Origin of the sequence: Algibacter sp. L4_22 (assembly GCF_023473045.1) — a bacterium.
In the GTDB taxonomy this organism is placed as follows: domain Bacteria; phylum Bacteroidota; class Bacteroidia; order Flavobacteriales; family Flavobacteriaceae; genus Algibacter.
This window is the reverse complement of record NZ_JAMCOK010000004.1, coordinates 230,685-346,027: the sequence shown is the minus strand read 5'-3', so window position 1 is coordinate 346,027 and position 115,343 is coordinate 230,685. Positions and strand designations below refer to the sequence as shown.

98 protein-coding genes and 3 pseudogenes (2 of these 101 cut by a window edge) are annotated in these 115,343 nt (G+C 32.3%); 26 read left to right on the top strand and 75 right to left on the bottom strand.

Going from position 1 to position 115,343, the window contains the following annotated elements; translation table 11 throughout:
- From M4I23_RS13105 to M4I23_RS13090, 4 genes are all read right to left on the bottom strand, one after another.
- Positions 1–967, bottom strand: partial view of a tyrosine-protein phosphatase gene (locus M4I23_RS13105; RefSeq protein ID WP_249754719.1) — the 5' portion only. It extends 455 nt beyond the left edge of the window; only the first 967 of its 1,422 coding nucleotides appear in the window; it begins with the start codon at positions 965–967; its stop codon lies off the left edge, out of view.
- Positions 967–3,267: a glycosyltransferase gene (locus M4I23_RS13100; RefSeq protein WP_249754718.1), complete on the bottom strand. Its 2,301-nt coding sequence runs from the start codon at positions 3,265–3,267 to the stop codon at positions 967–969. The genes M4I23_RS13105 and M4I23_RS13100 overlap by 1 nt, the downstream gene beginning before the upstream one ends.
- Positions 3,268–3,368: 101 nt before the next feature.
- Entirely contained in the window at positions 3,369–3,659 is a 291-nt protein-coding gene (locus tag M4I23_RS13095) for a DUF4258 domain-containing protein (protein WP_249754717.1), read from the bottom strand.
- 59 nt (positions 3,660–3,718) lie between these two features.
- Entirely contained in the window at positions 3,719–3,862 is a 144-nt protein-coding gene (locus M4I23_RS13090) for a hypothetical protein (RefSeq protein WP_249754716.1), read from the bottom strand.
- 93 nt (positions 3,863–3,955) lie between these two features.
- Here M4I23_RS13090 and M4I23_RS13085 point away from each other — a divergent pair, with 93 nt between their 5' ends.
- Entirely contained in the window at positions 3,956–4,885 is a 930-nt protein-coding gene (locus M4I23_RS13085) for a sigma 54-interacting transcriptional regulator (RefSeq protein WP_249754715.1), read from the top strand.
- 152 nt (positions 4,886–5,037) lie between these two features.
- On the opposite strand, the gene M4I23_RS13080 is transcribed toward M4I23_RS13085, so the two are convergent.
- The 3 genes from M4I23_RS13080 to M4I23_RS13070 all read right to left on the bottom strand — a co-directional run bounded on the left by M4I23_RS13080 (position 5,038) and on the right by M4I23_RS13070 (position 6,956).
- The gene (locus M4I23_RS13080; RefSeq protein WP_159020625.1) at positions 5,038–5,331 is read right to left on the bottom strand and encodes a hypothetical protein; all 294 of its coding nucleotides are present in this window, start codon (positions 5,329–5,331) and stop codon (positions 5,038–5,040) included.
- Positions 5,328–6,752: a viperin family antiviral radical SAM protein gene (locus tag M4I23_RS13075; RefSeq protein WP_249754714.1), complete on the bottom strand. Its 1,425-nt coding sequence runs from the start codon at positions 6,750–6,752 to the stop codon at positions 5,328–5,330. The genes M4I23_RS13080 and M4I23_RS13075 overlap by 4 nt, the downstream gene beginning before the upstream one ends.
- A gap of 63 nt (positions 6,753–6,815) precedes the next feature.
- Positions 6,816–6,956, bottom strand: a complete 141-nt coding sequence (locus M4I23_RS13070; protein ID WP_249754713.1) for a hypothetical protein — start codon at positions 6,954–6,956, stop codon at positions 6,816–6,818.
- Positions 6,957–7,139: 183 nt separating this feature from the next.
- Here M4I23_RS13070 and M4I23_RS13065 point away from each other — a divergent pair, with 183 nt between their 5' ends.
- Both M4I23_RS13065 and M4I23_RS13060 read left to right on the top strand, forming a co-directional pair.
- Positions 7,140–8,201, top strand: a complete 1,062-nt coding sequence (locus M4I23_RS13065; protein ID WP_249754712.1) for a hypothetical protein — start codon at positions 7,140–7,142, stop codon at positions 8,199–8,201.
- Entirely contained in the window at positions 8,202–8,957 is a 756-nt protein-coding gene (locus M4I23_RS13060; RefSeq protein WP_249754711.1) for a LytTR family DNA-binding domain-containing protein, read from the top strand.
- 99 nt (positions 8,958–9,056) lie between these two features.
- Here M4I23_RS13060 and M4I23_RS13055 read toward each other — a convergent pair whose 3' ends face one another.
- The 13 genes from M4I23_RS13055 to M4I23_RS12995 all read right to left on the bottom strand — a co-directional run bounded on the left by M4I23_RS13055 (position 9,057) and on the right by M4I23_RS12995 (position 29,465).
- Entirely contained in the window at positions 9,057–9,965 is a 909-nt protein-coding gene (locus M4I23_RS13055) for a phospholipase D family protein (protein ID WP_249754710.1), read from the bottom strand.
- 55 nt (positions 9,966–10,020) lie between these two features.
- On the bottom strand, positions 10,021–11,265 hold the full coding sequence (locus M4I23_RS13050; RefSeq protein WP_249754709.1) for an McrC family protein: 1,245 nt from the start codon (positions 11,263–11,265) through the stop codon (positions 10,021–10,023).
- Positions 11,266–13,236: an AAA family ATPase gene (locus M4I23_RS13045; protein ID WP_249754708.1), complete on the bottom strand. Its 1,971-nt coding sequence runs from the start codon at positions 13,234–13,236 to the stop codon at positions 11,266–11,268.
- A gap of 67 nt (positions 13,237–13,303) precedes the next feature.
- A complete protein-coding gene (locus M4I23_RS13040) occupies positions 13,304–15,730 on the bottom strand; it encodes a UvrD-helicase domain-containing protein (protein ID WP_249754707.1) in 2,427 nt (808 codons plus the stop codon).
- 123 nt (positions 15,731–15,853) lie between these two features.
- Positions 15,854–16,252 carry a hypothetical protein gene (locus M4I23_RS13035; protein WP_249754706.1) on the bottom strand — a complete coding sequence of 133 codons (399 nt, stop codon included), beginning with the start codon at positions 16,250–16,252 and terminating at the stop codon, positions 15,854–15,856.
- 185 nt (positions 16,253–16,437) lie between these two features.
- Positions 16,438–17,208 (bottom strand): hypothetical protein, encoded by a 771-nt coding sequence (locus M4I23_RS13030; protein WP_249754705.1) that lies wholly within the window; start codon positions 17,206–17,208, stop codon positions 16,438–16,440.
- The gene (locus M4I23_RS13025) at positions 17,195–18,733 is read right to left on the bottom strand and encodes an AAA family ATPase (RefSeq protein WP_249754704.1); all 1,539 of its coding nucleotides are present in this window, start codon (positions 18,731–18,733) and stop codon (positions 17,195–17,197) included. The genes M4I23_RS13030 and M4I23_RS13025 overlap by 14 nt, the downstream gene beginning before the upstream one ends.
- Positions 18,730–20,223, bottom strand: a complete 1,494-nt coding sequence (locus M4I23_RS13020; RefSeq protein ID WP_249754703.1) for a restriction endonuclease subunit S — start codon at positions 20,221–20,223, stop codon at positions 18,730–18,732. The genes M4I23_RS13025 and M4I23_RS13020 overlap by 4 nt, the downstream gene beginning before the upstream one ends.
- Complete coding sequence (locus tag M4I23_RS13015) at positions 20,224–21,627, bottom strand: N-6 DNA methylase (protein WP_249754702.1); 1,404 nt, start codon at positions 21,625–21,627, stop codon at positions 20,224–20,226. It lies immediately after the preceding gene.
- A gap of 11 nt (positions 21,628–21,638) precedes the next feature.
- Complete coding sequence (locus tag M4I23_RS13010; RefSeq protein ID WP_249754701.1) at positions 21,639–23,693, bottom strand: DUF262 domain-containing protein; 2,055 nt, start codon at positions 23,691–23,693, stop codon at positions 21,639–21,641.
- A complete protein-coding gene (locus M4I23_RS13005) occupies positions 23,671–25,098 on the bottom strand; it encodes a DUF262 domain-containing protein (protein WP_249754700.1) in 1,428 nt (475 codons plus the stop codon). Before M4I23_RS13005 ends, M4I23_RS13010 begins: the two co-directional genes overlap by 23 nt.
- A complete protein-coding gene (gene hsdR, locus M4I23_RS13000; protein WP_249754699.1) occupies positions 25,098–28,349 on the bottom strand; it encodes a type I restriction-modification system endonuclease in 3,252 nt (1,083 codons plus the stop codon). The genes M4I23_RS13005 and hsdR overlap by 1 nt, the downstream gene beginning before the upstream one ends.
- A 390-nt stretch (positions 28,350–28,739) precedes the next feature.
- The gene (locus M4I23_RS12995) at positions 28,740–29,465 is read right to left on the bottom strand and encodes a hypothetical protein (RefSeq protein ID WP_249754698.1); all 726 of its coding nucleotides are present in this window, start codon (positions 29,463–29,465) and stop codon (positions 28,740–28,742) included.
- 630 nt (positions 29,466–30,095) lie between these two features.
- Between M4I23_RS12995 and M4I23_RS12990 the strand changes: the two genes are divergently transcribed.
- The 4 genes from M4I23_RS12990 to M4I23_RS12975 all read left to right on the top strand — a co-directional run bounded on the left by M4I23_RS12990 (position 30,096) and on the right by M4I23_RS12975 (position 33,866).
- A complete protein-coding gene (locus tag M4I23_RS12990; RefSeq protein WP_249754697.1) occupies positions 30,096–30,281 on the top strand; it encodes an IS3 family transposase in 186 nt (61 codons plus the stop codon).
- Positions 30,282–30,335: 54 nt separating this feature from the next.
- Entirely contained in the window at positions 30,336–31,838 is a 1,503-nt protein-coding gene (locus M4I23_RS12985) for a NosD domain-containing protein (protein WP_249754696.1), read from the top strand.
- Positions 31,839–32,048: 210 nt separating this feature from the next.
- Entirely contained in the window at positions 32,049–32,915 is an 867-nt protein-coding gene (locus M4I23_RS12980) for a hypothetical protein (RefSeq protein WP_249754695.1), read from the top strand.
- A 414-nt stretch (positions 32,916–33,329) separates the two neighbouring features.
- Positions 33,330–33,866 carry a hypothetical protein gene (locus tag M4I23_RS12975; protein WP_158850615.1) on the top strand — a complete coding sequence of 179 codons (537 nt, stop codon included), beginning with the start codon at positions 33,330–33,332 and terminating at the stop codon, positions 33,864–33,866.
- Between the two features lie 410 nt (positions 33,867–34,276).
- On the opposite strand, the gene M4I23_RS12970 is transcribed toward M4I23_RS12975, so the two are convergent.
- The 3 genes from M4I23_RS12970 to M4I23_RS12960 all read right to left on the bottom strand — a co-directional run bounded on the left by M4I23_RS12970 (position 34,277) and on the right by M4I23_RS12960 (position 36,790).
- Entirely contained in the window at positions 34,277–34,423 is a 147-nt protein-coding gene (locus tag M4I23_RS12970) for a hypothetical protein (protein ID WP_249754694.1), read from the bottom strand.
- 799 nt (positions 34,424–35,222) lie between these two features.
- Entirely contained in the window at positions 35,223–36,101 is an 879-nt protein-coding gene (locus M4I23_RS12965) for an OmpA family protein (protein ID WP_249754693.1), read from the bottom strand.
- Positions 36,102–36,286: 185 nt separating this feature from the next.
- Complete coding sequence (locus M4I23_RS12960; protein ID WP_249754692.1) at positions 36,287–36,790, bottom strand: hypothetical protein; 504 nt, start codon at positions 36,788–36,790, stop codon at positions 36,287–36,289.
- A 920-nt stretch (positions 36,791–37,710) separates the two neighbouring features.
- On the opposite strand from M4I23_RS12960, the gene M4I23_RS12955 reads away from it, so the two are divergent.
- Positions 37,711–38,964 carry a sodium:proton antiporter gene (locus M4I23_RS12955; protein WP_249754691.1) on the top strand — a complete coding sequence of 418 codons (1,254 nt, stop codon included), beginning with the start codon at positions 37,711–37,713 and terminating at the stop codon, positions 38,962–38,964.
- 324 nt (positions 38,965–39,288) lie between these two features.
- Here M4I23_RS12955 and M4I23_RS12950 read toward each other — a convergent pair whose 3' ends face one another.
- The 26 genes from M4I23_RS12950 to M4I23_RS12825 all read right to left on the bottom strand — a co-directional run bounded on the left by M4I23_RS12950 (position 39,289) and on the right by M4I23_RS12825 (position 61,272).
- Complete coding sequence (locus M4I23_RS12950; RefSeq protein ID WP_249754690.1) at positions 39,289–39,492, bottom strand: Dps family protein; 204 nt, start codon at positions 39,490–39,492, stop codon at positions 39,289–39,291.
- A 215-nt stretch (positions 39,493–39,707) separates the two neighbouring features.
- Positions 39,708–40,271 carry a carboxymuconolactone decarboxylase family protein gene (locus M4I23_RS12945; protein WP_249754689.1) on the bottom strand — a complete coding sequence of 188 codons (564 nt, stop codon included), beginning with the start codon at positions 40,269–40,271 and terminating at the stop codon, positions 39,708–39,710.
- 40 nt (positions 40,272–40,311) lie between these two features.
- On the bottom strand, positions 40,312–42,048 hold the full coding sequence (locus tag M4I23_RS12940) for a thiamine pyrophosphate-dependent enzyme (protein ID WP_249754688.1): 1,737 nt from the start codon (positions 42,046–42,048) through the stop codon (positions 40,312–40,314).
- 25 nt (positions 42,049–42,073) lie between these two features.
- Positions 42,074–42,589 carry a thioredoxin domain-containing protein gene (locus M4I23_RS12935; protein ID WP_249754687.1) on the bottom strand — a complete coding sequence of 172 codons (516 nt, stop codon included), beginning with the start codon at positions 42,587–42,589 and terminating at the stop codon, positions 42,074–42,076.
- A 19-nt stretch (positions 42,590–42,608) separates the two neighbouring features.
- On the bottom strand, positions 42,609–43,067 hold the full coding sequence (locus M4I23_RS12930; RefSeq protein WP_249754686.1) for a redoxin domain-containing protein: 459 nt from the start codon (positions 43,065–43,067) through the stop codon (positions 42,609–42,611).
- 243 nt (positions 43,068–43,310) lie between these two features.
- Positions 43,311–45,251, bottom strand: a complete 1,941-nt coding sequence (locus M4I23_RS12925) for an oleate hydratase (RefSeq protein WP_249754685.1) — start codon at positions 45,249–45,251, stop codon at positions 43,311–43,313.
- A 152-nt stretch (positions 45,252–45,403) separates the two neighbouring features.
- Positions 45,404–45,970: an HdeD family acid-resistance protein gene (locus M4I23_RS12920; protein ID WP_249754684.1), complete on the bottom strand. Its 567-nt coding sequence runs from the start codon at positions 45,968–45,970 to the stop codon at positions 45,404–45,406.
- 125 nt (positions 45,971–46,095) lie between these two features.
- Positions 46,096–46,461 (bottom strand): arsenate reductase family protein, encoded by a 366-nt coding sequence (locus tag M4I23_RS12915; RefSeq protein WP_249754683.1) that lies wholly within the window; start codon positions 46,459–46,461, stop codon positions 46,096–46,098.
- A 4-nt stretch (positions 46,462–46,465) separates the two neighbouring features.
- On the bottom strand, positions 46,466–46,687 hold the full coding sequence (locus M4I23_RS12910) for a hypothetical protein (RefSeq protein ID WP_249754682.1): 222 nt from the start codon (positions 46,685–46,687) through the stop codon (positions 46,466–46,468).
- 39 nt (positions 46,688–46,726) lie between these two features.
- On the bottom strand, positions 46,727–47,185 hold the full coding sequence (locus M4I23_RS12905) for a hypothetical protein (protein ID WP_249754681.1): 459 nt from the start codon (positions 47,183–47,185) through the stop codon (positions 46,727–46,729).
- 53 nt (positions 47,186–47,238) lie between these two features.
- Positions 47,239–47,556 carry an OsmC family protein gene (locus M4I23_RS12900; RefSeq protein ID WP_249754680.1) on the bottom strand — a complete coding sequence of 106 codons (318 nt, stop codon included), beginning with the start codon at positions 47,554–47,556 and terminating at the stop codon, positions 47,239–47,241.
- A gap of 717 nt (positions 47,557–48,273) precedes the next feature.
- On the bottom strand, positions 48,274–49,122 hold the full coding sequence (locus M4I23_RS12895) for a universal stress protein (protein ID WP_249754679.1): 849 nt from the start codon (positions 49,120–49,122) through the stop codon (positions 48,274–48,276).
- A 1,215-nt stretch (positions 49,123–50,337) separates the two neighbouring features.
- Positions 50,338–51,024 carry a type 1 glutamine amidotransferase domain-containing protein gene (locus M4I23_RS12890; RefSeq protein ID WP_249754678.1) on the bottom strand — a complete coding sequence of 229 codons (687 nt, stop codon included), beginning with the start codon at positions 51,022–51,024 and terminating at the stop codon, positions 50,338–50,340.
- Between the two features lie 43 nt (positions 51,025–51,067).
- Positions 51,068–51,805: a PRC-barrel domain-containing protein gene (locus tag M4I23_RS12885; protein ID WP_249754677.1), complete on the bottom strand. Its 738-nt coding sequence runs from the start codon at positions 51,803–51,805 to the stop codon at positions 51,068–51,070.
- A 166-nt stretch (positions 51,806–51,971) separates the two neighbouring features.
- A complete protein-coding gene (locus M4I23_RS12880) occupies positions 51,972–52,523 on the bottom strand; it encodes a ferritin (protein ID WP_249754676.1) in 552 nt (183 codons plus the stop codon).
- A gap of 25 nt (positions 52,524–52,548) precedes the next feature.
- Positions 52,549–53,220, bottom strand: a complete 672-nt coding sequence (locus M4I23_RS12875; protein WP_249754675.1) for a flavodoxin reductase — start codon at positions 53,218–53,220, stop codon at positions 52,549–52,551.
- A gap of 16 nt (positions 53,221–53,236) precedes the next feature.
- Complete coding sequence (locus tag M4I23_RS12870; protein WP_249754674.1) at positions 53,237–53,479, bottom strand: hypothetical protein; 243 nt, start codon at positions 53,477–53,479, stop codon at positions 53,237–53,239.
- A gap of 43 nt (positions 53,480–53,522) precedes the next feature.
- Complete coding sequence (locus tag M4I23_RS12865) at positions 53,523–53,963, bottom strand: DUF1440 domain-containing protein (protein ID WP_249754673.1); 441 nt, start codon at positions 53,961–53,963, stop codon at positions 53,523–53,525.
- Positions 53,964–54,096: 133 nt separating this feature from the next.
- Positions 54,097–54,837, bottom strand: a complete 741-nt coding sequence (locus M4I23_RS12860) for an SDR family oxidoreductase (protein WP_249754672.1) — start codon at positions 54,835–54,837, stop codon at positions 54,097–54,099.
- A 255-nt stretch (positions 54,838–55,092) separates the two neighbouring features.
- Complete coding sequence (locus tag M4I23_RS12855) at positions 55,093–55,188, bottom strand: hypothetical protein (RefSeq protein WP_249754671.1); 96 nt, start codon at positions 55,186–55,188, stop codon at positions 55,093–55,095.
- Between the two features lie 158 nt (positions 55,189–55,346).
- Positions 55,347–55,880 (bottom strand): YSC84-related protein, encoded by a 534-nt coding sequence (locus M4I23_RS12850; RefSeq protein WP_249754670.1) that lies wholly within the window; start codon positions 55,878–55,880, stop codon positions 55,347–55,349.
- A 182-nt stretch (positions 55,881–56,062) separates the two neighbouring features.
- A complete protein-coding gene (locus M4I23_RS12845; RefSeq protein ID WP_249754669.1) occupies positions 56,063–57,445 on the bottom strand; it encodes an NAD-dependent succinate-semialdehyde dehydrogenase in 1,383 nt (460 codons plus the stop codon).
- Positions 57,446–57,694: 249 nt separating this feature from the next.
- Positions 57,695–58,996: an APC family permease gene (locus tag M4I23_RS12840; protein WP_249754668.1), complete on the bottom strand. Its 1,302-nt coding sequence runs from the start codon at positions 58,994–58,996 to the stop codon at positions 57,695–57,697.
- A 207-nt stretch (positions 58,997–59,203) separates the two neighbouring features.
- Positions 59,204–59,878 (bottom strand): peroxiredoxin-like family protein, encoded by a 675-nt coding sequence (locus tag M4I23_RS12835; protein ID WP_249754667.1) that lies wholly within the window; start codon positions 59,876–59,878, stop codon positions 59,204–59,206.
- 4 nt (positions 59,879–59,882) lie between these two features.
- Positions 59,883–60,878, bottom strand: coding sequence for an NADP-dependent oxidoreductase (locus tag M4I23_RS12830; RefSeq protein WP_249754666.1), 996 nt, complete (start codon positions 60,876–60,878; stop codon positions 59,883–59,885).
- A gap of 4 nt (positions 60,879–60,882) precedes the next feature.
- Positions 60,883–61,272, bottom strand: coding sequence for an HPF/RaiA family ribosome-associated protein (locus tag M4I23_RS12825; RefSeq protein ID WP_249754665.1), 390 nt, complete (start codon positions 61,270–61,272; stop codon positions 60,883–60,885).
- A gap of 450 nt (positions 61,273–61,722) precedes the next feature.
- Here M4I23_RS12825 and M4I23_RS12820 point away from each other — a divergent pair.
- The 6 genes and pseudogenes from M4I23_RS12820 to M4I23_RS12795 all read left to right on the top strand — a co-directional run.
- A pseudogene (locus tag M4I23_RS12820) lies at positions 61,723–61,921 on the top strand (VIT family protein); the annotation flags it as partial.
- 180 nt (positions 61,922–62,101) lie between these two features.
- Entirely contained in the window at positions 62,102–62,338 is a 237-nt protein-coding gene (locus M4I23_RS12815; protein WP_249754664.1) for a hypothetical protein, read from the top strand.
- 54 nt (positions 62,339–62,392) lie between these two features.
- Positions 62,393–62,707 (top strand): HPF/RaiA family ribosome-associated protein, encoded by a 315-nt coding sequence (locus M4I23_RS12810; protein WP_249754663.1) that lies wholly within the window; start codon positions 62,393–62,395, stop codon positions 62,705–62,707.
- Positions 62,708–62,717: 10 nt separating this feature from the next.
- Complete coding sequence (locus tag M4I23_RS12805; RefSeq protein ID WP_249754662.1) at positions 62,718–63,098, top strand: hypothetical protein; 381 nt, start codon at positions 62,718–62,720, stop codon at positions 63,096–63,098.
- Between the two features lie 44 nt (positions 63,099–63,142).
- Positions 63,143–63,856, top strand: coding sequence for a ZIP family metal transporter (locus tag M4I23_RS12800; protein WP_249754661.1), 714 nt, complete (start codon positions 63,143–63,145; stop codon positions 63,854–63,856).
- Positions 63,857–63,963: 107 nt separating this feature from the next.
- Positions 63,964–65,283 carry a dicarboxylate/amino acid:cation symporter gene (locus M4I23_RS12795; RefSeq protein ID WP_249754660.1) on the top strand — a complete coding sequence of 440 codons (1,320 nt, stop codon included), beginning with the start codon at positions 63,964–63,966 and terminating at the stop codon, positions 65,281–65,283.
- Between the two features lie 134 nt (positions 65,284–65,417).
- Here M4I23_RS12795 and M4I23_RS12790 read toward each other — a convergent pair whose 3' ends face one another.
- From M4I23_RS12790 to M4I23_RS12765, 6 genes and pseudogenes are all read right to left on the bottom strand, one after another.
- Positions 65,418–66,665: a mechanosensitive ion channel family protein gene (locus M4I23_RS12790; RefSeq protein WP_249754659.1), complete on the bottom strand. Its 1,248-nt coding sequence runs from the start codon at positions 66,663–66,665 to the stop codon at positions 65,418–65,420.
- A gap of 80 nt (positions 66,666–66,745) precedes the next feature.
- Complete coding sequence (locus tag M4I23_RS12785) at positions 66,746–68,035, bottom strand: APC family permease (protein ID WP_249754658.1); 1,290 nt, start codon at positions 68,033–68,035, stop codon at positions 66,746–66,748.
- A gap of 272 nt (positions 68,036–68,307) precedes the next feature.
- Positions 68,308–68,816: pseudogene (locus M4I23_RS19865) on the bottom strand (thiamine pyrophosphate-binding protein); the annotation flags it as partial.
- A gap of 199 nt (positions 68,817–69,015) precedes the next feature.
- Positions 69,016–69,327: a Dps family protein gene (locus tag M4I23_RS12775; protein WP_249754657.1), complete on the bottom strand. Its 312-nt coding sequence runs from the start codon at positions 69,325–69,327 to the stop codon at positions 69,016–69,018.
- A gap of 61 nt (positions 69,328–69,388) precedes the next feature.
- Positions 69,389–69,532 carry a hypothetical protein gene (locus tag M4I23_RS12770; protein WP_249754656.1) on the bottom strand — a complete coding sequence of 48 codons (144 nt, stop codon included), beginning with the start codon at positions 69,530–69,532 and terminating at the stop codon, positions 69,389–69,391.
- A 229-nt stretch (positions 69,533–69,761) separates the two neighbouring features.
- Positions 69,762–70,007 carry a lipopolysaccharide assembly protein LapA domain-containing protein gene (locus tag M4I23_RS12765; RefSeq protein WP_249754655.1) on the bottom strand — a complete coding sequence of 82 codons (246 nt, stop codon included), beginning with the start codon at positions 70,005–70,007 and terminating at the stop codon, positions 69,762–69,764.
- Between the two features lie 443 nt (positions 70,008–70,450).
- Between M4I23_RS12765 and M4I23_RS12760 the strand changes: the two genes are divergently transcribed.
- The 3 genes from M4I23_RS12760 (at position 70,451) to M4I23_RS12750 (ending at position 73,745) form a co-directional block, all read left to right on the top strand.
- Complete coding sequence (locus M4I23_RS12760; RefSeq protein ID WP_249754654.1) at positions 70,451–72,085, top strand: PAS domain-containing sensor histidine kinase; 1,635 nt, start codon at positions 70,451–70,453, stop codon at positions 72,083–72,085.
- A gap of 13 nt (positions 72,086–72,098) precedes the next feature.
- Entirely contained in the window at positions 72,099–73,169 is a 1,071-nt protein-coding gene (locus M4I23_RS12755) for a response regulator (protein ID WP_249754653.1), read from the top strand.
- Between the two features lie 87 nt (positions 73,170–73,256).
- Entirely contained in the window at positions 73,257–73,745 is a 489-nt protein-coding gene (locus M4I23_RS12750) for a hypothetical protein (RefSeq protein ID WP_249754652.1), read from the top strand.
- Between the two features lie 254 nt (positions 73,746–73,999).
- Here the strand turns inward: M4I23_RS12750 and hflC are convergent, their stop codons facing one another.
- The 4 genes from hflC to M4I23_RS12730 all read right to left on the bottom strand — a co-directional run bounded on the left by hflC (position 74,000) and on the right by M4I23_RS12730 (position 78,179).
- The gene (gene hflC, locus M4I23_RS12745; RefSeq protein WP_249754651.1) at positions 74,000–74,935 is read right to left on the bottom strand and encodes a protease modulator HflC; all 936 of its coding nucleotides are present in this window, start codon (positions 74,933–74,935) and stop codon (positions 74,000–74,002) included.
- The gene (hflK, locus tag M4I23_RS12740; RefSeq protein ID WP_249754650.1) at positions 74,925–75,911 is read right to left on the bottom strand and encodes an FtsH protease activity modulator HflK; all 987 of its coding nucleotides are present in this window, start codon (positions 75,909–75,911) and stop codon (positions 74,925–74,927) included. The genes hflC and hflK overlap by 11 nt, the downstream gene beginning before the upstream one ends.
- Before the next feature lie 169 nt (positions 75,912–76,080).
- Complete coding sequence (locus M4I23_RS12735; RefSeq protein WP_249754773.1) at positions 76,081–76,215, bottom strand: lmo0937 family membrane protein; 135 nt, start codon at positions 76,213–76,215, stop codon at positions 76,081–76,083.
- A 1,127-nt stretch (positions 76,216–77,342) separates the two neighbouring features.
- Positions 77,343–78,179, bottom strand: coding sequence for a site-specific integrase (locus tag M4I23_RS12730; RefSeq protein ID WP_249754649.1), 837 nt, complete (start codon positions 78,177–78,179; stop codon positions 77,343–77,345).
- A 429-nt stretch (positions 78,180–78,608) separates the two neighbouring features.
- Between M4I23_RS12730 and M4I23_RS12725 the strand changes: the two genes are divergently transcribed.
- From M4I23_RS12725 to M4I23_RS12685, 9 genes are all read left to right on the top strand, one after another.
- Positions 78,609–79,481 carry an esterase family protein gene (locus M4I23_RS12725; RefSeq protein WP_249754648.1) on the top strand — a complete coding sequence of 291 codons (873 nt, stop codon included), beginning with the start codon at positions 78,609–78,611 and terminating at the stop codon, positions 79,479–79,481.
- 204 nt (positions 79,482–79,685) lie between these two features.
- Positions 79,686–79,925 (top strand): hypothetical protein, encoded by a 240-nt coding sequence (locus M4I23_RS12720; RefSeq protein WP_249754647.1) that lies wholly within the window; start codon positions 79,686–79,688, stop codon positions 79,923–79,925.
- Positions 79,926–80,087: an ACT domain-containing protein gene (locus M4I23_RS12715; RefSeq protein WP_249754646.1), complete on the top strand. Its 162-nt coding sequence runs from the start codon at positions 79,926–79,928 to the stop codon at positions 80,085–80,087.
- A gap of 594 nt (positions 80,088–80,681) precedes the next feature.
- Positions 80,682–81,251, top strand: coding sequence for an RNA polymerase sigma-70 factor (locus M4I23_RS12710; protein WP_249754645.1), 570 nt, complete (start codon positions 80,682–80,684; stop codon positions 81,249–81,251).
- A 113-nt stretch (positions 81,252–81,364) separates the two neighbouring features.
- Positions 81,365–82,492, top strand: a complete 1,128-nt coding sequence (locus M4I23_RS12705) for a FecR family protein (RefSeq protein ID WP_249754644.1) — start codon at positions 81,365–81,367, stop codon at positions 82,490–82,492.
- A gap of 159 nt (positions 82,493–82,651) precedes the next feature.
- On the top strand, positions 82,652–86,083 hold the full coding sequence (locus tag M4I23_RS12700; protein WP_249754643.1) for a TonB-dependent receptor: 3,432 nt from the start codon (positions 82,652–82,654) through the stop codon (positions 86,081–86,083).
- Positions 86,084–86,092: 9 nt separating this feature from the next.
- The gene (locus M4I23_RS12695) at positions 86,093–87,757 is read left to right on the top strand and encodes a RagB/SusD family nutrient uptake outer membrane protein (protein WP_249754642.1); all 1,665 of its coding nucleotides are present in this window, start codon (positions 86,093–86,095) and stop codon (positions 87,755–87,757) included.
- A 48-nt stretch (positions 87,758–87,805) separates the two neighbouring features.
- The gene (locus tag M4I23_RS12690) at positions 87,806–89,071 is read left to right on the top strand and encodes a YdcF family protein (RefSeq protein ID WP_249754641.1); all 1,266 of its coding nucleotides are present in this window, start codon (positions 87,806–87,808) and stop codon (positions 89,069–89,071) included.
- Positions 89,072–89,078: 7 nt separating this feature from the next.
- On the top strand, positions 89,079–91,145 hold the full coding sequence (locus tag M4I23_RS12685; RefSeq protein ID WP_249754640.1) for a glycoside hydrolase domain-containing protein: 2,067 nt from the start codon (positions 89,079–89,081) through the stop codon (positions 91,143–91,145).
- A gap of 238 nt (positions 91,146–91,383) precedes the next feature.
- On the opposite strand, the gene M4I23_RS12680 is transcribed toward M4I23_RS12685, so the two are convergent.
- The 16 genes and pseudogenes from M4I23_RS12680 to M4I23_RS12605 all read right to left on the bottom strand — a co-directional run.
- Positions 91,384–93,036 (bottom strand): metallophosphoesterase, encoded by a 1,653-nt coding sequence (locus tag M4I23_RS12680; protein ID WP_249754639.1) that lies wholly within the window; start codon positions 93,034–93,036, stop codon positions 91,384–91,386.
- Positions 93,033–93,890, bottom strand: a complete 858-nt coding sequence (locus M4I23_RS12675; protein WP_249754638.1) for a lipopolysaccharide assembly protein LapB — start codon at positions 93,888–93,890, stop codon at positions 93,033–93,035. Before M4I23_RS12675 ends, M4I23_RS12680 begins: the two co-directional genes overlap by 4 nt.
- Positions 93,891–93,982: 92 nt before the next feature.
- A complete protein-coding gene (locus M4I23_RS12670; protein ID WP_249754637.1) occupies positions 93,983–95,536 on the bottom strand; it encodes a RagB/SusD family nutrient uptake outer membrane protein in 1,554 nt (517 codons plus the stop codon).
- Positions 95,537–95,557: 21 nt separating this feature from the next.
- A complete protein-coding gene (locus tag M4I23_RS12665; protein WP_249754636.1) occupies positions 95,558–98,824 on the bottom strand; it encodes a TonB-dependent receptor in 3,267 nt (1,088 codons plus the stop codon).
- An 87-nt stretch (positions 98,825–98,911) separates the two neighbouring features.
- Complete coding sequence (locus tag M4I23_RS12660) at positions 98,912–99,853, bottom strand: FecR family protein (RefSeq protein ID WP_249754635.1); 942 nt, start codon at positions 99,851–99,853, stop codon at positions 98,912–98,914.
- 113 nt (positions 99,854–99,966) lie between these two features.
- Complete coding sequence (locus M4I23_RS12655) at positions 99,967–100,527, bottom strand: RNA polymerase sigma-70 factor (protein WP_249754634.1); 561 nt, start codon at positions 100,525–100,527, stop codon at positions 99,967–99,969.
- 669 nt (positions 100,528–101,196) lie between these two features.
- Positions 101,197–102,129, bottom strand: a complete 933-nt coding sequence (locus M4I23_RS12650) for a site-specific integrase (RefSeq protein ID WP_249754633.1) — start codon at positions 102,127–102,129, stop codon at positions 101,197–101,199.
- A gap of 9 nt (positions 102,130–102,138) precedes the next feature.
- Positions 102,139–102,390 (bottom strand): annotated as a pseudogene (locus M4I23_RS19810) (Arm DNA-binding domain-containing protein); the annotation flags it as partial.
- Positions 102,387–103,511 (bottom strand): permease, encoded by a 1,125-nt coding sequence (locus tag M4I23_RS12640; RefSeq protein ID WP_249754632.1) that lies wholly within the window; start codon positions 103,509–103,511, stop codon positions 102,387–102,389. The gene M4I23_RS12640 and the pseudogene M4I23_RS19810, both read right to left, overlap by 4 nt.
- Before the next feature lie 3 nt (positions 103,512–103,514).
- Entirely contained in the window at positions 103,515–104,708 is a 1,194-nt protein-coding gene (locus tag M4I23_RS12635) for a histidinol-phosphate transaminase (protein WP_249754631.1), read from the bottom strand.
- A gap of 431 nt (positions 104,709–105,139) precedes the next feature.
- A complete protein-coding gene (locus M4I23_RS12630) occupies positions 105,140–106,609 on the bottom strand; it encodes a hypothetical protein (protein ID WP_249754630.1) in 1,470 nt (489 codons plus the stop codon).
- Between the two features lie 227 nt (positions 106,610–106,836).
- A complete protein-coding gene (locus M4I23_RS12625) occupies positions 106,837–108,420 on the bottom strand; it encodes a carbohydrate binding domain-containing protein (RefSeq protein ID WP_249754629.1) in 1,584 nt (527 codons plus the stop codon).
- 3 nt (positions 108,421–108,423) lie between these two features.
- The gene (locus tag M4I23_RS12620; protein ID WP_249754628.1) at positions 108,424–109,452 is read right to left on the bottom strand and encodes a DUF5627 domain-containing protein; all 1,029 of its coding nucleotides are present in this window, start codon (positions 109,450–109,452) and stop codon (positions 108,424–108,426) included.
- Between the two features lie 101 nt (positions 109,453–109,553).
- Positions 109,554–111,278, bottom strand: a complete 1,725-nt coding sequence (locus M4I23_RS12615; RefSeq protein ID WP_249754627.1) for a RagB/SusD family nutrient uptake outer membrane protein — start codon at positions 111,276–111,278, stop codon at positions 109,554–109,556.
- 21 nt (positions 111,279–111,299) lie between these two features.
- Complete coding sequence (locus M4I23_RS12610) at positions 111,300–114,098, bottom strand: SusC/RagA family TonB-linked outer membrane protein (protein ID WP_249754772.1); 2,799 nt, start codon at positions 114,096–114,098, stop codon at positions 111,300–111,302.
- A gap of 94 nt (positions 114,099–114,192) precedes the next feature.
- Positions 114,193–115,343 carry the 3' portion of a RagB/SusD family nutrient uptake outer membrane protein gene (locus M4I23_RS12605; protein WP_249754626.1) on the bottom strand. Its footprint extends 682 nt past the window's final position, so 1,151 of the gene's 1,833 nt are visible here — the last part of the coding sequence; its start codon lies off the right edge, out of view; the stop codon is at positions 114,193–114,195.

Genomic DNA, 115,343 nt, shown 5'->3' with positions numbered 1-115,343 from the left:
CCACTTCTCTATCTGCTCTTAAATCAATTATTGTTTTTATGTTATTCTCATTTAGTAGTACATTTAATTCTTCCGTATTCTGAAATAAAGCCAATGCAGATGTTCTATAAATTAATTGATTTTTAATTTTAGGATTAAACGCATTTGCATCTCTAAAATTCCAAAAGAAGTCTCGCTTATAAACCCATTCACAAAATTCTTTCAATTCCTCATATTTATTTTGGGACACCAATTTTTCTATTGCACTATAAAAGAAGTCTAATAATGCTCTTTTTCTTGTATTCGCTTCCGGAAGAAAAGTGGTTCCATTTAATTTAGGAAAACTTGCTTGTTCTTCTGCTGAAAGCTCACTCGTCATAAGATTTTTAGGAAGGAAATAATATGCTTTTTTTCCTTTAGCCAAATAGTTTAACTGAATAGCAACATGAAAAGCAATATTATAGAAATAGTAAAACTGATACCCATCACTCCTAGCGTGTTTAGAAGAACAACTCTCAAACTCATAAACAAACTTATCGATTAAATGATCCACATCTAAAGTGTCCAGATCTTTTTTATCGTCAATAAGTTGTTTTAAATACAATGCTATTTGTGTTCTACCCTTGTCTTTTTCATACAAAACGATATACTTTAGACTTCTTATTTCCGACCCTAAAAAGTCGCGCTTAATAGCTTCTATATTATAACACAAACCAAACTCTAACTTTGGCAGTTCCTTGAAATAAATAACAACTTTATTCCTTAGTTTAATGTAGTGTAAACTACGTACCGTTTCATTAAATTCATTCTCTATAATCTTTATAAAGTACTGTACGTTAAAATTTTCATTAACGATAAGCTTTATATCTAAATCTGAATTTCCTAAAGCTTCTTTCCTAGCATAAGAACCATATAACAATGCAACCTCTACATTATCTATTCGAGGTAAAATATTCTTTACGCTTACTATTGTATGTATATGTTTCATTAAGCTACAGGTTTACGCATTACACAAGTTTTACAAACATCTTTAGTCTTATAGTTATGCACTAAATCTGTATAACGCTCACTTTTTAAAACGTCTTGAATGGATTCTGTTTTTATATTTCCAAAATCACCTAAAGACTGCCTTAAATTATCTGGCGCACAACAAGGTGATATTTTACCAGTTGCAGATATCCATAATTCTTGCTCTAAAAAAGGACATTCATAATCTTCAGGAACTTCTTTAATTTCATTATCTTCTATTGGAATAATGTTTTCTAATAATAATTTCTCTCCATTTGGTTTTCTAAACATCTCTGCTGTTACATGCGCTTCTTTAACATAAGTATTCCATTGCTTTACACTACTTGGAGTTGCTTTCATGGACAATTCCTTAATTTCATCAAAATGATCCCAAAGCTGATGCCCTTTTACTCTATCTACGCCTAATGACGCTGCTAGTTTTATAATAGCAACCAATTCATGCATATTATTTTGCATAAAGGTTAATTGCAACGTTACACGACAGAAATAACCACTTTCTATTAAATACTTATCTCTATAAGCTACAAACTCTTTTACATTAGCAATTGCTTTTTCAAAGTCCAAACCATGCATCACTTCTTTAGAAGTTTCTGCTGTAGCACCGTTCCAACTTATTTTAACATCTGTAGTGTTTGGCACAATTAACTTAGCCCAATCCAAAACACTCTTTTTTGGAAATGTTCCATTTGTAGTTAGGTTAATTTTTATATCATGTTGTTTCGCTAAATCAAAAATCTGGTCGAATTGTTTATACAATAAAGGCTCTCCCATTGTAGATGGTATAATTTCCTTTACTCCCAAAGTAGATGCTTGTTCAAAAATTTGTTGAACGGTTTTAAAATCCATGCGTCTACGCTTAACACCTGTTTCTTTATATAGCGTATCTATAAAGTTACTATACGGACTATGCTCTTCGCACATGATACATTTTAGATTACAATCTTCAGGATTGGTATCTATAGTGACTCTCCAAAATTTACTAGCTTTAGTATATTGCTTATATATATTTACTAATTCATTACAATGCTCAACAATATCTGGTACGCCTCCATCTTTCGAAAACAGATACCCTTTACCTCCATACGTTTTCATTTTGTCTGGATTAGACACTGCAAAATTTAGTTGTTCTGCTAAGGCATCCACATCTCTATGTTTAAATAATAGTCCGTTTACTTGATGTTGCACATATTCTTTCATACCTCCAAAATCGGCAGTAATCACAGGGATTTTACAAGCTTGTGCTTCATGAATAACTAAAGGTGAATTTTCTCCCCAAATAGAAGGCACCACAATACAATCTACATGTGCAAAAACATCATTAGCCAAATTATGGTTTATGTATTCCCCCATAAACTCCACTTTATTTTCTGAAATTGCTGCCAACGCTTTTAAAGCCGCTGTACTTTGCCCATTTTCTCTTCCATAAATTCTCAAAACTGCTGGTGTTTTTACTTCTTTAAAAGCTTGAATTAACTGGTCTATTCCTTTTGCCGGAATATGAGTTCCTATATATCCAAACGTGAAGACCTCTTTTGTTTTTACTTTCTCTGTTTGCGTTAAATAATGCGTTGGAAAACCGTAGTCTAAATAGGTGATTTTTGATTTAGGTAAACCAAAATCAGAAACAAATCTTTCCTCAAGATATTTAGAAGGTGCAATAAACAAATCTACTTTATCAATTATCGCTTTGGTTTCTTGCATTCTTCGGTTTACCCAATTGCTCCAATTATTAATATCGGTTTGCTCCTCCTCTTTGTTACCACTAAAATAGACTTGGTAACAACTTGTAGCACACTTCTTGTCCTCTTGACCAGAACAAAGCATCGTGTTATTCTCTTTGCCAATACTTCTCGTTAAAAACTGCCCTCTTGGACACATTAACCAAAAATCATGTAATGTAAAAACGATAGGAATTTCTAATGCATTTAAAACATCTATTAAGCCTGTAGACAAATGATTTAAATGGCCAAAATGTGCTATATCTGGCTTTAATTCTTCTACTAGGTTTTTAAAATTATCATCTATTACTGCATGTCTATATCCATCTTTACCATTAGGATTATTAACAAAATAGAGATTTAAATTTTCACTTGCTTGTTCGTGACGAATTTCAAAATCTGGAGCATAAGGGTTTTGCTCTCTTGTAAAAATAGAAACGCTATGATCTTTTGATAATTGATTGCATATGGATTGACTATAAACTTCCGATCCTGCATTATAATGTGGTGGATAGCCATGAATTATTTTTAATATGTGCATTTACTCTATATTCTTTTTAAAAGTTGAAAAATAGCATTATTTGTAGTTCTTTTCGAATAAAACCAAAATAATAGCGTTCATTTTACTTATTTACAATTGTTCTAATTTGTGATTCCTGTATCTCCAAATTTTGCAAAAACAGTTATTAATACATCCCCTTTAGCAACAACAGTAAAACTTGTTACCCAAAGAATATCTTTCGCTAACATATAACCTTGATCTATAGCCTGCAAAATACCTTCTTTAGAAAGCGTGTACTCTACTTTAGATCTTCCAACAGGTTTCATATCTCCTTTAACAAGACACATAGAAACCAAAAATGGATCTATTTGTCGCTGGATTAATCTTTCTTCAAAATGGGGTGTCAACTTGTAATTAAGAATGTTTTTCATTTTATGAAGTTTTAAATTTTAATCTCGTCTTTAACTAAAAGGCGAGATTTAATTAATAATTACTTTTTAGAGTTTTTCGCTGCTGCACTTTGTGCTTTTGCAGCAAAACTTCCTTTTGCTACATTTCCTGAATTTGATGTTTTTGCAGTACTACTTTGAATTCTTGAAGCTGCTGTTCTTGTCATTGGTTTTGATTTACTCATCATTTTTGGTTTTAATTATTATTATTTCCTACAAAGAAATCAAATACATGTATATTTGAAACATATACGCAATAACAAACAAATAAATACGCGATGTTAAACAAAATATCAAATATTATAAAAAACGAAACCAAACAAAGAAAAGATGCTATTATTAAATTAAACTCTTATTTAACTAATCCCGGAAGGTTTTCTATTCTAATTTTAGGATCCAGAGGTACGGGGAAAGCACATTGGCTAAAAGAAATTCAAAGTTTACACAAAGAAGATGACAAGAATTTAGATGAACTAGTATTTATTTCTGCTTTTAACACTAATAAATACAATGAAGCCGATTGGATTAATCTATTTAAATCTTCCAATAATGGCTTATTAGTAATTTCAGATATAGAGGAACTTAATAAAGAAAGTCAAGGTTTGTTATTTAATGGAATTTCTACTGGGCAAGGAGGAATGTTTGGTTTTAAAGAAAAGAAATTTAAAATAAGAATTGCATTTACATCAACAAAAGACATTACTACACTACGTGATAATGAAACCTTTTTAACACATAAGTTCTTCGATAGAATTTGCCAATTTGCTGTAAAAATGCCTACTTTTCAAGAAGCTAATATATTTATATGGGAAGATTTTCAAAAATCTTGGGATAAAATGAGTTTTCAAAATCACAATGAATACCCTGAAGACCTTAAAATCTGGCTAAAAAAACTAGAAAGCCCTTTGTATGGTAATTTTAGAGACTTAGACAAACTTGCTATTAATTGGCATAATTATAGACTTTTAGGTAAAAAAGAAGATAAAATTCTAGCTTTAGTGAGAGAAGACTTTTTTAATTATTACCATTACCCAGAACATAAAACAGACATCAATAGTACATTTGAAATATCTAAAAGCTGTGACTGGGATGGCAATCTTAAAAAATTTAGATTATTTTATAAAAATTATATTAAAAACAAATACGGAACCCTTAGAAAAGGAGAAAAAGAATCTAAAATGAGTTATAGAACTATGGAAAAATGGTGATTTATGATACTAGCCTAAAAACTATAACAGTTCAAAATAGCGCCTCTGAAGCAAATTCATTAAAAAATTATTTCAAGTACTTAAGGACATCATCCCAATTTTGATAATTTCTACCTCCAAAATAATTTATTGACACAATCTTTTTCATAATTTTAAATTTCACTGATTATTAAATAATTTTGTTCTCTATTTCCTGCATAATACTCTTGAAACTCACAATAAAAGCAAGTGATTAAAGTGTTATTATCTATTTTAATAAACAACTCCTTATTTACTTTAATATTTATCTTTTTCAATACCCTTCGGCTAATTATGAGAAGCGTATTACTTTTATTTGTTCCTACATTTTTCAATAACTGACTTATTACTTTATCGTTTACTGTTCTATCCCACTGTCTATGGTTAAAATGGTCTGTTTTACGGAAACCTACTATATAATTTCTCATAGTTTTGAGTCCTCCTTTCTTAAATCTTGATTATTGTTTTCCCAATTATAAACACCTCCTCTTTCTAAAAACTTACCTAAATCATAATCCATTGTTTTAATAGCTTCTTTTACACCTACTTCCAAAATAGGTTTACTATAATTATGTGTTCCTTGTGCATTGTCAAAAAAGCGTCCTGCTGGATCAACCATTACATAACTTCCTTTAATTTCGTCATTAGACTCTGGTACTATTGTTTTTACATCTATATGTGTTTTCAAAAAATAGTTGTACTCTTCTGTCGTAATTTTAAACTCATCAATTTTAGCATCATTTTGTCCAACTATTGGTAATACTTGTAATACTTTCCAACGTTGTGGTTTAGCGTAATCAATAAACGTTGTTAAGTTCTCTTTATAGTTTACTTTATTAACCACAGTGTTAATCTTTAAGCCATAACCATGCTTTTTAATATTATCCACTAAATCATAATAAAATACTTTACTTAATGGGCTTTTTCCTGTAATTGCTCTACCTATTTTAATATTATTTTCATCTTCTAAACTATCTATACTTACCGCAATCCAATCTAAGTAGGCTGCGTTATCTTTCAAGAAATCATTATCTAACTCACTACCATTGGTTACAATCATAGTAGTCATACCCAATTGCTTTGCTTTCTTAATTAAATTTGGTAACCATTTACATAATATAGGCTCTCCTCCTGCAAACGTTATTTTTTTAAATCCTGCTGCCGCAATATTTTCAACAACTTTTAAAGCGTCCGCTTCTGGTAAATGCCCTTTTGGCGCATGGTCTTTTACTACATCATCAAAAGTTGCAAAACAAAACTTACAACGCATATTGCATGCTTTCCATAAGTGAAAATTGATACTTGGTATTGCTATTACAGCATTACACTCTTGATAATGTTTAATTATTTTCTGCGAAACTTCTTTGGGGGTAAAATCATCTGTATTTATAACTAAATCATAATTATTATCGTTTGTAAAATCAACATTATAGCGCTCTAAAAAACGTGTTTTCATAGATTCGTTTCTTAACTTAATCGCTTCTGGACTTGCTACCTCATCTTCTCTATTAGCTAAACTTATTCTTTCAGATGCCTTTTGATCAGATGCTTTTAATAGTACATTAAAAGCATTTTCAATAAAATGGAACCCAAGTCTATAATCAATCACTATACTTTCTTTGCTATTACATTCTTTTTGAAATTTCTCATCAATTAGATTGTCTAATTCTGGATGATTATTACAATGTTTTTGAAATTGATTAATTGTCATTCCATAATTCTCTTTTGCAAATAATCTGGAGTAATTTCCAACAGATATAAATTCATAATTTAATTGGTCTTCAATAAGTTTTCCAACTGTAGATTTTCCTGTTCCAGCAAATCCACTTAACGTTATTTTATTTTTCATGTATTTAGATTTAGGGGTTAATAAAGACTCGTCTATATTGTAAAGACGAGTCTTTGTTTTTAATTACTTTTTAGTATTCTGGTTTGGGTTTAACTGTTTACCTCTATTCCCATTCATTTTACTATTAGCATTGTTACTGCCTGAAGTTCCTCGATTAGGATTTGCTTGGTTTGCTTTGTTACTGTTGTTTTGTGAATTTTTCATAATTTTTACTTTTAATTAAGCGTTGTAATACACAACACCTTTCTTTCGTTAATCAAAAATCACTATTTCTTAAATTATTTTTTTTGATTTGGGATATACCTGCTATATTTGGGATAAACATGCCGTTTTTGTGAAAATGACATGCCCCAAACCAATTACTTTAACCTACCTACTTATTTATACATGAATGACTATATTAAAAACTTAGCATTAAGAAATAAAATTGAAGATTTGCACTTCTATGGAGCAATCCTTCTTGTTCTACTACTACTAGTAATTATTAGAAATTGGTATAATCTTTACAAAAAGCGTTCGTTTAGAAAAAAAAACAAAAAAAACAAACAGCAACTACAACAACAGAATAAGCAACTTAAAGATGTGCTTAAAAGTCTTGATAATCATAATGAAGACTTGAAGAGATTAACTTTTCTTAAAGAAGAACTGAAAAGTAAAGATTCTCGAATACTTTATCTAAAGCAGGATCTTGAAGATTTTAAGAATAACTTCTACTCTACTTTAAATAAAAAAGACATCGAAATAGCTAAACAAAAGGAAAAAAGCAATCATCAACAAAGAGCTTACGAACGTTTTGTTAATTACAAAAACGTAGAAGCCAATAACACCAGGCTTGGTGCGCATTTTATAAAGAATGTTATTAGTCAGATTTATGAAGACATTGAACAAACAGATAATAGTTATAAATCTTTTTTAGGCATTAATTATAAGGTTGGAAAAAGCAACAACAAATTACCTCCAATAAAAGCCTTAAAAAACATCTTTAAACTATTAGATTATAACGTATCTGCTTTAAACAAAGAAAATACATCTTTAGAAGAAGAACTAGAACATATCACTATGTTTTTAGACCTGATTAAATACCTTAAACCAAATACTAACATACAATTTGATAATAGTTTAAAACAAGAACAAAAAGAAAATATAAAAATCAAACCTACTTTGTTTTTCCCTTTTGTTGAAAACGCATTAAAACATGGTAGTTTAAACAATACAGACTCTTTTATTAGTATCGTTTTAAAAGAGAATAAAAACAAGCAACTAAGTTATTGTCTAGTTAACAGTGCTGAACAAAGATTAGATTACGAAAACAAAATCGTTGAATCTTCAAATTTTGGACTAAATGCTTTACAACAATTACTAAATGCATACTACCCAAATAGTAAGTTAGAGCACAAAACATTACCAAACAATCAATATTTTTCAGAACTAACCTTAAGCCTAAATTAAATGATACGCTATATACTAGTCGATGATAATACTAATACTTTAGCACGTGTTAAGAATAAAATTGATAAACTACCAAAAGAGTATGAATTAAAACATATTCAGAGTTATGATAGCTCTAAAAAGGCCTATGAAGACATAAACAAAGACGACTACGATTTACTTATTGTAGATTTTGAAATGCCTATGTATAATGGTATTGAATTAGCACAAGAAATCGCAACTAATAAAAAAATTATTTTTTTAACGTCTACAACAAAGAATGAAAAAAAAGTAATCAATAGCCTGGATATTTCAGGTTTTTTAAACAAACCTTTTGATATTAATGAGTTTGAAAATATTCTTAAGAGGAAAATAATTGGTAAAATTAATCCATCGCCTAAACAACTTAAAAACGATTTAATTACGCTAGAAATTGGGGCTAATAAAGATATTCGGTTTAAACCAGAACGCGTCTTTTATATTAGCTCTAGTGTTAATAAAACTTCGGATAAATTACCTCTTAAAAACTGTGTTCATATTTATGGGGAAAATGATGAAATCTTATATAAGGACGTTCGATTAAGTATTAAAGATCTGGAAAAGAAACTAGACGATTATAACTTTAAAAAAATTAGTCAAAGTACCATTATCAATCTTTCACATCTTAAAGTAAGGGATAATACTAATATCAGTTTATATAATGTTCAACGAACTTTTGAAGTTAAAGCAACCGAAAAAACAGGCCTAATTAATAAGTTGAGAGCAATATTTAATTAATAAGTTGTATTTAATAAACTAAATAGTTTTATAAATAAAACTTATTGAAGTTTATGAAACTTACTTTGCAAAAAAATAAGCCTACCAACTAAAATATCTTTATTTATTAGTTAGCTTTCTATATTTTTCAATTATACCAGATATACCTTCATAATATTTTTTATCCTTATTGGTATCATCACTCCAATCAAAAGTAAAATCTCTGTACAATAATAATTCCTGATGAGGATCATTCCAATAGTACTTGAACCCGTCAAACTCATACTCATTATATACATTTACCCAAGTGTTATATAGCTTGATTAGTTCTTCTTGGTCTAACTTAAATTTTATAGCTATTCTTTTATCTTCAAAAATAACATCTACCTTGTCAAAATAATTATCACATTTTGCAAACCATACCTTACTATTAATTTCAAAAGGTTTAAACTTCTTATTCAAAAAAGATTTATTCAATCTATTGCATAAATCTCTAGCCAAATCTTCTTCCGTTTTAATAATACCTATTTCAAAAGATCTTTCTCTAGCTTTATCACTAGATTTCTCTAAACTTGCACCATTAATAATCTCACGGATTTCGTGTATACAATCATCAAAAACTTCTTTTTCATCACTATAAATTTCAAACCCCTTTTCATCATCTTCAATATCAAATCGATGCATTAACATTCCCATTTCCCTATTATTTTTCTCTGAATATTCATAAAGATTCATAGAACCGACAATAAGTAAATCTCCATTATAATAACACTTACAATGCACATTAGGATGATGCAATAAGTTTATATTTTTAAGTGCTAAGAGCTTGCTTTTCTCATAGTCTGACAATTTATTCTCTCTGTAGACTAAAGTTATTTCCACTCCATTAGAATCTGCTTTATTTAAAGCCTTTAGGACATTTTCAGATGTCTGAATATATGGAACTATTAAAATCAACTCTTCTTCACTTTTCTCGATTAATTTAGGAATCCAATGATTTAATTTCGGGGTATTTAAAAACAATGCCATTATTTACTTCTTTTATTCTCTTTTGAATTTATTACTAAATCTTCTTTAATTTGATTCATCCTTCCAAGAGTTTTATAATTTTATTTCCAATATTTTTATTAAGCTCATTATTTTGATCCAAAACAGAAACAAACCCCATTTTACATTGATGATTTATACCAAATGCTTCATCATTTTCATGTTTTGAATAATCGTCTGTGAGATAAGATTTAAATTTATTTTCAGTATAATCACCAGGATATAAAAGCATAGCTTTTTCTGCATCCCAAAAACGACAATAGGTATACATCTGTCGCAAATCACCTACTGAAGCCGAACTTCTATTAGGTCGTTTCCATTTAGTATCTATAATTAGTGTCTTTTCTCCTTGTCGCAATACAATATCTGGACGCAAACTATTACTACCCCAAAAGGATTTCGATTCTTGCCCTGAAACTTTAATATCAGTTCCTACACAAACCTTTTGCAATTGCTTTAAAATATAAGTTTCCCACAATTCATTCATATTAAATAATAGTGACAACATTTTTTCTTTTCCACTTGAAATATCTGGTGAATAGTTAAGAATAATTAATCTAGCCAACTCTAAAGCAGCATTATAACTACTAGATTTTCTATTTAACTGAATATCATTAAGCTCCTTTGCTGTAATAGTTTTAGCAGCTACTTCTGGAAAATTTAATTGTACTCTATTTGCTAAATCTTGTAACCGTGATCCATTAGTAAACTGAATGACTATTGTTAGAGCATTCTGCAATACTTGATGTAAAAAATGATTACTATCGTACACTTGATGCGTTGTATAAAAACGCTCTTTATGAACTATGTTTTTTCTAATATGTCCTGCAAATTCTAATTTACCTTTTAATGCTTTAGAATTTTGAGTTTGTTTTCTGTATTGTTTTATTAAACCTTTTCTAACCAAAGCTTCAACTTCTAATAAATACAATTCAAAATAAACCTCTAATAAATTAAGATGTTGCCTTTTTACATGTGCTGCTCCTGAAGACTCTACTTTAAGCTTTCCACAAGCTTGTAACATTTTAAGCAAAACACCTTTCCATTTATTATCATCGTCATATTTATCTGCTTTTGGATTAATTTCAATAGTTAAACCATCTACTTGAATAACCCCAACGTATTGATTAAACTTTACACCTTTTGCTATGGGCTCAAAATAATTACCATCATGATATTCATTAAGTTTTAAAAGTGCATCTAAGTGGAATTGTTTAAAACCTTGCTCACCAATATTAAGCCGTTGATGCTCGAAAACGGATATGTTATTACGTTTTTTCAATTATTTAGCATCTTTTTCTTTTTCACCTAATAATGCCGCTACCGCATCTTCAACTGTTAATTCATTAACTAGTTTTAGTTGGTAACTTGGTATTTTATAATCGTTAGCATTTTCATATTCAAAGTTTGCAAAATCTACTTTATCATTCTTTAATTTTTCAACAAAGCCCTTTCCTAAAACCAAACCTATTTTACCGTAATCACCATAAAAATACTCTTGTAATAATGGCACTATTCTATTGTTAAAAACATTTGCTAATTCCTCCGAGTTATCGACACCTACAAAATACGAATGCCCTATAGCATGATCTCTATCTATTAATAATTCTATACGTTTGTTTATGGTTTTTAATACTTCATATAGTTTAATATTACCAACTTTTTCATTTTCTATCACAGTATAATCTGGCATCATTTCTTTAAACTCAAAACGACGTCTTAATGCAGTATCTAATGCCTCTACGGATCTGTCTGCAGTATTCATCGTGCCGTAAATATCTAAGTTTGAAGGTACACTAAAATCATTTTTAGAATATGGTAACTTAATACTTAACTCATTTTTAGCTCCACTTCGTTTATCGGTTTCGATAAGCGTTATTAGCTCACCAAAAATTGCAGAAACATTTCCTCTATTAATTTCATCTATAAAAATAGCATATCTATTTTCAGGATCATTTTTAGCCTTTGCACACAATTTTTTAAAAACACCATCTTCAATCGTGTATCCTAAATCTTTAGTTTCTTCTTCTGTTTCAGGAAAAACAGGTTTAATCCCTTCTATAAAATCTTCGTAAGCAAAAGATTGATGAAAAGTAACAAAGTCGTAATTTTTTATAACAGTTTCATTATTACTTTTAAAATTGCTAACCTCATCTATTACATCATATATTTCAGGAACCTGCTCTTTTGTTTCTTCTTCAAGTAACTGCCACATTTTATCATTATTTTTATCAAAAATTAACGGGTTTTGACGTTGTTTATATGCTACATTTTCAGAAGAAGTTATAGTATGCATTTGTAATGTTCCCCATATTGTAGCTCTAACATTTTTAGATTCTGATAACGATGCTTTCGTTTTTACCCATCTATTTTCAAGAATGTCATTTACTTTTGATGTTCCATTTTCAATAAGTGCTATTGCTACCACTTGCCACCAAGTTAAATTCGTTATTTTATTTTCAAAAAACTTTTCTTTGGTGATCGCATTTTCTCTAAGCGTATAACTATCAAATAATTGATCTTTTAAATAAAACGTTTTCCCTGTTCCTGGAGGACCATAAAGAATCTGGTTTAACGGTTTTAAAGATTTTTTTATTGGTTTATTATTAGAAATATTAACAGATTCATTATTTATGCTTCCTTGTTTTCCATATTTATCAAACCTTACTAAAAGTTTTGCTTTCATATCTGCAAATACATCTTTAGTAATTCTATGGGCTTCAAATTCAGGACTTACTTTTTTCTCTTCTTCTATTTGTCTATTTATAATGGGTATTAGTTTTAACAAATCGTCCTCAACATCTACTAACATTTCGTCTAAATTAGTATAATTCACTTTTTTAGGTTTCGTCCTTATAGTAAACATTTTATTAGAAGCATCGCTTACACTAAATGTTCCTACATTTTCTTTTATCGACTCTTCTAAAGCTTTTAAAACATTTAAAACGGACTTATTTTGTTTATCTCCGGGAGCGTTTGTTTGGGTAAATTTAAAATCATAACTATATCTAAGGTAATCTTTAGATAACTTAAAAACTAAACCAATACAATCACTTGATGAACCTGCGAAACCAACTGGTATACTCCAAAAAGTAACGGCAAAATATCGAGATTTTTCTGTTCCTATAAAATAATCTAATTCAGATCCTTTAGATCCATTTTGCCTTAAAGAAAATGTGAAATTGGGATCTTGTTTATTTTTATTACTTAACCAATTATAAACTCCTTTCTCGTAATCTTTATAATCTATCATTAATTTTTAGTTTCTTATAAGTCTTTATTTTCTTGTAGCATATGTACATTATTGAATTGTATAATTTTCACCTTTTCTCTAAATTCAACTCTATTAATCTAGATTTTATACCTCCTTTACTTCTTCCAAAAATATCACACAGTTCTGGTATACTAAATTTGTTGTAACTCATAGTTAATATGCTATCCTCCTCCCTAGTCCAAGATTCATAAGCTCTAGCATTTGTCTCTCTTGCTTTGGTAACTATTGCATCTAATGGCTCCTTATACTTTAACGGAATTAAAGCAACCTTCTTTTTTGTTAAATCAAATTCATTCAACTTTGGAATATTTTCTATAGCAATACTTTTCTCTATAGACTTACCACATTCAGGACAAAACTTGAAGTGCTCTTCAAGTATTGCCTCACATTTAGTACAAATTGGTATTTTAATTTCTATTCCCGTTTGTAAACTTTCTTCTACATGAATTAAATCCTTTGGAATGTCTTTAACAAATTCTGATACACAACCTTTTTGAGACATCAAGTATAAATGACTTTTTGCACGTGTTAATGCTACATAAAACAAGCGTCTTTCTTCCTCTAAAAGCGTATCGAATTCTGTCTTTTTAATAACATGATAAATTTTATCCTGCATCCAAGGGTCTGGAAAACCTCCAGGTGCCGAGTTTAGTCCTAATACAAACACCACTTTTGCTTCTAAGCCTTTTGCACCATGAATGGTTTTAAATTGAACTTTAACACCGCTTTTAAATAGTTTTTCTTGAAGCTCCTTCTTCATAGCAGTACGTCTAAAAAGCACCAAAATATCTTCGGCATTTATACCTTCTTCTAAATGTTTTTGTATTTTTTCATATATAAAACTTTCTGTTTCTCCTTCAACCTCGGCATAGTTCACTTCTATTTTTGCACCTCCTTTTTTAACAGCCGAAATGTTTTTTGGAACCTGAAATTTGTTCTTTTTTATTATTTCGTTTGATGCTTTTACAATATGATCGGTACTTCTATAATTTAGATTTAAGGTTATAATTTCAGGTTGTTTAAAATGTTCTTTAAAATTGACTATGTAATCTATTTCCGAACCTCTAAACCCATAAATACTTTGCCAATCATCGCCAACACAAAATAGTTGAGACTCTTGGTTTACTAAATATTTTAAAAACTCTACTTGTTTGTTATTTACATCCTGAAACTCATCTACCATTAAGTATTTAAATTGGTTTTGGTACCTCTGTCTAACCGTTGGTTGTTCTTTAAACAGTTTTAATGCATACTCAATTAAACCATCAAAATCTAAATACGATTTATTAGTGCAATAGGCATCATATTCTTTTATGATTGGAATGGCTACTTGATAAAATAAACGCACACGCTCGTGTTTACTTTTTGAAGCCTGATCAGCAATATCCTCAATACTTTTATTTGAGTTTCTTATTTGCGCCTTAACATCTAATACCGATCTGTAAAACTTATTAAGCTCCTTCTTAAAACAGGCAAATTCTTCATGGTAATGCAATACAGTTGCAGACGACAAATCTGTAGAAATTCTGCCTTTAATAACGTTGTCTAGTACTTGATTAAAAACTGCTGAATTATGCGTCGCCTTGTCAAAAGTTTTTACGCATGGAATTCCAGCACTTTTAAACTCCATTTCCTTATAAAACGTTGGGTAACTCAAATTGCTAACATGTTCGACATACAAATTAGCCGAAGGAATAAAAAAATCGGGATGAAAATTTTTATGCTCTATTTGTACATTAGGTTCGTATTGGTAATCGATATTATTACGAAACAACCAATCTGCAATAAATTGTTCTGATTTGGAGCGTACTTTATCTCCTTTTAAGGTTGTAAAAAACTTACCTTCCGGACGAAATTCTCCTTTATCAACATCCTTATGAATATAATCTACAAAATAATCTAATATGTAACGCTTTAAATCGATTAAAAACATCTTGTTTTTAGACAACTCGATGGTTACTTTTTGGATAATTTCAGATTCAGTTTCTGGCGCTGTATTGCCTATATATTCGGAAGCATCTTCATTAGTTTTAGGAACGATTTTAAACTTGTTATCGAACACGTGCACACCATCATTACGCATAATTTGGTAACATAAACTATGAAATGTCTTCATGGTTATTTGATTTAACCATGCGTATTTTTGAAGCATTTTTTTGCGTTCTTCTCCAAGCTGTTTTTGAGTGATTCCTGTGGTTTCTGTAAACTGTTTATAATAGCCCGTTTTATCTGCCGATAAAATCATACGGTCTATCATTTCGTTAGCCGCATTTTTAGTAAATGTTATAGCAAGAATACTGCTAGAGTCTGCTTGTTCGTCGTTTATTAAATAGTTAATTTTTTGAAGTAAAGTGTTTGTTTTACCAGAACCTGCTCCTGCAAGTACTAGAACACGTTTTTTGTTTGATAAAACCGCTTTTCGTTGTTGGTCGTTTAATGCACTTAGGTTTGTGCGAGTGGTTAATTCGTTCATGTAAGTCTATTTGGGTTAATGTTTTTGATTTGTTAGGTGAAATTAGTTTTGGTTGTTATATTTTTCCATGCTATTTAATATAAATTTGATTTAGTTGTTTAAAGGTTTTAATTATTCAAATTATTATCTCACGATCAATCTTTCATTCCAAAGTGCCAAAACAACATCCATTTGAGAATTATGTTCTTTCTCTCCGATACTTAATTCTTCTCTGACTTTATTCCACAATTCGTTTTTAGATAAGTTTGAATCTAAAGCTAATAGTTCAACTGCCTTTATAGCATATTTTTTATTTAAGTTTTCCCTTTTTCTTTTAAAATAAGAAACTGGTTTTATTCCTTTTACCAAACCTGCTTCGCATAAACCTAAAAACGCATTTTTAGGACAACCTTTAATTTTAGCACTTTTAGATTCAAAATCTTTGACAGCAATTCCCCAAGACTCTACTGGGTTGCCACCCATTAAAGTAGCTTCTTTAGCTGCTAAACCATATTTATTATAATTTGATATTTTCTCTTTCATTTTTATTTTATTTTACCGATAAAGGACGTCTACATATTTGCTCTAAAAATGAACATGCTATTGCTTCTCCTATTCTGCCAATAATACTATTGTTACCTTGTAATACTTCCTCATCATTGGCTACTTCTAAAAATACTTTAATGTAAAACGAATTGTTATTTCTTCTTCTTTTCTAAAACTGAACATTAAATCAAACCTTGTGATATATTAGACTGCAACATGCCTGAAAAATGTTTATCCCGTTTGATTTTTTTTATTTTTTTTTTATTTTCTTCAATTATATTATTTTCAATAACACCATTATCTAAAGGTAATTTTGAAATCATCAAAGCATTTTTATAAAGCTGAAAGCGGTCTTCTCTTATTGAAGCTAAATCACTTCTAGTATCCAAACTAAGAATATCAATTGTAGCTCTACCTTTTGGATGCAAAGAAATTATGTCAGATTTGTAAAATGATATATAAGTTGCAGGATCTTCATCATAAGGATTAATTAATGATTCATTCTCTAGTTTTAGGTCGCATTTCAAAGTAACTGCCCTATTACCTGAAACAGGAAACAAATTACCTTTATTCCCAGAACTATTACATTCATTACAAGAAAGCAATAAATTTGACCATCTATAAGCTAGCCAATAATAACCAGGTCTATTTAATTGACTTCCTCCAGATTGTTTCCATGCATTTTTAGGTCTATAATGCTCAATTGCACCTTTGTTTATTGGCTTTTCGCAATAACAACATTTTTTTCCTTGACACTTTATTAATTCTTTTTTCCATAAAGTATATGATGGATGTTGAGGGAATGTGTAATTCCCTTGTAAAAACGCAGAACTATCAGCTTTATAAGCTGAAATTATCTCATTTTCTTTGACCCTCCATTTTTGTCTTCCTCTATGCCTTCCTATTTTATATTCGTCATCAGGAGGAAATATATCTCTATCAATCTTTATCATCGATACTCGCTTTACTTATTATTTGTTTTAACAAGTGAAGTGTTTCAAAATCACTTATAGTTTCTCCTGTTGGCAACACTTCGTATTCCTTATCTATTTCTTTTAATTGTTCTATATCATCTGGTGTTACTATTTCTTTATTCAAAATAGCTTCTCTTTTTAACATAAATTCATCTAATGATGTTGGGCGAACGTTTTTTATTTTAAAATATTCACTCTGCAAAACTTGATCTATTCTCCAGTTTTTTATATGATGAGGATTTTGATCTACTACAATTTTGTCATCTATTTTATTAAATAAAAAGGTGTCTGCTTTATCTGATGATTGAACAATTAATGGACTATGTGTAGCAACTAGTATTTGACTATTTTGATTATCTATATTAAAATCATCTAGTAATTCAGGAAAATCTCGCTGCCATTTAGGATTTAAGTGTGTGTCAGGCTCATCAAACAAGAAAAGAGTATCATATTCTCCAGTAAATAAAAGTAATCCTAGAATGGTTAACAATTGTTGCTCTCCTTCACTTAGTTGTGAGTAATTATGTCGTATTCTAGCTCCTTGCTTATTTATTGTAGACTTTATTTCTTCAATTATTCCTATACTATTTGCTGCTTCTAATACATCAAAGAAAGCTATTGGTGTTTCATATTGCTCAATGATTGTCTTTGCTAATACTTCAAAATTTAAATGAATAAAGTCAATATGTTCCTTATCATCTTCATCATATGCAATAGCCTCTGAATGTGCAATATGATTATTAAGCAGTAATTTCACAAAACTATCTACCTTTCCTTTCAGGTTCCATATAGATTCAGAATAATCACCTCCAGATGAATTTAGATATTCTACACCTAAGGATTTGTTTTTATCATAGAAATCAGGATTTATTAAAGAAACTTCTATTTTACTTGTTGTTTCAATTTGAAGAAATTCTTCAAAAACTTGATTTATTAATTTATTATAAGGTTCTAAGTCCTTAAAAATCCAGAGCATTAAAAAAATTAGTTCACCAAAATTTTCATCAGTAAAAAAGAAACGCCCAAGAGGATGACCATCTATGTTCCTTTTTAATTTTGTTTCTCTATTAACCTTATGTCTAGAAAATAAAGTTTTGATCCTTTTGTTCTCTCCAGAATAATAGGCTATTAAAAAATCTGGCAAATACGCATTTTCTCTCTCTTTTTTGAATTGACTAAATGATAAATCTAAAAAATCATTTTCGCCAACTTTCTTAACTTGAATTGACAAGCTTGAGTTTTTAGCTTCAATTTTTATATGATTGCCTTTACATATATACTCAATAGAATAACTAAAAAAACGAGGATGCAAATCCGTAGTTAATTCTCTTTCATTTTCTGTTAAATGCAAATGCTTAAAAATAAACACAACAGCTTCTAAAAAATTAGACTTTCCTAAACCATTTTGCCCAACTAACAGAGTAATCAAAGGACTCTTATTAAAGTCAAAAGTAATATTTTCTATATTATTGTATTTGGAAATCCAAAGCTCTAATATTTTCATATTTTTTTCTTTTTCTTCTTTCTAGGTTTAACAGATTGCTTAGTCATATTCTCTTTCATCTTCTGAATCTCCTCCAACAAAACCTCAGCACTACCATCTGTATCTAACTGCGCCACCAACTCACCTTTAAAAGCTTTGGCTAAAATAGCTTGCGGTAAGCTGTCTATTTTTGCTTTTAGGCTTTGGTATTGCGTTTCTATAGCATCTGCTTTGGTAAATAAATGTTCTACACGTTTTACAATTTCGGTTTGTTCTTCTAATGTACATAGTGGGAACAGGAATTTTTCAATGGAAGCTATACCAATATTAGCTTGTGTAGTCTGAACTACATGCTTACTTATTTCTTGTTTAATAAAAGGTGAAATCGAAACTAAGAATACATATTTAGGATTCATTAGTTTATATAGATTCTTAACGATTGCACATGAATATGAAACTAAAAACTCTCTATCAAAATCAATCAAAATATTTCTTCCAATAGTGCCATATCTAGGAAAAATAATATCACCTTTTTCAGGTTTTATTTTTGAAGATAAAATCATATAATCATCACGAGAAATTTTACGTGAATTTTCAAAATCTAGATTATTCACGTCCTTCATATTTCCTGTTGATAAATATGGAACTCCAACATCTATATTTTTAGGCATTTTATGATCAACATCTCCAATTTTAGCTGTTACATGATTAAATCTTACAAATTTCCAATTTTCGGGTATAATAACACTAAATTCATTTTCCCAATCTTCAACTTCAGGTAAGATTTTAGGTTTTGAGGGTTTTTTTAGTTTAACAGTATTTTCTTTACTTTCTAACTTCCATTTCTCCATTTGTTGAATATAAATTTGCTTTTTATATTCAATAAGGTTTTCTGAATACTCATTCACATCCTCCAACTCCTTCCCAACACGCCATTCCTCAGTCAGTTTACCTGTTACCGCTTGGGTTAATACCGCTTGTCTAAAGTTTTTAAGGATTTGTGGTATGTTGTTTAAACGGGTTTTTAGGCTGTCTAGATGCCCAAATAACTCATCTAACTTCGCAACAATGCGTTGTTGTTCTGCTAGTGGTGGTAATTTTATAGGAATTAACCCTAAGTTTTTTTGATTCAATTTTGGTTGTGCAGAACCAGAAACAAACTCACTAATATCTAGACTATTGAAATAAAAAGTAAATAACTTATTCTGAATAGTATTCCCAGAACTCAATACATGCGCATGATTATTTACCCATATTTTTCCTGCAACTAAAAAGGCCAAAGGTTTAACCCTAGTTAATAAATTCGCTCCATCTTCACCGATTAGTACGAATTCACCATCATGAGTAAAACCGTCTATATTATCAATTTTTCCTGTAGCTCCAAAATATGGAAAATCACCTTTTCTCGATTCTCTTTCCTTTGAAGATATAGGCTTTCTTTGATTATCATAATTAATCAAATATTCAGAAACATTAGTCTCAACCCAATTTTTTGGAAATGTCTTCTCCATTTAGTTTAATGCTTTAATTATTGCATTTAACTCTTTGGTAATGCTAGATAATTCGGCTAAAGCTTCTTTGGCTATTTCTATCGGTTCGCCAATATCTTCGGCTTTGGTAATACTATCGTCTGCTATTAAACCTAAATCTAAAGAGTCGTTCTTTTTAGCAATAGTATCTCTAGAGATACAGCTAAAACGTTCGTCTTTAATTTTGTTGCGGTCTTTGGCCGTGTAGGCTTTTTCGAAATCTGCAAAATAGCTTTCGGTAAAGGGTGTACGTTTTCCAAAGTTGGGCATATTAGTACGCATATCGTAAAACCACACGTTTTTGGTATTGGCTTTATCTATGGTGCCACGCTCAAAGAATAACACGTTGGTTTTTACACCTGCGGCGTAAAAAATGCCTGTTGGCAAACGCAAAATGGTGTGCAGGTTGCATTTTTCCATGAGGTCTTTACGTACGTTTTGTCCGTCGCCATCTTCAAACAATACATTATCTGGTAATACTACGGCAGCTCTTGCTCCTCCTCTTGTATGCAAGCTTCTATAAATACCTTGTAAAAAGTTGAGTTGCTTGTTACTTGTTGGATAGACTAAATCGGTTCTGGTTGGTCGGTCGCCTCCTTTTTTGGTTCCAAAAGGCGGGTTTGCCAGCACTAAGTCCATGTTTTTTATGCTTTCACCATAACTACTTAAAGAATCGCCTAAAGCAATGTTTCCGCCCATACCGTGTAAAAAGGCATTCATCATAGCTAAACGGTGGGTATCTCCTACCAACTCGCAACCCGAATATTGCTCGGTTTGCAAGTGGTTGTTTTCGGCATCGCCAAGGCTGTAAATATCGTTATGCTTTAAAATATAATGGTGAGCGGCAATCATAAATCCATAGGTACCACAGGCAGGGTCGTTAAGGCATTCGCCTACTTTAGGTTCCATTAAACGCACCATGACATTAATTAATGGTCTTGGTGTAAAGTATTGTCCTGCACCCGATTTCTTTTCGCTGGCGTTTTTTTCTAGCAAGCCTTCGTACATTTCGCCTAGACCTTCGTCTTTGGCTTCAAACCAATCGAGCTCATCAATGTGTTTTATAATTTTACGTAGGTTGGCTGGTTCTTGTATACTGGTTTGTGCGTTGTTGTATATTTTCTGGATGTTGCCTGTGCTTTCCGTTCCTAATTTTAATAATAATTTGCGGTAAAAGGTGGCGAGTTCTACACCTTCTTTTTGTTTTAGGTCTTCCCAACGGTAGCCTTCTGGTAACTTATCGTTATAGTCGGTTTCTTCTGCCATTTTAAGGAACAGAATAAAGGTGAGTTCATTTAGATATTGGTGGTAAGTGATACCATCGTCACGTAATACGTTACAGAGGTTCCAGAGTTTGTTTACTATTTCTTGGGTGGATAATGCCATTTATATGTTTTCTAATTGTTAAGGTAGTTTGAAAATTGTTCAATCATCATTACTCTATGAGCGTCCATATTTTGATAATTCCAATTATTTTTTTCAAAGATTATATCTGATTTAAGCGAATCTAATCTTTTTTTCTTTATAAATTCTGTTCTTTTTACTGCGTACATCTTGTTACTATACTCTGAGTTCATGCTAGAGGTTAGCAATACTAAATTTCCAAAATCATCAAGCTTTTGTTTTTTCACTTCTTCCGAATCGGAAACGTTATAAATCAAGTCGGAATCATGTGGGTTTTGTGTTTGAGGGCAAATATGCTCTACCGAATTTTTGGCAGTCATTCTATAGTTTTCCCAGAGTTTCTTTACATCTTCTGTTTTATATGCAATAAGCTCTTTTCGGTTCATCCATAAAATAAAATCAAGTTTGTAAAACCAATAACTAGCAAACTTTGTCCCATCTTTTAAATTTAAAACAGCTGTAACAAAATCTACGTTACCACTCATCTCTGTTTCATCTTTGGTTAACATACTAAAACTTAATTCTTTTAGTTTTGCAGTTCTTTCATTACAAAACATGGCGTTATCAAGCTGCTTTAAATACTTAAAAAGTATCGTTTCATCTACATCATCTTCTAACATTTTATTTAAAAATGGCGTTAACCAATACTGTGTAATTAATTCTTGAGAGTGATAAAGCATACTTTGTAATAAAGCAAATTTTTCATTTGCATCTGGGCTTACTCTCCTTATAGAAATTGTTTCTTTATATTTTGATTTATATAATTTTTTAATCAAATGAGTTTCTTCGTGATTGCTGTCTGGATTGGTAACCCACTTAATAACATATTTGTCAAAACGAACTCTAACCTGCCATAATAGTTTGAAAAAATCAGCAATTACATATTCATTATTTAGATTTTCATTTTTAAAAGCATCTTCAAAAATTTTAATCAGGTTTTTTTCTTTTACTTCTGCACTCAATAAAGCCTTTAGATCATTAGATTTTTTAAATTGAAAAATACGTAAAGTATGTAGTAAAAGCATTGGGAACGTTATTATACTTCTTACTTGTTCTGAACTATATTGCGTTTTATCGTCATTAGAATCATCCTTGGATGTTAAAAATTGATCATCATTTATGATATTTAAAAGGTTTATAGAATCAACTTTTTTTTCAAATGTTTTTAATTTAGGTAAAATATCAATTGGTATTTCTTCATACTTGTCTTCATTCTCAGCAACTTTATCTGGAAACAATTCTCCCCATGTAAAATTAGCAGTGTCTTTTAAACTTTTTTCTACATATTCATCCATTACAGAGCATGCATCCCAAATCATTGCAAATTTTTCTCTATCAGGATCGTTTTGTAATTGATGAAGTAATCTAGACTTTAAAATTTCGTGTTGTTGTAATTGTACACCTCTATTATTCATGGCCTCAAACACTTTATTTTCATCAGTATTTATTGGCATTTCTGTAGCAATTAAGCGAATATTTTTAAAGATATATTCTGACAATCTATCTAAATTTATATCCTCTATTTCTTTACTATCGTTGTTAAAATAGGTTTCGATTGTTTTTTCAGCAGAAGAAATAGCTTTTAATTCCTCATTTTCAGAATTAGTAAGTATAAATTTATGTTTAGAAAAATACTTATTTGCAAAATCTCTTACAGAAAAATGTAATCGGCAATCAAAATTGTTAGTTGTATTATTTTCATTGCTATTTCCATTTGTATAAGTAAATTGCTCTAAACCTCCTCTGTTTAAAAATTTACTAAGCAACCACAATGTAGTAAACCTTTGTTGACCGTCTATTAAATCAAATTGCTTTTTGTTGTTTTTTATAACAACAATACCACCTAAGAAAAAAGGTTTCGTAGGGTCCGTTAGAAATGCATTTTTAATATCGCCTAATAAAGTATTTATTTGTTCCTCTCCCCAAACATATAGCCTTTGATACAAAGGAATATTAAACCTTAAATTATTAGAAACTACTTTGCTTAAAGTAATTTCTTCAGACTTAATATCAATAAGTTGCTCGTTACTTTCTAATAAGTCTATCATTTATCCAGTCTCTTTTATTTAACATGGTTTCTGTTTCTTTTTTGTAATACCACTTTACTGAATTGTAATAATTACCTCTTACACCTGAGAAATTTTCATTAGCATTATTCTGATATAAATTATTATCGGTAATACTAATTAAAAAATCAAACACTTCTTGTGGCTCATAACTCATATCAATTACATCTAATAAATTTTGTGATTGATCTCTTAATATTTTTATTATGGTTTGAGCAACAATGGCTTTTTGTCCTAAACGGATACTTCCTAAAAAATAATCTAAATACAAAGCAAAGTCATATAGTTTTTCTCCTTTAAATTGGTCATAAAAAGAAATAGAACAGAGTTTAAAAAACCCTTTAAGATAATTATTGATATTGGAGTAAATTGTTTCGTAAAAATAAATAAATTCATTATCTGCCTTTTCTACAAACAAATGGTTATACAATGCGGTATATTTTTCTGCATATAAGAAAAAGCCAATCCCTTTTTGTATGGGTTGTCTTAATGTAAATGGATAATCCTTCTCTTTTGTATTTAACCATAAAGAATTAGTTTGTAAATTCACACCTTTTTGCTCATCAAACACTAGGTTTGAAGCGAGTGTATTAAAAGCATTTGGGTACAATTTAACCTCTTTTACATAACTTTTTTTACTGTTTTTCTGAAACGTATTTAAAATAGCTATTTTTGACTCATATTCTAGCCATTTTCCTTTCCAATTTCTATTTCTCCATAAATAATTATCAAACAAATACTCTAGAAACTTCCCTTTGTTATTTGAATCCCATTTCCTTGCAAAAACAGCTTGAAGATCTTCACTATATTTCAATTCTCTTAAATGGTACGATTTTAAAAAATCAATAGCACTTAAAGGCACACCACGATTATTTTGGCTATCGAAAAAAGTAAATGCTTCATCTTCTGAAGGTGTTATAATAATTGTAAAAACTAATTTCTTTACAAGATCCTCAAAAAAATTCTTTATGAAACCATTATAAGAAACTAAATAGTCGTAGTTTTTCTTAATATTTTTATGTGAAATATTAGACTTATAATTTAAATTAAAAATGTCTTCTGAATAACCAGGAACACCAAATGCTTTTAGCATTAAAACTAAAGTAGTTATTCTTTGTTGTCCATCTATTATTTGATATTCATTATCTTTTTTATACAATAGAACAGAACCTAAATAATAACTATCTGTATTATCTTGAAAAATATTATCAGTAAAAAAATGATTTTTTAAATCGTTAAATAATTGGTCTATTTTTTCTTTATCCCACACATAAGGTCTTTGGTAGTCTGGTATTGTAATATTGTTTTTCCTTTTGAAAAAAGAATGAATATTAACTGTACCAACTAATGTAATGTCTTGTTCAACGTCTTTTAATACTCTCTCCATTACGCGTACAGATAATCATTTAGTTCATTAATAATTTGAGCTGTTTCATTTTTAAAGACTTTATCTAAGCGTTTTAATCCGCCATCGACGCTAAAAGGTGGTTTATTTAAATCTTCTAAAGTAATAATGGATTCTTTTTGAAGTTGTGCTTCCATTTTATCCAACCACTTTAATTGAATTTGATTCCAATTATGGGATGTTTTAAGTTTTGAAACTGCATTAGCGATACGTTCTTGGTGACTCACCAAGTCTTCTCCTAAAGCAGAGGTGCGTATGTGAGCAATAATATCTGCAACAATTTCTGTATTAGTAACTTCTTTATATGCCGTGTTTAGATTGTTTTTATTAAAACCCTGAGTATCTAGTATTAATCGTAACTCTTTTAATTCGGTACGTGTTAAACTACTCGGCTTTGTGCAAACAATGTTTAAAGCCGCAATTTCGTTTCTGTTATTATTTATAAATTCGGTAAAGGATTCTAAATAATCTTTAGGTTTTAAGTTTTTCTCGTAAGCACGAGACACCTCTTCTACATTATCTTCATGATCGCTGTATAATGTACCGTAATTTGAAGACTGTCCTTTTTCCCTGTCTAAAAACTCCCATAAATGACCGTAATCTTCTATAGTTTGGTTTACTTGCTCAATATCTATGGTTTTTAGTTTTTTGGCAAAATCTCTTACTGTGGATTCACCAGATAGTATTTCGAATTGTTCTTTTTGCTTTTCGTTAAACCCTGATATTTTACGCTGAATTTTGGCGATAATACGGTCTAATTTTACTTCTTTAATATAGTTATCTTCAATAATGGCAAGCTCTTCTACCAAATTAGCAAAGCTTTTGGTTACTAAAGGAGCAACAGGTTTCATGACTTGTTCTTTAGCCATGATTTCGGTAACACCAACACAATCGTAAATTTTAAAGACTTCTTTACCAATCTCGTCACAACGTCTGGTGGCGCGCCCAATCATTTGATCGTATAAAATACGTGAGTTTACCCGACGTAAAAATACCAGATTAGAAATACTGGGTACATCGATACCTGTAGTTAATAAATCTACAGTAACTACAATACTTGGATATTGATCGTTTTTGAATTTACGTAGCAAATCTTCTCTGTTATAAACTTCGCCTGTTATCTTAACAATAGCATCTTGATCGGCTTCTTCTCCTAATTCGTCAAACTCTTCATACAGCAATCTTACTATAGTATCTGCATGCGCATTGGTTGCTGCAAAAATTAGAGTTTTCCCTTTATTATCAGGTAATATTCCATAAGTTGAAATCAGCTCGTTTAAAATAACACGGTTAAAATTTTCCGTAATCACCTTGCGATTAAAACCTGTAATTTCCACCTTAATTTCGTCTTCGGTAACTCCTAGATCTTTAATTTCATTGGCTTCGGGATCATAAACTTTGACTTCATCACCTTTTTTCCAAACAATACCAGCTTTAGATAATGTAGTTTGAAACACATAAGGTGGTTCAAAATCTATTAAATAGCCTTCTATAACCGCTTGTCGATAAGAATACATAAAGACTGGATCTCCAAATATATCTTTGGTATGCAATGCAGGTGTTGCTGTTAAACCAATGCGATAGGCATCAAAGTAGTCTAATACCATACGGTATTTACTCTGAAAGTCGAGTTGGTCACGAAGAATTACTTCTTCTTCGTCCATTTCCTTATCTAACGTATAACCTCTATGCGCTTCGTCAACGACTATACAATCATAATCTCCAACACTAGGCGAATCATCGGAATATGCAATACGCTGCACCATGCCTTGTACGGTTGCAAAATGGATTTTAGTATCCAATTCTGATACTTTATCTTCTAAATCTTGTAAATCATAAATTTGAGCAAAGGTTTGTAAACTTTCAATATGTACTTCCTTGAAAGCATCGGACGCCTGTTTACCGAGCATACGTCTATCCACTAAGAACAAGATTCGTCTAAAACGCCCAGACTTAATTAAGCGATAACACATACCAATCATGGTACGTGTTTTACCTGTACCCGTAGCCATAGCTAATAAAGCACGTCTGTCTTCTATATTGGTAAGTATTTTTTGTTCTACGGCTTTAATCGCTACAACTTGATACGTTCTTAAACCTAAACCACTTGGGTCTGATAATAAATCGTAATCTGTTTTTTGAAGTTTTTCTACACCTTCGTTTTCATCATAATTTAACTTTTCAATTAAATCTCTAGGTGAAAACCAGTCTGGCAATGGTCTTGCTAAATTTTTCTGATCTCTTCCATCCCAAAACCAAATTCCAGAAGCTGTTTTAAATTGCTCCAAATATGGTCTTCCGTTAGTAGAAAACATAAAAGGCACATTGTAAGATGAATTATTTGAATGTTTAGGAAATGTAATATTATGATCATGAGTTACAAGCTCACTATATGTTTTAGCCTGCCCTAAATCGCTCATTACATTTTTAATATGCTTTTTAGCTTCGACAATACCAATAAGTTCTAAACCGTTAAATAAAGCGTAATCTGCCCATTTGGTTCCGCACCTCCATTCGGCAATAGCCATTTGTCTTCCCTTTTGAGGAAGTGTTTTCTTGGATTTATAATTTAAACTTGGTGTATCACATTCCCAACCCGCATCTCTTAATTGCTTGTCAATGCGGTCTCGTGTTTCTGCTTCGGTCTCTTCTGTTTTTTTTACTTTTGCAAAAGCTCGCTCTTTACGTTGTTGTTTTGCTTCTTCAGAAATTTGAGTTTGCTCTTTTATTTTCTGCTTATAACTATCTACTTCTTGCTTTAGAAGTTCCAACTCTTGTTCAAGTTCTTCTGCTCTAGAGTCTTCTAAAATAAACCAAGACTCTTGTGGTGTTGCATAATCTACAGAAACCTCCTCGTTTTCATAAACCTCAATAAACCATTTGGTTAAATAAAAGGCTTGCCTTAACATATACCTAGCCTCCGCCTGTGTACCTTCTCCTGAATGTGATGCTTTATTACCCGATTTTCTGATACTATGAAAAATAGAAATGATTTCGGAGGGCGTATCTGAATTATTAGCTAAAACAGCCAATCTACTCATTTGCTTATTATCGTAAGGCTCTTCTAATTGTTCAAAATCAATTAAAATACTAGCTAACTTTTCTGTGAGAATTCTAAGTTTTGCTAGTGTTGTACTCGGGTCTGAATAAGAATTACGTTCAGCTAGAATTGCTAAATGCATTAACCCTGGATATCCTTTTTCTAAAAAACTAAAATTTGTATTTATTTTCATTTAAAATACTAGAAATAGTTAATGAAAATCATGAAAGACTCAAATTACCATTCGACCTCTTTATAGATGCTCATTCTATTGATTATTTAAAATATAACGCTATCAATTTTAATTATTAAGGGAGACTCTAAATATAGCAACTTTATTAAAAACATAGGCTCTTCTGGTAAAAAAACAATTGTTTTTCGTACACTTAAAATAATGATATTCTTATCATAAAAAATAACAGCCTAACTACTAAGCAATTAACAAAACATATCAAAAAAGAATAAATTCACTCAAATATCAACCCAACACAAAACGACTAGCTACTAAGCGAATAATGAGACTTAATATGAACTCCTAAAAGTATGTTTTTTGACAATTAACTTTTGTTAACTTTCTTATCATCTAATCTTCATCAAAAAAATACTCATGAATATCAATAACATCCCCTCTTCCCATTTGAACCAAATCTTTTGTTTCCTTTAAAAATATACCTAAAGACCTTTCGTTATAGACCAATTTCATTTCGGAAGAATAATCGGTGACTACATACATATCCCCTTCTAACTTAAAAAATGGTACGATAAGTTTACTCTTAACTTTAATCCCTTTATTCACAACTTTACCTGACATTAACGTCTCTCTAAGTGAGGCTTCGTTCTTTTCTTCTGAAGATACTTTTACATATGCAATCATCATTCTCATCCATTCAGCTGTATCAACGAGATACCATTTTATTTTTTCGAAATCTATACCGCTTTGATTAATCCAACCATGACTAGTAAACCCGAATAAAACTTGCTTTTTACCGTCTAAAACAGGATCCATACTAGGGTTAAATTCTTGTATTTTATATGTTATAACCGATGTTGCAGACATATCTTTTAACTTTTTACCGTTAAAAGAAAGTGTTTTTAAAGAAAAACTCTCTAATTCTGGATTATTAGCTAGAACCCATTGAGTTGCCGTTAATTCTGCCTGTTCCTTCATCTGTTCTACAGCAGCTATCCCTGCTCCAATTGCCAAGAGTCCACCTGCAACAGCGGCTACGGCTGCTCCATCTTTTTGAGCAGTTACTTGTTTGGGAATTAAAAATGTGATAACAATACCAAGTAATAATAGTTTTTTCATAATAAATTTGATTTCGGTTAGAGAAAGTGCTTAAATAAAACTTAAGCACGTTTTTATTTAATGATTTCTCAAACTTAGAATTTTTATAGAAGGAAACTTTACGGGAAACCGTAAAACAGGAAATAATTGGAAAACTTTGATAAATAAGTTCCTTTTACTTTCTGAAATATTATATCGAATCTTAGTGGATTTATATTTATTTACAATCTATTCGAATCGTTGGTAAATTGGCGTCGAACCGTTGGTAAATTGGTGTTGAATCGTTGATGGACTATTCGAATCGTTGGTAAATTGGTGTCGAACCGTTGATGAACTATTCGAATCGTTGGTAAATGGATGTCGAATCGTTGATGGACTATTCGAATCGTTGGTAAATGGGTGTCGAATCGTTGATGATCTATTCGAACCGTTGGTAAATTAGTGTTGAACCGTTGATGAACTATTAGAATCGTTGGTAAATAGGTGTCGAACCGTTGATGAATCATTCGAATCGTTGGTAAATGGGTGTCGAACCGTTGATGAACTATTCGAATCGTTGGTAAATTGGTATCGAACCGTTGATGATCTATTCGAATCGTTGATGAACTATTTGTTTTGTACTGACATATGGCAACATAATTATAAACAGTTATGTATAAAAATGACAAAGTAACCAAACGTTACTTAAAAGATGAATTCTTTCTCGATCAAACGTTTGTTAACGTAGATCACGCCAAAAAAGCTGCAAAAAATGCAATTAAATTGTACAACCAAATAAGATTACATTTACCTTTAGACTATAAAACACCAAATATGGTATATCAATTATCAGCGTAAAATCAATTTTAACCTTTAGCCATATTTCAGGACAAGACATAAAACCCCAACAAAATGAATTTACCTAAACTCCTTTTCCTTTTAATAATAATGTCAAGTTACAACTTGAAAGCTACTAACTACTATGTATCAAATTCTGGCCTAAACTCAAATACAGGATTAAGTCAAAGTGATGCTTTTTTAACTATTCAACATGCTGCAGATCTTGTTATTGCAGGAGATACCGTTTTTGTAGAAAATGGAATTTACGTAGGTTTTGACTTAAGAAATGTAAGTGGCACAGCAGCAAATCCTATTGTTTTTATGGGAACCGGAAACAGTGTATTAATAAATCAAAGTGGTGCAATAAGAAACGATGGTATTAACATTGAGAATGCTAACTATATAATAATCGATAGCTTTATTGTTAACGATATGCTAGTAAATGGTAATGGAATACGAGTGGTAGTCTCTAATAATTGTATTGTTAGAAATTGTGCTTGCGACAATAATGCAGAACGAGGAATTTTTACAGCATTTACAGACGATATTCTAATTGAATACAATGTTTGTACTAACTCAATCGATGAACACGGAATTTATGTCTCTAATAGTTCAGACAGACCTATAGTTAGGTATAATGAGTGCTATGGTAATAATAATGTTGGAATCCATTTAAATGGAGATTCATCTGCAGGAGGAGATGGAATAATTAGTGATGCCTTAATCTACGGCAACAATATTCATGATAATAATGGAGCTGCTGGAATAAATATGGATGGACTCCAAAATCCTACAGTCTATAATAACCTTATATACAATAATCATTCCGCTCAAGGAATTTCACTTTTTCAACAAGATGGAGCCATTGTAACTAATGGTGCCAAAATATATAATAATACCATTATTGTGCCTTCTGATGGTAGATGGGGAATACTAGTTCAAAACGGAGCTAATATTAATACTGAAATCTATAATAACATCATCATTAATCAGCATGCTTGGAGAGGCTGTATTGCTATAAATGATACTGATATGTTTACAAGCGATAACAATATATTGAACGATAAAATGAGTAATAATGGAGATGGTTCTACTATTAGTTTAGCCGCATGGCAAGCATTAGGGTTTGACACAAACTCTCTATTGGCTAACGCCATGAATTCCATATTTGTTAACCCAACATTAAATGATTTTAATTTGGTAACAGAATCTCAGGCTATTGATGCTGGCACCAACCTTGTAAGTACAATAGTTACGTATGATATAAATGGAAATACAAGACCTACAGGAATAAATTATGATATAGGAGCTTATGAATTTGACAGTACTCTTTCTACAGATAACAATGCAACTATATTCAAAGGTATTGCCGTTTATCCTAATCCAACTAGTGGCATAATAAACACGAAAATTAAAAACTTAAATAATATTATTTTATATGATATAACAGGTCGTTTTATTAAAATGATTGAACCAAAATCAATGATTGATTTAACTGAATTACCAAATGGCATTTATCTATTAAAATTTATATCAAATGAAAGAGAGTTTATAACAAAAGTTATAAAGGAGTAATACATTGGGTAACACCGCATATAATTAATGACTTGTGTAACCACTTACGAAAATCCTATCTATTTTCTATTCGGTTTACATTCGCGAAAATAGGTGCTTAAAACACGTAACAAACCATATACATAAGGGTTAGGCAACATTAAAAACGACAACGCTGTACTCAAGAACTTAACGCAACAAATCTAAATTAATAGACAAACCAAAAGAATTATGAAAAAGTTAAAAATACTATTATTCGGTCTATTAATTCTAAATGTATCTTGTTCCTCTATAACCAATAAACAAAACAAAGGAAATGTGGTTCCCGAAAATTTTGAATATGAAACGAAATTTACGACATTCAAATCAGTTATGATTATACCATTTGAAATAAATGGAGTTACCAAAAATTTTATTTTTGATACAGGTGCTGATTATTCCATTATTCAAAGAGATTCGATGATTGGTAAAACTAACAATTATGGAGGAGCCTCTAAACGTAAAATGAGATTAGGTAGTGAGATTGTATTATCGATAAAAATTAATAATATAGATTTTACTAATACGTTCGCTCTAAATGGAGATATGAAAGGTCTTAAAGAGCAAATCCCCAATTTTGGAGGAATAATTGGACAGTCAATTATAAAAAAAGCCAATTGGCTTATTGATTACCCTAACAGAACGATAAAATTATCTAACAAAAATATAGTGGACAAAAATTATGAAACCATTAAAAGAAAAATAGAAAAAGGTTCTCCTTATACATACATTACAATCAATAAAACTGAATATAAAGTAATGGTAGATTTTGGTTCATCACAAGATTTTAATATTCCTAAGGAATCTAAACTCGCTAAAAAATTATTAATACAACATAATTTTTCTGACAATGAAAGAGAGAGATATACTCTTGGTGGTCTTCAAAAACTAAAGGAAAAAGTTGGAATATTGCCTATAATCAAATTAGGGAATATAAAGTTTGAAAATGTCAAAACAACCATAAATTCAGCAAAGGAAGCAAAAATCGAAATTGGATTTTTCAAAGATGCTAAAATCTATATAGACAACATAAATGACAACTATAAAATTAAAAAATAGAGCAGATAGTAAAGCTTACAACACCGTTTATAATTAATTGCTTTGGCAAGTGCTTATTTGGAAAATTCCTTCGGAATTTTCTCGCGTTCGTTTTTGTTTACTTAATTAGTTGCTTAAACACGCAACTAACCATACACAAAACCGTTGGCAAATATAAATAAGGCTTAGTGTAAAGGATGTCCCTTATCATACATTAAGTACTGATAAATATTTTACTTAAAACTTTAACCCTAAAGTAGCTTGTTATTTTCTACCACATCCTAGTATACCTTTGTCGGACCATGTAGTATTTTGATTAGTAACCCAACGTATATTATTTGTAACTTCGCTTACCCAAACGAATTGAAATGCACTTAATTATTTCTAAGCGGTGCAGTACGAGTTTGAGATAAATGATAATTTGAAATTTAAATAATGGCAATAATATACTGTACCCAAAAATTTGAAACTGTAGTTGGTAAATCACGTATAGTTAAATCGGATAAATCTTCTCCTCTTGGTAATTGGAACGCTAATGTGTTTATGGTTAGCAGGAAAAATTGTGTAATACTAATGAATGATGTTTCTTATTATTCTGTGATTTTAATTGATTTTAAAAAAATTGATTTAATGAATTTCCATGAAGTATTTGCTGAGCGCTTTTTTAAGCAATTGGAAAATGATGAGATAAGCTTTCCATCTAAATTTACAGACAAAATCACGAAAGAGTTACAGCCTGTTTTTTTAACTACCAATAATAATAGAAAGGTATTGGGCGCTATACAAGATGCCACCCTTGATATGAAGAGATATATTACCGAAGACTATAGTGACAATATTGATTATATAGACGTTGACGAATTGAATTCCAATATTAATGAAAAGATTATAAGCGTTCTTGGTAAAAAGAAACGTGGTTATGGGTATCCTAATGATGCAATACAGGAGTTGTTGAATAAGTTTTGTGCGTAGCAGATTGGTATTGAGTTTTAAATCTCGTTTATAAAAAAGTAATAGCGCTCAATTCTATTATTTCGATCCTGCTTGGTTGTGTTTTGCTGTAAAGAAGGAAATAGTATATAGTCAATAAATTTAATTAAAAAATAAAACATTTGCCAACAATGTATAAAAATAATTACTCGATTTTGGGCTTAACCAAAGGTAGTTGCAAGTTTATTACGTCTGATTTTCCTGCGGAAAATCCTCGCACGTAATGAACTGCCCCCCAAAAGTTAGACACTATTTGAGGGTATTATTATGGGAAGAAAACTCAATTTTAGATTCTGAAAAACTTGAAGATTAAAATGTTATTAAAAAATAAACATAAAACTTCCCGCCGAACTAAATCAGCATTTTTTTATAAACGATTAGAAAGTTCTCGTTTAGATGAACATAAACAAATCTTCATCATCAAAAGTTGATGCTGTAATTAAAGTTCTTGGTTCATTTTTTTTACTCTTTTTAGAATTTAATAATCTTCCAAAATTAAGTTTCTCTAATCGTTTTTTTAATTCTTTTAATGTTTTCATGGCGCAAATCTTTTTCTTGTTATAAATATACGGTGCATGCACTATATTTAGATTTAAAAAAACCTAAAAACCAAAGAGTTATCATTTTTTTAACAATTATATATTATATAATTTACATTACCTATCCTTGTAAATATAATGGATATATTAAATAGAATAATTAGTAAAACTCAATAGCATAAAATCGATTTATTATTCTTTTTAGAGTATAGCTTCAAAATCAAATTTTAGACAAAAAATATGTGAAAAAACTTGCAAGTTTCAATCTTAAAATCTAAATTTATTTTTTATTATTTCACTTATTTAGTGAACACAAAACCGAACACGTTTTGGAACACGATTTAAAATATAGTAGTTTTTAAATAATTGACTATCAGTTATTTAAAATTTTATGATTTTCTTATTTGTAAATTCATAACTCGGAGGTCATGGGATCGTGCCCCATTCTCGCTACAAGTAAACAAAGGGAAAGCCAAGAATTTTATTCTTGGCTTTTTTTATTTTGCTAAAACATTTGGCACTTTTTTCGCCCATTAATACAATTAGCACCAATTTATATCGAATTCTATTAAATAGATATAACGATTATATTAATTCCTTAGAATAACAAAAATCACCAGGTAAACCGCCAGTATCCAAAACAAATTCTTGACTCGTCCCCTTCCTTCAAGTACCTCTGCCCTATTAAAACACTTTGGATAGTCATTGTTTAAGCAGCAGAAGACGACCGACCAGTTTATATTTTATTATTGTTATTTCCCAAAATTAAGATAGAGTTCCTATTAGTTTTTAAAATGATTTAATCTACAGAGGCTGTTTCTGGTGGAGTTAACAAATTAAAAAACTGATCTAGCTTTGGAAGAATAATAATCTCAGTTCTACGATTGGATGCTCTACCTTCTGAAGTTTCATTTGTTGCTTTAGGCACATATTCTGAACGTCCACCAGCTGTCATTCGTCCCGGTTGCACATTAAAATTAGTTTGCATCAAACGCACTATTGCTGTGGCTCTCTTGGTACTTAAATCCCAATTATCTTCTATACAATCTGTATGCATAGGAACTGTATCTGTATGTCCTTCAACAAGAATATCCAACTCTTTGTGATCGTTCACTATCTTTGCTATTTTTCCTATTACCGCTTGCGCAGATTCATTAATACTATAACTTCCAGATCTAAAAAGCATTCGGTCTGATAAGGAAACATATACAACTCCTTTCTTTACCTCAATGCTTATATCTTCATCATCGAAATCATCTAAGGATCGTTTCAAATTCATCACTAATGCCAGATTGAGAGAATCTTTTCGTTGCATAGAACCTGTTAAATCTTTAATATAAGTGTTTTGCTCGTTTAAAGCCTCCAAAGACTTCTTAATACTCTCTGCACCAAACTTGCTTACTATAGAAAGGTCTGAAAGTCTATCTAACAGATTGGTGTTCGTGCTTTTAAAATAATCCCCCTGCTTTTCTAGAGCCTTCGATTTATTTTTCTCATTGGCTAGATTATTTTCTAGCACTAGGAGCTCGTTGGAAGTAGTTTTAAGTTCGTTGGAAGCGGTTCTAAGTTCCCCTTCGCATAGGTCTGCTCTGTTTTGAAGTTCTGTATATTTTTTTTGACTTACGCAAGATGTTAATAACGTAAATATTAAAATATTAATAAGTGTTATAATTTTCATTTTTTATGCTTTATAGTTCATACAATGTTATACAATCATTTGGTGTTTATTATGATAAAGAAATAGTTAAAAAGCTTATATACTTTTTAGAATAGAATCAAAAAGTAATGAGATTAGATTCCTATAAATAGGTTTTTGAAAACGGAAATCCCTTAATCTAGACTCTATACTCGTAAAATTCAATATTAGAATTCATTAAATTCCGTAACAAAAAAGTTATTGGCATCTTTATTGTTCACGAAGTATACACCTTTACCCAAAATATACTCCATATTTTTTTTGTCTACATCTACAGTAAACCCTCTTTTTGTAGGTTCAAATTTAAAGCTGTCACTTGGAGATTTTATATATCTTAAAACAATGTAACTGTCATAATCACCATCGGCATACTTATCAATATAAATTAATTTAGTAACATGCTCTGGGGTGTAAATTGCAGTTTCATCTATCTTTCCTTTATCCTCCTCAGCAAATCTTATTTTAGATTTTTTAGTTTCATATACTGTCATTTTATAAGGAATGGTCATTCCATCCATGGTTTCTATATTCACGGTATAGTTAGTAGTGGTTTCTGTTTTTTGTTCTTCTTGTGCATTTATATTGGTTACTGTTAAAAACAGCAACATCATTACCACAATTTTTATTGTTTTCATAAATGCTACAAAACTTAGTCTAAATATTTTTTTCATCTTCTTGTTTTTTTTAATTATTTGCTTTGATATTTTATTTATAACTCTCCATTTATCTTTTAAAGCATTATTTTTTATGGGAATAAAAGTTATTAACGTCTGTCTCCTGCAAGTGTAGGCAATATGACTATTAATGCTAATACTAAAAAACAAATGAATTAAACCGTCTTTACTATAAGCGAAAAGATCTACAAACCAACTCATTACTGGTACGAATGCAACTTTAATAGGACAAAACTCTCACAGAGTTTACATTTACTAATTAATTAGATTCAGATTATAGTTTAATTTTGACAAAATATTTACTGCCAATACTTAAAGGTTTAATTCTTAATTTAATAACAAAGGAACTTATATAAGTCAATGTTACCCATGACCTAGATCAGTCATCTTTTAATAACGCAGGTCTTTTTGTTTTGATTCTACTACATATTTGCCATAATGGTTTAGCTTGGTAACTTTTCTTATCTTTTGTACTCTAGATTAATCATAAGTGTGACTAAGTCTTCTTTACTTTTTCTAACCTTCATTAGATTTACTAATCAGCCTTTTTCTAAGTCTCTATACCCTATCACGAACAGGTAAAATAATGCGTGTTTCATAATATTAATTTTTTTTATGATTGTTGGGCAAAGTAACGCCTATATTATTGCAGGCAAGCTGACCCAGGTCATCTTAAATAATTGGATGGTACTTCATCTTTGTAGTATCGAATTTCTATAGTTATTTTATTATGTACGGATGAAAAAACAGATTGGAATATTTATGAAAATTCACAAAAGCGGGTTTTAAAGTTGAACCTTTCTGTTTTAATTTCATTAGATTAAAGTTGCTTTATAAAACCTCTCTTACTATCTATACTAATTAAGAGAAATTTCGTAGCTGAAATTCAAATAAAATATTGCAAAAAATAAATGATTATGGATTACTTCTTAATCGCTACTATCTTAGTACTCTTATCGGCTATTCTTGGATATATCAATGTACGCTTCTTTAAACTACCCAATACCATAGGTTTAATGCTAATTACAATCCTATTTACTTTAGCTGTATTTGTACTTAGTTATTTAGATGAAACCTTGCTAGATGTTGAAAAATATATTATTACCCAAATAGATTTCAAAATATTATTGCTAGACGTCATGTTAAGTTTTCTTCTTTTTGCGGGAGCACTCCACACCAATTTTAAGGAGCTCAAAATTCAACGCTGGCCTATTTTTACATTTTCAACATTAGGTGTTTTGACATCAACTTTTTTAGTTGGCACTTTTATGTTTTTTGTGCTTAATATGTTTCATATTGATGTAATTTATATTAATTGTCTGTTATTTGGGGCACTCATTTCTCCAACGGATCCAATTGCGGTATTGGGAATTCTTAAGAAGGCAGGTGTTCCTAAGAAACTAGAAACAAAAATCGTTGGAGAATCATTATTTAACGATGGCGTGGCTGTTATCGTATTTATTACGCTATTTCAAATCAATTCTTTGGGAGTGGAAACAGTTGAAGCTTCTGATATTTTGGAGCTGTTTGGAAGAGAAATTATTGGAGGTATTCTTTTAGGGTTGGTTTTAGGATGGCTTGCATATCAATTAATGAAAAAAATTGATGATTATCAAATTGAAGTCATTATTACACTTGCAGTAGTAATGGTTGGTACGGTAATAGCTCAAAAATTTGATTTTTCAACGCCATTAACAATGGTAACGGCAGGACTTCTTGTTGGTGATGACCGTGTAAGAAAAAGTACAATGTCTGAACAAACCGAAAATTATGTGGATAAGTTTTGGGAATTGATTGATATGCTTTTAAATACCATTCTTTTTGTATTGATAGGTATGGAAATACTTGTACTTGCTTATGATATCAGTTATATGTTCGCTGGATTGTTAGCAATTCCCATTATTTTGATAAGCAGGTTCCTTTCCCTATTGCTCCCAATAAACTTTTTTAAGAAGAAACTGAATTTTGACCCAAACACGAATTTAGTAATGACTTGGGGTGGACTGCGAGGCGGTATATCTATTGCATTGGCTTTGAGCTTAACGGAATCGATGAATAGAGAACTATTTCTATTTATTACTTATGGTGTCGTGGTATTTTCAATACTAGTGCAAGGGCTTACCATGGAAAGTCTAGTTAAAAAACTTTCCAAAACCAAAACTAATCCTTGATTGGATACCCTTCGAGTACTTCTACTCTCTTAAAACACCAATAGACACTGTTTTTTTTTAGACTCGGCAGTTGGCTTAGGTCATTGCAAAAAAAATTGCCCTAAACCATTTTGTCGGTTTAGGGCAATTTTCTAAAAGAAGTCTATTTATTATTTAATTTAAATGTGAGCGCAACATCCAAGCGGTTTTCTCATGCTGTTCCATCAACCCGGTAATATAATCACCGATGCCCTCAGCTTTCCATTTGTCTGCTATAGGCTGTATTTCTTCCCGAATAAAAACAATAATGCTTTCGTGATCTTCCAATAATTCGACAAATATACCTTAGCTATCATTTTTACCTTTTGTTTTTTCAGTAAGATGAGTCAATTGGGAATAGTCTTTTAAAGTTGCGGGTACATAATGCCCTATTGCCCGTATTTTTTCTGCTACGGTATCAACAACTTTTTGTTGCTCTTCATACAATGTTTCAAGGTAAAGATGTGCCGCATGAAAACCGGAACCTTCAATGTTCCAATGAAAATTCAAGGTTTTTCAATAGAGTACAAATTCATCTGCGATTGCCCATCTGTTTTCTGCAGAAATTCCTATGTTCGCTGTTTTAATTTTTTTAAGTTTTATAATTAATAATACATCAAAGGTAGATTGCATTTAATGTGCTGACACTGATATATATTAGCATAGACTATTTTTTATAAACTTTAACAGAATAATAATAATAATAATGTTTTGCCACTTTTTTATTAATCTTCAATTTCTTTCCCCGTAGCAAACGGTTCCATATCTTCTGAAATAATATTTTCTGTAACGTGGTTGATGTAATTGCTCATTGCTTTAAGAGAAACACCAACAATAACATCCATTACCTGCTCAGGTGAAAAACCTGCATGGTAAAAAGCATCTAAATCTGATGCTTCAAGATGACCTCTGTTCACCGTTATTTTTTCAGTAAATGTTACCAGCGCATTCAACTTTTTATCTGTAACAGGCAATTGTTTACGAATCTCATTGATGGTTTTAGACGGTATTCCATTTTGTTTTGCTCCTCTAGTATGTGCTGCAATACAGTACTGACATTGATTGACCACACTTGAAGACAACAAAATTAAGTTTTGCTCGCCCTTAGTGAATGATGTTTTAGCGAAAAAGGTTTTGCTTAGATTACTATACCCTTCCAACGCAGCAGGAGAACCCGCCATGTATTTAAATAAATTGGAAATAGCTCCGTTTTGTTCCTTCACCTTGGTGAGTATTTCCTTGGAAGCCTTAGGCGCCGTTTCGATAGTATGTTTTGTGAATTGTTTCATGTTTTATTTTTTATTATGATTATTTATGAAAAATCAAATCTTACAAGACCTCTTTCATGTGTTTATAATTTGTTTTTACCATTTCTAAAACCTCATCCATTCTTCCGCTCAATATCATTTTGCTCATAGACAAAGCATATCCTTTCATTTGGTCAAATTCCATTTTTGGAGGCATCGCTAATGCTTGCGGGTTGGTGAATACACTTACTAAAACTGGACCATTGTGAGCAAAAGCTTCTTCCAGAGATTGCTTTACATCTTCAGGTTTTGTAACCGAAATCCCTCTGAATCCCATGGCTTCTGCTATCATCTCGAAATTAGGATTCACCATATCGGTTTCATTATTAGGCAAGCCTTCTACTTGCATTTCCAATTGTACCATTCCCAAAGAACGGTTGTTAAAAACAATTAGTTTTATAGGCAGGTTGTATTGTTTGATGGTTGCTAAATCACCCAATAGCATAGAAAGACCGCCATCACCACAAAATGCAACAACTTGTCTTTCAGGATAGGCTAATTGTGCTCCAATAGCCATAGGCATGGCATTTGCCATTGAACCATGATTGAAAGAGCCCAACATGATTCGCTTTCCGGTACCGTTAATGTATCGTGCACCCCACACACAACACATACCTGTATCTACGGTGAAAACAGTATCGTCATCTGCCATTTTATCAATGGTAGATGCCACATATTCGGGACTAATATGATGTTCAAACCCCTCATCTTTTACATAGACATTCAAGTTTTCTTTCACTTTTTCATAAAAGTCTAATTGAGCATCTAAGAAACTGGTATCTTCTTTTTCGTTTATTAAGGGTAACAGTGCCGCAATGGTATCTGTTATTTTTCCCGTTAATCCCAGTTCTAATTTTGCTCGTCTGCCCAATCGTTCTGGTTTTTCGTCAACCTGAATAATTTTGTTTTTTACCGGCATAAAATGTTCATAAGGAAAATCAGTTCCTAGTAATATCACCACATCCGATTCATGCATAGCGTGAAAAGCAGATGGAACACCTAGTAAACCTGTCATCCCTACTTCGTAAGAATTGTTGTGCTGCATACCCATTTTTCCACGGAAAGAATACCCGATGGGTGCTTTTAGTAATCCTGCTAATTTTATAATATCATCATGAGCTTCCCTTGCTCCAATACCACAGTAAATAGAAACTTTTGGATGCTTATTAACTAAGTTGGCTAGTTTTTGCATCTCATTATCCGATGGTCGTAAAATGGTTTCGCTATGATAATTATACATGGACGTTGCACTTTCTTCAGCAGGCATGGCAGATACATCACCAGGTAAACCAAATACAGCAACTCCTTTTTTATGAACAGCATTTTGAATGGCCGCTTGTAACATACGTGGTACTTGTTTTGGCGTGCTGGCCAGTTCATTGTAAACACTACAATCATCAAATAATTTATAGGTATTTGTAGCTTGAAAATAATCGACACCAAATTCAGCCGTAACAATGGTTGATGCAATGGCGATAATAGGAACTCCTGAACGGTTGGCATCATAAAGTCCATTTATTAAATGTACATGACCAGGTCCGCTGCTTCCTGCACAACATGCTAGTCCATCCAGTTCTGCTTCTGCAGCAGCGGCATAGGCACCCGCTTCTTCATGGCGAACATGAATCCATTTAATTTTTCCACTTCTTCTTACCGCATCATTCAGTTCGTTTAAGCTATCACCCGTTACGGCATAAATTCTTTTTACGTTGTTGTTGACCAGCATCTCTACGATTTGGTCTGCTACTTTTTTTCCCATGATTGTTGTTTTATGTTGAAAGATATTAAGCTACAGGTTCCTGAATTAATTCTAGTAATTTAAAAGCATCTCCGTCAAATTTATTACCGTTTATAAAAAAAGATGGCGTACCATTAACACCGCTGCGAATACCACTTTCAAAATCAGTATCAATTTTTTCTGCGATACTACTTCGTTGCATATCCATTTTGAATTTTTGAATATCCAATCCTAAATTTTCTGCTCGTTCAACAAAATCGTTGGGTTGTAAATATTCTTGATTTTCAAAAATACTGTTGTGCATTTCCCAATATTTTCCTTGTAAAGCTGCAGATTCTGCAGCTTTAGCAGCCTCACGAGCGTTTGTATGTATTTCTGATAAAGGGAAGTTACGAAAAACAAATTTAATTTGGTCACCAAATTCTTTCATTATTGTTTCTATAATTGGGTGTGCAGTACCACAGTGGCCACATTCAAAATCGCCATATTCTACAATTTCCAACTTGGCGTTTAAATTTCCTTTGATGTGGTCGTTATGATTAATTTCGGGATGTAAACTCATTTTGCTTGTATTTATTTATTTATTTATTTATTTTTTCGAGGGCATCTAAAATACCATCAGCTCCTGGATTAATAGCGGTTGGGGAAACGTAACTCCATTCAATAACGCCCTCTTTATTGATCACAAATAATGCTCGTTTGCATTCGCCTTCAGTTTCATCATAAACACCATAAGCCTTTGATATAGCACCTTTCGGTTCAAAATCAGCCAATAACGGAAAGTGCAAATTCCGAGATTTACCAAATGCCATATGGCACCATTTACTGTCAACCGATATACCTAATATTTCAGCATCATATTGTTTAAAATATTTTAAAGTTTCATTGTATAATGCCATTTGGTCACTACAAACCGGACTCCAATCTGCTGGATAAAATGCAAGAATTACATTTTTGCCAATCATTTCAGATAATGATATTTTTTGGTCTGGGGTGGCATACAATGTGAAGTTAGGTGCGCTATCGTTTTTCTGTAACATATTTTTTATTATTAAAAATTTTTGATGAAGCCTTTGCTTTCATGTTTATTTACACATACTTCGGTTAAAAGCATTAGTTTTAAAAATGATTTTATCGTTGCTTGTGCATAATGCTAAAAACTTCTGATACGCTCTGCAACAGGGGTAATGATTTTGTCTATTTTTTAGATTTGGCTTTAAAAGGACTAAACACTGTTAGATAAGGTCTTCAATTCGTATTCAACAACCAAATCCCTTTAAGAATTAGTGCTTAAAACCTTTTGCCCACTCCTTAAGTTTATCTAATGGCTCATTAAAAAAAGAGTCGTGATGATCTTCATCCTCTTCGCCTACAGGTAAAATATGTTCAAAATAAGTGTTTTTTAGAATTCGCTTTAAAACACTTTCTCCTGGGAATGGTTTATAATCATTTAAAGCCTTTGCTGCTTTTAATAGCTGACGTATATCGTATTGGCCAGCAGCAATATCTGGCACCTGTTTATTAAGATTCAGTAATTTATAAACAGCTATTCTAGCAGTTCTTACCGAAGTTTCTACGGTAAATACAACATCGTTATGCGTTTCTACAAACTGACCTACAAGTGCTAGGTTCTTAGAACCATTAGGCACTATCTCTGGTCTGTCTCCTGCTGCTCTAGGCATAAATTGAGAGGTTATGTAAGGCATGAAGCTTGTTTTAACAATTGTGTTTGCAATAATAGAATCTATTTGATCTTCTAAACCGATATGAAAACATAATTCAGATAAAATTTCATTTCCTGTACTTTGCGGCATTGTTTTTTTATTATAATTACCGTCTTTATCCATATATAAAGCATACACCCATATAACCAAAACATCTTCTGGTTGATCCGGGAAGTGCGGTTGGCGATTAATGGTAAAACTCATTAGCCAGTTAGAATCGGTGATAGACACAATTCCTCCGGTAGCAGCTTTTCCAGAATAAGGATCGTTTACACAGTATTCCTTAATTTTTTTCGTTAAAGCTGAAGGGCGACAAGTTAGTGTAGCAGATTCCCAAGAAGATTTTTCAATAGCGCTACAGAATTTTTCAGGTTTACCAAATTCCGTGGATTTTGTTGCTAAGTTTTTCCATAGTTGCCACCCTGAACTCTGGCCACTTTTTATACTATCAATTGCTTTAATGGGTGCATTTGTATTATCACCATATTGGGTATCTTCTGTCATAGAACCTGTAGTGACAATAACAAAATCGTTTTCGGTTATAGGAATCTTTATTTCTTTATCTTTTTGTTGCGCAATTATTCCTCTAACAATTTTGCCTTCTGTATTGATCCTAATATCTAGATCATTAACCAAGGTGTCAAACTGAATTTTAACACCTTTTGATTTTAGATGCTCTGTTAATGGCTTTACGAAAGTATCATATTGATTGTATTTTGGAAACACCAAACATGACAAGTCTTTAAAGCCGTCTATAAGATGTAAAAAACGGTGCATATATAATTTACATTCTAGTAAACTGTGCCAGTTTTCAAAAGCGAACATGGTACGGAATAAAGTCCAAAAGTTACTTTTCAAAAATGACTCACTGAAATAACTTTCAACGGTCACATCATCTAACTCTTCCTTCTTTTTTAGTAAAAGCTTTACAATAGCTAATTGATCTAGTTTGTCTAAACCAAATTTGCTAAAATCTTGTATTTCCCCATTATTATGAATTAATCTAGCTTTTGAATAATTAGGGTCGTTATCATTAAGTAAACGAAATTCATCTAAAACACTATAAGGTGCAGGCATTTCTAAAGCAGGAATATCCTGAAATATATCCCATAGGTTCTCATAAGTCATTTCCATTTCTCTACCACCTCTAACAAGATAGCCGTCCTTAGCATTTCCCGAACCGTCAAGAGAGCCCCCTTCTACAGATAGTTTTTCAAGAAAAATAATGTTTTCACCTGGGATATGACCATCTCGTATAAAATAATATGCAGCAGATAGACCAGCGATACCACTACCTACAATATACACTTTACTGTCTTTAAAAGGTTTAGGTGGAATACCCTTATTACGTTGGTAGTTACCTGTAAGATCAGTAAAAGGCATAGGTTGATCTTTAGAGTTAGATACTATTTCTTTGCTTGCATCTGGCGCATGTTCTACATTGCCTGGGAAAGGAGATGCGTTTAATACTTTATCGAATTTTGTTGTTATTTTTTTCATTTTTTTATTTTTTTCGAAAAACAAAACTGCTTGTATATAGTTTAATTAGCTTTCCTGTTACTGTATTATGGTACTACTCAAGATCATGAGAAAACTTTAGTTCATCTGGAAATTCTCTAAATCATTTCTTAAACATTTTCCTTAAATATTTATTAAAGGACTTTACCTACTTTTTTAAGATGAATTCCTAGAAATATTCGGAAGCATCCTGCAGTTATTAAGGCAAAAGCGGTCACGTACACAATACTTAAACCTGTAAAAAGTGGATTTGCCAATAGTAAAAAGGAAAATAAAAGGGTGATAAGGCTCCAGAACAATAACATGCCCCAACCAAGCGTTCCAACAGATTTTAGCTGAAAGGAAAGCCCTATGGACAAAATGCTTTGAAACAATAACCAAAACCCTATATAGAGAGGTAAAATAGCCATGGTCATTAACGGGTGGGTCAAGAGTAATATGCCTATGATCAAATCTATAAAGCCTCCAAGCAAATACCAGCCCCAATCTTTCATTTTATTTTTATTGGAAAAGGAAAAAGCAATTTGAATTACTCCTGAGAGAAAGATTAATACACTAAAAATAATACTCAATGTAATGTAACTTTCCAAAGGAGTCTTCATTACCCAAAATCCTGCAAAAAGATATAGAATACCTAGTAAAATTGATATCCACCAGTTTTTTACGGCCATTTGCCCTGAATTTAAATTTGTTGTTGTCATAATATTACTTTTTAAGATTGATGAGTGTAGTACCCAGCTCATTTGTGTTGTGGGTAAACTCCAGTATTTTATATAGAGATGTTAAATGACGTAGGTCATTCTGAAAAAAAGTTTAAACGGAGTATTTAAATTTTAATAATATCGGTTGGTGTTTCTACCAAAATAGTAATGTTGCCTCTTAATGCTATAGGTTGTTTCATTATTTCAGGACTATGTTGTATCATTTTCACCCAGTCATTAGTTGAAAAATTGTGATGTTTAAAATGAGATATGTATGCAGGATGTTCCTGATTTACTAAATGCGTCAACGCCATATTCAGTCTGCCTGCAAGTTCCACTAGTTGTGTTCCTGTTAGCTTTGTTTTTAGAATATCGATTTCTTGGATTTTTAACCCTTTTGCTTTAGCATACGCTAAGGTTTGTTTTGCTCTAACCGATTTAGAACTGTAAAACAGCGTTATTTGTCTATTAGATGTCGCGATTTCTCCCATAGGATTATAGGATATTCTTTATCTGTTTTTCATTAACATAGCTTTCAACTAATTCCTTTAAGCTGTCTAAATACTCCTGCATCACCACTTTATCAATCTGTGGATGTTTGTTAATAGGCAACGTTACAGGATTTTCATCTAAAGAACGGTAAAGTTCCGGATAATTGATTTCCATATTGGTTGTGAGCTGTGTAATCTCATTTAATATTTTATGTAGTTTTCTCATTGTGCTTATTATTTACAGATTATTATTATTATTATGAAACTATTTAGAAATACTGTTAAATTGGCGTACCAATTCACCTTCTTCAATTATATGTTCCGCAATTGTAAAAACTTCTTTTCGATTATTTCTAAAGTCTTTTACGAATTGGGTTAGGCCATCTTCTAAAAGTTCGTGCTTATTCCTAAAGGTATTCGATACAAAGGTGAAAGGGTCGTCTATCAACTCTGCTAGATGGTGTAGTTTTTTATCTAATATTTCTAATAGTGCATCACATTTTTTATCGACTGGAATTAATATTACTTCAATTTCCTGCAACAAATCAATATTTTCTCTCTTTGAAAGCCTCAAAAAATAGTTATCAATAAGATGATGTAGAAACCTTAAATCATCTTTGTAGAACAAAATATCCGATTTCCAATGTTCTGTAAGTACATATAATTGTTCCCAACTAGCTTCTTGGATATAATTGTCTTTTGGTCTGTTTCTGAAATTGTTCATCTTCTGTTTTTTTGGTAGTCCTGTTTTAAAATTTCCCTAAACATGCTAAGGTTTTAATTTTGAACCGTAATTTTAGTTTCCATCGTAATTTTTGAAGTAATTGAATTTGAAATTAAACAGGCTTTTTTTGCTTTTTCTACAACGCGTTTCATACGATCGCTTTTGGATGGGTCTTTAATAACAACTTCGGGAAACAATAACACCTCACTTACTACAAAGTTACCATCTACTTTTTCTATAATTCCTTTAGAATCGCATTTGAAACTTAGATAATCTAACTTTGAAAATTCGGCAATTGCCAAAAATGTAGTCATTAAGCAACCACTTACAGCTGCTGTAAATAAATGTTCTGGTGACCAAATGTTTGGCATTCCTCCGTGAAACTCTAGTGGTGTTGCAACTTCTAAACAGTTGGTTTCATTAGTTTCGTTATTCTTTCATTCTGGTGAACACATCATTCCTTTTCGATCCTATGTCCAATGGATATTAACGTTATAGCAATGTTTTTCCATAAATCCTTATATTTTAGAATATTTCAAATGGTATTGATTAATAAAATTGACTATGTAAAACTAAAGGAAAGCGTATGTAAAAAAAATGACTTGGATCAGTCATAACTTTAATTCTTTGTTTATTCTAATATGAAAATGTAATCTATTTTCAAATTTATTTTGGTTAATTATTCCTTAAGCTCTTTTACGGCATTAACAACACCTTTTTGAATTTATAACTTGTTCTATTAGAGTAAGCTTATTTTTTTATTAGCAATAGCCATTAATTCTAAGAATGGCAGTTACTAGTGAATGAAGATTCAAAAAAATCTATGCTCTTAACAGCTTTAACATTTTCTTGCTCAAACTCATTGACAACACTCTTTTCAAATAAGACTTTTGGTTAAGTGTCTAAACTTCAAACAAGAACTTTGTTCGCTTCAAAAGATGTTGTTGGATAATTTTTTGCATTATTGCACCATCATGCTGGAAGAACAACTAAAAAGAATAAATTTTTAATAACATTCGGTTTTAATTAAGTAATTTTTTTCCTTACTTAACTTCATTATGCAGGTAATAAAAAGATAAAATTTTTCTTTAATTTCTTAAATCGTGTAATGCTAATACAGGAACATTGAGATTATGACCTAAATCTTTTACCATAGGTTTTGTAAGAATAGAACCAAATAAAGTGTTTTTTTTATTTATAAAAACAATCATCTCACTTTCCCGACTTTGAACAAAAAGCTGCAAGCCACTATTTGCATTTGTATTTTCAAGATAATGAAATGAAAAATCGAACCCATCTAAACATGCTTCTAAGAGTGCTTTATTTTCAACCTCATCCTGAGACAAGTTTTCTTCTTTAACACAATGTAAAACTATAATGGGGGCATTTGTAATCTTTGCTATTTCGTATAAGTGCGTTAATTCACTACACTTATAATGAGTTTTAAAATTAGTTGGAAACACAATCTCATTTAGACCTTTAAATGCCCAACCTGCAGGAATAATTAGAACAGGACAATCTATCACATTTTTCATTATATTAATATCATGGCTACCCTTAATAGTCTCAAAATCATCTGTTTCTTCTATATCACTAACTATAACCAGCTCAATATGCTTAGTCTCTATATAATTTCTAATAGTTTCTAATGAACTATTAAGTAGGCTTTTAGTAAAAAAATTATGTTTTTTATTTTTACAATGCCCCTTTATTTTTACTAACAATTTGTAAAGTTCTAACTGAGATTTTCTCATTGACTCTTCAAATAGCAGATTTTCTGGTTTATTAGACTTTATATTATCTAATATGTGCAAATCTACATTAAAGGCATTAACAAGATAGAAATCCACTGGCTCATCTTTGTATAATTCACTAGCATACAAAACAGTAGACCAAGAGTTTTCAGAAAAATCTGTTGGAATTAGTATTTTTTTCATCTTGAAGTATTTTTAAATATACTCCAAAGCTAACGCCCAATTAGTAGACACAAAATGATGTAGGTCATTTCGTCAAGAAACCAACTCCACTGCTTTTACAAAAAAGCAAAAATAACTTTGCTAACATTATCTTCACTGAAGTTTCTTTATTTCTAGATTTATTTACATAATAAGTGTGGGCCTTGTAAAACATTGGCTTCAATTTTAAAACAAGTAATTTAAGCATTAAGGACGAAGTAAAAAATTGTTAAAATAGATGTAGATAAAAATGTAACACGAGCCTCTAGATCTAATTTGAAGGGCGTACATACATTGGAGGACTTTACTCTAAAAGGATTAAAGCATTCTTATCAAGTAGCCAATAGAGCCTATAATATTATTTCTGGGAGTCGGTACAAACATAAATTTAATGATGTAGACATTTTAATTGCCCTAAAAGAACTCGAAAAATTTGGGATGTTTAATCTAAAAAATATTGATGTCATTTTTAAAATTGGATATGAATCAGCGATTAAGGCATTAAGTAATCACAACTAAGTACTATAATGAAAAAAAACTTCAAATTCAGAATCTAAAATGTAAAGAATTTGAAAGCACCATACTAAAAAATTTATCAACTATAAACGGTTCAATATATATATTTACATATTCCAAAGAGTGAGATTGAATTCTCAATAGTTAGCTAAACTTCACTTGATAAAGTTGGATTAAAACTATCTAAAGTCCATTTCTATATAATATAATATCCATTACGAATTATAAGTACCATGTGTGGCTTTAACTTATCGATTATAAAATTAAAAAGGATAGTTGAGCCCACTAATACCAATCAGTTTTCTATTTACAAACCCTTAAATCCCCTACTCTAATAATTCACGACCAAAACCTGAACGCTTTACGATTTTCCTCCAAAAGGTAGATAGACTTATGTTCTAGTAGGGTGATTCACAGCTACCACCCTACCGCTTCCGGTCACAATTACTACTCTATTTTTGTCCTTCATTTTACTCTTCCAAATCTTACAAAATAGAGGATTGCTACTATAATGAGTATTAGTCAAAACCACATTCCCATTCCCCAATGCCAATCGCTATTATGCATATTGTGGTGCTTTGTCTAGCATGCTGTAAACAGTAATATACCAATAGATATAAGCATTGAAATAATTAGTGATTTTTTCATTTTCAATAGTTTTAAATTTTATTTTAGAACATTTTAATTTGTTCCTTTAAGTGATTCTAAAAGCAACTTGGCTACTGCTTCTGATGAGCCTGGGTTTTGACCTGTAATTAGTAACCCATCTTGTTTAGTGTAAGATGCCCAATCATCTCCTTTAGAATAATGCGCGCCTTGTTTTGTGAGTTCATCTTCTAGTAAAAAAGGCACCACTTCCGTTAATTTAACAGCCTCTTCTTCCGTATTTGAAAAACTTGTTAGCTGTTTACTTTTTACAACTGGTTCTCCATTTTTTGCTTTTACATTAACTAAAGCAGCAGGCGCATGGCATACAAAAGCGATTGGTTTTTGATGATTGTAAAATGCTTCTATTAATTGAATAGAGTTTTTATCAGTAGCCAAATCCCATAATGGGCCGTGACCTCCTGGATAAAAAACAGCATTATAATCTGCTTCCTTTATACCACTAAGTTTCAGTGAATGTGCCACTTTATCAATTACCTCAAAGTCTTTATAAAACCTTTCTGTTGATGGGGTTTGCGCATCTTTTAATTCACTTTTAGGATCAACCGGTGGTTGACCTCCTTTTGGTGATGCTATAGTTATTTCTGCTCCAGCATCTACCAAAACATAATAAGGGCTTGCAAATTCTTCAATCCAAAAACCGGTTTTTTCTCCTGTATTTCCCAATTCGCTGTGGGATGTTAGTACCATTAATACTTTCATTGTATTTAATTTTTAATGTTGTTTTAAAATGAGATATAAAATTTTATTTATGTTTAATAAATCCATAATATTTATGTAGACCGGCTTCATAAGAATAACTTATATCTTGGTTAGGAAGATATTCCGGGCTATTTTTTACTTGATCTTCAGTAGCATTTACTATTACCAAAGAAGTTCCCCAAATTATTTCCCTAATCCAGTTGGGAGATATCAAAACTTTTTTACCAGGAAACCAATTCCCTGTATCAACTTCCATATAATCAATTGCCCAAGTTTTATCATTGATTATGAAATCTTTTACATTACCAATTTCTCCGTCAGTTGCTTTAAGATTGTAACCAGTTACTATATGAGTACTTCTTAAATGAGGATCCTCATCTGACTTGTCGGCAACTGATTTATCTGCTTCTTTTTGTACTGCTAGATTTATAGATGTAGGATATGACATACCCATACCTCCAATACCCATGCCGCTGTCCCAATAGTAATTTCCCCAAGTATAATACCCATATAAATCCATTTCATGCTGACGAGATATAGGCTTATCTGTATCAATTTTTGGACTATCTTTTATCTGTGCCATGGTAAGGTTTACAGGAAAAGTATGCTTCTCCCAATCTGGTTTAAGTAAAGCTTTTGGCGATAGTAATATTTTTCTACCAAAGAGCCAGCTTCCTGTTTCCACAATTAAATACCGTATTGTCCAAGTTTTGTCGTCAAAATAAAATTCTTTTACTTTGCCTATTTCTCCATCTGTAGCATGAATGGTAAAACCAATCAAACTTTTAATTTTTCGTTTCATATTATTTTTATTTATTTATACAATTAAATTTTTACAACCCTTTTTTCGTCATTTTTCCCACCAAATAAATCAATTAATTCCAGTGTAATAGCATCAAATTCTTCTGTGATTATTTTCTTTTTTAAATTCATGTCAGTATAAAAATTCAGGGGTTTTCTGTTGTTACCTCTTGTGCGGGTCTCACTTCACCGGATGCCTTTGCCATATCTTTGTCAAAAGAATATAAAGCATCGCTACTCATTTTTTCACCTCCTGCTATTTTTATTTTATCCAATAAGTTCATCGCAAGCGTTTCTTCTTCCACTTGTTCCTTTACAAACCATTGCATAAAATTATATGTTCCCCAGTCTTCTTCTGTATGGCTCAACTTTACCACTTTGTAAATAGCTTTTGTATTATCTACTTCGTGGTCGAAAATTTTTTCAAAACAATTATTTATACTGACTGGACTCTCGGGCGGAGCTGGAATCACGGTCACCACTACTTCCGCACCTCTTTTTAAAATGTATTCTAATATTTTCATCATGTGGTTCCGCTCCTCGTTTGCATGTCTGAAAAGAAAACTTGCTGTACCTGAGAATCCTTGTCTGTCGGCCCAAGCAGCATACGACAAATATATTTGTGAAGCATGTGCTTCTTTTGTCATTTGTGCATTCAATGCTGCTCCAATAGTTTTTGAAAGTCTGTTCGTATTCATGTGATTTTTTATTTAATGAGTTAATCTAAAATTCTTCTTTAACAATTGATTTTTTATCTACATGCAAATCTGCTAATTGCTTTTCGATTGCTTCCATCATTGGCGGAGGTCCGCAGAGATAAAAAAGTTTATTTGTGTTGCTGCAGTGTGCTTGAACGAAATTTTTGGTAATTCGACCATTCGCATAACCATCCACTTTTTCATCCGATAAAATATTGATAAAATTAGTGCCTAATAATTTTTTAAATTCATCTTTGAGGATGATGTCATTCTTGGTTTTATTGGCGAAAATGAGTTTGTTGTTCCCTATTTCATTTTTTGATTTAAGATCCCTGAAAATGGAAATAAACGGAGTAACTCCAGCTCCCCCAGCTATAAACACACCTTCACTTTTGTAACTAATTGCTCCAAAAACCTCATGTAAAATCAACTCATCGTTTATTTTTAAATGAGATAATTCGTTTGTCACACTTTTATGCGATGGATAAATTTTAATAATAAATTCGAGATAATTATCCTTTGGCAGACAAGTGAAAGTAAACGGGCTTTTCTTATCCTTCCAACCATTTTTGTTTATGGAAACTTCTGTGGCTTGACCTGGTGTGAAGCCATACTTTTTAGGTTTTTCAGTAACAATTTTCACTACATCAGGAGTAATCTTGTCTATTGATTCTATTTTTACAATATGTTGTATCATCTTATTTTTATTTTTGCTATGTTAAAGATTCTAACATTGTAGGTATAAGTTCTGCCACCGTAGGATGTGGTACTATACTATCCCTAATAACTGTATAGGGTTGCTGAGCATACATGATATTGATAATACTACTAATAATTTCATCTCCGCCCACCCCTAAAACACAGGCACCGAGAATTTTATTCGTTTGGGCATAAATCACAGCGGACATAAAGCCATGAGTCTCCCCTTTTTCTTTAGCCCTTGCAATTTTGCTCATAGACCTATGCGCTATTTTTACCTGATAACCTTTTTCTTTGGCCTCACGAAGCGTCATGCTCATCATTTTTAATAAGAAGGGCTATAACAATTCCAAAAACAACATGACCGACTACACCACTAATCAAGATCAATATCGTGTTATCGTTAGTTACAGGCATGCCTCCTACCACGTCTACTAAGATTCCTATGGCTATTTGTGCTAAGATGAATGCAGAAACACCAAATATGACTCCCTTGAGAACATTATTGTTTACACGTTTTACCCAATTTATAAAGAAAAATGCATACACTAAAGCGAATATCACACCGATTATAAAGTGCATGATCCAACCGACAAAAATAGGCAGTCCCATCATTGTGGCAAGCATTTCTGGTGGACTCATTTTAGGCATGCCAATTACAGCAGCAATCATCATAAATGCAGTCATTACAGCTGTGGCAGCAATACCACCGAGCAGTCCTTGTTTGATTTTAGTATTCATAATTCTATTGTTTAATATTTATTTTTATATGTTTAAAATGGGTCAATTTCTTGTTCACAAACTTATTTACTCCTAACGCTAACAGTTCTAGACCAAAGCCCGAACGCTCTGTACCTCCATAAGGAAGATATACTTACTGTTGTTCTGTAGGCATGATATAGACATTATTTATATCCACGCGGTTCGGTTGGGAAAGAGCATAATAAATCGCCTCCGCAATATCTTCTGGTTCGAGCGTAGTCATTTTCTGCATGGTCGATATCTTATCTATAACATCTTTGTCTGTTATAGTATCCATTAAATGTGTTGCTACAGCTCCGGGCTCAATAGAACTAACGCGTATACCATAAGCTGGAGCTAACTCCTGTCGTAAGCCGTCGGACAACATTTTTACCGCCGCCTTAGTCGCGCAATATACTGCACCACCGGGGAAATATTTATAGGCTGCTGTTGATGAAATATTGATAATATGCCCTTGTTTGTTTTTAATAAGCGTAGGAAGGATAGCAGCTACACCGTTCAATACTCCTTTTATGTTCACATCTACCATTTTCTCCCACTCATCCGTCTTTAGATTTTTAACAAAAGACAATGGCATCAACCCTGCATTATTAATTATGGCGTGTACATTACCATATTCTTCGAGTGTTTTAGCAACTAACTTTGCCATATCAGACTTCTTAGTAACGTCAGCAATGACTACTAAAGCCTCACCATTCATCTTTTCAATAGTTTTCTTAAGCGCATTCAATTTATCTTTTCTGCGAGCTGAAAGCACTACTTTGGCGCCCTCCTTTGATAATTTTAAAGCTGTTGCTTCGCCAATACCACTTGAGGCACCCGTTATTATTATTACTTTATCTTGAATATCCATTTTATAATTAATTTATAGTTTAATGATTTACTTTGAATTCAAAACACCCATAACTATCATAGAATGCAGACATCATTCCATGTCTATGATAGTCATAAATGGTTTATTATTAGTATTGCTGTGCTTGTTAAAAAGGGTCATTGAGCCCACTAATACGAATCAGTTTTTTGTTTAAAATTCTTTAATCCTCAACTCTTATAGTTCACGACCAATACCGGAGCGTTTTGTGCCGCCAAAAGGAATATCTCCCTGTGTCTAGGTAGGGTGATTAATAAATACCATTCTGGTATCGATTTGATCTGCTATTTTATTGCCGCGTTCAATGACTTCTGTAAATACGGATGCGCCCAAACCAAAATCAGAATCAATAGCCTAACGCTGTTGCCGTTTTCATCGGATCACCTGATTCTATTTTGGTTCATCTGGATTATCTTAAACGCAAGCCTAATTTGACTATAAACAATAAAGGTTGACAAATCGTTAATCTTTATTGTTGAAAAAGCTTTTAATTATTTGAATGCGTGATATTCAAATTTCTGTCCACCTACTGAAGCATCTACCATAAGCCCCGCTTTTGGTAGCGCAAAAACCACAACTCCATCTTCATAATTGACATTTTCTGATTTTCCTTTATCTGCTATTACTGCAGAAACTTCTGCAGAAAATTCATAATTACTTCCTTTAAACTTTATAAGGGCTTTATTGGTTTCAAAAAAGATAACTTCTATAAGGGATTGTCCACCTGCTTGGAGACCAATACTCACTTTTTTCAAGGAAGTCATACCAATAGTTTTTCCATTTTCATAAACAACACCATTACCACTAGCTCCACCTACAACTAACCCGCCTTTCCCAACATTTGGAAAAATCGCATATCCTGATGCATTTTTAAAGAATTTTTCTAGACCTAGATCTTTAGCTAGAAGTGTTTCTTTTGCATTTTCTGCATCTGTCATTATTTTTTTATCTTGATCATTCTGTGCATTTGTTACCAAGGCTATTAGAAAGAGAAATGCTACCATCATTTTTTTTAGAGTTTTCATGATTTTATTATTAATTGTTATAAATTAAATTGTTTTTATAGTTATTATAAACTGCCGCCTACTTATCAATTATAAACAAATAGGAAGTCTGGTAATTAAATATCCTTTGAGTTAAGAAAAGGCAATAAGTCATGTACATTTTTGATATGTTCTCATAATTTTGTGCTTTATTTTTTACACAATTAAAAAGGGTCATTGAGCCCACTAATACGAATCAGTTTTTTGTTTACAAACTCTTTAATACCCAACTCTGATAGTTCACGACCAAAACCAGAGTTTTTTGTGCCACCAAAAGGAAGATCGGCCTGTGTCCAGGTAGGGTGATTAATAAATACCATTCCGGTATCAATTTGATCTGCTATTTTTTTACCGCGTTCAACATCTTCCGTAAATATGGAGGCTCCCAAACCAAAATCAGAATCATTAGCCAAATCTATGGCTGCCTGTTGGTCTTTCACTACATAGAAGGATGCAACAGGACCAAATAACTCTTCATGATAAGCAGCAATACCCGGTTTTAAGTCCGTTAGTATAGTAGGTTCCATAAAAGCACCGTCTCTATTTGGACGTTTTCCTCCTAACAATACTTTTGCTCCTTGATCAACAGAACGTTTTACCTGATCTTCTAAATGAACAGCTGCTGCTTCACTACTTAATGGGCCTAATTCTGTTGCGGGATCCATCGGATCACCTACTTTCATTTTTGATAACTTAGCCTTAAATTTTTCAATAAACTCCTCGGCAATGGCTTCCACGGCGATAAACCGTTTGGAGGCTACACAACATTGACCGTTATTATTCATCCTACCAACAACTGCCCATTCCACTGTTTTTTCCATATCGGCATCTTCCAGTATAATAAACACATCATTACCACCTAGTTCCAGCACCACCTTCTTTAAATGTTTTCCGGCTTCCATGGCAATACTTGCACCTGCTTCTTCACTTCCCGTTAAGGACACCCCTTTTATTCTTTTATCTGCAACCAATGCGGATGCCCGTTTGCCAGGTATGAATAAATTAGTATACAATCCTTCAGGAGCTCCGGCTTCTTCGAACAGTTCCTCAATTGCAGCGGCACATTGAGGAACAATAGAGGCATGTTTAAGTAAAATAGTATTGCCCACCATAATATTGGGAGCAACAAAACGAGCTACTTGATAGTAAGGGAAATTCCATGGCATAACGCCTAACAATACTCCAATGGGACTATTTTTAATAATGGCGTTTCCATATTCTGGATTAAGTATTTTATTGCCAAGAAACGCTTCTCCATGATCTGCATAGTAATCAAAAATATCCGCACTCAAATCAATTTCTCCTTCTGCCTGGGCTAGGAGTTTGCCCATTTCTAAAGTGATGGTTTTTGCGAGTTCTGTTTTTTTGATTCGCATAAGGGTAGCTACTTTATGTAGCAGATCAGCCCTTTGCTGGTAACTGGTTTCTTTCCAATGAGTAAAAGCTATTTGGGCTTTCGCTACCTTGGTGTCAACGGTTTTATCCGTCATTTCTTCGAACGATTTTACTATCTTATTTGTATTCGGATTAACTGTTTGAATGGACATATTAATTAAATTTCTAATTATTTAGTACGAGGAAATATTCCAAGACTATTTTGAAAGCATTTTCAAAAGCATGCTTCAATTTTATGGCTCAGAATGGCTAACCTAAATTAGTTGAATGACTTTCAGGAAGCTTTAACAAGCTAGAGGTATTATAGATTAGTTGCGTTACACAATTAATACTAATGATCACGTAATTTTCACACCAAAATGTGCGACGGGTCAAAAAACATACAGCATATTTATTATCTTTCAAGTGTTTTTATTCTTTTTTAAAAACCATTTCTCACCTGTAAACACTAAAACAATTCCGATTACTGAAACAATAACAACAAAAATGTCTGAGGTTGCTTTAACCCACAAAAAGGCAGCTAAGACAATAAAATCAAGTAATAGTGCTGATATCAATATCACTCCATTCGCTTTTACATCTCTTCTTAAATGTTTAAAAACGCCCCAATGAACAATCATATCCATCACTAAATAGAATATGGCTCCAATAGAGGCAATACGCGATAAGTCAAAGAAAATGGTTAAGGCAATTGCAATGACAACAACATAAATTAGCATGTGTTTTTGAATGCTTCCCGACATACCGAAATGGCTGTGCGGTATAAGCTTCATATTAGTTAACATTGCGGTCATACGAGATACAGCAAAAATGCTAGCGATTACTCCCGAAATTGTAGCTACAATAGCTATGCCTACAGTGAAATAAAGGCCGTAATTTCCAAAAGCAGGTCTTGCTGCCTCCGCTAAAGAGTAATCTTTTGCTATTACTATTTCAGGGATTGACAAACTGGCGTTTACGGCAATGGCCACTAAAAAATAAACGACAGTGCAAATGAGTAAAGAAATGATAATGGAACGTCCCACATTTTTGTGCGGTTTGATAATTTCGCCTCCACTATTGGTAATCGTTGTAAAACCTTTAAACGCCAATATTGAAAGTGCAATAGCCCCTATATAATTTACTACTGAATAGTCTTCTGAATGAGCTGATGTAGGTATTAAATCACCAAAAGTGAAATGAGCGGCCCACAAACCCCCAATTGCAAAGACAAGAATACCTGCTATTTTTACAAATGCCATGAATTGTGAGGTCTTCCCGATAACCTTATTTCCAGATACATTAACAATATATGCGAGTATCAATAAAGCGACACCTAAAGACGGCACCCATAGGGCTCCATTTTCTAAATCAAAAAGTTGCATGGTATAAGCCCCAAATGTTCTGGCTACCAAACTTTCATTAATAATCATCGAAAGTGCCATCAAAACGGAGGCAGCTGCTGTGAGTGTTGTCTTTCCGTAGGCTTTCATTAAAATCATGGCTATCCCACCGGCAGAAGGGTATGCATTGGAAACCTTGATGTAGGAATACGCACTAAAACCGGAAATGACTGCTCCTATAATAAAGATGTATGGAAACCATGTTCCGGATAATTCAGCTACCTGCCCCAAAAGAGCAAATATTCCAGCACCAATCATAACACCTGTACCAAGAGCAACACTTCCTTTAAGCGTTAAACTATTTTTTTTATAGTGTTCCATTTGTTTAGTTCGTCTTTTCCGTTCTGCTTTTCTCTTTTTGAATTCTTCTTTGTCAATTTCGCCATTGACAAAGCGGGCTTTCAGTGTTTCAAGTATTGAGCCTTCACTAATAGATTAATTGCTTCTTTTGAAATAATCCACTACCACTTTTTAATGCGGTAATAAAAAAATTCACGAGTATCAAACCAATAATCTATCCGTGCATCATTATTTTGTTTTTAATGATTTCAGCACCTTAATGATATCTTTTGGTTCTGCTCTGTTTCTATATTCAGCATCTAAAAAGGCATAAACTATCACTCCCTTTTGGTTAATAATATAGGTTGCGGCTAAAGGCAGCTCATCACTACTATCGCCATTATATGCATGTAAATCAAAACCCGTTTGGTAAGATTCTGCTAGTTCTTTAGTAAGTCTATATACCACACCGTACGCTTTGGCTATCTTATTTCCCACATCACTCAAAACCTCAAACTCAAGCTTATTCTTTTCCTTAGTAGTCATTGATTTATCCGGTAATTCTGGTGTTAACGCCAAAAGATTAGCGCCTTCTGCTTTAAAAGAGGGCAGCTCTGTCTGCAAACGATTTAAAGTAATATTGCAATATGGGCACCATCCACCTCTGTACCAAGTGAGAATTACAGGACCATCTTTTAAATAATCCGCCAAAGCAACTTCTTTGTTGCTTGCATTTTTTAGTTTAAAATCTGGGGCTCGGTCTCCCACTTGTTTTGCTGAGGTTTCCACTCCACTGCTTTTAACAGCAGCTATACCTTCTGCATATAATTTCTTTTTTTCGTCAGTAGCACTAGTGTTAAAATCTGCTTTTTTTGCATCCAAGGTGGATTGCAAACTTGTGGTTGTGTTTTTTGTAGTTTCCATTTATTTAAACTTTTACAATCATTTTCCCTTTATTTTTTCCATCAAACAAATCAATAAATGCCTGTGGAATGTTGTCGAACCCTTCAACAATGGTTTCGCTGAACTTTAGTTTATCAGCTTTCATCCAAGCCGTTAACTGTTTGGTGGCTGCAGGAAATTTTCCTGATAAATCACCGATGATGAACCCGCGCATAGTAGCGCTTTTAGTCAGGATAATAGGTTGCAATCTAGGACCAACTGGAACCTCCGTTTTGTTGTAGAGTGAAATAGCTCCACAAACCGGCAATCGTGCGTACTTATTGATGTTAGCTAAAACAGCGTCTGAAATCTCCCCACCTACATTGTCAAAATAGATATCTACTCCTTTTGGGCAGGCACTTTTAACAGCTTCTTTCAAATCAGGCGTTGTTTTATAATTTATAGCGTGATCAAAATTGAACTTAGATGTAAGTAGGTCAACTTTTTCATCTGAACCAGTAACTCCTACCACTTTACAACCTAACAATTTGCCAATCTGACCCACGACTGTTCCAACAGCTCCGCCCGCACCAGACACAACAATAGTTTCGCCTTTTTTTGGCAGTCCTATTTCCGTTAAACCTAAATAAGCGGTAAGCCCAGTCATTCCTAAAATCCCTAAATAACTTGATAATTTAGCTTCATTTTGATTTACTTTTTGCAAACCTTTTCCGTTGGAGGTTTGGTATTCCTTCCATTCTAAACTACCAGACACAAAATCCCCTTTTTTGAAATCTGCCTGTTTGCTTTCTATCACTTCGGCTATGATTCCCGATTGTATTGGTTTATTTAATTCGAACGGAGGAACATAGGATTTAGTGTCATTCATCCTGCCTCGTAAGTATGGATCGACCGAGACATAAACTGTTTTTAATAAAACAGCACCATCTTTGGTAACAGGAAGTTCTTCGCTGATAAATTTAAAATTGTTCAATGCCGGTTTTCCCTGTGGGCGATTGTTTAAAATAATTACTTTATTCATGTTTTTAAATTTTTATAGGTTCGCTTTTCATCCCAAATAAAAAGCTAATCATTGCTTTTGTAGTGATTGCTAAGTTTATTTCGATATTCTTTAATCGCCACTCTATGGTATCTAATGAAACCTTTAATTTTTTAAGCGCATCATTCACTGCTGTTTCTACAGTATTTGCATTACTGGTAACAGTAATGGACTGCCTATTTTCAAGCCTTGCTTCGAGCATACAACGATTGTCATGCTCTTCATTTTTCAGGCTATTTTCATCTGACAGATGAACTTCAATTCTTGTTATATTATCACTAAAATTCGATAATTCATCTTTTATTATTGTGTTCAAATAGCTTTGAAGTCTTTCATCTCCATCTGTATTTTTATCGATATTTAATTGAATTATCAAGATTTTTCTGTGTTAAAGATTATTATGTAATTTATACTTTCTTTTCTTTGGGCTGAATTATGGAATCAACTTTATTGTAAATTTTGCCCCTCGGTTTACTTTGCTTTTTACTTATTTTTCTACTTGAACTTTTACCATATACAATCCTATTCCTTTTCCTTCGGCTTTGCTGGTATGAAAACCTAAAAAGCGACTCTCTGAAAAGTGACTCGAACATGAAAGAGCTTATTCTCCACAACCTTTTAATTAATCCTAATTCGCAGTACTAAGAGAAACGTAAACTTCATTGTACTCGCTATTGTATGAAGCGTGTTATATATTGATATTTAGTTCAATACTTCAAAAGTAAGTGGGTAATAAGAAATGCAAAATGACCTGGGTCATTCGTATATAAAATTAAATAGTCAACCTTTGTTTCATAATATTTAATATAAAAATCAACAACATTTTATGACTAAAAATTCGGAGAAATTAGATAATTATTTAGACGATCACTATATACATCGCAGTTCTTGGTGTTAACAATGGCATTATTTCAATTACAAGTCTTGCTATTGGTGTTGCTACAGCAAGTAACACCAGAGGTGCTATTTTTTTGACAACATTAGCAGGTTTAGTTACTGGTGAGCTATTGATGGTTATAGGAGAATTGGAAAGCTATTTTAAAAATTAAGTTTTGGGGAACTGTCTCCAAGAGTATAATGGCTATAGTTGGTTATATTTTCCATACTAATACTGGATAAATAATTACACCTAGTAAAGAGGCTTATAATTAAAATACTTTAGTAAGTAAGTAAACAAAAAAAACAATATTTAAAAATCATAAAAAATGAAAAAAGAGAAATTTAGTAATCCTATAGACAAAAATATAAAAGGTATTGAAAATCACAAAAAAGCAGCGTCCTATTTACAAGCTGCTGCAAACCACCACCTAGAGGCAGCGACTCATCATCAAGAAGGAAACCACCAAAAAGCAGCGCAAAGTACAATAGCTGCACATGGTAATTTTAACCTTGCCAATAAAGCTCAAAAAAAAGATATTAAACAACATGCTATAAATGGCTAATTCAATACACCTTATTAGAAACTAATACAAAAGAGTATTAAAAAATTATAAAACATGACAATTCAAATAAATACAGATAAGACTATTACTGGAGAAAAAAGAAGTTCCGATTTTTTTACTTCTCAAATTAACGAAGCACTACAAAGATTTGAATCTCATATTACCAGAATAGAGGTTCACTTGAAAGATGAGAATGGAGACAAAGACGGGTTTAATAACATTTACTGCTTACTAGAAGCTCGACTTGAAGGTAGACAACCAATTGCGATAACTACCCAGGCTGACACCACAGACCTTGCTGTTTCGGATGCAATTAGCAAAATAAAATCTGCTTTAAAAACTATTATTGGAAAAATGAAAAAACATTAATATAAAAAATATGAAAACACAAAAAACATTAGGTATTTGGATGGATCATTCAACGGCCAATTTAATTGATTTAGATGCCAAGAAAAACAAGCCTTCTATTACATCAAAATTCTCTTCAGACATAAAAGAAGATGCTTTGAATAGAAGTGAAAGTTTGATGCATAACAAAAGACAACAAATGAATGAAGATTTTTACGAAAAAATTGGATTTGAAATTTTGAAATATAACCAAGTGCTTTTATTTGGACCAACAAATGCAAAAGTAGAACTATATAATTACTTGAATAAAGATTTACACTTTAAGGACATCAAAATTGATATAGAATCAGCTGATAATATAACTGATAATGAACAGGTTGCTTTTGTGAAAAAGCATTTTAAACTAAGTTAATCCCAATAAGTTCAAGTTCAAAACAAGTGTAAATATCTTTCTATATGACGGTGCTACAACTCGTATTAGTTTATTCTTTAATCTCAGGAGCAACTGTTTTTTTAGGGGGATTATTGTCTTATTATTTTAGTACTTATACTAAACCAGGATTAATAAAAACTGAAATCGCCCATAGCTCCATAGCCTTTGGAGGCGGTATTTTAATGGCCGCTGTGTCTTTAGTTTTGATTCCGGAAGGCATGAAGGTGCTTTCATCAATTCCTATGGGCATAAGTTTTCTGGCAGGTGCAATAACCTTCTTTTTTATAGATCGTTATATTGAAAAAAAAAGAGGTACCATGGCACAGTTATTAGGAATGCTTTCAGATTTTGTACCAGAATCCATTACTATGGGCGCCGTATTTTTAACAAATCCTCAACTAGGCATTTTATTAGCCATCATTATTGGGATTCAAAATTTACCAGAGGCCTTTAATGCCTATGCCGATCTAAAATCTAAATATTCTGCCAAGACCTGTTTAATCATTCTTTTCCTCTTGAGTTTTTCAGGTGTCGTTTCTGCATTATTAGGTTATTACTTTTTGTCCGCAATGCCAATGACCGTTGCTGTACTCATGCTTTTCTCATCTGGTGGAATTATCTATCTAATTTTTCAAGATATAGCACCGTTGTCAACCATGAAAAAAAATTGGGTTCCTGCACTTGGAGCTTGTTTTGGCTTTTTAATCGGGATGATTTTTTTAAAAATGATAACGTAAATTCATATCCGCATATAAGATTCATGAGTTGATTATTGACCTATAAAAAGTATGTCCATACAATCTTTAAAATAGTCGAGACTGTTGCTAAATATTAAAATGAAATTATGATAAAATTCAGACCGCTCAATAGTCTATCAGTTCATTTAGATCATCTTATTAAAGGCCGCTTATGGCTTAAAGTAATTATTGGTTTAGTTTTAGGAGCGGGAATAGGAATACTCCTTAATCCATCTACAGGTTTACTTTTAGAAAATAATAGTTTAAAAATTGCTGATTGGCTAGATCTACCTGGCCAAATTTTTATGAGGTTGGTACAAATGATTATGATTCCGTTGATATTTACATCAATCATTACAGGGATTGTAGGTAACACATCAAAAAACCTTAAAACCTTTGGTCTCAGATTATTGTTATATTTCGTTTTTACAACTGCTGTAGCCATTGCAATAGGTTTGGTAGTAACATTAATCTTGAAACCTGGTCAGTATATTTTCGAACTCGGAGGGTTTCCGAATAGTAGTGAAAGTCAAATAATTCCTGACAAGCAAACTGACCTTATCGAGAACATTCCAAATACGATATCAAATCTTATTCCTAATAACCCAATGGAGTCTATTTTAACGGGAGAAATGTTAGGTGTGGTTGTTTTTACCATCATTATTGGTGTCGCAATTACACAACTCCAACCCAAAATTGCAAAGCCTATTATTAGATTCTCGGAAGCCATTCAGAAAATCTGCATGATTGTAGTATCGTGGGCTATGATACTTGTTCCTTATGCTGTATTTGGCTTGATTGCAGCATTACTATCAAGGACTAGTATTGAAATATTTCTTGGTTTGGGTTATTATATGGGAGTAGTAATTCTAGGTCTGATGATATTATTGATGTTTTATTTAGTGATGGCCTTGGTTATCACCAAGAAAAATCCTTTCAAGTTCCTAAAAGCCATAAGAGATCCCCAACTGTTGGCGTTTTCTACTGCCAGTTCTGCAGCTGTTATGCCCCTTTCTATGAAAACAGCAGACGAAAAACTAGGCGTATCTTCTAATATTAGTGATTTTGTTATCCCAGTTGGAGCTACAATCAATATGGATGGAACGGCATTATTTCAATGTGTAACCACCTTATTTATGGCACAAGCCTATGGTATTGAATTGTCTATAATGAGTCTTCTATTAATTACCTTTACCGTTGTGGCTGCCTCTATTGGAACGCCAGCTATTCCCGGAGGAGGCGTTATTATTCTTACCTCAGTATTACAAAGCTCAGGAATTCCAATTGAAGGTCTTATCATTATTATTGGAATAGACCGTATTTTGGGAATGTTTAGAACTGCGGTTAATGTAACCGGAGATTTAACAGCATGCATTATATTTAATAAATTTTATGGAGCAAACACAAATACGCTTTCTGAACATTGATAAATGGTATTGATATCTGTTATGCAGAAGAGAACCCTATTCGTATTTCGATATATTAAAAAAGGAATTGATATAATTAGTTTTTCTCTTCTTGATAATCTTTAAGCACACAAAAAACTTAAATCAAATGATGATTACTTTTGTATCGCTAAAGAAGTTGGCAGTTCAAAAACTTCTAATTCAAAACTAGACATGGCAGCCAAAAGATGATCAAAAATATCGGCCATAACGTATTCATAATTTTCCCAACGTTTATCGTTACTAAACGCATAGACTTCCAAAGAAATACCTTGTGGTGTTGGTGCTAATTGTCTAACCATCATGGTCATGTTCTTATTGATGGCAGCATGTTTTTCAAGATATATAGAAACATATTTACGAAACACACCAAAATTAGTCAAATTTCTACCATTTATATTCAAGGATTTATCTGCTTCCTGCTGGGTATTATATGTATTAATTTCGTTGGTTCGACTATTTAAATATTGAGTAATCAATTGTATTTTTTTAAGTTTGGTCACATCTTCATCCGAAAGAAAACGAATACTTTTTTGACTGATGATTAACGCACGTTTGATTCGCCTTCCTCCAGAAACCTGCATACCTCTCCAATTTTTAAATGAATCTGAAATTAGAGCATAGGTAGGTATAGTAGTAATTGTATTATCAAAATTTTGCACTTTTACTGTGGCTAAGTTGATTTCTGTGACATCGCCATCAGCTCCATACTTCTCATAAGTAATCCAATCACCGATACCTACCATATCGTTTATACTGACCTGAATACTTGCAACCAGACCCAAAATAGAATCCTTGAAAACTAATATGATTACTGCGGATCCTGCACCAAGAGCTGTAAAAAACTTCCAAAATTCAACACCTGTAATTATGGCAAAAATAGTCATAACACCAACAATCCAAGCAAAGATCATAAAGACCTGTATATAGCTATCAATCGGCTTGTCGTGAAACCTTGGCTTAGTTTTTAAATAATCAGTCGTGCTTTTAAATAATCTTTTAACCAAGGCTATTACTAAAAGAACTAATAATATCTGAAGTATTTTTAACACTATAACACCAGCGTAATCAAAATCGATAAACGCAATAGGTACAAACTTGAATAAGAGTATTAAAGGGAAAATATGAGCCACAAAACGTGGAACCCTATGGGTTACTAAAAAATTATCAAAATCTGTCTTTGATTTTTGCGTTATCCGAACCGATAGTGCACGTAATACTTTCCAAATAATAAGGTCTAGTAACCATACCAAAAGCAGTATGATTGCCAACAAGATAATTAAATTGAAATACGAGACGAGGTTTTCGCCCATACCTGTCTTTAAAAGATAATTATAGAGAATTCGGGATAGTCTGTTTTCCATCTTTTAAATTAATGAGTGTTTTGATAAAAATATTTTGAAAACATAAAGTGGACTTAAGTTATTTCTCGGTTAATTGAATTTCAATTACTTTTAGTAACTTTTCTATTTGTAATTAATCTTGCAGTTAATTCTATCAAGAACGATAGAACAAGTAATCCAACAAACAAAAAAAGAATAGTATATGAGTCTTTAATAGAATATATCAAAAACAATACGATTACAGTTAAGGTTGTTAGCAATGCGGTAACAACTAAAAATTTTGAAGCTTTAGTTTGATGAATAATTTTTAGATGACCTAAATGAGTTACAGCGTGAATAGACAACATAGCAATGGAACCTACGGCAGCTATTTGTAATAAATCTAGAAAAACTATTAGCAAGCCTGTTAATAATAAACTAACTAATAATCCCACTCTGCTATTTCCGATTTGTTTGGAAAAAAAACTTGGGAACTCACCATCTTTTGCCATTTGATAAGAGATTTTAGTTGCTGCATATAATGTTGCATTTATAGTTGATGCTGTAGCAAAAAGTGCCGTAACTGAAATGATAGTATAACCAAGGTTACCAAAAACAGGTTTTGAGGCTTCGGCTAAAGCATAATTCTTAGCTTCAATTACCTTATCAACTTCCAAGTTGCCAAAAACAGCATATGCTAAAGTAGTATAGATAACCATAGTTATACCTATTGAAATGAAAATTGCTTTCATCAAGTTTTTTTCTGGATTAACAATATCTTCAGCAGTATGTGTAATTATTCTAAATCCTTCGTATGAAAAGAATGTAATTGCAATACTAAATAATATTTTATTTGATGAAGGATATAATGCTGGTGCCATCAATTCAGGTTTCATATAGATTAGCCCCACAGTAGCAAATATTACTAATATTATAATGGTAATTACAATTGATACATTCTGGAACTTTACAACTTTTTTTATTCCAAAATATTGAATTATTCCAATTAGTAACATTATTGATAAAGCAAATATATTGATGTATATCAGCGATTCTTTTAAATTAAATAATACAGCAGCATAACTTCCAAAGGCTTTAGCTAAAAGTGCCAGTGTTATTATGGATGATAGATACAATAAAACGCTTATTCCTCCAGAAAAAACATTTAATCCAAATGCCTGAGCTACATATTTAACAATACCTCCAGCTGCAGGAAAACTAGCTCCTAACTTAGCTAACGAATAGCCGCTAATAGCGGCAATAATTCCGCCTAGAATAAAAGATATATAAACTGCTTTGCCTGCAATTGCTCCAGCCTCTCCCATTAGTGCAAATATCCCTGCTCCTACCATGGCTCCTACTCCTATTCCAACTGCTGACCATAATCCAATTTTATTTTTTGACTTATCCATTCCCTGTTTTTTACAAACATTGCTAATTCAAGTAGCTATTGGTAATTAAACCTCTAAATTGTTTTATGTTTTAATAACTTCCTTCATAATGCTTTATATTAATTCCCGTAAGTATTTTAATTCACTCTTGGTTGTATCTACTATTTTAGCAAATTTTCCACTGACCATCATTTTGCCCATGGATTGTGCAAAGCCTTTCACTTGTTCGAAATTTAAGGAAGGAGGCATTGCCACGGCTTTAATATCTGTAAAAATATTTATATTAGATTATGTACGGATTCTAGTTTGGCTGCAGCCACATCACCTGGGAGTGCTAAAACAGAAACACCCTTCATGCTTATGGCATGCTGAATAGCGGTTTACAATCCATATTATGGCTTGTTTTGGTGTATTCGTTTGAAATACATATTTCGCGCAATCTTGAAATAGAGATTCAGGTCTTGTCTCTTGAAAATTGTCCAACCCCATTTTTCAGTATGAATGGTTGAAGCAATAACAATAACAGGATTTCCAGCTTTGTTGGCATCATATAGTTGATTAACTAAATGAACATGCCCAGGTCCACTACTTCCCATGCAACAACCTATGTCGTTCAACTCAGCTTCCATAGAGCATCATAAGCTCCTGCTTCCTCATGCCTTACAGGTATCCATTGTAGCCTGCCATCTCTACGTATAGCATCATTAACTGGATTGAGACTGTCTCCAATTATGGCATAAATTCTTTTGACACCCTCTGACACAAGCATTTCTACTATTTGATCAGATACATTTTTTGACATAACTCTATTGTTTTAAATTAAAACTATTATTATAAAAAAAAGTGGTTACAATGGTCGGGGATAAGCATAGTAAATGATTTCGGATAAATTCATTGTCAGTTCACCACACAACAAATTTTATTTACCCCAAGATATAAATACCCAATTTCTTTTTTCAAGATTCTGTATAAAATCAGTTACAATCTGTTCTGTAACATTATCACCGGGATATGGCTAAAACCTCAGTCATACTCATTAATGGTTTCAAACCAAAAACCCTTATTTTTTCAGCAATAATGTCAATATGTAATTTTACAGTATTGTATTCATTTTGAAATTCTTGATGCAATTCGAAAAAATATCGACCTTCAATATTCCAATGAAAATTTCGCAATTTGTGATAATGGACTTGATAATTTGCTAATAATTGATTTAATGCCACTACGATTTCTGTCGAATTTAGAAAAGTAAAGCCTAATTTTATAAATGGCTTTCTATCTTTCATTGCATTCTTCTTTTCTGCAATTTTCATAATTGTAAGCGTTTTATTCATTCAAAAAAATGTAACTATATTTTTCTCCATCTTCCCACTATTATTCCTTTGTTTTACTATCCTTAATAGTTTCTCTTTTTATATCAAACTTTTTATTTTCAATATTTAAATCACCCGTTGGATTTGTAGGGTTAGTTTGTTCCTTTGTTATTTTAAATTTTCTTTTATTGTTTATTATTCCCATGATTTTTGTTTTTAGGGTTAGTACTCAATCTAATGACTAGGCCGAGGTATATCTAATTAATAGAGTTAAACCTATGTTAAGTCACTAATTTATAAATAATTAAAACTTACACGGGTTTTTAATAACTGTTATCAACCTATCTATAACAATTAAAGTCATCAGGTCTTTAATCAAAAATATTTATTTTATGTCTTCCTTTCGGACTATATATACATTATTGGTTTCCCCTCTAATTCTTTAATAATTTCAACATCTCTTTAAATGTAGATTTAAGAGCAATAATTATAGGTGTTAGAATAAAAATTGTAGTTAAAACACCTAAAGAAAACAAAGAAAAAATCAATAACGATAATGACATTTTAATATCCCAAAATAATAAAGAAACCGTTACTTTATTAATGTTTTGAAGTGTGAATACAACAAGAAAAATAAGGACAATAATTGTTAGTGTTATATAAGTTATTCTTTGTTTCATTTTAAGTGAGTTTAAACTATTAGCTCCTTTATTAATTATTCAAAATGGCTTTTAACATCTCATTTTTTTTATGATTAAAAACTAATCGCTGCTTCAATATTAAATCCATCAAATTCTGCTCCTGAAAATCTTCCACTCTATGCATTCCCATGATTACAGGGTTTTATAATTAAATGATTATTAATATCATAATTATAGCAAACTTATGGTAAGATGCAGCCATTTAGAATGACCTGTATCAGTCTGCCTTATATTATGCGAAAACATGATTTTCTAAAGGATGCTTTTTAGCTACACACTATTAAATGCCTGAAAAAAAATCAAATTCACAATTATTAACGACCAATTAAAACAGCATATTTAAATAATTGAAAATCAAATAAATAATATAATTTATATCATTTTAAATAGCCTACATTGTAAACTTCACAAGGTTATACAATATGGACAAAGAATTACAAGGATTAGAGTTTTTTCAAGACATTTTTCAATCTTCTGTGGAAGGCATTTTAGTGGTTGATTCAGATGGTATCATTATTAAAGCAAATCCAGCTAGTGAAGAACTCTTTGGTTATAAAACACGTGAGCTTATAACTCAAAAAGTAGAAAACCTTATCCCAAATAAATTCAAAATAAATACTAAAAGCCATAGAGAAGGATACATCGTAAAACCAAAGACGAGAACAATGAGTCAAAATTTAGATTTATGGGGACTAAAAAAAAACGGCTCTCAATTTCCTTTAGAAATTAGCTTAACACCAACAATAATAAAGCAAAAACAAGTTGTAATAGCTTTTATAATTGATATTTCGAAGCGGGAAGAAATAGAAAAGAAACTACACATTAGTCAAACTCAGCTAAAAACTTATTCTGAAGAATTAGAGAAAGAAGTCACCAGCAGAACTAGCGAACTAACCACGACAGTTCAAAAACTAGTAGCCTCGAATTTAAGTCTCGAAGACCAAATGCAGGAAACACAAGAGGCAGAGAAAAGAGCTATTGCGAATAAATCCTTATCCTCTGCAATTGCTAAGAATTTCCCTCATGGGTTTATAATTGTTTTTAATCTAAATTTTGAAATACTACTTATAGAAGGTCAGGCTATTATACCATTAGGCTTAGATAAAATGATTTTTGAAGATACAACCGCTGATGACATCGGCATATTTTCCGATAAACAAAAAACAAAACTAAAAAAAGATATTTTAAAAACAATTGCTGGTGAACACCTTAGCTTTGAAATAATTTACAAAAACCAATACTTCTCTGTAAACACAACACCTCTGTTTAATGAGCAAGCCATTATCTCAAGCTCGCTATTTGTTTATAGCAATATCACAGCTCAAAAAAAAACTGAAAGAGATGCTAAAAATGCCTTAAAAAAAGAACAGGAACTTAACGAGTTAAAATCAAGGTTTGTTTCTATGGCATCCCACGAGTTTAGAACACCGTTAAGTGCCATACAGACCTCTGCTATTCTTATAAACAAGCAAAATGAAATCGGCAAAGAACCAAAACTTGAGAAATATGTGGCTCAAATCATGAGAAATGTAAAACTTATGGTTGTTATATTGAATGATTTCTTATCCCTCAGTAAATTGGAAGAAGGAAAGGTTGAAGCCCATAAGAAAGTATTTGATTTTATCCACTTTTCTAAAATATTTATAGAAGAAGTGTCTACAACTAAAAAAATAGGGAAAAATATCATTTTAGAAGCACCAGACCATCCGCTTTTAATAAATCTTGATCCAAAACTAATGCGTACTATCTTGATGAATTTAATATCCAATGCAATCAAGTATTCTCCAAAAAACACAGATATCCATATTAAAATTGAAGAAAGTGACGCATTTGTCACGCTTCAAGTTCAAGACCAAGGCATTGGCATTCCAGATGACGAACAAGAGAAACTATTCGAGCGTTTTTTTAGAGCAAAAAATACACAGAATATTGAGGGCACAGGACTTGGTCTTAATATCGTAAAGCAATATGTAAATCTTATGGATGGCACCATTGATTTTACTAGTGAAATCAATAAAGGCACAACTTTTTTAATTAAGTGGCCAAAAACCCAGTAAACAAAATAAAACGATGACAAAAATACTTTTAATAGAAGACAATCAAGATGTAAGAGAAAATACAGCAGAAATCTTAGAATTAGCAAACTATGAGGTTTGCACTGCAGAAGATGGTAAGAAAGGTCTTGAAGTTGCAATGCGTACACAACCAGATATTATTATCTGTGATATTATGATGCCAGAAATGAATGGATACGATGTATTACTTCATTTAAATAAAGATAAAACAATAGCTAGTACCCCTTTTATTTTCCTAACTGCTAAAACAGAACGAATAGATGTTAGAAAAGGAATGAATCTAGGTGCCGATGATTATCTTACTAAACCTTTTGATGAAAGCGAATTATTAGATGCTGTTGCCTCAAGACTTAAAAAACATAGTTTCCTTAAAAAAGAATTCTCTAAGGATATTGAAGGTGTTAATCAATTTTTTAATGATGTATCAGTACACGAAGGTATGGAAAGCCTTTCTGAAGATCGTGAGGTGGAAACATTCAATAAAAAAGACTTTATTTTTATGGAGGGTGATGCAGCAAATACACTATATTTTATCCAGAAAGGCACTATAAAAACATATAAGACAACCGAGTCTGGTAAATGTTTAGTAACAGGTATGTTTGGACCTGGACAATTTGTAGGGCAACTATCTCTACTAACTAATAAAGGTATTTATAGAGACACTGCAACAGCTCTAGAGCTAGCAGAAGTTTTTAAGATTCCTAAAGCTGATTTCACAACCTTGCTTTTTGGTGATAAGTTGATTTCAAATAAATTCATTACCATGATTTCCAACAATTTAATTGATCTTCAAGAACAACTAATAAGTATGGCATTTGCCACAGTTAGGCAACGTTTAGCAAAAGTATTATTAGATTTATTTAACAATGAAATACTTAATAACTCTACAAATGAAGGCATTAATATATCAAGAGAAGATTTAGCAAATCTTATGGGTACAGCTACTGAGACGGCTATTAGAATGCTAACTGACTTTAAAGATGAAGCCTTAGTAATCATTGGTTCTCATAGAGAAATCATTATTGAAAATAAAAAAGACTTAGAAGATATTGCCCTTTTTGGATAAAACTAGATAGGTTGACCCTCGTCATTGAAGAAAAGAAATATTACTAATAATTTAGCGGTACGTTAAAACTAAACTAATATTTAAAGCATGTCTTCTAAAGAACTTAACAGATCACAAAAACGATTCCTTATACATACATATTCAAGCCTATCTAAAATAGAAATGGTATTGCTCCATATTCATAATAATAATAATATACCGCTTCAGTTATCTATCTTGGGTAAGCTTACTACCAATACCGGAATTACTAAAAAAGAACTTGAAAAAATAATAACCGATATAAAACAGCAATTAAGTGCTGTATTAGGCGAGCAATTTCAATTTGGATATTTCCATAATCCTGAAATTGGCTCCTTATTTATTGCAGGTCACTTAACCCCTACATTCCTTAATAAAATTGATGAAAGAGAGCTCGCATCTTTACCCTCAGGTCTTTTAGGAATATTTAAAGGGTTGGGAATTGAGGTTGAAGAAATTAATAACTATTTAGATGAGCTGAAAAATGACAATTATTGTTTAATTATTCGAGGAGAAAACAGTTTGTTAGATACTATAGAACCTACATTAAATGTATAATAATTAATATACATCAGATTATTTTCAACTGGTAACGTATCTCTAAAAATAATAATTAACAGTTATTTTTAAATGATTTATTAAATAAGAATTAGTTTAAATACAAAAACGGGAAGCCTATAAGACTCCCCGTTTTTTATTATACATCATTATTTTTCTAATAATACCAATCAATCAAAAGCTCAATATCTAGAAAACTTTCACAAATGGTTTTTATAGAAAATTCAGGACTTTTAATAGTATTTCATAAAAAGCTAATCCATCTTTTTTAAGTATTTATATAATTCACTATCCGTTGAAATGAAAATGGATGTTTTTCCATCAAAAGTTTTCTCAAATGTTTCCATTGATTTCAGAAAACCATAAAGGCTTCTTGATTGACTCGATTTATTATACGCTTTTGCATAAATTGAGGCAGCAGAGGCATCTGCCTTACCCTTAATCATCTCAGCATCCCTAAAAGCAAGGGATTGTATATTTTTAAGTTTTCGTTCTTTTTCACCATTTATACGTGAGGCTTCCCCCTGACCTTCCGATCTAAATTTATCAGCGATACGAAAACGTTCACTTTTCATTCTTTTAAATACCTGATTCTGCACTTCCTGCACATAATTGATACGTTTAAACCGAAAATCGAGTATCTTAATTCCTAAATCTTCAGTCTGTTTATTCGCCGATTTTAATATCATTTGCTGAATCTTATCTCGACCTACATAAATTTTCGCCAAGGAATCGCCGATAATTTCAGTATCGGATGTTAAAGGTATTCTGTTACTTGTACGTACAGTTTCTTCTATGTTATTATTTGCTATAAAATTCCTTGTGTCTCCATCCAAGATATCGTCTATACGAGATTGTGCCCCCCGTTCATTTGTTAACCGTTTAAAAAATTGGAGCGGATCTGTAATTTGCCATCTTGCATAGGTATCAACAAAAATAAACTTTTTGTCTTTAGTGGGTACTTGGTTTGGATCACCATTCCATTCCATATAGCGCTTTTCGAAATAATTTGCCACCTGTATTAAGGGAAGTTTAAAGTACATCCCAGGCTCAATAATGGCTTCTCCAATTGGCTTTCCAAACTGAGTAATGACCACCTGATCCTTTTCCTGTACAATAAAAATGCTACTCTTTAAACCTATCAGGATAAGAATGATTGATATCGCTATTAAAATTGATTTAGTTTTCATTGATTTCTGTTTTTTTATTCATCTGCATTTGTAATAAAGGTAACACGTTGCTACCCTTTTGGTCTGTTATCACTACATTCCCAATGTTGGGTATCACACTTGACATGGTTTCAAGATAAATTCTTTTTTTTGTTACCTCAGGAGCCTTAATAAATTCATTATATAATGCCGAGAATCTAGTGGCCTCCCCTTCTGCATTATTTACACGCTCAGCCGCATACCCTTTTGCTTGTTGAATGGTTTCTTCTGCTTGACCTTTTGCTTTGGGTATCACTTTATTGTATTCCGATTTTGCTTGATTAATCAACGTTTCCTTTTCTTGCTGGGCTTCGTTAACAGCATTGAAAGCTGCCTTTACCGGCTCTGGCGGATTTACATCTTGTAACACCACTTGTTCTATTTTGATACCCATAGAATATTCTCTACTTATTTGCTGAATGAGTTTCTCTAACTCACTTGCTATTTCCGTACGACCAACAGTCAGTACTTCATTTACGGTTCTGTCACCCACAATTTGCCTCGTTGCCGCTTCTGAAACAATACGAAGCGTACTCTGAGGGTTTCTAACTTTGAACAGGTACTTGTAAGCATCATCTATCCTATATTGTACCACCCACTGCACCTCTGCCAGATTAAGATCACCAGTAAGCATCAGTGATTCATCTTCTTTACTCGATAATTTTCCATATTGACTGTCCATTCCTGCTTTGGTGGTTCGGAAACCAAATTCTAGTTTTTGTTGTCTTTCTACCGGAACCTTATAAACATCTTCTACCAAAGGTATTTTAAAATTTAATCCTGGTTCTACTTGTCGCACATACTTCCCAAACCGAGTAATAACTCCTACTTCTTCAGTACTTATCTGAAAAATTGATGACAACGAAATCACTCCTAAAATTAGTATTGTAACAATAAGCCGCCAGTATTTAAGTATTTTTCCTAATTCCGGTGGTAAATTTAATTTTGTTTTATTCATTTTTGTTTTTTTTAATGTATAAATAGATAGCTCAATCTCATCCAACTTATTTATGCTGATTTAAACATGCTCTTGTTTTCATTCCTTTAAGTGTTCTTTTAAAAAATCGTAATCAAGACATCAACTTTGCTCACCCTATTTTTGTTGTTTTTAGTTGATGATATAAAGGCTACTTACGCTTCCATCTAGATAGTGTCGGTAAAATAGTGACTAAAGCTAACACCAATAACATATGGATTAAACCTCCTGCAGTGTAAATAAAGAAACCTATACCCCAACTTATTACTAATACGCTTGCAACCATGTACGACAACACTCTCATAATGTGATAATTTGGTATTTTTATTTAATTCTAATTTAATCTCATTTTCGCAAAACATTTACTGCAATAGATTTAACTATTCATTTACTGGCAAAGAAACTTATATAAGCCTATCTTATCAATGACCTGAGTCAGTCACATATAAAGCGCTTTGTTCATTCTGTATTGATCCTAAAACACATTCGATAATTTCGTAGTTGTTATAAACTAAATATCCTGTGCTTAGCGTAAGTCATTTCATTCGCATGCATCTATCGCAATCTTTATTGAAATGAAAAACGCAATCATACCATTGGAATTTTAAAAACAATTGGAATTTACCTTAAAGGCTGGTGTCATTTTGGCAAAAGAGATAAATGCCGATTTAATCATTATGGCTAACAAGGGTTAACTTTATATGATGGTATTTTTGCTATATCAAACGCAGATCAAAGGGTTCGTAATAGTAAGATACCTTAGTTAATTATAGCGCCAGCTCCTAAGAATTTTGGCAAAAAAAATATAGTTATAGCTACAGATTTGAATCCTGTAAACACTCTAGCATTTTTTAAGAAATTAGCTCTATTTGCTACTTTAGGAAGTACTATTCATCTCCTTTATGTCAATTTAGCTTATCCCTTTATAAACTCCAGAGAATCGAAGGAAAAAGCTAAAGTATTTGTAACTTAAGATGGATTTAATCTATATGAAGAAATAATAAATGTAGATCTCATTGTGCTAAGTACCCATGATCGAAAACGATTTAAATTATTTAATAAAAAGTAGTATTTCTGAAGACATTTCGAACCATGCAAAACGACCAATAATGATCTTTAAGTTATAGGTAATTCAATATATAATCTAATAAAAATAGGACCACCCATTACAAGACCCAGAGAGAAGTTCGCATCACCATAAAGCAATCACTTCACGAATTGATTAAATTTAAGAAGGACAAAAACAAAGTTATATTCAATGAGCTACTCATTAATCTGATACCAGATATACGTAGATATATCGTCAAAAGAATTAAAACTACCATAAAAAAAATCATTTTCCTAAGAACAAGTATGTTCCTACTAACTTTATATGTCAATATTTTACTCAAATAACTTTTCACCGAGGCAAAATTAAAAATCAATCACCATATCAAGCGCCTCATCAGCATCTTTTCTCATAAAATTAGTTTGATAAAGCATAGTTGTAGTAACCGAAGAATGCCTATATAGTTTTTGAAGCATTTGAATAGGAATTTTATCTCCAGAAATATTACCAAAACTATGGCGAGCAATATGCATGGACATTTTTTTATCTATACCTGCTTGCAAGGCAACAAGCTCTAACCTCCTATTGAAGTTTCTTGTAGCTGTTTTTATTCTTGTTCTTACGCGTTTCTTATCATTTAAATTTATCCCTTCTAGCTCCTTAAATAAATAAACAGAATGTTCTTCTCTTTCTAATTTACTGAGAATTTTAGAAACTTTATCAGGGATCTTCAAAGACACTAATTTGTTATTCTTAGCCATACGGTAATGTAAACGCTCGTCATAAAAATCTGCCCACTTTAATTGTAATACATCACTTATCCGAATTCCTGCAAAATAAAAACTAATTAACCATGCATATAAAGCATACTCTTGAGCTTGAGTTAAACCTTTTAAATTCTCTAAAGTCTTTATTTCTTCTCTATTTAATCCTACCTTTTTTGTTTCGGGAAACTTAATTTGAAATTTCCCTTTTCCAAAAGGGTAAAATTCTTTTTTAGTGATGTTTTGACTAATAGCTAAATTATAAATAGTTCGAAGCGTAATCATATAATTAGCCACAGTACGTGCAACCAAATTTCTTTTACTTAACAGAAAATGTTCAAATTGTTTTAGGAGTTCAACATTCAAATCTTGAAAATGAAGTTGATCGTTTTTTAGAAATTCTCTAAACACTGCTATACGACCAATTTCAATATCCAATTGATGAAACTGCTTTCTGTTTCTTATGTTTACAATGAGTATGACCGAGCAATACGCCCCGTACGAAAACGCTATTAATGAACGAATTAACAGGACTCTTAAATACGAATACGGCCTAAGAAAAACCATTAAAAACACTAAACTAGCGTGAAAAATGACCGAACAAGCGGTATATATTTAGAATAATTTAAGAACACATTTTAGCATGGAATTAAGAAAACCTGTCGATGTACATTTAAATACAAATCCTATTGAAAAAATAATGTGAATTTACCTGAACTAAAGATTTAAGAACAGACTTAGTTCAAACTATTTTTTTGCCTTCTAAACGGCTATAAAAAATCTTTTGAACGTCTAAATATTAACAAAAAAAAATCAACCTATTTCAGCATAAAACACTTTAAACGAAAATAGTTTAATCAATTTAGCATGAAAATCTATAAATTAATTTTTCTTTTATTTATACTTCTAATCTATAATTTCGCAGGTGCATCTTGTCAAGATAATAATCCCAATAAAGATGCGGAATTTGATATTTTAAATCCGACAACGGGAGGTTACACACACTCTTTTTTCCAAAGTAAAATTAGAGGCAATGTAGATTTCAATGTATATCTTCCTCCTTCTTGGTCTAAGAAGAATTCATCACAATACCCACTAATTATTTTATTACACGGTCAAGGTGGAAGCGAGTATTCATTAACTTATGTTATTCCTGCTGACAGTCTAAATTATTGGGTTAAAAATAAATCCATCCCAGAAGTAGTTGTAATTGCATTAAGCGGTGGAGATAATTTAAGTAAAATGCAATGGTATACCGACTCAAATGAAAATATGGTTACGAGCAATGAGAACGGTGAATTGAGAAAATATTGCTATGAAAAATTCAATACGTCCATGAAAAGTTCTCAAATCTCTATTATTGGTTATTCTAGAGGAGCTACTGGAGCACTAAATTTTGCTGTAAATTTTCCAACTAAGTTTTCTTCGATTGCTTCTATTGCTTTTGTTAGTGATTATGCAATTGAACGTCTAAAACAAGGTATTGATGTAAACCATGAAAAAATAATCAATAGTGGGATTAAGATTCAAATGTGGATTGGAAGCAAAGATGGATTTGTTCTAAAAGGTAATAGAAAAGGTAGTTCAATAATTAGTTCATACTTGAAAGAAAAAGGTATTGCAAATGAGTTAAAAACTATTAAAGGAAAAACTCATAGTATGTTTGAACTTTTCGAGAATCCCAACAATTTAAATTATTTTAAGTTCTGCACCAAAATGTGGAAAAACAACAGCGACTAAGAAAACGTAATGCGGACTTTAGGGTTATACCCAAAGGTCTGTGTATATTTATAAAGCCGCTAAATCTTAAGGATTTAGCTTTAGAACAGAAAAATATAAATCAAAACAATAAGATTTAGCTTGGTGCTCAGACAGAAACGAAAAGTTTTCCTGTCTCCACACTAAGCTTAGCACAACCGTTGGCAACAAGTTAAAAAAGAACTAATGAATAATATAGATTGGATTGGTTTTATTGGAGTTTTTCAAATACTATTAGCATACATACTTAATGTAATCGGAAAAATAAAAAGCACTGATTTAACTTTTATTTCACTAAATCTCATTGGTGCAAGTATGGCTTGTTTTGCTTCAATACTTATGGAATACATTCCTTTTATAATACTTGAAGGAGTGTGGACTATTGTATCTTTAATTTCGCTTATAAATTATAAAACGAAACATTAAATGGCTGGGGAAACAAATTTATCGGAATTAATAAAAGGAATGACGCCTAAACCGATTGATGGAGAGTATGTGTTTTCAACAATAAAAGATATTAATATAATTGACCGAAAAGATACTATTTATGAATTCAAAGAAAATGTAAGGAACAACTATTGTTCTTGAGAGAAAAAAAGCAGACAAACTTAACTTTAAATATGAATATATTGCTTCTTAGATTAAACTTATAATTCATTCATCGCTTGATGCTGAAGATTAAACAGCTATATTTTCAACGGAATTAGCGAAAAATGAGATTAGCTGAAATGTTATTACTGGTTATTATCACGACCATATTTTCGTTGATAAAAAAGACTCAAAAAAAGCAATTAGAGTGCTAATAGAATTATCTAAAAATCAATAATAAAAACAGCTACTAACAATGTGTATAATTAACTGCTTTGGCAAGTGCCTATTTGGAAAATTCTTTCGGAATTTTATCAGGCAAGTTTTTTTTCACTAAACTACTTACTTAACCATACACATAATCGTTGGCAACAATATGAGGACAAAATCCCGAATTTGACGCTTTTTCTACCTTATTTTAAGAAAACCGTGTACGCAATCGTGTACTCTAATTTCTAGTTAATTATACACATAATTTTGAATCATTCTAGTTCAATAAATGAACCTAACATAAACTAAAATTAATAATTACTTAACGAACGAATTTAAATTGTACCAATCTCTTTTCTTAATTTTCAAAAAAATTAAAATTAAGTGAGATTAAAGAAGATAGACGATACGCAACTATTAATATTGATCAAAAACGGAAATGAATTAGCTTTTAGTCAACTTTATGACATCTATTGGAAAAGACTTTTTTCATACACCATAAATATTCTAAATGATAAAGGACTAGCTGAAGATGTTATTCACGAAATATTTACTAACATTTGGATTAAAAGAGAATCTTTAAATATCACTTCTTTCGAAAACTATTTATTCGTTTCCGCAAAAAATAGATCAATCTCACTATTAAGAAAAGTACAATTTACAGAATTGGACGAAACAATTATTACGACGCTATCTTTTGCTCCAGAAATAGATGAAACAACAAAGAGTAGTGATTTAAAGTACATTATAGAAAATGCAACCAAAGAGCTCCCGACAAGGTGTAGAGATATATTTTTTATGAGCCGTTATGATGACTACTCTAACATAGAAATTGCTAATTACTTTAAAATTTCTCAAAGAACCGTAGAAAATCAATTATACTTAGCTCTAAAGCACCTAAGGACTATTATTAATAGGACTATGGTTATTTTATTCATATTTTCTTTTTTTTGATAGGTTACCACTTTGTTTCCTCAATGTTATCTATCAGTTAAATAAGGCTTTTTACATTTTTTTCTATGTGAGAACTTCAAGAGTTCTGCGTCTTTCTATTGTAAAAGGACATTATGACTAAAGAAGAATTTTTAAGATTAGCTAAAAAACACTCAGAAAATGAATGCTCTGAAAGGGAAAAAAATATACTTTTTTCTTTTTGTGATAAAGCACAATTTAAAGATTTAATAAGCGAATGGAATATTTCTGAAGAACAGCAAATAAAAATAGAACTTTTAAGAAGAATCCGATCTACAATAAAAACTTACGACAATAAAAAGAAGAAAAAGTCTAATTATTTAAGTGTAAAAACTTTTGCGGCTGTTTTCATTGGTTTTATGGTAGTAAGTTATTTGTATTTACAGCATAACGCAAATACAAAAATAACGCACCCTACAAATGCTATAACTTTAGAGTTAGAAGATGGTTCAATAAAAGTTATTGACGAGAATTCAAAAACAAATGCCTTAGTTAACAAAAAAGGAAATTTACTTGGAACTCAAAAAGGAAAACGTTTGGTCTATGAAAAAGGAAACTCCACAAAAGAGCTTGTTTATAATACTCTTACAGTACCCTATGGTAAAAGATTCGAAATAGAATTATCAGACGGAACTACGGCTCATTTAAATGCAGGAACATCTATAAAATATCCTGTTAAATTTTTGAAAGGAATAGACAGGCAAGTTTTTATTAAAGGAGAAGCCTATTTTAAAGTTGTAAAAGATAGTATGCACCCATTTATTGTAAATGCAGATAAACTTAATGTCAAAGTTTTAGGAACTGAATTTAATGTCCAGGCTTATTCAGAAGATACAGTTTCAGAAATTGTTCTAGTTGAAGGCTCAGTTGCTCTATATGATGATTCTCAAAAGTCCAATAAAAAAACAATTTTAAAACCTGGAGATCAAGCAAGGTTCAACAAATCAAATAGTAATATTAGAACCAAAACTGTACGTACAGATATTTATACTTCTTGGATTAATGGAGAACTTGTTTTTAGGAACATGGCTTTTGAAAATATTCTAAAAAAACTAGAACGCTATTATGATATAGAAATAGTTAATCAAAATAGTAATCTTTCTAAAACAATCTTAAACGCTAGCTTCGGAAATGAACCAATCGATGTAATCCTAGAGAGTCTAAAAGAAAATTATGGACTAAAATATTCCATTTCAGAAAATAAAATAATTATCACTAATTAAATTATGCCTATGAATTGAAAAACTCAAAATCTAAAACAATTAAAAATTTCGAAAAAATTTCACTGCGAAAAACAGAAAAATCGGAAAATGTTACGAGCATTTCCCGATTATAAAGCAGTGATTATATCAAAAATAACCACAAATTAAGACCATAAAAGTATGAAAAAAACTCTTACTAAAACAAAAAGAAGAACCTATCACTCAGGTAAATTCGATTTAAAAATGAAACTAACAGCCGTATTTTTTCTATTTACACTATTCTCATTACAAGCAAAAGAATCCTATGCACAACGCACAAAAGTATCTTTAAACCTTGAAAACGTTTCTATAAGCGAGTTTATCGACGAGGTAGAGAGCACTTCTCAATTTCGTTTTATTTACAAAGTAAACGATGTTAACCTTAAAAGATTAATCACGTTAAAAGCAAAAAACGAAAAAATAGATTCTATTTTAGAACGTGTTTTTAAGGATACAGACGTTTCATTTAATTTTAAAGACCGGTTAGTTTACTTAGTAAAACGAAAAAACACTGAGTCTAAACCTAACGAAAAAAGTGCTACAATTCAAAAGTACCCTTTGACCGGTAAAATACTCGATGAAAACAACGTGCCTTTACCAGGAGCTAGCATTATAGAAAAAGGTACATCTAATGGTGTAACGACTGATTTTGATGGTAATTTCTCCATATCTTTAAACACGTCTAATGCTATTATTGCCATATCATATGTTGGTTATGAAACACAAGAAATATCAATAGATAACCAAAAACAAATTGAAATACAATTAAAACAAGATACATCACTTTTAGAAGAAGTTCTTATAGTTGGTTATACTGCAGAAAACCGAAAAAATGTAACAGCTTCTGTAGCCTCAATATCTCCTGCAGAAATTAACACAAAACCCGTAGCAAATGTTGCAGAAATGCTAGAAGGTCGTCTTCCTGGTATTCAAATTATGAGTGATAATAGTCCTGGAGGTGGAACTTCAATTAGAGTAAGAGGCTTTAGTACAATAAATAATAACGACCCATTAGTTGTTGTTGACGGTGTACCTGTTTCAAACGGACTCGACGGAATTAACCCTACCGATATAGAAACCATACAAGTTTTAAAAGATGCCGCATCATCATCGATCTATGGTTCACGTGCTGCAAATGGTGTTGTTGTAATAACCACCAAAAAAGGAAGTACTAAAGGTAGCTTTGAAACCACATTGAATATCTATAATGGTTTACAAGCATCTTTCAACCTTCCTAACACTTTAAATGCACAACAATATGGTGATTTACTTTGGCAGGCATCAATAAATGATGGAAAAACACCTAGCAGTGATATATATGGTAATGATCCAAATAATGCCATTATTCCAGATTTTCTAAATGCAGAACAAACCATTCCAAGTGCAGATGTTAATTGGATTAAGGAAATTATGCAAGTTGCGCCAGTACAGTCTTATAATTTAACTATGTCTAAAGGCGATTCAAAATCTCAACAATCTTTTGGCATTGGCTACTATAACCAAGAAGGTATTATAAAAAACACAGGGTATGAACGTTATTCAGTTCGATTAAACTCAAGCTATCAGGTTGCCGATTTTTTAACTATTGGAGAAAACTTCACAGCGTCATATAAAGAGCGTGTTTCAGTAGGTACAAACTCTGCCTTGGGTAGTATTGTTTATAATGCGCTTCAATTTCCATCAATAATTCCTGTTAAAGATAACAACGGAGATTTTGCTGGTAATTCAATTAACGATCTACAAAACCCACTAGGAGAGCTAGATAGGAATAAAGACAATGCGGACAAAAGCATACAAGCTATAGGTAACATATTTGCAACCGTAAAGTTAGGTGATTTCAGTGCTAAAACATCATTAGGGATGGATTACCAAAACAATAACTCTCGTGATTTTTCTCCTATTTATGATGAAATTTTAGCACAAAACAATACCAATTCTTTAAGCACAAGCAATAGTTTTAACTACCAATTAATTTGGACAAACACATTAAACTATTCCAAAAAATTAGGTTTGAATAATATCAACCTACTTTTAGGTCAAGAGGCAATCAAATACTATTATGAAGGTTTTGGAGCATCAAGACAGAATTTTTTATATGAAGATGACAACTTTAGGTACTTAAGTAATGGTACAGAAAACCAATTAAATTATGGAAATGCCAATGAATGGGCTTTAAGCTCTTATTTTGCTCAAATTAGATATAATTACGACGAAAAATATCTTTTTACAGCTACAGTAAGGAGAGATGGCACTTCTAGATTAGCAAATAACAACTATGGAACATTTCCTGCCTTCTCAGCTGGATGGCGTGTAGACAGAGAAGATTTTTTTGATTTAGGTGATACATTTACTTCATTTTTAATACGAGGTAGTTGGGGACAAACAGGAAACCAACAACTACCGTCCTATTCTACAGTTGATAGTTACAGCAATAGTAATGCATACTCAGATTACTCCATTGGAGGAGGTCAAAATGTGGTAAGTACAGGACTTACTCAAACTCGTGTTCCAAACCCTGATTTAAAATGGGAAACGACAACAGGAACAACAATAGGTGTTGATCTTGGTTTTTGGGATGATAAACTAGAATTATCTGCTGAATATTATACAAAAAAAACAGACGATATTTTAATTTATAACATCATACCCCTTACTTATGGAGGTACTAATGACGGACAATGGATTAATGATGGCAAAATGGAAAATAAAGGTTTTGAACTTAACCTAAATTACAGCGATAACATCAATGATTTTGGTTACGCAGTAGGTCTTAATTTTACAACCTATAAAAATGAACTTACAGAATTAGACAATGTTCCATTTTTAGGTATACCTAGCTCATCACTTCACTCGGTTAATTTTGATCAAGAAGTTTCTAGAAGTGCTATAGGCCAACCTATAGGATCATTTTACGGCTATAAGGCTAATGGTCTATTTCAAAGCGCGCAAGAAGTTACAGATTATGGGTTACAACCAAATGCTCAGCCTGGTGATATTAGATTTGTAGATATTGATGAAAACGGAGTTTTAGATGATCAAGATCGAACATTTATTGGTTCTCCTCACCCAGATGTATTATTAGGTATGAATCTTAATTTTAACTATAAAAACTTAGATTTAGGAATGTTCTTCAATGGTAGTTTTGGAAATGATTTATACAATTTAACAAAATACAAAACTCATTTCTTTAATCAATCGGCATACAATAAAAGTGCAGATTTATTAAACGCATGGACTGCAGAAAACACGAATTCTTCAATTCCACGATTATCTCTAGATGACCCAAATAACAATATCAGACCATCCTCTTTTTATGTTGAAAATGGATCTTATATTAAACTAAACATGTTGCAACTGGGCTATACTTTTAATCAATCATTTATGAATGATAAAAAACTTAGAGTATACATACAATCTACAAATGTCTTTACAATTACAGATTACAGCGGAATGAATCCTCAAATTGGATTACAAAATTACTCATCCGATAACAGAAATTTAGATATTGGAGTCGATCGCGGAATTTATCCTCCATCGCGCACATTTACATTAGGTCTTAATCTAAAATTTTAAAAAAACATTATGAAACTTATATATAAAATTAAATACATACTTTTAATAGGAATCACACTTCAACACTTTTCTTGCTCCAATGAGTTTTTAGAAGAAACCACTTATGGAGAAGTAGAGCCATCCGAGATTTTAAAACCTGAAAATATAGAAAGAGCTATTATTTCAGCTTATAGCGTTTTAAACGGACAATTTGATAGCGCAAGTAATGCATATAACTCACCGGACTCTAACTGGAGTTTTGGGGATGTTGTTTCAGACGATTGCTACAAAGGTGGTGGCGGTACTGGAGATCAAAACAACATTCATCAAATGGAAATTTATGCTACAAACCCTACTATTATTGATGTAGAACGCAAATGGTCCGCACTTTATGAAGGTGTTAAAAGATCCAATGAAGCTATTAGATTATTAAATTCTTCTGATGATTTTGATGTTACACTAAAAACTAAAAGATTAGCTGAATTATCTTTTTTGAGAGGCCATTATTACTTTGAGTTAAAAAAAATATATAATAGAATTCCTTATATAGATGAAACAGCTGAAACAGTTGCAGACTATGCTAGATCGAATACAGAATTCACATCAGATGAGTTATGGTCCAAAATTGAAGCGAACTTCCAAAATGCATACGATGGACTTCCAGAAACTCAAGCTGATTTAGGAAGACCAACTAAAAACGCTGCCAAAGCTTATTTAGCAAAATGTTATTTATTCCAAGGACAATGGGAAAACGTAATTGAAGCTACCAATGAAGTTATGACTAGCAGCTACGGTTTGATGGATGATTATAAACAATTATTTCTTCCTGAAAATGATAACAATAAAGAAATAATATTTGCTGTTCAGCATTCTATAGACGACGGCCAACCAAATAATTATAATGGTAGTATTGGTGACAGGCTAACTGCTCCAGGAGGTCCGTTTTATGCTCAATACGGGTTTCACAGACCTTCACAAAATTTAATTAACGCCTTTAAAACATCAAGTTCGGGATTACCTCTAGATGAAAACATTGATATAATTACTAATGATTTTGTAGACCCTAGATTAGATATTACTGTTGGCCGACCAAACATCCCTTACAAAGATTTAGGTATTCTATATGAAGAAAGTTGGGCTAGAGATTTGGCTACTTACGGACCATATGGTCCTAAAAAACGCATCGTTTCAGCAAATTCGTCATACTACGTTGCCACTTGGCCCTATGTAAATGCGCTTAATTACTATATTATTAGGTATGCTGAAGTTATTTTATGGAAAGCCGAAGCAGAAATGGAGTTAGGTAATCTAGAAAATGCTAGAACTTTAGTAAATCAAATTCGTCAGCGTGTAATTAATTCAGAATATGTAAAAAGTTTAGATGGCTCATCCGATGCAGCGAATTATAGCATTTCTACTTACAACGAAACCTGGACCGACCCTGAATCTGCAAGAGACGCAGTTTATTTAGAAACTCGGCTAGAATTAGCTATGGAAGGTCATCGCTTTTTCAATTTAGTTCGTTGGGGTGTTGCAAAAGAAGTTATAGACGATTACCTCTTAGTTGAAAAAACAAAAAGAAGTCATCTTACAAATGCAGTGTTTACTGAGGGCAAAAATGAATATTGGCCAATACCACAAAGATACATTGACGGTGTTCCTGAAGGAACTGTAACTCAAAACAACAATTATTAATCATAAAATAAGGAAGCTCGAAAGGGCTTCCTTTTTAATACTTATACAATGAAAAAACTTTATTTAGTTGTGTTTTTTATCGGTTTAATAAATATTATTACTGCTCAAAACACAACAAACTTTAACCCGAATTTTAAAGCATCTGTATCCTATTCTAAAGTTCAAGATCAAAATTTCTATCTATTTTCTGCTATTCAAAGCGATCCTGAATTAGTTTCAATTTTAGAAAGCAACGAAGAACTAAATACAATATTTAATAATAAAAAAGAAAGTGTCTCAGTTAATTTAAAGAATGAAAAACTTGAAATTATACCACTAATAAATGCTTACAAATTTTCAGAAACAGAGATTACAAACATTTCATCTATACTTAGTAAAGAGGTGAAATCTAATAAGGTTTTAAAAGAATTAATCACAAAAAACTTACGTCCGTCGGGGAAATATGAAAATTTTAAATCTTTAAAAAACCCTGAGTATATAAGTGCCGCTTGGGAACTTTGCGCCAAAGCTATCAACCAATCACTTTCTGTCTATGGATTAGGAGAAAAAGGCCGTTACCACACCATAGATTCCATCTCATACAATATAAAAGAAAAAAATTATAAAGGAGCTTTATTTATGTGGAGCGATATGCTAACTCATAAAAAAGAATCCTTAACCAATTTATTTTTCCAACCATCTTTAGATTATACATTAGCGCTTTTATACATGAATCACAGAGATGAATCTGCAAGGTATGAACCGCTAACTACAGGAGAAAACAAGAAAACTATTGCCGCTATAACTCAGATTAATTTTGATGATTTTCCTTATTCAACCATTTTAATTTTAGGAAACGGCCCTGAGAATAATAAAGATGTTTTAACAGCTCTTGGTAAATTAAATCTGCAATTAGGTGTTATCGAATATCAGAAGAAAAATGCTCCTATTATTATTGTTTCAGGTGGCCATGCTCATCCATTTAGAGCTCCTTTTGCAGAAGCTATAGAAATGAAAAAAGAACTAATAAATCGGTATCATATCCCCGAAAATAGAATACTAATAGATCCTTATGCTCGACATACCACAACCAACCTTCGTAATGCATCAAGACTTATAATTAATAACGAAATCCCTCTAGAGAAATTAGGTCTTGTTGTTACAAATAACGGGCATAGCAAATATGTTGGGGAAGATAGTTTTATAAAGCGATGCAAAGAGGAGTTAGGCTATATTCCAGCATTCATTTTAAAAAGAATTAACTCTACAACATTAGAGTATCAGCCAAAAATAGAATCCTTACACCAAAATCCTTTAGACCCTTTAGATCCATAAACCAATTATGAAAAAGTATAACTTTATTATCTTTTCTATTTTTTTACTAACGTTTAAATGTTGTTTAGCTCAAGTAAAGCAAAATAAAAAACCAGTTGAACTTGTAAATGTTTTTTTAGGAACCTCTGGAGATCATGGTCAAATGTCTCCATCAGCATCATCTCCCTTTAATATGATGAGTATGGGGCCACAAACAACACCACACATTCATGCAGGTTACGAATATTATGCAAAAGAGTTTTTAGGGTTTACAACTACACGAATAGAAGGTGTTGGCTGTGTTGGTAGCGGTGGAAACATTTTAATATCACCTTTTATAGAAGAGACAAAAAAAACTAATCTTATAAAAGAAAAAGAAAACGCTCAACCTGGTTTTTATTCAGTAACATTCAAAAACGGTATAAAGGCTCAAATGAGTGTAAAACATAATTTTGGTATCCAAAGTTATCACTTCCCAAAAATTCAAAGTGGTCTAAAAATAGATTTATCTTTTGCTTTTGATGACAGATTTATTGCTGAAGAAAACACCTTAACAGACAATATTATTACCGGTTGGATAGATACTAAAACAACATGTAGTAAAGGAATATATCGTATCTATTACGCTTTAAAAGTAGAGAACATAAAATCATTAAAAAAGACTGAAGATCACATATTTATAGCAGAGCGAAAAAATTTAGATGCGGATATGCAAGTTCATTTAGGTTTTTCATCTGTAAACACTAAATATGCTAAAGACAAATTAGAATCCATATCTATTGAAGAATTAAAAAAAGAAACTGAAACGGAGTGGCTAAAACTTTTAAGCACGATACAAGTAACTGGTAAAAAAGAAAGAACATCTCTTTTTTATTCTCTACTATATAGAGGTCTACAAGCACCTTATTTAATTTCTGAAAACGATGGTTCCTATCGAGCAATAGACGGGTCTATTCAAAAAACCGACCATAATATTTATAACGGCTGGGCTATATGGGATAATTATCGCGAACAATTGCCTATGTTATCTTTATTTTATTCAAATGAATTTGCTGACATATCGAAATCTATTGCAAATCTATATCTATACGGTAAAAATGACTGGGCCACACAACACGAGCCCTCTCCTACTGTGCGTACGGAGCATGCATCGGTAGTGCTTTTAGACGCGTATAACAAAGGTTATAAATTAGATTTAAAAACTATAAAAGACTCTTTAATTGCAGAAGCTAATAAACTCGTTTATAACTCCCCAGATAAAGCATTAGAGTCCTCTTATGATAATTGGGCTGTAAGTAAATTAATGAAAATTATAGGAGACAGTACTTTAAGTAAAAAGTATAAAGCCAAATCTTTAGAGTATAAAACAATCTGGAAAAAAGACTTTGCAGATCTTTCAAAAACTGATGTTGATATTATGCAAGCAAGAGGTTTGTATCAAGGCACCATATTACAATACCGTTGGTTTGTTCCCTTTGATGTAAAAGGCTTAATAGAATTAACAGGAGGCGAAAACGAGTACATAAATCAATTAGATGATTTTTTTGATACCTATAGTTATAATCATGCTAACCAACCAGATTTGCAAGTACCAGGAATGTACAACGCATCGAAACAACCATGGAAATCTCAAAAATTATATCGTAATATAATGTTGGACACTGTAGTACAAAACTATTTTAATAACAACAGTAAAGGCGTTGATCCATTTATAGGAAGGATATATAATAACAAACCTAAAGCTTATTTACGCACCATGGACGACGACTCTGGCACTATGTCTTCATGGTTTGTAATGAGAAGTATAGGTTTTTCCCCTGCTAATGTAGGCTCTCCGGTTTATTACCTTACAGCACCTATTTTTAAATCGGTGTCAATTAATTTCCCAAATAACAAAGTTCTAAATATTAACGTAAAAAATTACGACAAAGACCATTTCTATGTTAAGTCAGTCATATTCAATGGAAAGAATATAGATCGTAATTGGCTTACTCATAAAGAGCTTTTAGATGGAGGTCTTTTAGAAATAGAAACATCTTCAAAACCAAATTTAAAATGGGGAACTAAACAACCATGGATTAGCTCCTTAGAATAATAAAACAATAGTTGTACATTACGAATAATCAACCTTAAAAAAACCTGAAATAAGGCTTAAAAAACAAAATATCTTGCATGCCTAAAAAGCCTTTTGAGCTATAAAATCATACTTTATAGCTCATGGCTAGTAATACTTGGAATTGGAGACAAATAATAATCTCATTACCACAGACGATTCAAGCTAATAAAAAAGTGTATTACAATACATTAAAAACAAAAATATTTAGTAAACTTAATTATTCTATTTTAAGTGTTTTAAAATATGTTGCTTTACTCGTCTTAATCTCAACAACATAAAAACCAGAAGCTAAACCGCTTACGTTAATTACTTCTTTTTTACTCTTTTTTATTAATTTCCCTACTTCATTAAAAAACTTAACTTTTTTTAGTCTCTCTGCAGCTACTTCAATATGAAGCATCTCATTTACGGCAATAAGATGAGATTTAGAATCTCTCTCTACTAATTTAGATAACGGATTAACCTTATCCACATCAAGTACTATTCCTGTTTTATTGATGCTAAAATAATCATCAATTTCACCTGTCTCTCTAACAAACTTTACGTTTAAATTTTGCCCACCTTTTCCATCATTTTCAATTTCCATTACGCATGATCCTAATGAGTTTAAAGATACATGCATAGCTTGATGATTTAAATCACCACCCGATATTTGTCCTGCAGATCCTGTGGTAATATACACCGCTCCTTCTGTAGTTTCTTTAGCTTTTTGGTATACTCCATTTCCATTTGCTTTACCATCTCCATGCCCTGTAACTCCAACAGTATGTCCGCCATTTGTAATTTCGGCAGTATTAAATGTATTAGATAATCCATGGTGACCATTTAAAAAATAAGACCGTTCATAGGAATGGCTATGCCCGTTTAAAATAAGATCAACACCATTAGCTTCTAGCATAGGCATAAAATTTTCCCTCATATCGATAAGTCGGTCTTCCGAATCAGAATCATGCGATCCTTTTGAATATGCCGGATGATGAAATAAAGCAACAACCCAGTCTTGTGTTGTGTTTTGCATATCGGCTAATGCCCAATTATACATAGGAGCTTCAATTTCGCGATTTGAATGATGAGAATCTAATACTATAAAGTGAATATTAGCATAATCGAAAGCATAATATGCCTCGGTACCCGATGCTACCCCTCCTGCTTCTCCTTCTGTTGGAAACGTAAAAATATCGTAATATGGCCCAGATTGCGAATCGGAATCTGCTGAATATCCATCATGATTTCCTATACAAGACCACGCTACAGATTTCATAAACATCTCATTATAAACATCAAAAAATGCTTCTTGATATTCTTCATCTTTTCCTGTGCTATAGGCATTATCGCCCAAAAAAAGCATCATATCTGTATTTGCAGAATCTTTAGCTACATAATTGTAATAAGCATCACGTACTTTTTTTTGAGATGTATTAGCTGTTCCAGGATCTCCTAATATCCAAGCGCGAACAAATTGATCGGTACCTAACTCAGGTGCAGTTATTACGTACATATCACCTAAAAGACTTTCTGTAAGAATCTCCATCTTGTTTCCTATATTGAAATAGTATTTTGTGCTTGAGTTTAGCTCTTTTAACTTAACCACATGTTCGGTTGTTAAATTAGTATTAGTAACGCTCATTGATAAAGCTTTCAAAGATGTGCCATAATGAACAAAAGATTCGGTAGCAACATTTGTTCTCCATTTGATAATAACACTAGAAGACGTACCACTTTGTAGATAAGGACCACGTTGCACAACAATGGAAGAAACACTTTCCTCTTCTTTAATAATTTGATTGCCTATATTTTTTTGTGTTTGTGCCTGTAAAAATGAATATGCCGTAAAAAGCATCATTATAAAAAGTACATTTTTTTTAATCATAGTTCACTGTTATTAATTTCGTTATATAATTTTTTAATTTCTTTTTGTATTTTTCTTCTTGAATTCATATTTTTAAATTTCTCATCCAATTGTTCAATAGCTATTGCAGTTAGTTTTAATGCTATTTTCGCTTCTTCTGGTTTATTTATTTTAACCAAATATTTCGCTTTCTTGAAATACCAAAACTCGTTCCTATAATATTCTAGAATAAAATAATTGTATTGTTTTAATACTTTTTGGGTTTGATTAGAATCTTCTAAATATTCTAATTTTTTGAGTTGAAGAGATAAAGTCTTAGGGCCAAGTTGGTTTAATCCAATCTCTATAGCTTCTAAAGCCCCCTTAAAGTTTTTATTATTTTCTGCAAGTATAATATTGCAATATTCTATAATATCTTCTGGTCGAAGATCGATCATCTTATTAATTACAAACCGATAAGATTTTAAAGCTTTTTTATATTGCTCTAGATTAAATAATATTTGAGCCTCAAGCTTTTTTCCTTTTACATCTCCTTCGCCAGATTCTAAATATAACTTCACCTTAATTAAAGCCAATTCATAATCCATGGCTAGATAATTAACCTCAGCCATTCTATACTGCAATACTCTATTAGTATTACCTAAAACCTTAGAACTATTATAATCCTTGAGAGCTTTGGCATATTCAATATGTTGTTGATATAATAAACCCCGTTGATAATATAATTTAAAGTCTTTTGGGGTTTTTAATATTTCTTTTGTCTTTTCTTGAATTTTTATACTTAAATCTCCATGTGCAAACCCTTTAAAAGATAACAAAAAGGCAATTACAAGTAATGTATTTTTTACTACGCTATATCTTTTATTATTACACATTATTTTACTTTACAATTATGTTTTAAATATTACAAATTGAAGTTATTACATAACAACTCCAATTTGTAATAGTCAGTTAGTTTAATAACTAATTAATAACCTGTGTTTTGAACAAAATTCTCATTTTTATTCATTTCATCTTGTGGTATTGGTAACAAATATCTATCTGTATTAAAGTTAGATTGAGGCTCTAAACCACTTAAACCAAACACTGCATTACCTAAATCTCTTCGAACGATATCGTACCATCGTTTAAATTCGAATGATAATTCTATACGTCGTTCTTCTAAAATTAAATTTCTAAAATCACTTGCACTTATTCCAGACACAACATCCTCGGGAAAACTAGATGGCGCATATACTCCATAGCCACTTCCATAAAAATCAATTTCTCCAGCATTTCTAGCTCGTTTTCTAATTTGATTTACATATCCAATAGCTTCTGAAGAAAGTCCAATTTCATTAGCAGATTCAGCAGCTATTAGTATTACTTCGGCATATCTAAAAGCAACAAAATCCAAATCTGATCTCCATCCAGCTGTAGTTCTTCCTTCACCAGGAAATCTATTAAATTTTGCTATGTGAGGTCTTGAAATTTCAAAATCAGTATAAGGCCTAACAATATCTGTATCATCATCTAAAATCAAAGAATCGGCTAGGCTTACTTTTAACCTATAATCTTCTGTATTCCAAGTATTGTAAACATTAATATGAGGTACTAACATGCTCCAACCCCTAATAGGCTTTACACCTCCTTCTATTCCATTAAATGGTCCTACTTTATTATCATTTTCATAAGTTGTAGGATTAGGGTTTTGCCCCGTTTGATTGTTCGTGAAATCTATCGTAAATATATCTTCCGTAGACGTCCATTGTTCACTATTTCTAAAAATATCTTGATAATCATCGGCTAAAGAGTAATTCAACTCTCCTGCATTATCTATAACCCATTTTGCAGTTTCATATGATTTTTGCCACTCACCTAAAGTCATGTAAACAGAAGATAAATAAGAAGCTGCAGTTCCCTTTGATGGACGAGATCTAACACTTCCGCGAGAGTCCATATCGAGATTATCAAAAGCAAATGTCAGGTCTTCAATAATTCGCTCATAAACGACTTCAGAACTTGAAAGCTCTACACTTAAAGGATCTACAATATCTGGACTATCTAGATATGGAATATTACCATAAAGCCTCACTAAATGATAATACAAAAAACCTCTTATAAACCTAGCTTCTGCTTCGGCCATCAATTTTTCACTATCATCTGCACCTTTTAAATAACCAACCCCTTGAATAGCCGTATTTGCTGTTGCAATGGTTTGGTATGACGACGCCCAAAGATCTGAAACATATGAATTTGTTGGTGTTACCAAAAACCGACTAAACTCGGCATAATCGCCAAATTCATAGCCATTATCCACCATATCACTCATAAGTTGCAATGGTACTGTAAGGCCAGCACCATAATAACTTGAAGAAGCCATTAATCCATATGTTCCATCTATCATAGGATATACGTCGTCGATGGTATTAAAAAAACCTTCTGGTGTTAGTGTTCCAATTGGTTCTTCGTCTAAATCTGCACAACTTACTATTAAACTCAAAACAGCTAGTACTGAAAATTTTATTATACTCTTCATCATTTTATTATTTATTTTTTAATACTAAAATTCGATATTTAAACCAAAAGTGATCGATTTAACATTGGGGTAACTACCATAATCTAGTCCTATATTACTACTAGAATTACTGTATGATACTTCTGGATCTACACCTTTATAACTAGTAAGTGTTAATAAATTTTGACCACTAACATGAAGCCTCACCGCAGACAAATTAATTTTTGTTAAAACGTCTTCAGGAAAATTATAACCCAAAGAAATATTTTTTAACCTAACATAACTCGCATCATCTATCCATCTATCCGAAGTCACAAAACTTCTACTTATTCTAGCTTGGGGAATATTGGTATCTGTATTTGTAGGTGTCCAGCGATTAAGCGCATCCGTTGTTACATTGGTTCTTCCGTTTAGAGCTCCTAACTCCATGAGGGTATAATTCATGATTTCGCCACCTTGAACACCTTGAATAAACACATTAAGACTTAGGTTTTTATAGCTAAAATCATTACTCCAACCCCAATTAAAATCGGGATGAGGATCTCCAATAACCGCACGATCATCATCGGTTAATTCGCCATCACCATTAAGATCTATAAATTTTTCACCACCAACATCTTCACCACCTATAAGAACCTCATCGGCAGATTGTACAACGCCATCATAAATATATCCCCAAAATTGACCAACTGATTCACCTTCTCTTAACAATTGCGTCGTTCCGCCTCCCGATAATGGATTAGACGAATAATAAATATCGTTACCCTCAGTATCGTTTTCTACAAGTTTTATAATCTTATTTCTATTAAAAGAAATATTACCATAGGTTTTCCATTTAAACTCATCTTGAAAAATATTTGCATTTAAAGCGAACTCAAAGCCTTTATTTTCTACGGTTCCAATATTTTGTAGTTGTGTTTGAAAACCTGTGTAATTTGGAGTCGGGACATTAAACAACAAATCGGTTGTTTTCATGTTGTAGTAATCTAAGGTTAAAGCAAATCTATTTTTTAAAATTTCAAGATCTAACCCAATATTGGTTTGTGCTGTTGTTTCCCAAGATAAATCGTTATTAGAAATTGTAGATGGGCGTATTGCAGTAACAGCGCTACCTTGAACGGTTGTAAAAACATCGGTAAAAGAAGCCAAGGATTGGTAAGGACTTATGGCCTGATTACCTACTTTACCATAACTTAATCGCAACTTTAATAAACTAATCGTATTAGAATTTGAAAGAAAGTTTTCATCAGAAATTTTCCAACCAAAAGCAGCAGAAGGAAAAAAGCCGTATTTATTATTTTTTGCAAATACCGATGAGCCTTCGTTTCTTCCAGTAAATGTGAACAAATACTTATTGTTTAGGGTATAATTAATTCTTCCGAAGAACGCTTCAAACGTTGTTTCAGACAACTCAGAATCTACCGAAGCTACATTTGTACCAGCTCCTAAATTCCAATACGAAAAGGAATCTGAAATAAAACCAGAAGCCAAAGAGTTAGACGTTTCAGACCTGTCTTTTTGTAAAGAATAACCAACCATAATCGATAAATCATGTACTTTTCCTATTAATTTAGAATAGTTTAAATAATTTTCATTTATAAAACTCGTACTCTTTCGAGTGTTTAAGGTAGCCTCACCACCTACACTATTACCACGATCTAAAGTTGTTGGGTAATATTGACCTGTTCTAGAATTATTAATACTAACACCTAAAGTCGATTTAAAATTTAAATCTTTAGCAACACCTATTTCAGCATATACATTTCCTTGAAACAAATCGTTTATAGCTTCATTTTGATATTCTGTAGATAGCGCGTATGGATTATCTATAGGAAAACCAACCACGCTTAATGCATAATCGCCGTTTATATCTCTTATGCCCTGCGTTGGTGAAAATTTATAAGCACTAGAAATAACACCCGTTTGCGCCGCATCTCCACCTTCTTGACTTTTTACCCCATTTCTATTGGTTCTACGCACAAAAATGCTTGAACCTAATTTGATGTTATCCGAAGCTTCTAAATCTAAATTTGAAGTTATAGAATATCTTTTAAAATCCGAATCGACAACAATACCTTCTTGATCGAACACAGCTCCAGACAAATAATAACTCAATTTATTTGTACCGCCAGACACGGAAAGTTGATTGTTTTGTACACTACCTGTTTTATATATTTCATCTTGCCAATTTGTTCCAATACCTGTTAATTCTGGAATAAAGTCAGGATCTAGTTCCTGTATATAATCTGTAAACTGATCGGCATTTAATAAATCTAGCCTATTAATTTCTGTTTGCGTAGCATATGAGGATGAAAAACTAAATTTAGCCTTTCCCGTTGTTCCTCGTTTGGTACTCACAATAACAACCCCATTAGCACCTCTAGCACCATAAATAGCTGTAGATGATGCATCTTTAAGAATCTCCATAGATTTAATATCTTCGGAAGGAGGCATTATACCTCCAATGAATCCATCGACAACAATTAACGGGTCGTTACCCGCATTAATAGAAGTATTCCCTCTAATCTGGATACTGTATTCCGAACCTGGCGCCCCATTAGTAGATTGTACCAACACTCCCGAAGCTCTACCTTGTAAAGCTTGTGTGGCATCGCTTACCGGAAAAGCGACCAAATCTTTTGAAGACACTGAAGAAACCGACCCCGTTAAATCGCTCTTTTTAACACTACCATACCCCACAATTAAAACCTCATCTAATTTAGAATCATCGATTTTTAAAGTGACCCCTATATTGGTTTTACCATTTAAATCTAATTCTTGATTAGCATATCCGATATACGAGACTATAATAGAGCTATTACTATTGCTAACCGTTAAAGCAAACTTACCATCATAATCTGTGGTAACTCCATTAGTTGTACCTTTTTCAACAATATTAGCACCCAATAAAGGCATGCCCATCTCATCGATAACGTTACCTGTAATTTTTACATTTTGTTGAATGACACCAATATTAGTTTTAGATAACGCCTTACCAATTAAAATATCCAAATCGTTAACTTTAAAGCTAAACTGAGCGCGCTTACTTAAATCTTTTAAAATTAAATTCAAAGATTCATTTTTGTAAATTGCGTTATATTTTTTATTATTGCTAGCTATAAAATCGCCATAAGTGATATTAAAATCGGTTTTATTGGATATTGTGCTTAAAATATGGACAAGTGTAACGCCTTGTTCATTTAAAGTTAGGTTTGTTGTATTAATGTTTTGAGACGATGCATTACCATGATACGTGCTAAAAAAACATATAAATAATATTAATTGGAATTGTTTCCGAAATAATTGTTTCATCTAATTAAGTGTTTGTTTTATAATTTTGTTCTAATTCAATACTTATTATCAAGGGGTCTGTTGGAGCAGATCCCTTTCTTTTATTATTTATTTTTTAGTAATTTCCACCATGTTTTTTGTTTTTATTAGTTTTACTTCTGTTATAAAATTTATCCGTTCTATTAGTTCACTTAAGTCTTCATTTTTAGATAATCTAAAAGAATAGAGGTATACACTCTTTAGTACATCACTTTTAAAAACAAAAGGTATATCATATATTTTTTGAAGTTCACTCGCTAAATCTTGTATTTTTATTTTAGACAATACTACATCGCCTTTCCACCATAAATTTGTTATTTCGGCATTGGTATCTGTTTTATATAGCTTATTTGAAGTGTTTTTATAAGTCACTTTTTGATTGGGATTTAGGTAAACCGATTGCGTTTGAGACACAACGTTAACACGCCCAGTGCTAACAATAACCTCAACCATAGCATCGCCCTCCCGAATATTAAAAGACGTCCCTAAAACTTTAGTAGTTATATTTCCGGACTGAATTACAAATGGTTTATCAGGATTTTTAGATACGTCAAAAAAGGCTTGCCCTTTTAATGTAACCTCCCTAATAGAATCATTAAACTGTTTAGGATACGCTATATAACTTTCGCCATTTAAAATTACTAAGGAACCATCGGGCAAAGTCACCTTAGTTTGTTCTCCTTTTTTAGTGCTATTTATAATTTGGCCCATTTCAGTATTACCAAATGCATTAAAAAAACCGTTATGAGTAGTTGATGTATAAAAACCAAGACTGACCAATAGAAGTATGGAAGCGGCTACAGACCAATACCAAATTTTGTTGGTTTTTTTCTTTTTCTCAACCGCGTTATATATACGATTCTTAAGCGCCAGGTTATTTTTAACATCTAGCGAATGGCCTGCCTCTTTTTGCAGATCATCAAAAAAAGCTTCAATCAGATCCACTTCCTTTTTAGAAGCTATTTCTTTTTCATACTTTTTTAAAATAGCCTTAAACCTATGCTCTATCATAATACTTATTTAGCTCTGGAAATAACATCCCTTTACTAATAAGTACCAGAAAAATAAAAAGCCCCTATCTATTTTTAAGGACTTAAAGTTTTGTTAACTTAGTTTACACTTTATTAACATGAAGCCGAAGCAACACCCATTAAAATAATTTGTAGTAGTACCATTTCAGAATTATAAAGCCCAGATTCTCTTAAGGTTTTTAAAGCTTTATTTATTTGATTATCCACGGTACTAGTAGATATGTTTAACATACTCGCTATTTCTTTATAACTCAAGTTTTCTTTAAAACGGAGTTTAAATATTTGAAGACAACGCTCTGGTAATAAATCGTTTGCCGCAGCATCTATTTTTTCAACCAATAATATTTTATTCTCTTCCAAAGCTAAATTAGATTCGGTATCATCTAAAGATAAAATGGCATCGACTTTCTCTAAGTGCACCTCTGTAAAAGGCATTTTTCTTAACTTTTTTATGCACTGAAATTTTACCGCTTTAAATAAATATGCACGATAATGGTCTATCGTTAAACCATCTAACCTATTCCAAAGATCAAGAAAAACTTCCTGCGTAACATCTTCCGCAGCTTCATGAGACCTTAATATATTATTAGCATAGGTATATAGTTGACACCAATATTCGTTGTAGGCTTTATCGTAATCCTGTTTCTTACCCATAAATAAATCGAAATGCTATTACATTTTAAGAGAGCTACAAATTAACACCTTTTGAATATGAGTGTGTTATAAAATTGTATTACCATTGGGTTAAATAAAAACTTATAATTTAATTAGTACATTATCAAGTTTATTTTACCATTCAAATAATCAATTGACCGAAACCAATAATAGTTTATTTTATAAATATTAATTTATAATCTCATAAATTAAAGTGAGCTCTATTAGAAGTGATATAAGCATAAATTATTTTTCATGTTGGATTAAAATCAAGGGTTGAAAACAATAATTATAAACTGATAGCTCTTGGAACAACTGTCCACAAAATCCAAGGTTGAAAATTTCCGTATTTAGACTTTGTGAGATCGCCTATAATCCCAATGAGAACACCACTAATTCCATCACTGAACCTTTATATCAACATTAAGGCTCCAACAGTACAGTATGAAGTCCGAAAACATCTGTGTAAAATATAAACAAAAAGGCCGTTACTCCTCTCCAGGCTATGTTGGCTGCTTCATCGCATAGAGCATAACCTCTTTTTCTTTTAATGGAACCTTCTTTATATGTAACATCTTAAATTTATATCATCAAATTCAAAATTAGGCGTTTACAAAAAAAATGAAGGAGATTATTTTTAACTTTAAACGGATAATTTGTATTATATATTTAAAAATCAATCACCATATCAAGTGCCTCATCAGTATCTTTACGCATAAAATTAGCTTGATAAAGCATAGTTGTGGTAACTGAAGAATGGCGATATAGTTTTTGAAGCATTTGAATGGGAATTTTATCACCAGAAATGTTTCCAAAACTATGGCGAGCAATATGCATGGACATTTTTTTATCTATACCTGCTTGCAAGGCAACAAGCGCTAACCTCCTGTTAAAGTTTCTTGTAGCTGTTTTTATTCTTGTTCTTACGCGTTTCTTATCATTTAAATTTATCCCTTCTAGCTCCTTAAATAAATAAACAGAATGTTCTTCTCTTTCTAATTTACTGAGAATTTTAGAAACTTTATCAGGGATCTTCAAAGACACTAATTTGTTATTCTTAGCCATACGGTAATGTAAACGCTCGTCATAAAAATCTGCCCACTTTAATTGTAATACATCACTTATCCGAATTCCTGCAAAATAAAAACTAATTAACCATGCATATAAAGCATACTCTTGAGCTTGAGTTAAACCTTTTAAATTCTCTAAAGTCTTTATTTCTTCTCTATTTAATCCTACCTTTTTTGTTTCGGGAAACTTAATTTGAAATTTTCCTTTTCCAAAAGGGTAAAATTCTTTTTTAGTGATGTTTTGACTAATAGCTAAATTATAAATAGTCCGAAGCGTAATCATATAATTAGCCACAGTACGTGCAACCAAATTTCTTTTACTTAACAGAAAATGTTCAAATTGTTTTAGGAGTTCAACATTCAAATCTTTAAAATGAAGTTGATTGTTTTTTAGAAATTCTCTAAACACTGCTATACGACCAATTTCAATATCCAATTGATGAAACTGCTTTCGGTTTCTTATGTTTACCAAGTAACTCTCGGCTACTTTAAAAAAATCGTTATCATATTTCGATACAATCTGATTTTTCATCTTTTTTGAAGATAAATCCTGCGCTTCAATCTCTGCATTAATCAAACTTTTGTTGGCTAAAGATAGTTTTGATAGTATCAGCTGATTAATTTCTAAATGATCTAGGTGTGATTTTCTTACCCTTCTATTTTTGGCATCCCACTGCTTCAATTTAATGGACTGTCCAATATAAATATATGATGGCTTCCGATCCTTTATTATTCTTATAGTTATTGGATGTAGATTTTTTGAATTTGGTCGTTTAACTAAAAAAGGTGTTATTGATTTACATTTTGTTCTAAAACTTGTTCTTTATCAAGAACAAACGCACTTTTTCTAAGCTTTAAAATAACAGGATAGATTATACCTATAAAAAATAAAACTAAACTTAGAAATAACAAGTTAGATGGTGAAACAAACACTGTATTTGCGGTAAGAATCCCTAAAATAAGTAAAACCGATATGGGTAATGATAAGGCCAATATGGATATTGCAAAATTAGCATTAAAGGTTTTATCCTGCTCCGAACGATCTTTCTCTTTAAAATCTATACCAGAAATGTGTGCATAAGGCCAAAAACTACAGGCGCTTAAAGAAAAAGAAATCATAACCAGTATATCGTTTTTAACGACTAAATTAAACGTATATATAGCAACAGAAATAAGTAAAAGTGTAAATGCTGATCTAAGTATAAGTAATGAAAATATTTCGAAAAATTGTTTCTTTTTCAACTTCACAGCTAAACCAATAAAGATTAGAACTAACGGCGTCATTATAGCACTCAATCGAGATAAAGTAATACCAAAAAAGTTAGGAAGGCTATCTAAAGAGACATTAAATGAAACCAAAATAAGAGCCGCAAAAATAAAAAGATTAACAGGCTCGTATAGTAATGTTAAAAAAAGCGATTTTAACCTCGATTTTAAAGGCATTTTTGTTGTATTTGCTTTTTTATAATGCCATTTTACAGCTAATAAATATAACAGAAATAGAACAAAAAATTTGTTACCTAAATCGGCCATTGCTGCATTTGCTAAAGCTCCATCACCCAAAAACTCTAAAATAAACGGAAAACAAGACAAGCCTGGCGCCAAAGAAGGAATTAAAAGTTTAGCACTTCTACCAGATGGTGAGTTTTCATCTATTCCAATGATAAGCAATAATAAAGGAGAAATAGCCAACAGCAATAAATTTAGGCCAAGTGCTAATGCTGGAAAAAGAATGAGATTGCTATCTATTTTTATTTTTAAGAGCGCTATAAATATAGTTGCAGGTAAAACAATGGAAAGAATTAAACTTTTCAATCCATTGGTTTCATCGCCTGCCGATATTTTCTTTCTTAAAAGTAACCCTATAACAACAAAAAGAAGAAATGAAATAGGTTTATCTAAAACATTTTCCATATGTTAGGCAAAGATTTCGCTAATAGCATTAGTAAAAGCTTTCATTTCATCTAGAGTTCCAATACTTACTCTACACCAGTTTTTATCCCAAAATTTAAAAGCTCTTACAGCAACATTTTTACCATAAATTTTTTCTAAGAATTTTTCTCCATCCATAGAGATTTCAAAAATGATAAAGTTAGTTTCAGAAGGTAGATACGAAAATTTGTTAGCTTTTAAATACGACATGGTATAATCTCTAGCTTCCGTAATTTTTGCTTTACAATCGATTAAAAAGGCATCATTATCAAGGCTAGTAGAAGCAGCAGCAATAGTTGGCCCTGTAATGCCCATTCCGCCACGAGTAATTTCACTAATTCGTTCTAAAGTTTCTTTTTTACCTATAACATAGCCAATACGTAAACCAGCCATACCATGAATTTTAGAGAATGTACGCGCCACAATAACATTTTCACCTTCTGCAACTAAGCTGTTCATAGAATCCTCTATACCATTTTTTGAAAGTTCGATATAGGCTTCATCTACAAAAACAGGTACTTTCTTTGATACTCTACGGCAAAATTCTTTTAATTTTTTTGCATCGGTAATTGAACCCGTTGGGTTATTAGGGTTACAGATATAAACAAGTTTTGTGTTTTCATCTACTCCTGCTTCCATAGCATCTAAATCGTGTTGAGCATCGTCTAATAATTTATAAGATTTCCACTCACCTCCTACCGATTTTGCAACTACAATAAGCGACATGTAACTTGGGTCGGCACTAACAACATTGCCACCTTCACTAAAAAACACCATGCCTACTTTTTCTAATAAATCTGAAGAACCAGGTCCCATTAAAATTTGATCTGGTGTTACGCCTTCATTCTTTACAATTTTAGCTTCGAGTTCTTTTAAGGTGTTCCAAGCATATCTATTTCCTTTGAACACTTCATTCTGAAATGCTTTTACTGCTTCTGGTGGTGGACCATAAGGGTTTTCATTAGATCTTAAAATCACTAAGGAGTCTTCAATTTCATTTAATACAGGCGGCGTAAATTCATTAAATGTATTCTTAGAACTATATAAAAAAGGACTGTTGCTTTTTTGAGCTTCTATAACATTAGCACTCCAAACATCATTTGGCATTAATGCTAAAGTAAATAAAGAAAGCCCTCCTTTTTTTAACAAATCTCTTCTACTAAATTGCTTTGATTTCATAGTTTTATTTTATAAAAAGTTGAGATCAGAAGTTAATAAACTTGAATAAAACGAAAGGAGTGAAAAATATAAAAAGCACTCCCCCTTTTTTTTTATTACGAAAAAATTGAGGCGATTTTTTATGGGGTTGATAAAAAAGAAGGTTTTGAAGTAGAAATAAGTTTTTGTATTATGCTGAAAAATAGAAACCCTCACGATAATTCGAAAGGGTTTAAATATTATTAAATTTTTATTCTTCATCAAAAAAACACTCATGAATATCAATAACATCCCCTCTTCCCATTTAAACTAAATCTTTGGTTTCTTTTAAAAACACTCCTAAAGATATTTCGTTATATACTAATTTCAGAAGAATAATCGGTTACTACATATATATCTTAATCCTGAAAAATTAAGAGCAGGTATTCTTTATATGCCGCAGCAAATTTTGATTATTGATTTTTAAAGAGCGCTTTGGCATCAATTAAACTAAATTTATCTGCATCATAAAATGCTAAATAATCAACACTAAATCGTTTTGACCGGCCTGCTAAGGTTAACGTATATTGTTCTCCTTTTTTTAGTCCATAAATTAAATTAAAAAACATATGTGTCCCTTTTTCTGCCCGTTGTCCCCAATGCCATTCTAATTCTGGGGTATTTGTACTCCCTTCTTGAAAATATTTAATGTAATCTACTAGCTCCGCTTTAGATAAATTTGTTTCTGATGTAAAATCACCTTTCATTTTAACAAAACCATCATTACACCAATCACCTTGTACGCCTTCCAATCGCTTACTGCTCATCATTAATAGCCTAAAATTTCCATCTTTAGGTGCAATAAAAGTGTATTCTAAAGGTGAATTTGGTTCTCCAGTATTCGCCATATTCCCTGAAAACTCAATATGTGCAAAACCAGAAGCTTTTTCAGTGTAAAGAGCATCTCCCTTTTTTAAAAGGTTCCATTCTTGTAAATTAGAAGTCGTGTTTTCTGCTTCTATAAAAATATAATCGCTAGAGGTTAATTTAACTTCTGGAGTTGGACTAGTTATTTCAATAGGTTTGTTTTCAAAAAGAGCTTTCACTTCTTTCCAACCTGCTTTTTCATTTCCATTGTTTGGACCTCCAGTAATTAACCAATACGTTATACCGGTATCCGAAATATCAAAATGTTTTTCTGTATTAGAATCCCAAGTCTCTAACTTATCCACTTGGTATGTATCATCTATATTGTATAACCATTGCCAATTTTTATTTGAGCTATTTTTTAACCATTTCCAGTTGTTTATATGCGATTGAAAATCATCTTCACCATTTGCGTTGTTTTGGTCAATAATATCATAGTAAGTCACCGTCGGAAAATCCTTTTTCATATCTGTCCAAGTTTTTTCATTTGCTCCATGGGTATGATCTTCATTCCATGTACTATGAGATATGGCATAAATAAATTGGCGTTTATTTTCTGGAGTAGCTTCTATTAAGCTATAAGCCATTTGCATTGTACCCGCACATATAAACCAAAGTGGATTGTTTTTACTGCTTTTTTTAGCTTCTTTAACAAAATTGGCTATTGCAGCTTCCTTTTCAGTTTGGTCATTAAATACTTTAGAGACATCGAGTCCAAATCGTTTAGCACCACCTTTGGCAGCCTCATCCATCATTTTCTCCCAACTTTCTCTAGAATCGCCTAAATGATTATTATAATCATAATGTACAAAGCGTTTTTCTAAATCTGCATAATGTAAAAGTGCTAGTGAAAAAGCGGTTGCTCCCCAATCGTCTGAATCATGTAAATTTCCATCTGAACTAAAAGCGATACGCCCATCAGGCATATTAATTTTTGATTTTTGAGCAAAACTTAATAGTGTAGAAATTAAGCATAACACTATTAAGGCGTGCTTTAAGAAATTGTTATTGTTCATTTTTATGTTTTTGTTATTAAATTTATAAAAACCTGTACTTTAAATAAGACTTATCTTGTTTCTTGTACTAGGCAAATAGTTATAGGGCCAAAGCTAAATGATTTGATAATCCTTTAACCTTAACCCTATTTCTAATTAACCAAGTAAATGTAATATTACATTAAAGGTTTAGTGCTATTCAAAATCTAGGAACCTAGCACTTTCAATTAAGTATTTTAATTGGAAGTTTATAATTTTTCAAGTTTAACATATCGAACCATAATACCGTTGGTTTGATATCCATTATCCAATAAAATCCTAGCCGCATTTGTAGTATCCTTCGTCATTGTAAACACATCGTCATACGTTGTGTATTCTGAATCAGAAAGTGATACGTTTCCTTGTGCGCCATAGGCACTCCAGCCGTCACGTCCATCACCATCACCAACGGAAAAGCTAAAATTAAAACCTCCTTGACCAGTAACGGCCTTTAATTCTATAGTAAGTTTATATTTTGCATCTTTCTCTAAAGTAATGCTTGGTTTATACAATTGTAGCGACCATGGGTTGGCTCCAGGAACAATGTCTGTAGAAATCATAACTCCTTCTTCCGTATAAACATTAGAAGAACCACCATCATAACCTTGATTGGTCCAACCATCTATACCGCCAGCAAAATCAGATTCGTAGATAATCTCCGATCCTAAGGATATAGAAATAGTATCTGTAATTCCTGGATAACTAACAACGATTTCCGAAATCCCGTCTACATAAGTTGTTCCTTCTGCTGGGTTTGTAGTAATCCCATAGATTTCAAAATCTTCAGAGACAACTTTCACCTCGCTTTTCCCAGTAACGGCTAAGATTACGCTTAAGCCTTTAAGGTCTATTAATTCTCCAACAGCATAAAGCGTTTTATCAGGTTTAAATTCCAAAGTCATTCCAGTAACATTAATTTGGTTCACGTTTATAGGTATCATAACCATGGTTCCCATAGCGGTGATTGCCTGAACTTCAGTATCGGTAATCTTCAATTTATCCTCATTGGCAGGCGTGGTTGCAATTTCGTAAGAAGTAAAATCCTCGAAAGCCACCTCGTATTCTAGTCCACCTGGAAGTACATAATTAATAACAGTACCCTCAAGGCTCAGCCTTTCTCCTACTTCGTATTCGCTTTTTGTAGGACCAGTAACTAAAGTTGCACTTATAGGTTCAAATGCGATTACATCGATGGATTGAGTAACCTTTGCTTCTGTTTCTAAATAAGAAATAACAACACTTGTATTATTTACCGCCAAAACATCACCATTCATAGGAGTGGTTGCAAACTTTTTCCCAAAATCGGCAAAAGCCACATCTCCTGTGGTTCCATCCTCGTGCACCGTAGTTACTACAAGGTCAGATAAATCTAATATTTCTCCACTTACATAATTCGTCTTAGGTTCGGTTTTTACTCTAAGCTCTACTATATCATTGGTAACATCTATGGCCTGAATCATACCTTTCCCAGTATTACCTACCGTTATAATCACGGCTTCATCAGAAAAATCTAATACTTTTCCATTGGTTGGCTCTGTGGTAATTCCTTTTTCTTCAAAAGAAGTATAAGGTATATCTTCACCATTCTCTCCTTCACCTAAGGTGATTATCATACTGGTAAGATCTAATGTTTCTCCCAAAACATACTTTACTTTGGGTTGCGTTTTCATTGAAATTCCACTTAACCTCGAAGAGGTATTTTCTTCATCGTCACTACAAGATGTGCACAATAATATTAAAGGCAAAACAATGGCCACAAGCTTTAACAATACAACTTTTATATTTTCTATCATTATCTATAGGTCTTTAAGTTCAACTGTAAACTCTTCAAAAATGGCTGTTCTATCGCGTATTACTAAAGTATCCTTTACGGTATGTGTCTCTGCGTTAATAGCGTCTGTATAGGTATAATTTAAATAAATTACATCCTTTGGATTACCTCCAAAAGAATCGCCGTCTTCAACAAATTGGCCAGTACCTGTTACCCCATAAGGGTCGTCCTTGTAACTACTAATAACACATGTATTATCATCAGTAAAAGATAATTCCATTACAACATTTCCTGGGCTAGAGTTTTCGCCACGGCCAATAAGGTTTTGATATTTAACCTTGTCCATTCCTGCTGTTTCTAACAGTGTTAATTCATCTCTCTCTACAAAATCTGCACTGTACACCCTTCCTACTTCAGAAGTAGGTGCGGTAATCATATCCTCTCCTCTTCTAAGATAGTTCCCGTGAAATCTGTTCATATACTTAATTCCAAACAAGGTATAATCCTTTGGAAGCACATCCCAATCTAATGGGTTTACCCGATCTGGATTAGATATAAAACTCCTCCCTACAGACAAGGTATCTAAGTTATCTGCCTTAGTCATTACCAAAGGAATTACATAATTAGTGGTATTTACCTTTCCAAACGACAAGGTGTCTTGAAAAAACGCATCACGTAATTGAACCTGAATCCTTCCCTTGGTAGAACCTTTAGGAATAGATACAGGACTTACCGTTTCTAACGTATAATACTCTGCAGGGAGTGCCTTTACATTAGCTACGTTGTTCAAAAGACTATTGTCTACTTCAAAATAGATTTTTCTTTCTATATCGTTACTATACACCCCTGTCATTAAGGCCGTTATTTCGAACCTAAAGTCATTATCACTATCGTTAAAAGCTAAATCATAATCTCCTAGGATAAGGGTACGAGCAGGAGTTTGATAAGGAAAATAAGCTCCTTGAAACTCGTAATCATCAAACTCCGGGTCGGTATTGCTACATGATAAAGCTATCAGAGCACCTATAAATAAAACTATATTTTTTGTTTTCATTAATGAAGAATTAATTATTATTAAACATATTTTGGATTTAGTTCCCGGTACCTACTGGAAACCTAAACCAAACCTCATTTATTTTCTGGTTATCCAATAGGTTACCACCCTTCGTTTTGCACCAATTGGTTAAATTTAACTATCTCGTTCTGTGGTATTGGGCCATAGTTGGCGTTATCACCATAAATTCTAGGTTCCACATTTAATATTGTATAATTGGCCCCATTATATTTCGCTCCTTTAACGTTAGGTATTGTATTCAAAATACCCCATCGTCTTAGGTCGTACAAACGATACCCTTCAAAGCAAAGTTCCAACCTGCGTTCGTTTCTAATTAATTCTCGCATATCCTCTTTAGAAGTGATACTGGACAAATAAGCATCCCCATTACCTAGACCCACTCCTGCTCTAGATCGGATTGCTCCAATTATAGAACGAGCACTCATACCATCTACCATATTATCGGGACCTCCCAATTCATTGGCTGCTTCAGCCAACAATAGATATAGATCCGTATATCGTAGATAAATATTCATTTTTTCTGTTGTGGTTGTACTCCCATCGTTGCTTATTACTAAATCAGGAGCTAGCAATTTTTTCATGTAGAAACCAGAACGTGTAGATTTACCTTGCACCTTGTCTACCTCGTCACTACCACCACCGACACCGGTATTGATAACTCTACCATTAAGATCGTTGCCATTGTACAATACGTACAAAGCCAAACGAGGATCTCTATTCGTGTACGGGTTGGCCGCATCGTAATCTGGATGAGAAGTAGAGAACGGAGTACCGTCTAACATTGGAAATGCATCTACAAAATTCTGAGTAGGGTTTACACCTCCATCTCCATTTAAAGAAGGCGGAAAATTAGCTTCCTCTACCCATGCAGAGCTATATACATTTTCTCTCCAAAGTACTTCTGGAAATGTACGGGTACCGTTAGGGAAATCGTAAAAATTAGTCAACCCGTTAGGATCCAGTCCAGCTACCCCTCCGTTATCGTTCAATAAATCACCTAAGATATTGGCGGCTTTTTGGTAATTACCTCCCAATCCATTCAAGAACGCTGGGCTGGCTGCCAACATATCCATTTTTGCCTGAATAGCTTTAATAATCCTTCCGCTAACACGGCCATCTTGAGAACTACCAAAAACAAACTGATACCTTTCATCATTAACACCGTCATACCTTGAGGGGCGTTTTGCAAGATCTCCATCCCAATCCATTGGTAAATACTCTAAGGCTTCCTCTAAATCTGTATTGATACGATCCACCGTTTCTTGAAAGCCTAATCTTGGTAAATTAAAATCATCATCAAAAGACAAAAACTCAGAAATATAAGGTATTCCCAATAACTCTCCTGAATTACTCTTTCCGCCATGTTCTTGCAAAATCCAAAAATGTCTTATAGCTCTCAAAGCAATAGCCTCACCTCGCATCCTTTCCTTAAAAAGTTGATTGGTAACACTATCCCTTTTCCAAGATACATTATCAATAACTTCCAAGAAATTATTCACATATAAAATTTGCTCGTACTGTCCCCATCTACTTGAAAATGCATTTTGAGCATTCCATTCACCTGTAGCCATCCGTCTATAATTGTTAACAACATTATTGACAGCATCGTCGGTAGCCACATCACTAAAAGAGTACTGGTTGGGCATTCCCTCATAGCCATTAAGCAGTAAGCCTTCGGCAAAGGTGGGGTCATTGTTCAATCGGTTCTCTCCTTGTAAATTTTCATCCAAAGGCTCTAACATAGTGCAAGCACCTAAGGATAAGAGAACGATAACTATCGTTGTATATTTAAAAAAAATTTTCATATCTAAAATCTATTTTTTCAGTTAAAACTTCATTCTAAGCCCCAATGAATAGTAACGGTACAGTGGGCTATTATTCAATTGTAGATTGCGAATGTCCTTATTTTTTGAAATCTCTGCCAAGTTTGATCCGGAAGCGTACACACTAAAATCATCCATGTTCATCTTGTCTACCCAATTTCTTGGCAAATCATAGGTCAATTGTACACGTTGCAACCTTAAGTTACTATTGTCATACAACCAAAATGTGGAGTTCTTACCTAAATTGTTCGTATTTGGCAAAGAAGACAGTCTTGGAAAAGTTGCAGTATTAGCTGTTTCCGGAGTCCAACGCCCACGAACCACTTCAGAGTATTTTTGATCTCCCTCTGGGCGATAATAGCTACCATCGGCTACACCATCACCCCCAACTTCAGCAGTTAAGAGCGCAAAGAGTGTAAAAGAACCATAATCTAAGGTAATATCAGAACTAAAGGTCCAAGGCGAATCATATCGACCAATAGAAACTTGATCTTGATCATTCACCACGCCATCGTTGTTTATATCACTATAGCGAAGATCTCCTGGCTGTAATGCCCCGAATTGCAAAGGTATACCTGACTTAAGAGAACCATCCGTATTAAAATCATCTTCACCAAAGAAGCCCATAGACTCCAAGCCAAAAATAGCATTCACAGGTTTACCTTCTCTATTCTGGTACTCGTCTGCATAAACTTCATCTACCTTCTTTCTAGTAGAATTGGTGTATAATACCCTCGCACCGATATTTATCCCAAACTCACCAAAACGATCCAAATAGTTGGCGCCGAATTCAAAACCGGAATATTTATCAGCATTGAAATTGGAATAAGGTCTAAACCCTCCATAGTATTCTGGGTATACAGTGGTTGCATTGATTACTTGGTCTGTCAAATCAGATCTAAAAACGCTCGCCTCTACCCATAATTTTTTAGCAATTAAAGCTTCGAAACCAAGGTTGTAATCCATTCTTTTCTCCATACCTAAATTATTGTTCTGTCCTCTGGATATTGTGGTGTATTGATTATTAAATCCAGAACCAGATGCATCTCCCCAATTAAAAGAACCTCCATCTTGTTGATAAATGGCATCATATAAAAAATATCCATCAATACCTAAATCAGAATAAACAACGCCCATGGAAGATCGTAGTTTTAAATAATTCAACCAAGAAGAATCTTTTAAAGACGCTTCCTCAGTAAGTACATAGGCAAAGCCTAAGGTAGGAGCAAACTTACCACGATTACCTTCAGCTAATTTTATAGAATTCACGTAAGACGCATTAAAATCGAACATCAATTTGTTCTTGTACGTATAGTTAACACTCATTCCTAAATGGCTATTCTTAGAAGATTGCTCTTCGTCTAAAACCTGAGTGCTATTTGCAAGCGCGATTAATGAAGTATTGATCTTGTGATTTTCACCTAACATTTTCTCATAGTTAATCATCCCGTAGAAACCGTAACGAATAGTAAACAGATTGGAACTAATATTTTCTGTAAGTCCAGCAACGTCATTATCCCTTATATTTTCTAATCCTACAATTTTATTATCAACGTTCCAGGTTGGTTCATAGGCCGCAAACTGGTTTACATTACTAGTATTATATATATTGTAAAAATCAAAACTCAAATACGTTTTGGCAGATAAGCCTTCCGTAATAGCACTCAAGTCAAAATCGATGGCATTGTTTACCTGACTTATTCTTGTTACGTCGGTTCTATTCCCACCAGCATATACGTTACCCAAAGGCACATTGTCTTTAAAATTCTGATTTCCTCCAATAAGGAATCCGTCAAATTTTTTGGCGGCCTGCAACACCCCAGCTAATTCTGGATTATCAGTGACATCTATAGCACTTATAGGTAATAAAGGAGCATATAGATCAGGTCTGAAACTGTTACCTGCATCATAAAGATTGGTCAAAGAGGTTTTATTCTGTTCAATAATCGCAATCATATCAAAGCTACTCTTAATCCAGTCATTCACTCGGAAATCAATATTTCCACGAACATTAAACCGCTTAACACCTTTATCGTTATCGGTAACATCCTGTATAGTTTGATCGATCTTAAAACCAATATTGATATAATACTTGGTATCATTTACTGCTCCAGAGAAATCGGCCACTACATTGGTAAATGACGCGAAATCTTTCATGTAATCACTACTGTACAAGTCTACATTAGGATACCTATATGGATTGACACCACTAGCATGGTTAGCGATTGTCTCATCGGTAAAACTCGGAAGCAGCCCATCATTAGTTCTGGCTTCGTTAAAAAGCGTCATATATTCAGCAGAGCCCAGATAATTTGGCACGCTTGTAGGAAACTTGATTCCCGAACTAACGCTTACATTAAACTCTTGCTTTTCCGTACCACGTTTCGTGGTTACAACGATAACCCCATTCTTACCCATAGCACCATATAGAGCTACTGCATTGGCATCTTTTAAAATGGTGATTTCCTGGATTTCTTCCATATTAAGCAAATCGATACTTCTGCCTGGAATACCATCCACAACAATCAAGGCAGTACCTAAGCCACGAATGTTGTCGCTTCCTTTAAGCCCTAGTATTCTACCAGATAAGGCATCACGGACCCATTGGGTGTTGTCATACTTAAGAAAATCGTCGGGCTCGATAGTAGATACCGCACCGACCACGTCAATAGTCTTCCGGTTCTGAAACCCTACGTTTACCTCTTCACTAATCTTCGATACCAAATTATTGGCACTTATTTCGACAGAATCGGTGGTTGTGGTTCGATCATTGTCCTGAGCGGCTAATGTAATGGTAAACATTACAGAGAAGCAACCGAACAACAATGATTTTTTATATTTATTAAAGTGTGTCATAGATTATTTATATTAACAAATAGTGAAAACAGTTTTGATTTTACCATCCTGGGTTTTGTGGAAACCCTTCGTACAATTCCGTATCATTCTGAGGAAAAGGTAACCAATAGTGTTTTTCATCAAAAACTTTAGTACGTATTATCTCTTCTTTGAAGTTAATCGGTTTTCCAGCGGAATTTCGGTCAAAACGGATACCTGTTTTTAATCGGTATTTCATATTTGTACCCAATTTCCATCGTCTTACATCCATCCAGCGGTGGTTTTCGTAACTCATTTCTACGGCCCGTTCTCTGCGGATTTCATCCATAAATTTGTTTACACTAGTTAAATTCTGTGGTTTAACATTTAAACTACCGTCGGGAACAGCACGTTCACGTATGGCGTTGATCGCGTCTACTGAAGACATATCAAATCCAGGTGCGATTCCATTTAAGCCATAAGCCATTACAGCAGCCTCAGCATACATAAGGTATACATCGGTAAGCCTTACATGAGATCTCCATCCAAATGCTTCTACATTGTCGAACTTATTGAAATTTCTTGGAGACCATTTTCTCATACCATATCCTGTTAGTGAACCAGTATTTTGATTGGGGTTACGGTGTGCTCCATCATTATATAGTTGGGCATATCGGTGTACCTCATCAGCGCCAGTAGCGGCTCCAATATTGTCAATCAACTGATCACCATCTACCACAATCCATTTGTTAAAACGTGGATCTCTGTTTACCCAAGGATCTTGGGGATCATACAAAGGACTATCATCACATGCCAAACCATCCTTCATTCCAAAATAATTATGGATATAGTTGTGGGTAGGGGCAGCACCTGTATCACCTGAACTCATCGCAACATCAGTTAATTGCCATATAGACGGCAAATAGCGAGGATACCAACCTACGTTTCCAGGTTGACTTAAAATAAACTCGGAAGAATAAGGATATTGTCCGTTCTCAGAATAAAACACAGAACCATAATCATCCCAAGGTACCAATTGATATCTAGGCATTTGTATTACCTTGGCTAACGCTTCCGCAGCTTTGGCACACAATTCCTTATTATATCCATAGGTATCATTACTACCTTGCATTAATGGGCTAGCTGCATATAAAAGATTCTTCCCTTTCATGGCCATCGCCGCACCTTTAGTAATACGGAACATATTCTGCCCTCTGGTCTTTTCTCCAGGAG

Coding starts and splice junctions, on each gene's coding strand:
- M4I23_RS13100 (WP_249754718.1), bottom strand. CDS start 3,267: ATGCACATATTAAAAATAATTCATGGCTATCCACCACATTATAATGCA.
- M4I23_RS13095 (WP_249754717.1), bottom strand. CDS start 3,659: ATGAAAAACATTCTTAATTACAAGTTGACACCCCATTTTGAAGAAAGA.
- M4I23_RS13090 (WP_249754716.1), bottom strand. CDS start 3,862: ATGAGTAAATCAAAACCAATGACAAGAACAGCAGCTTCAAGAATTCAA.
- M4I23_RS13085 (WP_249754715.1), top strand. CDS start 3,956: ATGTTAAACAAAATATCAAATATTATAAAAAACGAAACCAAACAAAGA.
- M4I23_RS13080 (WP_159020625.1), bottom strand. CDS start 5,331: ATGAGAAATTATATAGTAGGTTTCCGTAAAACAGACCATTTTAACCAT.
- M4I23_RS13075 (WP_249754714.1), bottom strand. CDS start 6,752: ATGAAAAATAAAATAACGTTAAGTGGATTTGCTGGAACAGGAAAATCT.
- M4I23_RS13070 (WP_249754713.1), bottom strand. CDS start 6,956: ATGAAAAATTCACAAAACAACAGTAACAAAGCAAACCAAGCAAATCCT.
- M4I23_RS13065 (WP_249754712.1), top strand. CDS start 7,140: ATGAATGACTATATTAAAAACTTAGCATTAAGAAATAAAATTGAAGAT.
- M4I23_RS13060 (WP_249754711.1), top strand. CDS start 8,202: ATGATACGCTATATACTAGTCGATGATAATACTAATACTTTAGCACGT.
- M4I23_RS13055 (WP_249754710.1), bottom strand. CDS start 9,965: ATGGCATTGTTTTTAAATACCCCGAAATTAAATCATTGGATTCCTAAA.
- M4I23_RS13045 (WP_249754708.1), bottom strand. CDS start 13,236: ATGATAGATTATAAAGATTACGAGAAAGGAGTTTATAATTGGTTAAGT.
- M4I23_RS13040 (WP_249754707.1), bottom strand. CDS start 15,730: ATGAACGAATTAACCACTCGCACAAACCTAAGTGCATTAAACGACCAA.
- M4I23_RS13035 (WP_249754706.1), bottom strand. CDS start 16,252: ATGAAAGAGAAAATATCAAATTATAATAAATATGGTTTAGCAGCTAAA.
- M4I23_RS13030 (WP_249754705.1), bottom strand. CDS start 17,208: ATGATAAAGATTGATAGAGATATATTTCCTCCTGATGACGAATATAAA.
- M4I23_RS13025 (WP_249754704.1), bottom strand. CDS start 18,733: ATGAAAATATTAGAGCTTTGGATTTCCAAATACAATAATATAGAAAAT.
- M4I23_RS13020 (WP_249754703.1), bottom strand. CDS start 20,223: ATGGAGAAGACATTTCCAAAAAATTGGGTTGAGACTAATGTTTCTGAA.
- M4I23_RS13015 (WP_249754702.1), bottom strand. CDS start 21,627: ATGGCATTATCCACCCAAGAAATAGTAAACAAACTCTGGAACCTCTGT.
- M4I23_RS13010 (WP_249754701.1), bottom strand. CDS start 23,693: ATGATAGACTTATTAGAAAGTAACGAGCAACTTATTGATATTAAGTCT.
- M4I23_RS13005 (WP_249754700.1), bottom strand. CDS start 25,098: ATGGAGAGAGTATTAAAAGACGTTGAACAAGACATTACATTAGTTGGT.
- hsdR (WP_249754699.1), bottom strand. CDS start 28,349: ATGAAAATAAATACAAATTTTAGTTTTTTAGAAAAAGGATATCCAGGG.
- M4I23_RS12995 (WP_249754698.1), bottom strand. CDS start 29,465: ATGAAAAAACTATTATTACTTGGTATTGTTATCACATTTTTAATTCCC.
- M4I23_RS12990 (WP_249754697.1), top strand. CDS start 30,096: ATGTATAAAAATGACAAAGTAACCAAACGTTACTTAAAAGATGAATTC.
- M4I23_RS12985 (WP_249754696.1), top strand. CDS start 30,336: ATGAATTTACCTAAACTCCTTTTCCTTTTAATAATAATGTCAAGTTAC.
- M4I23_RS12980 (WP_249754695.1), top strand. CDS start 32,049: ATGAAAAAGTTAAAAATACTATTATTCGGTCTATTAATTCTAAATGTA.
- M4I23_RS12975 (WP_158850615.1), top strand. CDS start 33,330: ATGGCAATAATATACTGTACCCAAAAATTTGAAACTGTAGTTGGTAAA.
- M4I23_RS12970 (WP_249754694.1), bottom strand. CDS start 34,423: ATGAAAACATTAAAAGAATTAAAAAAACGATTAGAGAAACTTAATTTT.
- M4I23_RS12965 (WP_249754693.1), bottom strand. CDS start 36,101: ATGAAAATTATAACACTTATTAATATTTTAATATTTACGTTATTAACA.
- M4I23_RS12960 (WP_249754692.1), bottom strand. CDS start 36,790: ATGAAAAAAATATTTAGACTAAGTTTTGTAGCATTTATGAAAACAATA.
- M4I23_RS12955 (WP_249754691.1), top strand. CDS start 37,711: ATGGATTACTTCTTAATCGCTACTATCTTAGTACTCTTATCGGCTATT.
- M4I23_RS12945 (WP_249754689.1), bottom strand. CDS start 40,271: ATGAAACAATTCACAAAACATACTATCGAAACGGCGCCTAAGGCTTCC.
- M4I23_RS12940 (WP_249754688.1), bottom strand. CDS start 42,048: ATGGGAAAAAAAGTAGCAGACCAAATCGTAGAGATGCTGGTCAACAAC.
- M4I23_RS12935 (WP_249754687.1), bottom strand. CDS start 42,589: ATGAGTTTACATCCCGAAATTAATCATAACGACCACATCAAAGGAAAT.
- M4I23_RS12930 (WP_249754686.1), bottom strand. CDS start 43,067: ATGTTACAGAAAAACGATAGCGCACCTAACTTCACATTGTATGCCACC.
- M4I23_RS12925 (WP_249754685.1), bottom strand. CDS start 45,251: ATGAAAAAAATAACAACAAAATTCGATAAAGTATTAAACGCATCTCCT.
- M4I23_RS12920 (WP_249754684.1), bottom strand. CDS start 45,970: ATGACAACAACAAATTTAAATTCAGGGCAAATGGCCGTAAAAAACTGG.
- M4I23_RS12915 (WP_249754683.1), bottom strand. CDS start 46,461: ATGGGAGAAATCGCGACATCTAATAGACAAATAACGCTGTTTTACAGT.
- M4I23_RS12910 (WP_249754682.1), bottom strand. CDS start 46,687: ATGAGAAAACTACATAAAATATTAAATGAGATTACACAGCTCACAACC.
- M4I23_RS12905 (WP_249754681.1), bottom strand. CDS start 47,185: ATGAACAATTTCAGAAACAGACCAAAAGACAATTATATCCAAGAAGCT.
- M4I23_RS12900 (WP_249754680.1), bottom strand. CDS start 47,556: ATGCCAAACATTTGGTCACCAGAACATTTATTTACAGCAGCTGTAAGT.
- M4I23_RS12895 (WP_249754679.1), bottom strand. CDS start 49,122: ATGAAAAAAATACTAATTCCAACAGATTTTTCTGAAAACTCTTGGTCT.
- M4I23_RS12890 (WP_249754678.1), bottom strand. CDS start 51,024: ATGAAAGTATTAATGGTACTAACATCCCACAGCGAATTGGGAAATACA.
- M4I23_RS12880 (WP_249754676.1), bottom strand. CDS start 52,523: ATGAATACGAACAGACTTTCAAAAACTATTGGAGCAGCATTGAATGCA.
- M4I23_RS12875 (WP_249754675.1), bottom strand. CDS start 53,220: ATGATACAACATATTGTAAAAATAGAATCAATAGACAAGATTACTCCT.
- M4I23_RS12870 (WP_249754674.1), bottom strand. CDS start 53,479: ATGAGCAAAATTGCAAGGGCTAAAGAAAAAGGGGAGACTCATGGCTTT.
- M4I23_RS12865 (WP_249754673.1), bottom strand. CDS start 53,963: ATGAATACTAAAATCAAACAAGGACTGCTCGGTGGTATTGCTGCCACA.
- M4I23_RS12860 (WP_249754672.1), bottom strand. CDS start 54,837: ATGGATATTCAAGATAAAGTAATAATAATAACGGGTGCCTCAAGTGGT.
- M4I23_RS12850 (WP_249754670.1), bottom strand. CDS start 55,880: ATGAAAACTCTAAAAAAAATGATGGTAGCATTTCTCTTTCTAATAGCC.
- M4I23_RS12845 (WP_249754669.1), bottom strand. CDS start 57,445: ATGTCCATTCAAACAGTTAATCCGAATACAAATAAGATAGTAAAATCG.
- M4I23_RS12840 (WP_249754668.1), bottom strand. CDS start 58,996: ATGGAACACTATAAAAAAAATAGTTTAACGCTTAAAGGAAGTGTTGCT.
- M4I23_RS12835 (WP_249754667.1), bottom strand. CDS start 59,878: ATGGAAACTACAAAAAACACAACCACAAGTTTGCAATCCACCTTGGAT.
- M4I23_RS12830 (WP_249754666.1), bottom strand. CDS start 60,878: ATGAATAAAGTAATTATTTTAAACAATCGCCCACAGGGAAAACCGGCA.
- M4I23_RS12815 (WP_249754664.1), top strand. CDS start 62,102: ATGAAAAAAGAGAAATTTAGTAATCCTATAGACAAAAATATAAAAGGT.
- M4I23_RS12810 (WP_249754663.1), top strand. CDS start 62,393: ATGACAATTCAAATAAATACAGATAAGACTATTACTGGAGAAAAAAGA.
- M4I23_RS12805 (WP_249754662.1), top strand. CDS start 62,718: ATGAAAACACAAAAAACATTAGGTATTTGGATGGATCATTCAACGGCC.
- M4I23_RS12800 (WP_249754661.1), top strand. CDS start 63,143: ATGACGGTGCTACAACTCGTATTAGTTTATTCTTTAATCTCAGGAGCA.
- M4I23_RS12795 (WP_249754660.1), top strand. CDS start 63,964: ATGATAAAATTCAGACCGCTCAATAGTCTATCAGTTCATTTAGATCAT.
- M4I23_RS12790 (WP_249754659.1), bottom strand. CDS start 66,665: ATGGAAAACAGACTATCCCGAATTCTCTATAATTATCTTTTAAAGACA.
- M4I23_RS12785 (WP_249754658.1), bottom strand. CDS start 68,035: ATGGATAAGTCAAAAAATAAAATTGGATTATGGTCAGCAGTTGGAATA.
- M4I23_RS12775 (WP_249754657.1), bottom strand. CDS start 69,327: ATGAAAATTGCAGAAAAGAAGAATGCAATGAAAGATAGAAAGCCATTT.
- M4I23_RS12770 (WP_249754656.1), bottom strand. CDS start 69,532: ATGGGAATAATAAACAATAAAAGAAAATTTAAAATAACAAAGGAACAA.
- M4I23_RS12765 (WP_249754655.1), bottom strand. CDS start 70,007: ATGAAACAAAGAATAACTTATATAACACTAACAATTATTGTCCTTATT.
- M4I23_RS12760 (WP_249754654.1), top strand. CDS start 70,451: ATGGACAAAGAATTACAAGGATTAGAGTTTTTTCAAGACATTTTTCAA.
- M4I23_RS12755 (WP_249754653.1), top strand. CDS start 72,099: ATGACAAAAATACTTTTAATAGAAGACAATCAAGATGTAAGAGAAAAT.
- M4I23_RS12750 (WP_249754652.1), top strand. CDS start 73,257: ATGTCTTCTAAAGAACTTAACAGATCACAAAAACGATTCCTTATACAT.
- hflC (WP_249754651.1), bottom strand. CDS start 74,935: ATGAAAACTAAATCAATTTTAATAGCGATATCAATCATTCTTATCCTG.
- hflK (WP_249754650.1), bottom strand. CDS start 75,911: ATGAATAAAACAAAATTAAATTTACCACCGGAATTAGGAAAAATACTT.
- M4I23_RS12735 (WP_249754773.1), bottom strand. CDS start 76,215: ATGGTTGCAAGCGTATTAGTAATAAGTTGGGGTATAGGTTTCTTTATT.
- M4I23_RS12725 (WP_249754648.1), top strand. CDS start 78,609: ATGAAAATCTATAAATTAATTTTTCTTTTATTTATACTTCTAATCTAT.
- M4I23_RS12720 (WP_249754647.1), top strand. CDS start 79,686: ATGAATAATATAGATTGGATTGGTTTTATTGGAGTTTTTCAAATACTA.
- M4I23_RS12715 (WP_249754646.1), top strand. CDS start 79,926: ATGGCTGGGGAAACAAATTTATCGGAATTAATAAAAGGAATGACGCCT.
- M4I23_RS12705 (WP_249754644.1), top strand. CDS start 81,365: ATGACTAAAGAAGAATTTTTAAGATTAGCTAAAAAACACTCAGAAAAT.
- M4I23_RS12700 (WP_249754643.1), top strand. CDS start 82,652: ATGAAAAAAACTCTTACTAAAACAAAAAGAAGAACCTATCACTCAGGT.
- M4I23_RS12695 (WP_249754642.1), top strand. CDS start 86,093: ATGAAACTTATATATAAAATTAAATACATACTTTTAATAGGAATCACA.
- M4I23_RS12690 (WP_249754641.1), top strand. CDS start 87,806: ATGAAAAAACTTTATTTAGTTGTGTTTTTTATCGGTTTAATAAATATT.
- M4I23_RS12685 (WP_249754640.1), top strand. CDS start 89,079: ATGAAAAAGTATAACTTTATTATCTTTTCTATTTTTTTACTAACGTTT.
- M4I23_RS12680 (WP_249754639.1), bottom strand. CDS start 93,036: ATGATTAAAAAAAATGTACTTTTTATAATGATGCTTTTTACGGCATAT.
- M4I23_RS12675 (WP_249754638.1), bottom strand. CDS start 93,890: ATGTGTAATAATAAAAGATATAGCGTAGTAAAAAATACATTACTTGTA.
- M4I23_RS12670 (WP_249754637.1), bottom strand. CDS start 95,536: ATGATGAAGAGTATAATAAAATTTTCAGTACTAGCTGTTTTGAGTTTA.
- M4I23_RS12665 (WP_249754636.1), bottom strand. CDS start 98,824: ATGAAACAATTATTTCGGAAACAATTCCAATTAATATTATTTATATGT.
- M4I23_RS12660 (WP_249754635.1), bottom strand. CDS start 99,853: ATGATAGAGCATAGGTTTAAGGCTATTTTAAAAAAGTATGAAAAAGAA.
- M4I23_RS12655 (WP_249754634.1), bottom strand. CDS start 100,527: ATGGGTAAGAAACAGGATTACGATAAAGCCTACAACGAATATTGGTGT.
- M4I23_RS12650 (WP_249754633.1), bottom strand. CDS start 102,129: ATGAAAAATCAGATTGTATCGAAATATGATAACGATTTTTTTAAAGTA.
- M4I23_RS12640 (WP_249754632.1), bottom strand. CDS start 103,511: ATGGAAAATGTTTTAGATAAACCTATTTCATTTCTTCTTTTTGTTGTT.
- M4I23_RS12635 (WP_249754631.1), bottom strand. CDS start 104,708: ATGAAATCAAAGCAATTTAGTAGAAGAGATTTGTTAAAAAAAGGAGGG.
- M4I23_RS12630 (WP_249754630.1), bottom strand. CDS start 106,609: ATGAACAATAACAATTTCTTAAAGCACGCCTTAATAGTGTTATGCTTA.
- M4I23_RS12625 (WP_249754629.1), bottom strand. CDS start 108,420: ATGATAGAAAATATAAAAGTTGTATTGTTAAAGCTTGTGGCCATTGTT.
- M4I23_RS12620 (WP_249754628.1), bottom strand. CDS start 109,452: ATGAAAACAAAAAATATAGTTTTATTTATAGGTGCTCTGATAGCTTTA.
- M4I23_RS12615 (WP_249754627.1), bottom strand. CDS start 111,278: ATGAAAATTTTTTTTAAATATACAACGATAGTTATCGTTCTCTTATCC.
- M4I23_RS12610 (WP_249754772.1), bottom strand. CDS start 114,098: ATGTTTACCATTACATTAGCCGCTCAGGACAATGATCGAACCACAACC.